The following is a 115,343-nucleotide window of genomic DNA, read 5'->3' as shown; positions in this document are numbered from 1 at the left end:
GCTTTAGTTTATGTATTCTGTGTCTGAATTACCCTCTTCGTGTATGAACGTTATTTCTTGATATATATTTTGTGGTTTTTAGGGTGTTCGTTTTCTCTCCGATGTGATGAATACCCTTTTTTCCTCTCAAACTCTCCATGCTAGTTTACCCCTTCCCTAATGACTTTGTTGCGAGTAATAGACTATGATTTTGCGTTCCCTTATTGCTGGAGCCTTATTAGTGTCAATGTCTGGAATCAGTTTTGCCAACACCACGTTTCCTGTTTGGCTACAGGGGGAAGCACCGGGGGCGGCAACGTCATCGGCCAAACCAGAGGTGGTTGAACGCAGTAAAGATCCGGCGATGCGCGATCGCGTGGCCACCGGAATAAGAGCCCCGGAAATTACCGTGTATGCGCCAGAAAAACCCAATGGCATGGGGATTTTGGTCACCCCAGGCGGCGCTTACCAACGCGTGGTGCTGGATAAAGAAGGCAGCGATCTGGCCCCCTATTTCAACGCCCAGGGTTATACCTTATTCGTGATGACCTACCGTATGCCGGGAGAAAGCCACAAAGAAGGGGCCGATGCGCCGCTGGCAGATGCACAGCGCGCGTTGCGTACGTTGCGGGCACAGGCAGCCAACTGGAAGCTCAATCCACAGCGCATCGGTGTGATGGGATTCTCTGCTGGCGGGCACGTGGCCGCCAGCCTGGGCACCCAATTTGACCGTGCGGTAACGCCAGCGCAGGATGATATCGACCGTCTTAGTGCGCACCCTGACTTTATGGTTCTGATGTATCCAGTGATTTCCATGCGCGATGATATCGGCCACACCGGCTCGCGCAAACAGTTGCTGGGTCAGCACCCTGACGAAGCGGGTATTGTGCGCTATTCGCCGGACCATCATGTTACTGCGCAAACGCTACCGACCTTTTTAGTGCATGCCGTCGATGACCCGTCAGTCTCCGTCGAAAACAGCATGGTGATGTTTTCTGCACTGAAGGCGAAGCATATTCCGGTGGAAATGCACCTGTTTGAAAAGGGAAAACACGGTTTTGGCATTCGCGGCACCACGGGGTTGCCGGTCGCCGTCTGGCCGCAATTGGTTAATGCCTGGCTCAGCGCATTGCCTGTTGACAGTGCCAGCAGCAAGAAATAACCGCAAGACATAAATAGTTACGCCGTCACAACTTCCGCAGCAGGGAATATTTCTCTATACTGGATAAAATAGGGTCTTCCCTTGTTGTGGTGGCTGAAGGCATGATAATGGCGTATTAAATCGCCAGAGGTCACCACCATGGACGAAAAGTCTCTCTACGCTCATATCCTCAACCTGTCTATTCCGTGGCAGGTAAAGTCTCTTTCTCTCGATGAAAATGCCGGTTCTGTTACCGTTACAGTTGAGATTGCGAAAAACACTCAGTTAACCTGTCCAACCTGCGGGAAATCTTGTCCTATTCACGATCACCGACATCGTAAATGGCGCCATCTCGATACCTGTCAGTTCGCGACAATAGTCGAAGCTGATGTACCCCGTATTATGTGCCCGGAGCATGGCTACCAGACGCTGTCTGTTCCATGGGCCGGCCCCGGTAGCCGGTATACGCTGTTGTTCGAGTCGTTCGTTATCTCATGGCTGAAAATCAGCACCGTGGATGCCGTCAGGAAACAGCTGAGGCTGAGCTGGAATGCTGTCGATAATATTATGCAACGGGCGGTTAAGCGTGGACTGGCCCGTCGAAAAACACCTCAGGCCGCACGTCATCTCTGTGTTGATGAGGTCGCTTTCAAAAAGGGGCATCAGTACGTCACCGTTATCTCTGATACCCAAGGACAGGCATTGGAACTCAAAGATGATCGCGGAGTTGAAAGTCTTGCTGGCTATCTCCGGAGTCTGGGTGACCGCCAGATTGAATCCATTAAAACCCTGTCGATGGACATGAATCTATCCTATATAAGCGCAGCGCGGCTCCATCTGCCTAACGCGGTGGAGAAGATCGCGTTCGACCACTTCCATGTAGCGAAAATGCTCTGTGCCGTCGTAGATAAAACACGACAGTTGGAGATGAAAACCATCCCGTTACCGGCACGAAAAAGTGCACATCGTTCCCGTTATCTGTGGTTGTACGGTCGCCATAAACGTCATGGTCGAATAGCAGAAAGACTGGAAGCAGCGCAGATGGTTCTGCCTGATACCAGCCGTTGCTGGGCAATGAAGGCGCTGGCCCGGGAACTCTGGAACCGCCGGTATGACGAACACAGCAGGCGTCTGTGGCTGGAATGGATAGGGATGGCAAAAGACGTTGGTGTCCCGCTACTAAGCAGCGCCGCCCGGACGTTACGTAAACGACTGTACGGGATCCTGAATGCCATGAAACACAGGGTATCAAACGGTAATGCAGAGTCACTAAACAGCAAGATAAGGCTGCTGCGGATCAAGTCCAGAGGATACCGGAACAAAGAACGCTTTAAGGTGGCAGTGATGTCCCATTACGGCAGGTTAAACATGGGGTTATGAGTCTCCCACCATGATAGGGGAAGACCCATAAAATAACAGTTCACTGAAAAACCCCATGACTGCGGAAGGACATCTGCTATTTTCCATCGCCTGCGCTATTTTTGCCAAAAATGCAGAACTCACACCAGCGCTGGCGAACGGAGACTGGTGGCATATCATTCCGGGGGCGCTGCTAACGGCGTTGCTGCCAGACATCGACCACCCTAAATCCGTGTTAGGGCAACGGTTACGCTGGATCTCCGGGCCTGTCGCCCGCGCCTTTTGGCACCGTGGTTTCACCCACAGTTTGCTGGCCATTGTGGCCGTCATCTGTTTTATCCGTCTGCAATTGCCTGCCGATTGGCCGATCCCGACCGATGCCTACCACGCCATTCTGATTGGCTATCTCAGCCACATCATGGCCGACATGTTAACCTCAGCCGGAGTACCCTTGCTGTGGCCCTGCCGTTGGCGCTTTCGTTTGCCGCTGATCAACGGCCAGAAAGGCAACCAGCTAGAACGGGTACTGTGTCTGGCGCTGATTGGCTTTTCGCTGTACCACACACCGCGCACAGGTGCTTGTTACGGCTACGAGCAGGCCTGTCTCTGGTATGACTCGGCCCGCAGTCAATTCAGCCAGTTGCTCCGCTAGTACTTTTCCTTACCACCGTGAACGCTATGCGATTTGAGTAAAAGATACGCCGGATTGGTATAACGGAAGCCATAAGGAGCTGTTATCCTAGCGCCCGTTTTCATTTTTAGGGAGGAGACAGTATGTCTGTTGCGCTATTGGCAAATATTATCGTTTTTTTGGCGTTGATCGCCCTGCTCGCTTATGCCAACCGTAACCCGACGTGGAGCCAGGCGAAAAAGGTTCTGCTCGGTCTGGTTATCGGCGTGCTGTTCGGCTTCGCGCTGCACCTGGTGTATGGCGGCAACAATACTATCATCAAGGCTTCCGTTGCCTGGTTTAACATCGTGGGTAACGGTTACGTTCAACTGTTACAAATTATTGTTATGCCACTGGTTTTCGTTTCAATTCTGAATTCGATTGCCAAGCTGCACAATGCATCATCATTAGGAAAAATCAGTGTATTGACTCTGGGCACCCTGTTGTTAACCACCCTGATCGCAGCGCTGATCGGCGGGCTGGTTACACTGCTGTTTGGCCTGAGCGCTTCAGGGCTGGTGCAAGGTGCACAGGAAACCGCGCGTCTCAGCGCGATCGAGAGTAATTACGCGGGCAAAGTCTCCGATCTCAATGTGCCGCAACTGATTCTGTCTTTTATCCCGAAAAACCCGTTCGCAGAGCTTACTGGCGCCAACCCCACGTCAATTATCAGTACGGTGATTTTCGCCGCTCTGCTCGGTATTGCGGCGCTGCAACTGCATCGCGATGATGCGGCCAAGGGTGAACGCGTCTTGGCGGCGATCGATACGCTGCAATCCTGGGTGATGAAGTTGGTTCGCCTGGTGATGAAACTGACGCCCTACGGTGTGTTGGCGCTGATGACCAAAATGGTCGCAACGTCAAATTTGCAGGATATCATCAAGCTGGGGAGCTTTGTCGTCGCCTCTTATCTTGGCCTTGGCATCATGTTTGTGGTTCATGGGATGCTGTTAGCCTCAACGGGCATCAACCCACTGCGATTCTTTCGCAAAATTGCCCCGGTGCTGAGCTTTGCATTTACCAGTCGTACGAGCGCAGCCACCATTCCACTCAGCATAGAGGCTCAAACACGCCGCATCGGCGTACCGGAATCCATCGCCAGCTTTGCAGCGTCCTTTGGTACCACCATTGGACAAAATGGCTGTGCCGGGCTCTATCCTGCCATGCTCGCTGTGATGGTTGCCCCCACGGTCGGTATCAACCCGCTGGACCCGGTGTGGATTGCCACGCTGGTAGGCATCGTGACCATCAGCTCTGCCGGCGTCGCGGGCGTAGGCGGCGGTGCCACCTTCGCAGCATTGATCGTTCTACCCGCCATGGGATTGCCGGTAACGCTGGTGGCGCTGCTGATCTCCATCGAGCCATTGATTGATATGGGGCGCACTGCGCTCAATGTGAGCGGTTCAATGACTGCGGGTACGGTGACCAGCCAGTTACTGAGACAAACCGACAAGTCGCGTTTTGCGGCCGACAATGAGTCCGTGTTAAACGCGTCCCACACCTGATACCCAGGTAAACACATGGCGTCATAAAAAAACCGGCAGGTCTACCCTGCCGGTTCGACGTTGCTGACAGACTGTCCTACGCCTACCGTCATTCCCGCACAGGCTGGAATCTCATGCAGAAGAAACGCGCTTATTCTCACAGAGGTCCCCGGCTTTCGCCGAGGATAGCGTGACTTGTCCAACACTATTACCGTTGCGGATTGGTGTCATAGGCCTCGCAGCTTTGGAAGCCCTTGTTCAACACTTGCCCACGGTCGTTGAAACTTACAAAATAGTTCTGCGTCGTGCCATCACGGTTTTTCAACAAGTAGTTAAAGCAGGTGCCTCGAGCGTTTTTCAACCGTACTTCTGACGCAGGCGCGCCAGCAATTTGCAGCACTTGCTGTTTGGTCTGTCCGGTCTTCACCTCTTTAACCACCGGCTCGGTAAAACTACTTTCTGCACGATTATAGGCTGAACACCCAGAGAGAAGGAAAGCCCCCGCAGCACCAAGACATATCAGTAGTCGATTATTTTTCATGTTATTACCTAATTCATTAATGGGTCACTGGCAAGGCTAGATGGCTCGCGGCAATTTTCAAATCGGTATTCGTTCACATTTTATTGCCTTGCTGCGCCAATAAAAGTAAATATACGCGCGCACTGCTTGTCCTTTTTCTTCACGACGATTAGCTTTACACTCTACCCATCAAGCTAATTATTTCGCAGTATCAACAGGTTCAGGAAAGGGGCCATCATGTCATTGCAGCAAGAGATCATCCAGGCACTGGGTGTTAAGCCTACTGTCGATCCCGATGCCGAAATTCGCATCAGCGTTGATTTTTTAAAGAACTATCTTAAGGTCAATCCCTTCATCCGTTCGTTAGTACTGGGGATCAGCGGCGGGCAAGATTCTACACTGACCGGCAAACTGTGCCAGACTGCCATCAATGAGCTGCGTAGCGAAACTGGCGATACGCGTTATCAGTTTATCGCTGTACGCTTGCCGTATGGCATTCAGGCGGATGAGGCCGATTGCAAGGATGCCATCTCCTTCATCCAACCGGACAGCGTGTTAACAGTAAATATCAAGCCCGCCGTCGAAGCGAGTGAAGCCACCCTGGCGGCCATCGGCGTAACGCTGTCCGATTTTGTCAAAGGCAACGAAAAGGCACGGGAGCGCATGAAGGCGCAATACAGCATTGCGGGCATGAACGTGGGTCTGGTGGTCGGCACCGACCACGCCGCAGAAGCTGTCACGGGTTTCTTTACCAAATACGGTGACGGTGGCACGGATATCAATCCTATTTTTCGTTTAAATAAACGGCAAGGGAAAGCGCTGTTGAAGGTACTCGGCTGTCCGCAGCACCTGTACACCAAAGCCCCTACGGCCGATCTGGAAGAGAACCGCCCTTCGTTACCTGATGAAACCGCCCTTGGCGTCACCTATAACGAAATCGATGACTATCTGGAAGGAAAAGCGCTCGACGCCGATCGCGCCGCCATTATCGAAAACTGGTATAAAAAGACCGAACACAAACGCCGCCCTCCGGTTACTGTATTTGACGATTTCTGGCACTGATAGGCAGGCAGTAGACGCTGCGCGGATGTCTGAAACGGCATCCGTTTGCTTTTGGAACAATGACAATAAACATGGATATGACCCCACAACGCGCCACGCTGGCAGGCCTGTTAGCGATTCTGCTTTGGAGTACTTCTGTCGGCCTGTTACGCAGTTTAACCGAAGCCCTCGGCCCTGTCGGCGGGGCGGCGATGATATACAGCACCTGTACGCTCTGTCTGGTGCTGTTCTCCGGATTCCCGTCTCTGCGCGGTTTTTCCAAAGGCTATTTGTTCGGCGGTGGATTACTTTTCGTCTGTTACGAAATCTTCTTATCGCTCTCCATCGGCTTTGCCGCGAATCGCGTGCAAGCGATGGAGATGGGCATAATCAATTACCTTTGGCCAAGTCTCACGCTCTTGTTCGCAGTTTTTATCAACCAACAAAAAAGTAGCCTTGGGCTATGGATTGGGGTCGCGCTCGCACTGGTAGACATCGTCTGGATGATGAATGGCGAAAGCCACTGGTCGCCATTAGTGATGTGGTAAAACATTCTGACCAACCCGCTGGTCTACGACCTGGCCTTCGCCGCCGCCATTTCCTGGGCGCTGTATTGCAATATCACCAAGCGCCTCGCGCGGGGTAAAAGCGGCAATACCTTGTTCTTCTTCGCCGTCAGCGTTGTGCTGTGGGTTCAATACGCGGCCTCAGCCAGGCCGCCGATGGCGTTTTCACTCACTACCGGGCTAGAATTGCTGTTTATGGGGGCATCGACAGCCGTCGCCTATTCAGCCTGTAATACCGGTATTCAGCGCGGCAACATGACATTGCTCGCGACTGCATCTTATTTCACGCCGGTGTTCTCAACGCTGCTGGCCGCCCTCTGGCTGCATACGGTGCCTGATTTGGCTTTTTGGCAGGGTGTCGCCATGATCACTCTGGGTTCATTGGTCTGTTGGTGGGCCACGCGAGAGACACAAAAACAGTAGGGTTTTATCGCATTCCCTTCAGCGGACAATACCTGTTATAGTGCGCTTCAAATTTATTTAACTCATTTCATCGTATTGTATGTTAAAGCGTTTTTTTGCTTACTACGCCCCCTACAAGGGGCTGTTTGTCCTTGATTTTGGCTGTGCCATCATCGCCAGTTTACTCGAGCTTGGTTTCCCGATGGCCATCAAGGCGTTCATCGACAAGCTGTTACCGGCTCAGGACTGGTCACTCATTTTACTCGCCTCAGTGGCTCTGCTGCTGGTCTACTTGCTCAATACCGCGCTGATGGCGATCGTCAACTACTGGGGACATGCGCTGGGCGTCTGGATCGAAACCGATATGCGCCGTCAGGCTTTTGAGCATCTGCAAAACCTGCCGTTCCGCTATTTCGATAATATTAAAACCGGGCACATCATCACCCATGTAACCAAAGATCTTGAAGAAGTTGGCGAAGTAGCCCACCACGGGTCGGAAGATTTTTTCCTTGCCATCATGACCTTTATTGGTGCCTTTATCCTTATGGCTACCGTACATCTTCCTTTGGCGATGATTACCGTGGTCATTGTGCCGTTCATGACCTACCTGGTCAGCCGCTACGGTGCGCAGATGACCGACACCTGGCGACGTCTGTTCGGTCAGGTCGGGAACTTTAATGCGCGCATTGAAGAGAGCATTGGCGGTATTCACGTGGTTAAGGCATTCGCCAATGAGTTTCATGAAAAAGCGCTGTTCGCGCAGGACAATGAGAACTATCGCACCATCAAACTGCAAGCCTATCGCATCATGACCGCCAGCCTGACGCTGAGCTATCTCAGTACACGCTTGATTCAACTGATTATCATGCTGGCGGGCATATGGTATGTGATTCAAGGAGAACTCTCCTACGGTGGCTTTATTGGTTTCCTGCTGCTGATTGAAGTGTTCTTCCGTCCGGTTGCCAAGATAACCTCCGTATTGGAGAGCTATCCGAAGGGGATTGCCGGGTTTAAGCGCTCCACCCAATTGATTGATACAGTGCCTGATATCAAGGATGCCCCCGATGCCCGTGCGGTCACGCACCTGAAAGGAGATATCCGTTTTGATCACGTTAGTTTTGGTTACACGCCAGAAAGGCCGACGCTGCATGACATAACCCTCTCTATTCACGCAGGAGAAACCGTGGCATTCGTTGGTCCGTCAGGCGCAGGGAAAACTACGCTGTGTTCTCTGTTACCGCGTTTTTACGACTTAAACGCGGGTGCTATTACCATCGATGGGATTGATATCCGAAACATGACGCAAGCGTCATTACGCCATCAGATCGGTATCGTGCAGCAGGATGTCTTTTTGTTTGGTGGCACAATCCGGGAAAACATCGCTTACGGTAAATTGGGTGCGAGCGATGAAGAAGTTATGCACGCCGCTCAGCGCGCCAAGCTAGATGAACTGATCGCCACCTTGCCAGACGGATTGAATACCGTTGTCGGTGAACGTGGGGTGAAACTCTCCGGGGGGCAGAAACAGCGTTTATCCATAGCGCGGGTTTTCCTTAAAAACCCACCGATCCTGATTTTGGACGGGGCGACCTCCGCGTTAGATACGGCAACTGAACAGGCTATTCAGCAATCGCTAAGCGAACTATCAAGCGGGCGTACTACGCTGGTGATCGCACACCGCCTGGCGACTATCCAGAACGCCGATCGTATCGTGGTGGTGGATGAGGGACGGATTATTGAGCAAGGCAGTCATCAGGATCTGCTCGATAACAGCGGCAGCTATGCCCGTCTGCATCAGGCCCAGTTTGGTCAGGCGTAACGGCTTCATCGCGATGCTTTAATCTTCAGGCGAGAGCGTTGCCTCTCGCCGTTTTCCTCCCTACTCCCTTTTTTCCCGCTTTTTTTGACATTCATGGTATCTCACCCAATAAAATACATTTTAAATGCATTAATTGAAATAGCCGGATGAGAGGCCAACCGTGGCAAGAAAACCGATGGGAAAATATCGTCTGCGAGAACTGCGCACCGTTCTGCTAATGATAGATCTTTATGAAAAGCATCATCCCGCAGAGGTTGAGTACGGCGATCGCTACCAGCAACTTTCTGCCTATGCCACTAACCGCCTTGAGCGCTGTCAGTTTGGCGAAGAGAAGCCGGCCTGTAAGCATTGCCCAATCCATTGCTATCAACCGGCCAAGCGCGAACAGATTCGCGCTATTATGCGCTGGTCGGGACCGCGCATGTTATTGCAACACCCTATCCTGGCGATACGCCATCTAATTGATGATCACCGCCCTGTACCGGCACATACACCACGGCAGGCCCCCACAACACGGGTGCATCAATCGCAAAATGCTAACGCCGAACAAGGCATAAAAAAAGGCCGCTGACGCGGCCTTTTTTTGAATTGCATGTAAGAACTACTCTTTGGGAGAGGCGTTCTCGACTCTGCTTTTGAGCTTTTGACCTGGACGGAAGGTGACCACCCGGCGCGCCGTAATCGGAATATCTTCACCCGTTTTAGGGTTACGTCCCGGCCGTTGGTTCTTGTCGTGCAGATCGAAATTACCAAACCCCGATAACTTTACCTGCTCACCATCTTCCAGAGCACGGCGAACTTCTTCAAAAAAGAGTTCGACGAGTTCTTTGGCATCCCGTTTACTCAGCACGAGCTTTTCAAACAGGTATTCTGACATTTCAGCTTTAGTAAGCGCCATAGGTTCAATCCCTCAAGGATGCTTGGAATCGCTGTTTTAGTGCCTCTACGCATTGTGATACGGTAGCGGCAATATCCTCTTCTGCCAGTGTACGAGAGGTATCTTGCAATACCAGACTGATCGCCAGGCTCTTATACCCTTCTTCTACGCCATTGCCTCGGTACACGTCAAACAAGTTTACGCCAACTAACTGATTTGCGCCAACTTTCTTACATTCTGACAAAACTTCGCCTGCCGAAACGTTTTCTGCTACCACAACCGCGATATCACGACGGTTCGACGGGTAGCGAGAAATTTCGCTCGCATCAGGAACCACGCGGTCTGCGACCTTGTTCCAGCTCAATTCGAACACTACAGTACGGCCATTCAGATCCAGCTTACGTTCCAGCTTTGGATGGATTACGCCAATGAAACCAACCGGTTTTCCTGCCAGATAAATCGCTGCGCTCTGGCCAGGATGCAACGCCGGATGTGATTCGGCTTTGAACTCAATTTCCGAAAGTTTACCTGTCAGTGACAGCAGCGCTTCCAAATCGCCTTTAAGATCATAGAAGTCAACCGTCTGACGCGCCAGACCCCAATGTTCATCATAGCGATTCCCGGTAATCACGCCAGCTAACATAAGATCCTGACGAATACCGAGTTTATCCTGACTATCAGGAACGAATCTTAAACCGCTTTCAAAGAGGCGCAGACGGCTCTGCTGGCGGTTTTGGTTATACACCACCGCCCCAAGCAAACCGCTCCACAGCGACAGACGCATTACTGACATTTCGGTGGAAATCGGGCTTGGCAGAATCAGCGCTTCTTCACCAGGATGAATCAGCGATTGCACTTTAGGATCGACAAAGCTATAGGTAATCGCTTCCTGATAACCGCGGTCAACCAGCAGCGTTTTCACGCGCTTGAGCGAAAGCGCCGCTTCACGGTGCGATGTCATGGTGAGCGGTGCATGGGTCGGGATATTGGGAATATTGTTGTAGCCGTAAACACGGGCAACCTCTTTCACCAGATCCTCTTCAATCTCCATGTCAAAACGCCAGCTCGGTGCTACGGCGGTCCAGCCTGCATCAGTGCGTACCACGCTGCAACCGAGGCGAGTCAGGATGTCGCTTACCTGTTCGTCTGGGACGACATGCCCAATCAAACGGTCCAGTTTTTCTCTGCGCAGCGTAATGGTTGCACGGGCTGGTAAATGAGCGTCATTGGTCACATCAATCACCGGCCCGGCATTACCACCGCAAATACTCAGCAGCAGTTGGGTCGCACGTTCCATCGTTTTGTATTGCAACGCAGGATCGACACCACGTTCGTAACGGTGCGAGGCATCGGTATGCAAGCCGTGACGGCGGGCACTCCCGGTGATTGCCAGCGGATTGAAATAGGCACACTCGAGCAGCACGTTACGGGTTTCACCGTTAACCCCAGAGTGTTCACCGCCGAAAATACCGCCCATTGCCAGCGCTTTGTTGTGATCGGCAATGACCAGGGTGTCAGTATTCAACGTCGCTTCATTACCATCAAGCAGCGTCAGGGTTTCACCTTCTTGTGCCAGACGCACCACAATACCGCCGTCCAAGCGATCCAGATCGAAAGCGTGCATCGGCTGCCCTAACTCCAGCAGCACGTAGTTGGTCACATCCACAACGGCATCGATTGAGCGGATACCGCAACGACGCAACTTCTCGCGCATCCACAGCGGCGTTGCCGCCTTCACATCAATACCTTTCACCACGCGTCCCAGATAGCGCGGGCAAGCGTCAGACGCCTCTACGCGGATCGGGAAAGTATCGGAAACCGTTGCGGCGACCGGCGTAATATCCGGTGCCGTCAGCGACAGTTGGTTCAGCACCGCAACATCACGGGCTACGCCAATGATACTCAAGCAGTCGGCACGGTTAGGCGTCACGCTGATTTCGATGGCGTTATCATCCAGCCCGATATAGGCACGGATGTCAGTGCCGATCGGCGCATCGTGCGGCAATTCGATAATGCCGCTGTGGTCTTCAGAAATGCCAAGTTCGGAGAACGAGCACAACATTCCTTCAGAAGGTTCGCCGTGCAGCTTGGCTGCCTTGATTTTGAAATCGCCCGGCAGCACAGCACCAATCGTTGCAACAGCAACGCGCAGCCCCTGACGGCAGTTGGGTGCGCCACACACGATATCCAGCAGACGTTCACCACCTACGTTAACTTTGGTAACGCGCAGCTTATCGGCATTGGGATGCTGGCCGCATTCAACGACTCCACCTACTACCACACCATGAAACGCCCCCGCAACTGCCTCAACGCCATCCACTTCCAGGCCGGCCATGGTAATTTGTTCTGACAGTTCGTCACTGCTGATTGCCGGGTTAACCCACTCGCGCAGCCAATGTTCACTGAATTTCATAATGTTGTACCCGCCTTACTTAAACTGTTTGAGGAAGCGAAGATCGTTTTCGAAGAATGCGCGCAAATCGGTTACGCCATAGCGCAACATGGTCAGACGCTCCATCCCCATACCAAGCGCGAAACCGGAGTACACTTCCGGATCGATGCCAACGTTACGTAATACGTTAGGGTGCACCATGCCGCAGCCCAGCACTTCAAGCCATTTGCCGTTTTTACCCATCACATCCACTTCTGCGGACGGTTCAGTAAACGGGAAATAGGACGGGCGGAAACGCACCTGCAAATCTTCTTCGAAGAAGTTACGCAGGAAATCGTGCAGCGTGCCTTTAAGGTTGGTAAAGCTGATGTTTTTATCCACGATCAGACATTCCATTTGATGGAACATCGGCGTATGGGTTTGGTCGTAATCGTTACGATAGACGCGGCCTGGCGCGATGATGCGGATCGGCGGCTGCTGTTTTTCCATGGTGCGAATTTGCACCCCAGACGTTTGGGTACGCAGTAAACGCGTAGCATCAAACCAAAAGGTGTCATGATCGGCACGCGCAGGGTGGTGCCCCGGAATATTCAACGCATCGAAGTTGTAATAAGCATCTTCGATTTCCGGCCCAGTGGCTACCGAGAAACCCAACTCACCGAAGAAGGTTTCGATACGATCGATGGTACGAGTGACCGGATGCAAACCGCCGTTTTCCATGGTGCGTCCCGGCAGGGAAACATCGATGGTTTCTTCTGCCAGACGGGCGTTCAGCACCGCCGACTCCAACGTTTGTTTGCGGACGTTCAGCGCTTCTTGCACATCCTGCTTCGCCTGGTTGATGACCGCACCCGCCGCAGGGCGTTCGTCTGCGGGCAAATTGCGTAGCGATGTCATTTGCAGGGTTAAATGCCCTTTTTTTCCCAGGTATTCGACACGCACATTATCCAGCGTCGCAATATCCTGAGCCGCGTCTATGGCTGTTCTGGCATTCGCTACCAGCTCTGCGAGATGTGGCATTGCATTCCTCTTCTTCTGCCTGTATGGCCAGTTATCATGATTAGAACCAAACGCAAATAAAAAAGCCTCCCGGCGGGAGGCTTCAAGCGCTATTTTTCGTTTCTTTTCTTACGCGCAAAGCCTCCTGAGATCAGGCGCTAAAGTAAAAAAAAGAAACGGAAAATAGCAGTAGTCATACTTGCGTTACCTTAATGTCAATACGCTTGCGCGTCACCAGTGTCGATGTTTATCGCCAACAGCCTATCGGCGGACACGTTTACGGTAAAAATGTTACTACAAACAGCACTGTCTTATTGGAAATCGACCCGGATAAAAAATCAATCACAACAGTTATGGATATCGCTCAATGTGGCAGAAAGGACACACTGATTGCTCCTTAAACAAAAAGGGAGCAACGCTCCCTCTTTCCACTGGCTTACGCCAGGGCTACTTTCGCTTTTTCAACCAGTGCAGAGAATGCCACTTTGTCGAATACGGCGATATCAGCAAGAATCTTACGGTCGATTTCAACAGAGGCTTTTTTCAGGCCGTTTATGAATTTGCTGTAAGGCAAGCCATTTTGGCGAGCTGCTGCATTGATACGTGCAATCCACAGCTGGCGGAATTGACGTTTACGTTGACGACGGTCGCGGTAAGCGTACTGACCAGCTTTGATTACTGCCTGGAAGGCAACACGATAAACACGCGAACGGGCACCGTAGTAACCTTTCGCTTGTTTCAGAATTTTCTTGTGACGTGCACGAGCAACCACACCACGTTTTACGCGAGCCATATGCTCTCTCCTAAAGTCTTATTCTTGATTCAAAAAGGTTACTTATGCGTACGGCAGACATGCGACAACCAGGCCCAGATCCCATTTGGAGACCATACCCTTCGGACACAGATGACGTTTACGTTTAGTCGCTTTTTTGGTCAGAATATGACGCAGGTTAGCATGCTTACGCTTAAAACCACCTTTGGCGGTCTTTTTAAAGCGTTTAGCGGCGCCACGTACTGTTTTGATCTTTGGCATGTTAATTTCCACTTCGCATTGTTGATATAATGAATCAGCTAAGGCGAACAAAACCCGCGCGATGCGGACACCGCACGGGTTCTATTACTTGAATGCCTTACTGTTTCTTCTTCGGTGCAAGCACCATGATCATCTGGCGGCCTTCGATCTTCGTAGGGAAGGATTCGACCACTGCCAGTTCACTCAGATCGTCACGAACGCGGTTAAGCACTTCGATACCAATCTGTTGGTGCGCCATTTCACGTCCGCGAAAACGCAGGGTGATTTTGGCCTTGTCACCGTCTTCCAGAAAGCGAACCAGGTTGCGTAGTTTGACCTGATAGTCGCCATCATCGGTACCAGGACGGAATTTGATTTCCTTAACCTGGATAACTTTTTGTTTCTTCTTCTGTTCCTTGGTGGCCTTACTCTTCTCGTAGAGGAACTTGCCGTAATCCATGATTCGGCAAACCGGCGGCTCGGCGTTAGGACTGATTTCAACTAAATCAACACCTGCTTCCTCGGCTTTCTCTAACGCTTCATTCAGACTGATAATGCCAATCTGCTCGTTATCGACGCCTGTTAGACGTACCTCTTGCGCGCGAATTTCTCTATTGATGCGATTAGGACGCGCCGGTTGAACTCGTTTTCCGCCTTTTATACCTTATTCCTCCAACTGATGAAGACTACGGCTGCGAATTTCTTGTTGCAGCTGCTTGATCACTTCGTTAACGTTGATGCTTCCCAAATCTTTGCCGCGACGGGTGCGAACGGCCACTTTGCCCGCTTCCACCTCTTTATCACCGCAAACAAGCATATAGGGAACACGTCGTAAAGTGTGCTCGCGGATTTTAAAGCCTATTTTCTCATTTCTCAAGTCCGCTTTTACACGAATACCTGCATCTTGCAGTTTTCGCGTCAATTCACTGACATATTCGGACTGTCCATCGGTGATATTCATCACCACAGCTTGCACCGGCGCCAACCAGGTTGGGAAGAATCCTGCGAACTCCTCGGTAAGAATACCGATGAAGCGCTCCATGGAGCCCAATATGGCACGGTGAATCATCACCGGCACCTGGCGCTCGTTACTTTCGCCCACATAAGAGGCGTTTAAACGGCCCGGCAGTGAAAAGTCGAGCTGCACCGTACCACATTGCCAGGCGCGATCCAAACAATCGTGCAAAGTAAATTCAATTTTCGGACCATAGAATGCTCCTTCACCCGGCTGATAATCAAACGGAATCCCGTTCTCTGTCAGCGCAGCCGCCAAATCGTGCTCAGCTCGATCCCACATCTCATCGCTACCGATGCGCTTTTCAGGGCGGGTGGAAAGCTTAACGACGATTTTTTCAAAGCCGAAGGTGCTGTACATGTCGTACACCATCTTGATACAGCTATTCACTTCTGCACGAACCTGTTCTTCGGTACAGAAGATATGGGCGTCATCCTGCGTAAATCCGCGCACACGCATCAACCCGTGCAGCGAGCCTGACGGTTCGTTGCGGTGGCAACTGCCGAATTCGGCCATGCGCAGCGGCAAATCGCGGTAAGATTTTAACCCCTGATTGAAAATCTGCACATGCCCCGGGCAGTTCATCGGCTTGATGCAATATTCCCGGTTCTCTGACGAAGTGGTGAACATGGCTTCTTTGTAGTTTTCCCAGTGCCCGGTTTTTTCCCACAGCACGCGGTCCATCATAAAGGGCCCTTTCACTTCCTGATACTGGTACTCTTTGAGCTTCATGCGCACAAAAGCTTCCAGTTCACGGAATACCGTCCAGCCATCGTTGTGCCAGAACACCATGCCTGGTGCTTCTTCCTGCATACGATACAGGTCGAGCTGTTTGCCAATTTTACGGTGATCGCGCTTGTCAGCTTCTTTCAGACGCTGCAAATAGGCACCCAACTGTTTCTTGTCTGCCCAAGCCGTACCGTAGATACGCTGTAACATCTTGTTTTTGCTATCGCCACGCCAATAAGCACCCGAGGTTTTCTGCAATTTGAAATGATGGCAGAAACGCATATTGGGCACATGCGGACCACGACACATGTCGATGTATTCTTCGTGATGATACAAGCCGGGACGATCGTCGTGGCTGATGTTTTCATCCAGAATGGCGACCTTATAGGTCTCGCCACGCGCAGCGAAGACATCACGCGTTTCCTGCCAACTGATCTTTTTCTTGATAACGTCGTAATCTTTGTCGGCCAGTTCATGCATGCGTTTTTCAAGCAGATCGATATCTTCCTGCGTCAGCGTGCGATCTAAATCAACGTCATAGTAAAAACCATTATCGATGACCGGGCCGATCGCCATTTTGGTATCCGGCCACAGTTGCTTAATGGCGTGTCCCAACAGATGCGCACAAGAGTGGCGCAGGATCTCCAGCCCCTCTTGATCCTTGGCGGTAATAACCGCCAATTGTGCATCAGAGTCGATCAGATCGCTGGCGTCCACCAGTTCACCGTTAACACGGCCCGCGATACAGGCTTTCGCCAGACCAGGACCAATATCCAGTGCCACATCAAAAGGAGAAACGGCACGATCATATTGACGCTGACTTCCATCAGGAAGCGTAATAACAGGCATTCTAGTTCCCTTATTCGCAGTGGTGACCCACACGAAAGATCACATACGAAAATGAATTCATTTAGTTTTCAAAACATTGTGTAACCATCTAACCAACCGTCGTTAAATTGGTACACCTGGCACAAAATCAAAATCCCACGAAGCGTGGGATTAGTGACAAACTTCATGCTACCACCATTAGCAGGGATGAACCAGTCACTTACCACGTCCGTTAGTGCGTCAAATAACCGCTATTTTCCCACTTGTCATAACGTGTTTATCTTACCGGTCACAAATTGCCCTACAATTACCATGATCATGACCTCGTTTTGTTAAGCAGAACACTTTATTTAACTAAAGGTCAGCGGTACTCTTCAACCACTATTGGTGCCTGAAATTGGCCCCAACAGACAGATTACTTTATACATTTACACACAAATACACTGATAAGAATACTGAGGATGAAACCATGAAAATGAAGTTCATACCCATTGTTGTGGCGAGCCTTTTCGCTGTGGGTGTTCACGCTGCCGATGGTGCCATCAAAGACGGGACATACCGCGCTGAAACCGTTAATTTCGATGATAAAGGGTGGAAACCGTTTGTAGAAGTGACTTACAAAGACGGGAAAATTGCCGCCGTAAAATTTGACTACAACAGCCAAAAAGACGGTCATCTGAAAACCACTGATGTGGAATACAATAAGAAGATGAAAGCTGCAACAGGTGCGAACCCAGAGGAGTATACAGTCAAACTGGCTCAAGGATTGGTTGAAAAACAAAATCCGGAAAACGTTTATGGTGTAATTGGTGCCACCCACTCCAGCGAAGATTTTGTCGTGCTGGCGAATGCGGCAATTGCCAATGCAAAAGCAGGCAAGACCGACGTAGCGAAAGTCGAATAATACCTCACTGCACTTCATCGCCGGCGTTGACATGATGACACCGGCGATGAGAAGAAAACCCGCTTAATCCTGTTATTCTTTCACGCCATGCGCCAGCATTTCAGCCGCTTTACGACGCTGAGACAGGTAAAAAACCCAGCCAGATAAGGCCCACCCAAACCGGGATTAACAACACAGAAATCCGGATACCTGGAGTCATTAGCATGATGACCAGAATGGCAGTCAGGAAAAGTAAACACAGGTAGTTGCCATATGGATAGAAAATCGCCTTGAAATGGGTCACTACGCCGCACTGGTCCATCGCGCGGCGAAAACGCAGATGCGCCACACAAATCATGATCCAGTTAATCACCAGCGTTGATACCACCAACGCCATCAGGAGCTCAAAGGCCTTGCCGGGCATAACGATAGTTAATCAGCACGCCAATCGAGGTCGCCAGCGCAGAAAGCGCAATGGACCGGACCGGTACACCGCGCCCATTGACGCGGGACAACCAACGTGGCGCATTCCCCTGAGTGGCGAGGCCAAATAACATGTGACTGTTGCAATAGACCCCACTGTTGTATACCGACAACGCCGCAGTCAACACCACCAGGTTCAGCACATTGGCGATAGCGTTGCTGTCCAGGGCATGGAAAATCATCACAAACGGGCTGCCGCCGCTGACCACGTTCTGCCATGGATAAAGCGACAGCAGGATACCGAGCGAGCCAATATAAAAGATCAGAATGCGGTAGACGACCTGATTAGTCGCTTGCGGGATAGAACACTTAGGATCGGCAGCTTCAGCGGCAGTGATCCCGACCAGTTACAATCCACCGAAAGAGAACATGATCACCGCCATCACCAGGCTACTGATGCCGTGCGGGAAAAAGCCGCCATGTTGCCACAGGTTGCGTACCGTAGCCTGCTCTCCCCCCTGCCCGCTTAGCAGTAACCAGGCACCAAATCCAATTATGCCAAGGATCGCCAGGACTTTGATGATGGCAAACCAGAACCCGGTTTCACCATACACCTTCACATTAACCAGGTTGATGGCATTGATCAGTATAAAAAATACCGCCGCTGATACCCAAGTGGGCACATCAGGCCACCAATATTGAATGTAGATCCCGACGGCAGTGAGTTCAGCCATGCCCACCAGGATAAACATTGCCCAGTAGTTCCAACCTGCGAGGAAACCGGCAAAGCTGCCCCAATATTTATAGGCAAAGTGGCTGAACGACCCTGCAACCGGCTCTTCAACCACCATTTCGCCCAACTGGCGCATGATCAGGAAAGCAATAATGCCCGCGACACCGTATCCCAACAGCACGGAAGGTCCCGCCATCTGAATGGTCTGCGAGATCCCTAAAAACAGCCCTGTCCCTATCGCACCGCCTAAAGCGATTAGTTGAATATGGCGATTCTTTAATCCCCGTTTTAATACCAGCTCACTCTCTACCGCCATGTTGTATTCACTTTTCCATTTGCTGTTTTTGATTATTGTACGCACATCGTCACGTTGGTTACCTGCGCTATGTAGAAGCAATGCTGACGAGCGCCCAAGCTATTGCAGTCAGTCTTAGCGCTCTGGAATAACGTTGAACGCATCAAATTCTGGTGCGGATGCGGCCACGGTTTCAGGCTCAGATGACGTAACATCCGCAGTGGCAGGCGCTAACGACTGAAGCAACGCGGTTTGAATTCGTTGCTGTTCCAAAATTTCTTGCAGCAAGCGGATCTTTTCATTGGCACGGACACTGGCGCGATTAACAAAAAACTATACCAGCGCGGTAAACAGCACCATCAACATGATAAAAACAATCTGTAAAATATTCACAACAACCCCAACTCATATTCTCAACCCAAGCATATCCGGGTCATACTATCACTTCTTAGCCGCCCACGCCTATTACATCCTGCTCATGAACCCTCTTTCAGCCGAGACAGCCTGATAGCGGCGAGCGATTGGATCTGTTTTCCTTCAGTATCGAAGTTACCCTGTGCCAGCCAATCGAGAAAATCCAGCTTTCGTTGTGGCCATTCAGTATCCAACAGTGAAAACCAGGCAGTGTCACGCGTACGCCCTTTATAAATGACAGCCTGACGAAAAATACCTTCAAAAGTAAAACCCAAACGCAGAGCGGCGCGACGCGGCGGTGCATTCAGGCTATCGCACTTACACTCGTAGCGACGATAGTGCAGTTGTTCGAAGACATAGCCCATCAGCAAAAAATGCGCTTCTGTCGCAAGTGGCGTGCGCTTTAATGCAGAGGAAAAAGCGACAGAACCGACTTCGATAACACCGTTGTTCACATCAACGCGCATCAACGAGAATGTGCCCACCGCGTTATCGGTGCGTGTGTCGATAACCACATAACATTGGGTATCCTGCTGCTGTTCTACCGTGGTCAGATAAGCACGGTACTCATCCTTATCACGAAACGGGCCGACAAACATATAGGTCCAATCGCGGCCATCCGGCGTAGGCGATATAAAGCGCATCGGCATGCAGTGCCACACTTAATGGTTCAAGCCGACAAAAACGCCCGGTGAGCGTGATACGCCATGGGAACGCCCGCGCTGACCATAAAGGAAGCGCTTCGCCGACAGGTTGCCCATAGCCGTTCACATGCTCAGTCATTATTCTCATTCTCCAGATGTTAAAAAACCCACCGTCAGGCAGGCTTTTTGAGAAGCAATCGTTTGTCCAGCGAAAGACGATTCAGAACGGATAGTCGTGATAGCCCATCTGCTCGGAGATGTTTTTTGCTGCGTGATGCAACATGGCAACATATTCGTGCATGCTCTCTTCTGCAAAGCGAATGGTTGGGAATGAAATACTCAATCCAGCAATCACTACGCCGAAACGGTCAAAAACGGGCACAGCAATACAGCGCAAGCCTTCTTCCTGTTCTTCCTTATCTTCCCCATACCCCTGCTGGCGTACGGTATCTAGCAGAGGCAACAGCTCATCAGCGCTACCCACCGTATGCGGCGTGCTGCGGGTAAATTCCACTTTGCTCAGAATTTCAACCACTTCGTCACGATCGCGCCATGCCAGCAACACTTTACCAATGGCGGTACTGTGCAGCGGGTTGCGACGACCAATGCGGGAATACATGCGCAGGTTGTACATGGAATCGATCTTGTGAATATATACGATACCATCTTCATCCAACGCACCGAGGTGGATAGTTTCTTTCGTCAGCGCGGACAATTCACACATCTGAATATCCGCACTACGAATCAAATCTACGTTTTGCAACGCCTTGGCGCCCAGTTCGAACAACTTAAGCGTTAACGAATACTTCTCGGATTCGCCTTCCTTCGCGACATATCCCAAGGACTTCATAGTCTGTAAAAATCGGTACACTGTACTTTTAGACATCATGACGCGCTGAGAGAGTTCCGTAATACCGATCTCTCTTTCCTCACCTAATGCCTGCAAAATACCAAAAACTTTCAAAACGGACGACACGGAATCGGGCTGTTTATCTAAATCTGCAATAGCCATTTTTTTGGATACCATACTCAGTTTTTTGTTTTTAAAAAAATAGAACGATAGTTTTAGTATAAAGGGAACACGCTGATTATGGCAATGGAACAATAACGATAATCAAGGGACTTGCTTATTATTAAAGTTATTATACCCATCACGCTTCACATTATGGTGGCGTTAGCGCCGCTCGCTTGCCCGAATCACTTATCCCTATAAGCTTTTCGGACCTCACTCGTTTGCTGACAACCTTACTGCAACGCGAAATATTCAGGGTTTCTTCTATTCGTCACCGGGAACAAAGTGACGAATAGAAGAAACCCCATTCCGTTGCCGGGATGGGGTTTTGTGGTTACTTCCAAACAGAATCAGGTACGGCGGCAAGATAAAGGGCTGGTTTGCCATCCACATCCGAGGTAAACAGGATGCGTTTATTGTCCGGCGTAAAGGACGGATGCGGGCGCATTACCTGACGATCGCCTTCCAATACTTTCCACGAGGTGTTGTGCTGTGCAACGCGGTGTTCTTTGCCGGTTTGCAGATTAAGCACATACAGGAACGGATCGTTTTCGATTTTGTAACCACCGTCATCTTGTACATCGACCGGTGCATCGGAACCGTCACCAACCAGGAGTGTACCGTCGGTGAGAACATGGCGGCATAACGCGCAGTTGCGTATCTTCCAGCGTAACTGGGTTGATGCTGCGGATATAACGGTTGGTGTCATCTTTCAGGTAAGACACATAGATCATGGCAGAGCCATCCGGCACCCAGAATTCGTGCGTGCAGCTTTGACTTTACGCATGTTGCTGCCGTCTTCATTGATGAACCACATACGGGCATCAACCAAGTCATGGGGACCTTCATGGCAGAATGCGACAGTGTTGCCGTCGCCAGGGCGATAGATCGGGTGACCCAGCCAACGTTTTTCTTGCAGAATGGTCTGCGCTTCGTCGGTTTTCAGATCGATACGGATCAGGCGGCAGCACGGATTGGTGAAATAGAACTCCTGGAATCTTTTCCAGTCGGTCAGCGGCTGCCAGTCTTCTTTCTTGATCTAGATCCCCACCATCTTGGTGCAATCGGAGTTGGCAACCCAGGTACCGTAACCTACCAACTCATCCGGTACTTGATAAATCGTGGTTTCTTCCAGCGTGTTCAGATCGACGCGCATCAAGTTGCGGGTGTTCTTCACATAGTACAGCGCATCATCTTCAGGAGACATAAAACCACCAAAGGTGTTGTCGCCTTTGCCTTCCGTCAGCTGTGTCGCTTCCTGCGTGTTCAGATCCATCAGGTAGTAGTTCCAGGGGCCATCGAATGCGCCGCCGAACAACAGTTTGCTTCCATCATTGGAGAAGCACTTCTGGTAGAAATAGTTGCGATGGCAAATAACATCGGGAGGCGTTAAACGCACCACTTCGGTGCCGGTTGCTGCGTCTTGATAGGTATGAAACGAGAGGGGAATCTTTTTGCCTTTGGCCATCGTAAGTCCTTAGAACATATCGAAAAGAATACGGCTAGTACCAGCAGATGACACAAGTCTTGCGACTCACCGCCACCCTTATGCGATAGATCTGTAATACCAGCATTATAGAAATAGTATTTCATTTTTCCGTGATCACGGTTTTATTTTATGAAACATTCTCCTGATTTTCATCCCCTGTTTTCCCAGTAAAAAAGGGATTTATGCTATCAAGACAGAGGTATAGAGGATAACACGTTATTGCAGACAGGGAGCCCGTAATGGACTCCCTGTTGTGGAATGGTTTGTTTTTGTGGAAGTTTTATTTCAGATAAGCACCGCTGCGCAGCGCTTCAATGCGCTTATCCAACGGCGGGTGCGACATAAATAACTCGCTGAAAGATTTTGATTTACCGTTGATACAAAACGCCATCATGCTGCCTTCTTCCTGCGGTTCATAGCTGGTTTTCAAACGCTGCAACGCGGCAATCATCTTTTCACGGCCCACCAGTTTCGCCGATCCCGCATCCGCATGGAACTCGCGGTAGCGCGAGAACCACATGGTAATGATGCTCGCCAGAATGCCAAACACCAACTCCAGCACCGTTGCCACGGCAAAATAGACCAGCGGGTTACCGTTACTGCTTTCACCTTCGTCGCGATTGCCAGAAAGGAAACCAGATGCCACCTGCGCGATCAGGCGCGAGATAAAGATAACAAAGGTGTTCACTATGCCTTGAATCAGCGTCATAGTAACCATATCACCGTTAGCCACGTGGCTAATTTCGTGAGCAATTACCGCCTCGGCTTCATCACAGCTCATGTTTTGCAGCAAACCGGTGCTCACCGCCACCAGCGACGCATCACGTCGTGCCCCCGTAGCTAAGGCGTTGATATCGGGGGCGTGATAAATAGCGACCTGCGGCATCGCAATGCCAGCCTGCTGCGATTGTACCCGCACGGTTTCAAGCAACCAACGCTCGGTTTCATTACGCGGTTGTTCGATCACTTCACCGCCCACCGAGCGTAGCGCCATCCATTTGGACATCAGCAGTGAAACGAACGCACCACCAAAGCCAAACAGGCAAGCCATGATCATAAGCCCCTGGACACTGCTGGACCGAATTCCCGTCAGGCTGAGAACCAGCCCAAATACCAACATCACTGCCAGGTTGGTGATCAGGAAAAGCGCAATACGCATCATAACAGTCTGATTTCCTCTCTAAAGGGATTAACATCACTCACAACATGATGGTATGGGTTATCACGCCGTTTTCAAGCATTCTTAATCTTCCTATCGCTAAAACGACATAACTTTACATTTTGCAATAACCTTGCCCGTAGCGACACGCTGCACAGCCATTCGACCTGTCATCGCGCCGGAATCATACCCGTGAACCTGCACCATAAAAAAGCCCCCGGGTAAAAACCCAGGGGCTCTGCATAATAAGGCATTTATGTCGTTAATACAGCGTATTATCCGCGGGCATGCGCCACTGTCGCAGGCATCTCGGGTTGCGTGCGGACGTGCTTGGGCGGTTTGATCCACAATGCAATCAGCAGTGACAGCGCTGACAATACTGCGATCGCAATTAAAGGTAGCGTGAAAACCGCCCAGTCGTGCCGCAATGAAAGAGCCAGACAGCGCACCGATACCAAATCCCTGATAAATGACGCCATAGTTTTTTCTGTGATGTTTCAAACCAAAGAAGTCGCCGACAATGGCCGGGAATACCGTGATATTGCCACCAAAGCAGAAGGCAATGGCGCTGACACAGATAAAAAACAACACAGGTGATAGCGGCAGGAAGGCCATAACCGTCACAGCCAATGCAGTAACCAGCAGCGTCCCGCTGACAACGCGCAGGCGGCCGACTTTATCTGACATTGCCCCCAACACAATACGCCCTACCGTATTGAAAATAGCGATGGCAGACACGGCGTTAGCCGCCATTTCGACACCGATATCCTTTACCACGCCAATCAGGTACAAGCCGCTCATGCACGCCGTAAAGAAAATCACAAACAGCAGATAGGCTTCTTTGGCCCCTAGCATTTCGCCCAAGGTAAAATCACGCGTACCGTAGGTGATTGCCGTTTTTCCATTGGCAGCATGTGTCGGCGGCACTTTCAGCAAGGTGCTACCCAGTCCGATCATGATCATTGCCATCAGCCCCCAATAAAAAGGCATGAGATGCGCCTACTTCTGCGATCAGAAAGCTGTTGATATATTTGAATACCAAGCTTCCGGTACCAAATGCCCCGACAGAAACACCGGCAATCAACCCTTTACGTTCAGGGAACCATTTGATCAGGTTGGACAGCGTGGTGATATACGCGGTGCCATCGGCAAAGCCAACCACAACGTCCATCAGCAAGTACATGCCCAGCAAGGAGGTCTCTCCTGAACTGGCCATTAATCCCAGGCCCAGCACGATACCGGCGCATAGCGTTAAACGCCGAATGCCAATGCGCTCCTGCAATTTTCCGGCAAACATCGTTGCAAACGCCAGGCTGAAACTGGTGATGGAAAACGTCGTTGCCACGGCACTGAGCGACCACCCGAAAATGTCGACCAGCGGTTGGTTAAACAGACTCCAGGTGTAAATAGTCCCCAGCCCCATTTGTGCGATGATCGTACCCAGTACGATCTGGCCGCGACGAGTTGGTTTGGCATTCATAGGCCGACCTCTTAGTAAAACGGTTCCCTGAGGGAACATCAAAGAAGGTAAGCAAAATGGGCCATGGTACCGGCACCTTAGACCACCCGCTTACGTGTTGGGGCCAGTCTACAAGCGGCGTGACGTGAAAAGATCGAATCAGGAATGAGATGCCGTCAGAACGGAATGAAATGCCGTTACAGGCGCATCAATGCACGAAAGGTTTTCACCTTACTGCGGCTCACAGGCACTTCAAATTCCAACTCGTGCAGCCGCAGGATGTAGGTATTATTGAACCAGGGTACGATTTCGCGGATTTTCGTAAGATTGACGCAGTAAGAACGGTGGCGGCGAAAGAACACCTCTTCCGGTAACCGGCTACAAAACTCGGTAATGTTCATTGGCATGATAAAGGTTTCACGCCGCGTATAGACCAACGTCACTTTTTTCCTGCGCAGCAGCGTAATAGATTTGATTAATGTCGGTAACGATAATGCGCTCATCTTTCATCAGATTGATGGTGTGTTGTCCAATGCGCGGGGCATTAGCGGCGCTGGCATTTTCTGGCGTCGGGGCGGATTGCCGTAACTGCCAGGCATTTTCCAGCTTTTGCAGCATGGTGACGATGCGCGCCTCATGATAGGGTTTGAGAATATAGTCAAACGCATCCACTTCAAAGGCTTCGACCCCATGTTCTTTATACGCGGTGATAAAGATAATGTACGGTTTTTGCGCAAACTTGCTGATGTTTTGCGCGAGAAAGACGCCATTAAGCGATGGAATGTTGATATCAAGAAAAATGGCATCAACATCGTTGTGTTGCAGGTATTTCAGCACATCCATGCCATCCTCAAACGTTGCCACGACCTCAATGTCACTGTGCTGGCGAATCAGGTAATTAAGTTCTTCCTGCGCCAGGAACTCATCTTCAACAATAATGGCTTTCACTGCTTATCTCCTGCGACCAGCGTGGCCATCACATTATTTTCCGGCACCATACGCGCAGAGTCAGCCACGCGAGGAATATAAAAGACAATTTCCGTACCCGGCTCCAATCTGCGGATGTGCAGGCCATCGCCATAAAGCAATCGCACACGGTGATGCACGTTAAGCAGACCGATTTTATTACCGGGTACTTCATTGCGCGCTACGCAGTCAATCGTTTGTTGATCGATACCGTGCCCGGTATCGGTGACAGCCACGCGCAATCGCTCTCCCAGATCTTTTACCGCTATTACCACTGTGCCCTTGCCACGACAGGGTTGAATGCCGTGCACAATGGCATTTTCCACCAGAGGCTGGATTAACAGGCTGGGAATTTGATAGGCCAGATCGTCATCAATGTCGTAAATCACCGTGAGCTTGGCACCAAAGAGCGCCTGCTCAATGGCGATATAATCACGAATCTGGTAAAGCTCTTTTTTCACATCAATCAACGCGTCATCGTTCAACTCAAGGTTGTAACGCAGATAGCGCGACAAATTGATCATCAACTGACGCGCTGTATCGGGATTAATACGGATCGACGATGAAATGGCATTCAACGCATTAAAGAGAAAATGGGGGTTAATTTTACTCTGCAAGGCTCTCAGTTCAGCCTTATTCGCCATATCACGCAATTGCTCGGTGCGCGAAACCTCGATCTGAGTTGACATCAGTTGCGATAAACCGACGGCCATTACCTGCAAGGAGTAAGTAATTCTATGGGCATGGCGATAATAAATTTTTAACGTGCCCGTCACCTGTCCATGTTCAAGTAAGGGAATGACAATCATAGAATGAATTCCCGGCGTCAGGTGCTGTTCATCATTATTTTTAATAATGATTTTGCCATCGAGAATCACCTGCTGCGTCATAGGACTAATAATGTCATGACCAATGTTGTATTTTTCTTCCCCGACACCAACGTAGGCCAGAATGTGCTGCGGAATGTGCTGCGTATTGGTCATGGCAACCGCATCGGCATTAATTTCAGTGCGAATAATACGACAAATCGCTGCCAGTGAATGACTATTGATATTACGGAAATAAGGTAGCGTCTTATGGGCGATATCCAACGCCAGTTTCGCTTGCCGTGCGGCGATCACCTCTTTTTCATTCGCCACACTCTGCACCAGCAATACAATCAGCCCAATGCAGACAGATCCAGCGATCATTGGCACCGCAATCTTGGACACGATATCCAATCCCAGCGCGATAGGCGTTGCCCAAAGTACCACCAGCAGCATCGTCAGCGACTCGCACATCATGCCGCCAAAAATACCGATGCTCCACTGTTTCACTTTCTTCACCTTGCGATTGATGTAGCCCGCAGTAATTCCCGCGATAATACTGGTAATCAGACAAGGAACAGATGTAATGCCATTGATATCGATCAGATAGCGATGCACACCGGCAATGGTGCCGGTCGCGATACCCACCCAAGGGCCAAACAGAATACCGCCCGACATGACGGCAATCTCTCGGACGTTGACTAGGGAGTCTTCGACGTTGATGCCTGAATAGGTGCCAAACAGCGCGAACAGAGAGAAGATAGCGGTGACCGCTGCGCGTTCGCGTAAAGAGTGATCTTCTTTATTGCAGTAATTGACGAAATTGCCGCGTTCGCGTTAAAAAAAAACAGACAAATCAACATTAACGCAGAGCGCCCAAACACCGCCAGTAACATTTCGAAGATTTCGTGCACAACCAATCCCACATCTAACGCGACACCAGCCCACCACTATAAAAAAATGTGATCTATATTCCATTTTTTGTTTGCGTGGGGCGGGCTCAATAACAGAGATGTAGGTTGTTAGCGGGGTTCCGAGACCATCTGCGCACGTAACTGCTGAGTAAAATCTTCTGCCATCATGGGGTGACCAAACAGATATCCCTGCGCCTCTTCACAGCCTTTGTTGCGCAAGCGCTCGCATTGCTCCATGGTCTCCACGCCTTCAGCAATGACGTTAAGGCCAAAACTTTTGCCCAAATACAGAATGGCACACACTATCGCCGCATCCGGCGGCGAATCGCACATGGCGCGTACAAAGGTTTGATCGATTTTAAGCCGGGTTACCGGATAATTCTTCAGCATGCTCAACGACGCGTAGCCCGTACCGTAATCATCAAAAGCAATACAAATCCCTGCATCCCGCAGCACTTTCAACGGCTGCAACATGTTTTCGTCATAGCGCAAGATGATGTTTTCTGTGATTTCCAACTCCAACGAACCCGCATCAAGCCCTGTGCGCGCCAGCACCTGCTCGATCTTTTGTGCCAAGGTGCCCGAACGGAACTGGGCGTAATACTGATACGAGAATTTTTGGCCCCTACTTCACACCACTCCGCCGCTTGACGACACGCGGTTTCAACCACCCAGTCGCCGATACGTTCAGCCCAAGGGCCTCGTTCCAGCGCCGCCAAAAACGCGCCGGGTCCCAGCAGCACTTTTTGCGGATGCCGCCAGCGTAATAATGCCTCGGCGCCGATAATTTCATTGGTGATCAAATTAACTTGAGGCTGATAAAAAACTTCAAACTCGCACTAGTTCGTAGGCGCGAATGAACTCCAATTGAAATGCGTGCTTGGCTTGAAAGATCTCACGCATTTCGCGCGTGAAGAAACGGTGACAGTTGCGCCCTTCCGCTTTCGCCTGATAGAACGCCAAATCGGCGCTGGTCAACAAATCCTGTGCCGTAATGTCATGCATAGGATAAAGCACCATGCCCACGCTGGCGCTGATGTTGATTTGGTGTTCCTCCACGATCATCGCCTGCGAAATTTCCTGGATAATGCGCTCCGCCGTCTCGGCGGCGAGTTTGAAATCACTTACGCCGGGCAGCAATACCGCAAATTCGTCGCCACCCATCCGCGCCACGAGATCTACGGCACGACGCTAAATTGTATCTTCTTGGCAAAACTGACCAATATTTCATCACCCCGAGCGTGCCCAAGGCTGTCGTTCACATCTTTAAATCCGTCCAGATCGACCATCATGACGCAGATGGCCGGCTCATCTTTCAACGCCTGCTCCAGACTGGAAGTCAGTAGCGTTCGGTTTGCTAACCATGTCAGCGGATCCATATGCGCCAACAAAAACAAACGTTCTTCGTTGCGTCGCCGCTCAGTGATATCACGCAGAATAGCGCCGTAACTCACGGTAAAGTCATCTGCCCACATGGAAACAGAAAGCTCTACTGGAATCAGGGCTCCACTACGACTTTGAACGTTCAGTTCAACGGTGACACCTTTGATGAGAGCTTCCTTGTCACTCACCACGGCGTTGAATTTTTCGATAAAATCCTTGGGAACAATCGTATCGATGTTATTGCCAGTAATTTGCTCACGAGAATATTCGAGCATTTTCTCCGATGATGCATTCCAAAATGTGATAATTCCCTTATCATTCACGCAGATAATTGAGTCTGGTGAGGTGTTGGCAATATTCTCAAAGCGAACCTGACTGGCATTTCGCGCCAATTCAAGTCGCCGCATTTCCAGTCTGTCCATTACCAGTGCGGCTAAATCCTGCATGTTATGTTCGTCTCGGGCGCTCAGCGTGCGCCGGGGTTTAAGGTCAATGATGCACAATATCCCAATAGCGTAACCTGATAGTGTGCGTAACGGTATCCCCGTATAGAAACGGATATGGGGCGTTCCGACAACCATGGGATTATATTTAAAACGCGCATCGAGCCGGGCATCGGGAATGACCATGATCTTGCGTCGCAAAATAGCATGCGCGCAGAAAGAGGCTTCGCGCGACGTTTCGCAAACCGATATCCCCAAACCAGCAGCCAGTAACTGACGCTGTTCTTCAATCAGAGACACCAGCACGATGGGGACATTAAACACATTTGCCGCCAAATTGAGCAAATTATTCAAGCCAGGATCCAAAGGCCATGATCGATGCCATATTCGCTCAGGGCAGCCAAGCGTTTTGCCTCATCTTTTAGTCTTGGTGCCTGACTAATACAATGCCCTCTACGCTACCGATGGTCATAACGTTAAGATAATAATTCCGTACCTGCGTCACCGATGCAGATGAATGACGCACGTTCAATTCACAAGGATACGGGGAATCCTGTACCGTCAGTGTTCAAGTCTCGCTCTACTCGCTGATTACCTGGCCCGACGCGACACTTTTGTTGCTGAAACCTTGTCTTCAAGCGTAGCAGAAATGCGTAAGAATCTGTTCGAGTGTTAATAGTATGGCTACGTTTTGTTTGCTTCGTTGCAAGAGGCTTTAAAATTAAGGAACATAGTATATCCTTGGCAACATTGGTAACCATGAGGCGTGATTAGCATCACAGCACTACCTGTGACTCAAGGTATTGGCCTTATCTTTGCCGAAGAGACAGAACTATTGTCGGTATAGGGAGGAGCGCTTAATAATATAAGCAGATGTGAATATAGGCTGAATGAGATAGCAATATTGCGGTATAACCAACACCGTAATGGTACAAGTCAACGCCACGCATAATCACCGACATCAAATAGCACTCAACCTATTTTCTTAGGCGCTACGTCACTATCAGCGTTAACCGATATATTGCGCCATAGATAGAAGATATTCGCTATTTTATTTACCTCGTCCCTGAGTAACGCCGTTATTATGCGGGGAAATAACTAATTGAATGCTCTGGTGTATCATTCTTTGCATTAATGGTTAAGTTCCACTCACCAGTATAAGGTACGGTGAAATAGACTTCATCTTCAGCACTAATGCTAATACTGTTGTTTTGCACCACCTCCGGTGTGGTATGCAATTCCGGAGTAGAATCGCTCATATGAATATCAAACGTATTAGAACACCGAACAATTACCGTATCACCACCAAACAGGTTAAGGCATGTGCGAATAACCGACATATTTCCTCCGCAGCATAACGTAACGTTATACCTTGCTCGAATCAGTTTATATTATGGAGCCATTTCCCAGACGACGGGATTTTCATAACACCAAAAAGCGGGTTCGTCGATTGCGATTTAGATCAAGGTTTACTCACGTTTTTACAGTCGGTCGAACCCATTAAAATCGCACACAAAACACCTTATAAATGGCAATGTTATTGTTGTTTATTTGACGCATTTCAACTACACCAACGCAACATTTTAGCACTACTACCCGAACTTAGATAATCCTCTGGTATCATCAAAGGCACGCTTGTCCCCGATTCTTTGACGCGTGGACAATGTCAGAAATCCTGGCAATGATTTAGCTACCTTATTCCCAGGAGCGCCGGTGTTATATTGTTGCACCTTTTTATTTCCACCGTGAAGCAAAATGGTCTGTAACAGTTGTTGTTCCGCGCTGTCCAGCGAATGTCCCGGTAAACTGACACTGAAGGCTTGTTTCATCACGCCAGTGTCATGTTGATGCATTTTCACTGTTTCACGTTTAATTTCCGCATCCAACATACCGGTTCTGTCTTTACCACTCTTGCAGTTCCAACAAGGCATCGCACCAATTTCATTGGCGAGCAGTGCAACACGCAAAGCCGCTTTATAGGGTTCACCACCATCGCGATGGTGCGTTTTATTAGCCCAAATGGCTTTTAACTGCTGGCTTAACGTTCGAACTTTTTGTGCATTTTCTGCTGTCGGATGTTGAGATAAATAGTCTCCCACCCAGCCTTTTGGTGGCGCAGTTACGCTTAAATCATCGCCGAGCAGCGTTTTCAGCGCCGCTTCGTTGTAACCATCTGCCTGTTTCCACCCCATATTGCCTATGAGCGCAAATTCGTTGACGCCGAAGTTGAATGCCGCAACGTTCAGATTGACCGATGCGTGATAAATATTGCCCTGTGCATCCCTTAACGGAACCTGCAACGGCTGCTGTTGACTCAGTTGCGCCCATGCCTGCATCTGGTTGTCCATCATTTCTTTTTCAGCCCCAATCCCTCCAGTAACCAATGATGTTGAAGCCAGATTGAGTTCCACCGTTTTTCCTTGCTCAGCGTCGCGCAGCAACTCAGGGCGGGTGAACAGCGCGGCAGTAACCACTTCCATAGCACGCGCTTTCGCACCTAAATAGCGTGCATCTGAATTTTTTGCCAATCCAAAAGGAGACAAGATGCCGTGACGAATCCCAGTAAACAGCTTTTGCGGTGTCCCCTTTTCACCGAGGACACTGAATTCTGACAGCCATAAATTCGTGGCATGTGCGGTTTCTTGTGAGGAGGAGGCGATACCCTTGTCATTATAGTGGGTATGAAAAATACCGTTCTCCCGCTGCTTCATTTGTCCGCCCGGCGTGAGCGTACACTGATAGTCCACATTGTTATATTGAAAACGCGTATCGATCGTTTCCCATTTCTGGGCATTTAGCACCTCGCGCAAACCCGCCGCAAAAGCTTGTTTGGCCTGTACTTTTGCTTCTTTTTTCGGAAATCATAGATTGATAAACTATTTCGTCAGCCCGTCTATCAATAGCAGCTTTATGGTTTTCGCTCTCTGCAAATCCTGTTTGGTGAGCGCTCTGTTTTCTGCGTGCAGTTTCTGATGAGTTTGATCCAACAATGACGAAGGATCGCACCCCAATGCCACCATTTCTCTGGTAAAATGCCTTTCTAAAACGCCCAGAGTTTCTGTTGTGCAGGAGGAAATGATGATGCTTAGCGAAACCCTGATGCCTATCCTCACTGCCAGCCTGCGGGAAAACCGGCAGGGAAGCGATCGCAGCATTCAGCAGTTGACGCCCCGTGAGCGCGATATTCTGAAACTGCTGGCACAAGGGCTGGCCAATAAGGTGATTGCACGCAAGCTTTCCATCACGGAAAGTACAGTGAAGGTGCACGTTAAGCATCTGCTGAAAAAAATGAAGCTGAAATCGCGTGTGGAAACGGCAGTATGGGTGCTGCAAGAGAAAATCTTTTAATCGCCGGGAGCCGCCATAAGCGCCATCCCGGCAGCACCACGTTTGCGGTTAACGCAAGAAGATCTTGCCTTCCAGATAGGTGACCGCCTGGCCGCTAATCAGCACCCGATCGCCTTGCCATTGGCAATGCAAATCGCCGCCACGGGGTGAAACCTGACGTGCACGCATCGTGTTTTTTCCTAATCGATCGTGCCAGTAGGGAATCAACATGCTGTGCGCCGAGCTAGTGACCGGATCTCCGACAACGGCTTCTCCCGGGCAGAAAAAGCGGCTGACAAAATCATAGTCGTCTCCCGGTGCCGTCACGCACACCAGTTTGCCCAATGGTTTCATGGCGTGAATATCTGGCGTTAACGCTTCGACCTGTTGTTGGTTTTCCAGCACCACCAGATAATCGCGCGCCGCACGCACCTCAACCTGATTAGGAGTGAGGTAAACAGTACAGAGTTTGCGAGATAATTGTGGGACTACATGGGGTGAATAGGGAAAAGATTGGATGGTAATTGTAATTCTCTTACAGTATGTGAAAAAAGGCCGGACGAAAAATTTAGTCATTCTTCTGTTCGGCCTATGAAATTTTACTCCACCGGTTCCGGTTCGTCATTAGGTTCACCGTCACCATCAAACAGACGGCCCTGAAGCCTATCTGTCTCCGCCGTTATGGCTCGCTTGATCACGCTGTAAACCCACTGAAGAGAAACGCCGTACTTACGTGCCAGGTCATGATGATTGCGGCCATTGAAGTCGTTGAAGATGTCGTGATCGCGCTGGGAGATACGCCATAACGTTCCCATAGGAAAGTAGACGCTTTGTCCGCCCCAAACCTGCATCATGCGGTTGGCCACTGCCTCACCGATTTGTTCAGCGATGGCAGTGTCGATCTCAACAACCTCCTTGATTGTGCTGGCGGTATGCTGCGCCAGTTCCACCAATAGCTCTGGCCCTTTCTGCGGAAATTATTGCCATTGTTCATTCTGGCTTCCTTACGCGGCATTGCCACTGCTTCAGCTTCTCAGTGATGGCGCAGGCCTGTTCTGAATTCAGCCATTGCAGGCTATCAACGCCGGTTTCACGCTTCACCCAATGTGCCAGAGCCGCTTCAGAACGGTCACGAATAATGCCTGCATCGGCCATTTCCAGCCACAATGCCCGGATTTTTCGGGACTGGGGGGCATCATCCAGTGGACGAGTGCTATTAGCCTTTTTTGCCGTTTTGATCCTAAACCCGCGCTTCTTCATGGCACCCAGCACAGTATCTAACTGCGGGACTGTCATGTCCCGCGTTGATGCTTTGCCTGTAACGGTGATTAGCAACTGGCGGTAGGTATCATCGTCCAGTTGCAGATCGCGTTTGGCTATATAGATCAACTTAATCAGTTGATTCTTTGTCATCGCTTTCCTCCCGCCACACTTCACCACACAGCAATATGGCTTCAGGGCGGCGCTCATGAATGGCGTCCAAGACTAGCTGGCAAGATTCTCGGTTCAGATAAATGTCGTCTGAAACAGGCATTGCATCGCAGAAATCAGCGACACAGGCCGATACCAGTAATATGAAGCCAATAATCACGCGTCACCTCCGCAGGCAACAGTAATACCATCGCGTTTATTCGCTTTCGGCTTGCGCCACTTTAACTATGCCTCTAATGCCTCCAGTGCGGCATCACCATTCGGCGCTTCAGGTACGCCTGGAATTAACAACTTTCCAGCGCTTTCCCCCTTACCGTGGCGGGCGACAACTTCCAGCCAGCTTTTTAATGCGTATTTTGGTCCCGTAGCTATCTGGATAGCGCCTGAACCATCGGCCTTATCTGTAGGCAATGTATCGCCTATCTCAATTAGACCGCTGGCCCAGCACCATGCAACCTGTGGCGTTAGATCGTAATAGCTTTTGCCATCACAACGCGGACAGACCAAATCATAAATTGGGAAAGATCTATTTTTGAAATTGCGCTTTTCTAACCGTTCTGATTCCAGATGTTTATGACGGCAGCGAGTGCATTTCACCAATATATTTTTATTTGTCGCCGACATATTCCACCTCCATCCTTTCAGCCAGTCGCTTTAATTTATTGTGTTTAGCCAGTTCGATTAATTTATCCATGCCGTTCAGGCGGAACTGTTCGATCATGATCTCAACGTCGGCCATTTCCTCTGCTAAAGCTACCTCGTTACCGAGGCCGTTAAGATTGCAGGATGCAGCCACCCCTAATTCCGCCGCTTTTTCGATAAGTTTTAGCGACTGAAATTCAGGGCCAAAGTGCTTTAACGCCATACGGTACAGCGTTGAACGATTATGGACAGGTAACTTTTTCATTCGGTGTCCTCATCCAGTAATGTAAATTCGCCAGTAGGAATAAATGTGTTGTACTTTTGTTTGCAACATGGACATGCCAGTATCAGATAAATATTCCAGCCTCCATTAACTGAACCCTCAGTAATATATGAACTTATTGGGTCTAAAAACTTGATGGGTTTTTTGCATATCATACATTTCAGTGTCATCTATTCCACCTCTTGCTCAAATGGGATGATGGCAAAGTCTTCAACATCCTTTTTGATGGTGATACCAGGAATGTTTTTTACGACTGTGGGTTCATTTAATATCGCGTCTTTATTGATTTCCTCTTTCACCCGAATAAAGCGATCCAGTTTTAGGCGTTTTAATAATTCGATAACAGCCTCCGCCCCGCGAATGCCGCATGACGGCGGGCGATTACGCCACTGTACTTCTCCCGTGGTCAGGTTGGCTGTTTTCACCTTTTCGCCATTTGTGAATTCGTCACGGTTGGCTTCACACCAGGTCTGGATACCACTCTGAGGTTCTTCACGCTTGGCTTTCAGTTGTTCGATGACTGGGGAGTGGTACTCCGTAACCGCCGCGATTTGATCATTCATTTCCGTTTCAATACGCGTTAATTACCGTTGAATATCGCCGAGCTGTTTAATACCGGAAATAACCTCTTCTTTCGTCTGCGCGGCGTAGGAAACCGCCGCAGCTTTTAGCCGCTTTTTCGTTTTTGCCATTTTTAATCACCTGTTGGTAGTGGTTTAATTAGTATTTATTAATATTGTTTTATTTCTCATCAATGTAATAGCGATTCCGACCAGATAATCCGGCATCCATGTTGTTCAAACATACCTTGCCGAAATGGTCCTGTTTGGCTAAGCCCAATTTGGTTATAAAAAGCCTTACCGCTTTCAATTAACTTCATGCAGTGACCGTTTTTGGCAATACGGATGACAGGCTGTTTACCACACATCATTATGCTCTGTACTGTTGCGTTCATCGCGTTCAATGATGCCAGTGCTAAATTTAGGTCTGACAATTGCTGCTTAATATTCGGGATCGATTTCATTTTTCACCCCTGTACGTATTATTCGATGACTTCACTAACGGAAATGTCGCAGGTTTCAAACGCCAATTCATCGCAGTCAATGAGTTTGAAACCATGTGAACCATCCATGCGTGGCCATCCTTCGATAGTTTCAAATTCCCGAATCAGTCTTTGAATGCCATAGCCATATGCTGTGGTTAACTGAAAACAGAGCTGACCTAACATTTCGAGAATGGCGATGATTACGTCTCCATTTGCATCACGTAGACGAGAACTACTGTCACCCCAGAAGCTATTGATTTCTGTCAGCATGTCGCTAGTGGCCACGTCATGATCGATTTCAACAACCAAATCTAGCTCACCGAACCAGTTAATTCCGTAACGTTTAACGTCGGCCATTTAAACCCCCTTAACCACATCAGCATTAACCACTGGCACGCCAATATCAGCGGCCAGATTCATTGCAGCAATCACCAAGTTGGAAACGGCCAGCGGATACAACAGGCTGACCTTCTTCCGACTGCCGAGATTGCTGCTGAGACGCCCGCGAATAGCTTCAATCGCGCTGCTGTCCATCATGTCGGTTAGCTTTTTGCCTGTGCGCTCAAATTTGAATGTCAAAAACGCTTCCAGGCTGTTATCAAGCGGCAGCAACTCGACGACTTCACAGCGTTGAACAACTTCGCGTACCTCCATATTGCGTTCGCTTAACTTGACGGCCAGCTCTGGCTGGCCGATCAGCACGATAGACAGCAACTTCTTAAACCCGCTTTCCAACTCAAAAAATCGCTTGAGGTGTTTCAGCGTTGGGATCGGCAGACTGTGGGCCTCTTTAATTACCAGAAAGTGGCTGTATCCCGCATTGTTGCTGTCTTTTAGTACCCGGTGCAGTTGGCGATAACGTGCTTCTTGCGACCGTTTTACGCCTTACAGCGGGGCGATGGTGTTGATGATCGCTTCGGCAATGGCGGCAGCTTTCAGCGTCTTACCTTTAACGTCGTTGTCTTCCATCGCAATCACATACGGCTCAATGACGATAACGGGCGCGTTCTCGCGGTTGATGCGTTCGATAAGGTCACGGCGCAGCGTCGATTTACCCGCGCCAGACTCGCCGATAACCGCCATAAATCCGCCATGTTTCGCGGTCTGATATAGTGACTCACGCACGTAGCGTATATCCTGCGTGGTAAAGACATCCTCCGCGCCCTGCATAGCATCGTCAGCAAACGGGTCACGGAACAGTCCGAATGCCTTTTTTGTTGCTGGAAATAACACCTGTTTTTTGAGTAACATGTTTTCCTCCGTTGTCAGGTCTGTGGTATCTGCTGTGCAGGATGTGCCGTCCTGCACAGCATCAAAACTACGTTGTGTTTCAATGCCATTAGCCGACAGAAAGGCTGTCAGACGCTGGCGAATTTCCCCGGTGTTGGTGCGTGGCCACTGGTCGTGATTAACAATTTGTGCCAGCGTGGCCTCTGACACAGCGATATTTCTGGCGACAACGGCCTGCGAGAGCCGGGCCAGTTTTAACTGTTGTTTCAGTACCAGCATGTTCCCCTTAGTTACCGTTGACAATGTTGATAACGTTGCCGGAAATCGGCGTCAGCAGTGCGTTGGTGACGTCGTCTAGCTCGTCAGCAGGGACGCCATCTGGATACAGCGCCGTTAACTGGCGATAGTACTCTGGTGACCATACCTTGCCTGTGGTGCTGAACTTCTCCCGTAATACTTTGGCTGCTTCCACATGGGTCAATGGCTGTTGTTCAATACGTGGTCCACGTACCTCTTATGCTTGCCCGCGTTTTGGCAGATAAGTGGGATGATCATCCCGTTCAATATCAAGATAGGGGTTGAAACGTCCGCCGAACGGCACGGCTTTGGCCTTCTTCGCAGCCTCAGTCTCTTCCTTGCTTTGGGTGCCATACACGCGCTGTTCAACCTATTCCTTATGCTGCTCGGCCACGCTTTGCGGCAGTGCGCGGAATTCATGGCCAATTACCGGCGAATCCACGGCAAAACCGTGCTCATCCTTCATGACCTCATCAACCAGGAAGAAGGTTATAAACCCGTCTTCGCCCGTCAGTACCACCTGTGCCTGGTCGTCACGGTAGATATTTCTCGCCACCATCAGGCTGTCGCCCACATAGATGCCCGGCACGGAAGAGACATCAAACTGACGCTTGCGAAAGCGAATGCGCAAGAAGGTGTCCACCTTGCAGCTCACCAGCGCAGACACCGCCGCCTCGCGGCATACCTCAACGGATGGCGCTTTAATCAGTTGCAGCTCAGTGATCAGCAGCCATTTATCGGTACGTGTCATGCCGTAGCGGCTGTGAATGGCGGTGCGGTTGAACTTCATGCGCCACAGCCGCGCCAGCCGGTTCAGTTCGTCGATGTTGTCCACGCGGCAGAAGCGCAGGCCGTGCTCAAAATCGCGCTCCAGAATGTCACGCGCTTTTTCCACCGAACCGGTGGCACGGGCGTTACGGGCCTTGTGGGAAATCAACTGAATGCCCAGCGCCTGGCACAGGTTGGCCATCGTCGGGGACTTGAGCGCCGCGCCGGGGTCGGTAAACAGGATACGCGGTACGCCATGCAGTACATCAGCGCCGCCGCGCTCCTGCATCATGTTGATCAGTACCGAGGTAAAGTTCTCGGTGGTCTCACCCCCGAAGCGGTACTCCAGATAAATCCAGCCGGTGGTATGGTCGGTGCCCTCAAATGACCAGACGCGATCGTTAACCACCTTAGCCACGTTAGCTGGCTTTTTCTTGTTGAACTCCAGCTCATCCATGATGCGCAGGCCGGTATCGCCCCGCACACCCTTGGCCGGGTTCTTGAGGTAATAGAGCACGCAGATGGATGCATCCAGTTGCCAGACGTGGTTGGGATACAGGCTGGCCAGCTGCTGCGCCGGTGGGGTGCACGCAGCTGATTGGGGTGCAGTTTGTACTGCTTCAGCGCACGGGTAATTGCACTGGTTGATAGTGGTGAAATTTCTCCAGTCTTTTGATCTACCTTTTCGGCCAGTATGAATCCGTTGTCGCGCAGGCTGTCGATAGCTTTCTCCACGCTCAGGGTACGCTTGCCGGTGCCGCGAATGGTTTCCATCAGCGTGCCAGAAATGGTCAGTGCCTCATCGCGCGTCAGTGCGGTCTCGCCCGCATCAGCCCGCTGTTTGCGCGGCTTGGGGGCGCGGACTGCATTCAGCTTTTTGAGTAATGTGGCGCGTGACATTTGCAGTTCCTCGCAGGCGGCCTGATAAACCGACTCTTTATTGCCATGCCCGGCAGCGCTGGCCGCTTCGGCGATAGCAACAAGTCGCTGAGCAAGGACAGGGTTCATAGTCCCACCTCATTTATTACCGATTTTCTTGTGACCGTGATAATTTGTTTTTTTACAAACAGAATCAGGATGACAAGATGAAAGATTAAAGATGAAAGATGACCCCATAAAAGATCGAGGATACTGGTCTGTACATGAAGCTATAGCCGTATCGTTCGATGAGTTTTCCCGCCGCTATGGCGCTGACCTGCTGTGGAAAGCATTTCAGTCCCTGACACGTAATCACGATGCAATACTTCGCGAGCACGCCAAGCTTGAGGCCGATATTGGTAAGTTCACGCAGTTCGCCCTCTATATAGATGAGGCCAAACTGGGTGCTTGGATAAGCGAAGCCCGCCATGATGACCACGGCATTAAAATGCTTCACCATATGGGCATTCGATGGTGGCTGTCGCGAGATGATCTCATGACGCGTCCTCCACAAACGCGCGTGCCTTGTGTGTATACTGAGGGATTGTATGGCCATGTCAGTCTCCAGCTTTTGCGTCAGATGCTGTATCATAGACGCGCCCCGTATACAACCTGTGACTGAGTTTCCCCAACAGGCTGGTTGCCGGAAAAATTGGTGTGGGCAGGTTGAAATGATTCCGGATCATGTTGATAACACTGTTTGCAGGAATGGCTTTGTCTTCATATGCCATCATGGCTATGGCCAGCCACTCCAGACCAGGCATCTGTTTTTGGGCTCTATCGCATTCTTGTTTTACAACATCCTGCAATGCATTGATTTGAGAGGTCAGGTGAGCTTTCTCTTCATGTGATAGCTCTTCATGTTTGGTCGAGTTTTGCTGGGTTATCGGCTCTTGAAGGGCTGCGTTATATTTATCGTCAAATTCTTCGCCGCCCACCCGACCCATCATGAGATTTTGAGCAATCTCTTTCTCACTAAGAAGGCATTTGCCATTTGCGCGGGTAGCCTCGCATGTCGCCTGTTCTGTCTGAGTTCGCCGCTCACGTATATTTTGAAGGACTTTCTGTTCGGCTTCTTTCGATATTGCGAAATATAACTCCTGGGTGGCAGTTTGTGCTTCAATAACTGGTTTAAGAGCCTGAATCCGACGGTTGTTCTCCTCAATGGTGGCGAGATTCCGCTCCAGTTGGGCGGCACTTTTTGGGGTATAAATTGGATAAAGCGACGTATCGCTGCCCTGTTCCAGTTGCTCATCCTGAATCAGGGAGATCTTGCGCATCAACAAGCGCTCCATTGCGCTAGCAAACGGCGCGGCGTCATCAGCGGTCACATAGATATCACTGTGGCGGGTCTGGATAGTGAAGCCCTTGCGCATATCAGGGACATGGTGGCACAGTGCGTGGCCCAGCACTTCAGGGCTGTCCATTACAGGTGTATTACTCATGGTTGTTCTCCTGTGATTCCTTTACCCAATCCGGTACGGTGTCGATAGGCTGGTATTCCGGCAGGTTGAACTGCTGGCGCAGGCCATCGAGCTGGAACTGCAAGTCATTAAGGATGCCGAGCATGTAGTGGTTGATGCTGGTGCGTTCGTGGTGCCCGTTCAGCGCATTGAAGCCGCTTTGCAGTTCGCCCAGGGCGCTGACCACGCCGTTTTTAAGCCGTCCACCTCGATCTCAATCGCCGCGCTTTCTTCATCCGGGGTCTCTTTGGCAGAGCGCCGCGTCAGGCGGGTACGCAGGTCTTCTTTCTCATCTTCCAGGGCGTTGATGATGTCTTTCTTCTCGGCCACGGTCTGACGGCTGATTTCCAGGTCGGTTTTGAGGTCTTCTTTTTCCTTGGCGTGCTTGGCGATCATTTCCTCGGCCAGTTCCAGCAGTGCCGTTTTGTCACCGTCTCTGGCCACTTCAATCAGTGCGCTTTTCTGGTCTTCCGGCAGACGGCGGAACTGGCGCAGTTCGCTATAGCCGATGCCCATGCGGGACATGGATTCAAGGGCTTCTTCGCCGAAGGCGCGGAGGTTGGCAATGTCTAACTCAACCTTATCCCTGGACATGCCGAGCAGTTGGCAAAAATCATCCCATGTTCCAGTAAATTGTGAACCGTTCGCAGTTTTCATTCCTTTCAATCCACGGTATAGCTTGTTTTCCTTAACAAAAGCCAATTTAGAAGTGCGAACCGTTCGCGAAAATTGCTCGAAAGCGTCAGCCATCTGCGCCTGCCCCAGTAGCTGGTTCAGCAGGTCACGCTCGTCATTAAACTGGCTGCTGACCGTCGCCATCAGGTTCTGCGTTGCCGCCAGTTCTGGATTAAGTGGTGCGTCAGGAGCCAGCTCCACGGATTGGGATTTGGTACGTGCCATCGTTCTTGTTCCTTATTAGCGACTGCCAGCCAGCAGGCGTTGGTTCATTTCGTTAATACGGTCTTGCGCACGGGCGATTTCGTTCGCATGTGCCTGCGCGATTTGCAGAGCCTGCATTGAAAGGGCAAATCTGCCGTTATCCAGCTTTTGCGCCAGCCCCTCTTCAATAAGGGTGCTCAACGCGCGGTTGACGTTGGCCGGATAATCGTCCAGTGCCGCCGCCAGTTCACCGTTTGAAACACCGTTCAGGGTATGGCCGCGCAGTGCCTTGAGGACGCGCAGAATACGAGCACCTGAACTGGATGTATTTGGCTTATTCATGCTGCCTTCTGCGGTTGACGCTTCAGACCAAGCACAATTGCGGCTTTATGTGCGTTGCCACGTCGGCCCTTTTGTTTCCCAGATAGCAAATCGACAAAGGTATAACGGCTGATATCGCTGACACACAGGCCATAAGCCTGAATGTACTCACGGGCCGACTGTGGCGTTTGCGGATACGGAAGAGGCCATTTATTTGCCGATTTAATGAGTTGGGTATCGCGAGTCATAGCTGCTTTTGCTCTCCCCTTGTGGTAGATTGCGGTTAATCGCATCCGTGGTTTGTTGCGTTATTACGTGGTTAATTATGGTGCAAATCTCCTTACCAGTAAATAGGGGGGTGCAGAAAAACTCACATGATAGGTTTGCGCATAAAAGAAGAAAGGGAAAGGTTATCCCTCACGCAGCAAGGGATGGCTGACGCTATTGGTGTGGCAAAAAGAACGTTTATCGATTGGGAGAAAGATAGAACGTCACCAACAGCGGTGCAGTTATCTGCACTATCGGCGCTTGGTGTTGATGTTTTATATGTTGTTACTGGGTTTCATAACACATCAGCCCCCGCACTCCGGCCTGAACTTACTCGCCGTAAATCAACCTTATTGGATAACTATGATCACCTCAGTGAGTCTGATAAAGCCGCTCTGGAGCGAACGGCCTTTGCGCTGGCGGAACAAGGACGTGTAAGCAGAAAAGGAAAGACGGCGTAATGCGCCGTGGGGCTTAGACAAAATAATCGGAGTGGTTGTGAGCAAAAGCAAAATGTTGGCTCCGGGAGTACCAGAGTTCAGGGAATATGTGGATTGCGCCAATACTCTCCATAAATTTAAGAACGTTCTCTATGAGATACCCAGTGGTATGGGGTTTTGGATTTGGGCGACTGAACGGGTTGATGGGCCAGGGTATCAGTTTAAATCAGCCGTTGAATCCTCACCTTATATCGCCTACTTGGGGCTGCATAAAAAAATACAGGATGCATTATCCCAGAAGCATCTTGTCTGGCAGTCCGACCAACCATCTATGCTAAATGGAAAACTGGCGGGAACAATCAGGCATGATGGTGTTGTTATTGATGGAAAACTCATTGGTTATGACGATTTTATTGGCCTGCTTACGACCCACGAAGGTTTCTAGATAGAAGTGAAAATTACTGACTAAAGATACATTCCTCTAAAGACGCTATTTTTGTGAACAATGAATCTCCCGCAGAAAAAGCGAGAAAAGATGAAAGCCTAAATGGATCAAACATTGCGTTCAGGCGCAGCCGGAATGCTGCCCGTCACTGTAGGGAAGGCAGTGCTGCACCTTCTGGAAAATAAAAAACCGGTTACCAATCAGGCTCTCAGGGAATATTTTGAAGGGGCGCTTAAGAAGGAGTCGCCATCCCCAATTTCAGACTGGATAAAGGCAGTTCTGGATCTTCTGAATCATTCAGAGCCTGAGCAATAGCCGCAGCAAGGAAAGCCAGCGGGCAAACCCAGGCGGCTTCACTGATGTGTACCGTAAGGCCATCCACGGGCGATGGCCAGTTAAGCGTATCCAAGCACCTGTAATAGGCATCTTTCAGATTTTCATCAGGGCGAAGTTCGAAGCACCAGTGCCCGTTTTCGTTCTGTATCCAGCTCATGATTTTTCCTTTTAAAAATTACAAATCACCAGCTCCCGTCGTGGGGCTGGTTTTCCCGACAGGCTGTACTTGATCCCCACGCTCTGTAGGCTCAGCCCGTCAAATGCCTGCCGCATTTCCGGTATATCGTTCACCGAGATAATCATCTTCCCCTTGATCTCCCGTGCCAGTTGCACCATGCGGTCATAATTTTCCAGCCCAAACCCGACACCATAACCTTCCGTTCCCCAGTACGGCGGATCGCAGTAGAACAGCATGTGTGGACGATCATAACGCTGGATGCATGTCACCCAATTGAGGTGCTCAATCACAGTTCGTGATAACCGCAGGTGCGCCATTGATAGTTCTTCTTCAATGCGTAGCAGGTTAAAACGCGGTGGTGCAGTAGTTGCCGTACCGAATGTAGGCTCTTCCACCTTGCCGCCGAATGCCTGTTTTTGCAGGTAGTAGAACCGGGCTGCACGCTGAATATCCGTCAGCGTCTCTTCTGGGACAGCCTGCAACCACTTGTATATCTGACGACTGACCAGCGCCCATTTGAACTGCCGGACAAATTCTTCCAGATGGTGTTTCACCACCCGATACAGGTTCACCAGTTCGCCATTGATATCGTTGATCACTTCAGCCTTGCTGGGGTGCTTCAGAAAATACAACGCTGCCGCGCCGCAGAACGGCTCGACATAGCAGGTATGGGCAGGAAACAGTGGCAGAATGTGTTTGGCCAGGCGGCGTTTTCCACCAATCCACGGAACGATGGGTAAAGATTGCTCTTTCATTATCTGTAAGCCTTTTTCACAGGATGAAAATACGGTAGGCTTTTCCGGTTCTCGAGAACGGGAGAGTCTCGGTTGACTCACAGGTCATATCTGTGTGTTGACGGCTTGTCCGGTGTTCCACCACAGACAAGTCGCTCTTTTCCCCGCCATACTGGCGTTTATCTCTGTCTTGCCACTATTAACGCCGTTTAAAATCCCTGCGTGCCGCGATGCGTCATGCTGTCTTCACTTACACAAGGAGACAGCAACATGAACCTCAAAAAATTTCATATCATGCGCCTAAGCCGCCCTTTTGGCTGGCAACTGACTGCCGCACTGTTATTGGCGGTCATCGCGCTGGTATCGCCGCAGCAACTCCCCCGTCGTCATCTACAAAATTTCACTGATCACGCTGTCAGCTGTGTTGGGCTATTGGCTGGATCGCTCGTTATTCCCCAAAGCCACATTAGGTCAGTATCTGGTGTACCACCCGACATTTATGGCTCGGGGAGTTTATCCCATCAAACCCGGTTACGAGCAGGTATTCGCCGTGGCTCTCATCCGTCGCGCCATCATTGTGGCGGCGGTCTGTCTGGCCGTGGCGATGGGGCCATAAAATGGCTAATCGAACCCGTAACAACGATCCAGGTACTGGTATGCTGCTACTGCTATTCATTCTGCTGCTGGTCGTTGCCTTGTATAGTGATGCCGCCCAGCCGCCTGCTGCGGCCCAGCAATACCGTAGCGACCTTATCCGTAACGCCCGGCTGGACTGGGGGGCTGAATGCACCCGTGGCCGATTTTGCGGCGCAACTCCATCAGAAATCCGGCTGGGATCCTCGTGCGGTATCGCCCGTTGGCGCACAGGGGCTGGCACAGTTTATGCCTACTACGGCGACGTGGATTAGCGACACCTTGCCGGAACTGAAAACCAGTCAGCCATTTAATCCAGCCTGGTCGATTCGCGCATTAACCCGCTATGACCGCTGGATTTGGCAACGCATTACTGCCGCTGACGATTGCCAGCGGATGGCGATGACGCTCTCCGGCTACAACGGCGGACTGGGCTGGGTACAGCGCGATCAGAAGCTTGCGGCGCAGCGTGGGTTAGACCATCAGCGCTGGTTTGGGCATGTCGCTACCGTCAATGCCGGGCGTTCTGCAGCTAACTGGCGTGAGAACCGCCATTACCAGAAGCGCATCCTGCTGGAATTAGCGCCGCGCTATCTGATGTGGGGAGGTCGTAGCTGTGCTGAACCTGCTTAAAGAGCTGCCGTGGAAAACCTTGCTATGGGTTGCCGCCTTACTGTGTGTTCTGTGGCTGATTTACCAGAGCGGTTATGAGAGTGGATTCGCCATATCTGAATCCGCTGGCAATACCGCACTGGAAAAACAGCGAACTGAAAGTAAGGCGGCATTAGCCTCACTTCAGGCAGATATCGCACAGCGGCAACAGCAACGAGCGGAACAGGCCACTGCCGCCTTACAGGCATGGCAGCAGCGCTATCAGCAGCTGGTCGCGTCCGCCCATGCCGCCGAACAGCAATACCTCACCACCACGGCGTCATTACGCCAGAAGAACGAAAACCTGAAGCGGAGAATTGATGATGTTACGCAACGCTGGATTGATGAGCGCGGTCATAGCCGTCCTATTGAATGCGTGTTTACTGCTGGCTTCGTGCAGCAGTACAACGCCGCCTTCGGTGCCGTCGCAGGAACAGGCGCTACCACCGCTGCCAGCGGGGCTGGCGATACGTCCGCAGCCGCCGCCACCCTTGACAGCCGGCTACGCGACTCCGGCGTTACCCAACGCGATATCCTCGCCCACAGCGCCGACGCCGGAGAACGTTACCAGCAGCTTGCCGCGCAGGTAAATGGCCTGTTGGATCACCTCGCTGCGCTACAGAACAGGAAGGAATAATGAAAATTGAAGTGGAGTTCTGGCAACTGGTGGGCCTGTTGCTGGTTTTTTTAGGGTTCGTCTTTGCTGCCGGGAAAATTCTGCTGGCGCAGATAGAGCTGCGCCTGAATGAACGTTTTGGCGCACTAGAGCAAGGCCGCTCTCAGAGCGAAAAAGGCTGGCAGCGGCTTGAGCGGGAATTTCTGGAGTTTCGGGCCGATCTGCCTGTGACCTATGTCCGGCGCGAGGATTACATCCGTGGACAAACGGTGATCGAAGCCAAGCTGGACGCGGTTTATAACAAGCTGGAACTGGTGCAACAGCATCGAATGAACGGAGGACAACATGGTTGATATCACCCGCGTGCGCCGTGAGGGACTGCGCTGGAGTCTGCTGGTCGCGCTCAATAAAACCCGCCCGTACACCGCCAGTGAGACGTTGTTGCTGGATATCGCACGGGCCATTTACCCGGATACCACACCGCTGGAGTTGCGACGAGAGCTGGACTATCTGTCTGATCGCAAGATGGTGGATCTTTCCAAACGCCCGTCAGGCGACTGGTTTGCTGATTTAACGCGGCCCGGCGTTGATATCGTTGAGTACACCGTGGAATGTGGTCCTGGGATCGCCCGACCTGAAAAATACTGGAGCGAATGATATGGCCCGTCGCAGCACTATCGACAAACTGCCGGAAGAGGCCCGCCGCTGGCTGGAGCGGGCACTGACAGAATCTGGTTTCAGCGGTTATGCCGAACTGGAAAGCCTGCTGCGTGAGCGGGGTTACATCATCAGTAAATCAGCGATCCGCCGTTATGGACAGAAGATTGAAAAACGTTTCGGTGCTATTCGTGCCGCAACGGAAGCCGCCCGCATGTTGACCGAAGGGGCGGCGGACGATCAGGATGCGCGTTCGGAGGCGGTCATCGCGCTGATCCAGACTGAACTGTTCGAGAGTATTGTCCAGTTGCAGGGGGCTGATGAGGATGAAATCGACCCCGAAGAGCGTGTAGCGCTGCTGTCGAAGGTGGCCAAGAACGTCGCTACGCTATCGCGGGCCAGCGTCAACCTGAAGAAGTTCCAGGCAGAAGTCAGAACCAAAGCGCAACAAGCGGCGAGCAATGCCGAGAAGATTGCTTGCAAAGGCGGCCTGTCAACTGACGCGGTGCAGGCACTGCGCCGGGAGATCCTAGGAATTGCCTCATGACAAAGTTATCTGGAAATATTGCTCCGGTGTTGCCCTATACCTCGCAGATGGACGTACCTGTCGCACTGATGCCATACCAGCAGCGCTGGGTTGCCGATACCTCACCGCTCAAGGTTAAGGTTATTGAAAAGAGCCGACGAACGGGCATCACATGGGCAGAAGCTTCCGATAACGTGCTGACCGCCGCCTCTTCAGCTCCTGCAGGTGGAATGAACGTCTATTACATCGCCTACAACCAGGACATGACCGTTGAATATATTCAGGCGTGCGCGATGTATGTGGGCGCGGGCGTTCAACTACGCGGCCAGTGCGATTGAAGAAGGCTTCTGGCAGGAAGATAAGGACGACAAGCACATTAAGACCTACACCATCAAATTCCCCGACTCAGGCTTTCGTATCGTCGCGTTGTCCAGCCGTCCATCCAACCTGCGTGGACGTCAGGGCATCATCGTGATTGATGAAGCCGCATTCCATGAGCAACTGGATGAACTGCTGAAGGCCGCACTGGCGATGCTGATTTGGGGCGGTAAGGTGCGCGTCATTTCCACCCATGATGGTGATGACAACCCCTTTAATACGCTGATCGGGGATATCCGGGCTGGGCGTCAGGGCGGCAGTGTACAGCGTATCACCTTTAAAGAGGCGGTTACGGAAGGGTTGTTCCGTCGGGTGTGCCTGCGTACCGGACGTGAATGGTCTGCCACAGCAGAAGCCGAGTGGATGGCCTCGGTATACAAATTCTACGGCACCGATGCATCTGAAGAGCTGGACTGTATCCCGGCTAATGGTAGCGGAGCCTGGCTGTCCCGAGCCCTAATTGAATCCCGGATGTCAGCAGATACTCCCGTTTTACGTCTGACCTGCCCGGAAGGTTATGAGCTGAAATCCGATGAAACACGCTGGAGCGAAACACAGGACTGGCTGGACACCCATTTGAAACCGCTGCTGGATGCGCTACCGAGAGGTGCCCGCTCGTTTCTGGGGAGAGACTTTGGCCGCAGTGGTGACCTGTCAGTGGATTATCCCCTGTTACAGCAGAAGAATCTGGTGCGTAAGATACCGTTCGTGCTGGAGCTGCGTAACGTGCCATTCAAGCAGCAGGAGCAGATCACCTGGTATTTGATGGACGGCTTGCCCGGTCTGCTGGGTGCAGCGTTTGATGCCCGTGGTAACGGAGCCTATCTGGCGGAATACGCCATGCAGCGTTACGGTGCCAGTCGGGTACAACAGGTAATGCCCACGAAGGGTTGGTATCGGGACAATATGCCGCCCGTCAAAGCCGCGCTGGAAGACGGTAATCTTGTCGATCTGCCCAAAGACGAGGACACGCTGGACGATCTGCGGGCAGTTCAGGTCGTGAATGGCGTTCCCCGCGTGCCGGAACAGCGTTCAAAAGCCAAATCTGACGACGGTAAACGTCACGGTGACGCAGCCATTGCACTGGCACTGGTCTACTACGCCAGTCGCGAAATCAATAAAGGGCCGGTAACGGCATCCTCCCGCAGACGCAGAACGTCTGCACGTTTACTGGAGAACTACTAATGGCGCGCGGACTCTGGGTGTCCCCCACCGAATTTGTTTCCTTTTCAGAGCCTAAGAAATCGCTCAGCGAACAGATCGCTTCACGTGACCGCAGCATGGATTTCTATGGGCTGAGGATGTATCTGCCCAACCCCGACCCGATCCTGAAAGCACAGTGAAAAGATATCCGTATTTATCGTGAGCTGCGCACCGATCCGCTGGTCGGCGGCTGTATTCGTCGCCGCAAGGCGGCGGTGAAAGCGCTTGAGCGTGGTGTCGACAGAGGAAACGCCCCTATCCTGGTGTTCAGTTTTATCCGTGACATGCTGACTGACATGGATATGTCGCGCATTATCGGGGAAATGACTGATGCGGTGCTGTACGGCTACCAGCCCTGTGAAGTGATGTGGCAACGCTCAGGGACAAGCTGGCATGTGGATGATATCGTCGGTAAGCCCGCTGACTGGTTCCAGTTCGACACCGACAACCGGCTGCGTTTCCGCTCCCGTGACAGCGGCTTTGAGGGTGAAGCCATACCAGACTACAAGTTTCTGGTTTCACGCCAGGACGCAACCTATGACAACCCGTATGGTTTCCCCGACCTGTCGATGTGCTTCTGGCCCGTCACCTTTAAAAAGGGCGGGATGAAGTTCTGGGTACGGTTTGCCGAGAAATACGGTTCACCCTGGGTGATCGGCAAGCATCCTCGCGGCACGCCGCAGGGAGAGATCGACAACCTGCTGGATTCACTGGAATCGATGATCGAGGATGCCGTTGCCGCTATTCCTGATGATTCCTCCGTTGATATCAAAGAAGCGGCGGGCAAAGCCGACAGCAGCGAGATTTATCAGAATCTGATCGCCGTATCGCGCAGCGAAATTGCTATCGCGTTGCTGGGACAGAATCAAACCACCGAAGCGACGGCGAACAAAGCCTCAGCACAGGCAGGGCTGGGGGTCACCGACGATATCCGTGATGGCGACAGCGATATCGTGACCAGCGCAATCAATCAGTTGATCCGCTGGGTGGTTGACCTTAATTTCGGCAGCAACGTTGTTGCGCCGGTGTATCAGCTATGGGAGCAGGAATCTGTCGATAAGGTGCAGGCCGGGCGTGACGAACGGCTCAGCAGCGCAGGCGTGGTCTTTACCCCGCAATACTGGAAGCGTGAGTACCAGTTGCAGGACGGCGATATCGATGAAACGCCCAGAGAGACGCTCCCTGGCCAATCGCTGGCGTTCGCGGAAGCCGTCAATGCCGATGTCAACGCACAGGACGCTCTCGATGCGGCGCTGTATGTTGTGATGAACGGTGGCCAACTCGACAACACGCTGGGGCCGTTGCTGGCTCCGCTGTTTGAACGCGTCCAGTCCGGCGTTTGTCCCGGCGATCTGCTGGGCGAACTGGCGGAACTGTATCCGCAGATGAAGGCCGACGACCTGCAAGAGCGGTTGGCGCGTATCCTGTTTATCGCCAATCTTTGTGGGCGTCTGCATGAGCGTAACCGCGACTGAGCTGGCGTACTGTATGACGCTGCCGCCTAAACGGGCCATCAATTACCTGCAGGCAAAAGGCTACGTCATAAGCTGGGACTGGGAAGAGGTCTGGCAGGAAGCCCATGCCCGTGCGTTTACCGTCGCTAAAGTGACACGGCTGGATATCCTGGAAGATATTCGCCGCACCTTGCAGGAAACTCTGGATGACGGCAAGACCGACCGCTGGTTTAGTAAGGAACTGGAACCGGTGCTGCAGAAGAAAGGCTGGTGGGGGCCGCGTGATACCACCGACTCGGTGAGCGGTGAGCCCGTCACTATTCAGCATGGGAGCCCGTGGCGGCTGGATACCATTTTCCGCACCAATATGTCTGTGCTCTACAGCGCTGGCCGCTGGGCGGCGCAGATGGAAAATATGGATGGCCGGCCCTACTGGATGTACAGCGCCATTCGTGACAAGCATACGCGGCAAAGCCATCTGTCGATGCACGGGCTGGTTTTTCGTTTCGATGATCCATTCTGGCAGGCGTTCTACCCGCCGAACGGCTGGCGCTGCCGCTGTAGCGTGATTGCCCTGAGCCAGCACGATATCGAGCGGCATGGGCTGAAGGTGGTTAACGCCATGAATGCGATGGGGTGGGAACTGAAGCTGGTCTCAGAGAAAACCGGCGAGATGCAGCGCGTGGCCACGTTCAATACCGGCAGCACAACAATCCGTACCGATCTTGGCCGGTCGTATGCGCCGGGTGCCGCCTATCGCCCAGATTTGGCTTGTTATCAGGGCGACCTCGCTTCCCTGGCTAAATAGGAGTTATCGTCATGAGTACCGTCAGCATCACGATTAACGACAGCGATCTGCGGCGTGGGTTGCGTGCGCTGGAGAGCGCAGCGGCGGACATGACCACGGCGATGCGCAAGATTGCCGGTACGCTGCATGCAGAAACCGATATCAATTTTGACGAGACTGGACGGCTGCAGGGATCGGTATCAACCGAATATGATCCCAGCACGGCGATGATCGGCACCAATACTGTTTATGGTGCTATCCACCAGTTTGGCGGCAAGACCGGGCGCAATGAATCCGTCGAACTACCCGCTCGTCCGTATCTGACGATGGATGAAGATGGCAACCTCCAATCCGAGGCGGTCAACTCGGTATTGGACACCATCCAACGGCATCTTGAATCTGCGGCGCAGTGTTGATTTCAGGCGGCACGGTTAAGCCAATGTGCCGCCTATCCTGAAAAATGGCTTAAATTCCTTTATAAAGGCTTTGCGGTCGTACTATTCCCACCATCCCAAACCGGCTTTGCTCCATGTTTTTCTTAATGGGGGTTAACAGCCAACTTTATTGCTTCCGTTGACACTGTCCTGAGTTTTCCAAACCGGGACAGCACTATGCCACTCCACATTTTTAAATCCGGCACCCATACCGATATGCACGGCACGAAACTGCCGTTCACACCTGCTGATTTGGCGGCGTGTGCAGCGGCATATGACCCTGCAGTGCATGAAGCCCCGATAATGATCGGCCATCCGAAAGCGGATGCACCGGCCTATGGTTGGGTGGCTTCATTGTCAACCAGCGGCGGAGATCTGCTGGCTGAACCTAAGCAGGTCGATCCACAGTTCGCCGAACTGGTGGATGCGGGACGTTACAAGAAGATTTCCGCCTCGTTCTACCTGCCTGATTCGCCCAATAACCCGAAGCCCGGCACGCTCTATCTGCGCCACGTAGGGTTCCTCGGCGCACAGCCGCCGTCGATTAAGGGACTGCGGCAGGTGGCCTTTAATGAACAGGAAGACGGCGTGGTCGAGTTCGCAGACTGGGGAATGATGACCAGCGCCAGCCTGTTCAGTCGCCTGCGTGAGTTCATCATCAGCAAATTCGGCATGGAAGAAGCTGATAGCGTCCTGCCGTCGTGGCAACTGGATACGCTGCGTGATGAGGCGATGCGGGAGGACAAAACCGTACAAACCGATCCGGCATTTCAGGAACCCATTCTCGTTAACCCAACATCCCCCCATGAGGATACCGCTATGACCAAAGAAGAAATTGAGGCCCTGCAGGCTGAAAAGCCAGCCTGAAGGCAGACGCTGCCACCCGACTGGCTGCTGATGCGAAGCTGAGACAGGAAAATGTGCATACCGGCAACGTCGCCTTTGCTGGAAAACTGGTGACGGGAGGCCGTTTGATACCTGCGGCAAAGGCGGTTGTCGTGGCGCTACTGGATGAAGCTTCTAAAGGCGAACAGCCCGTTGAATTCGCTGAAGGTGAGGTGAAAAAGCCGCTGGCCAGCGCGTTTAAGGAACTGTTAGTCGGTACGACACCCGTACTGGATTTCAGTGAGCACGCCACCAAAGACCGCGTCAACGTCGATATCACCACGACATCAGCGGAATTTGCTGAAGCCGATCCTGAGCGCCTGGCACTGCACCAAAAGGCCACCGCACTGGCGAAGAAAGAAGGCATCAGCTACGACGCTGCCGTCGCACGCTGCCTGTAACCGCAGCAATCAGTAACCGTAAGAAAAGGAAGCATCATGTCTGATTATTTAAGAGGTAAACGCGTTGTTGATCCTGTGCTGACCAGTGTGGCACGGAGTTACAAGAATGCCGCGTTTATCGGCGAGAGCATTTTCCCCATCGTTCAGGTAGAGAAAGAGGGCCTCATTGTGCCGTTGTTCGGTAAAGGCGCATTCGTTGAATATGACACCGAACGTGCAGTCGGCGCAGAAAGTAATGTTCTGCTGCGTGAGAAATCCAGTTCGATGGATTTGGTGCTCAACGAGCACGATCTGGCTGCGCCAGTGGACTACCGTGAACAGGCCGAATCGCTGTTCAATGAAGAGGCAAAAGCCATTCGTCGTGCGACTAACGGCGTCAATCTGAAGCGTGAACTGTATGCCGCCCGGTTGGCGCAAGACCCGAAGGTCTATCTGGCTGCGTCTAAAAAAGCACTGGCTGCTGCGGAGCGCTGGGTAAACGGTAAGGGTGACCCCGTCACTGCGATTGAAGCAGGTATCGAAGCTGTCCGTAATGTGACTGGCCTGCGCCAGAATTTGATGACGATGAGTGCCGGTGTGATGTCGGCATTGCGTTATCACCCTGCTATTCAGGCACAGATTGGTGCCAATGAGCGCAAGCGCATCACAGCGGAAATCCTTCAAGACATTTTCCAAATCAATAAGGTGCTGATCGGCGAGCCGGTTTCATCGGAATCGGAGAAGAAAGATACGGGGGATATCTGGGCTGACAACCTGATGCTGCACTACGTTTCACCACCGCAGTCAGGCACTGAAAGTGCGGACGAAAATGGACCGTCGTTCGGTTACACCTTCCGCCGCAAAGGGATGCCTGTTGCTGACAAATATCCGGGCGTGGGTGGCAAAGTCTCTTACGCGCGTTTCACCGATATCTACAAAATCGCGGTAGTTGGCGGCGATGCAGTGCCAGTTAATGTGCTCGGTATTGTTGTCGTTGAAGCCGGTGCGGCTGTCGGGCGTGGTCTGTCTGTCCAGTCGGACGAGTCCGCCCGTGCCGTTCTGCTGACGGAAGTGGGCGTATCGAATGGCATCGCACTGGATGCCGCCCTCGCCGAAGGCGACGTCATCCGTATTCTGCGCGGGGTATAACCATGTACTGCACGTTGGCGGATTTACTTGAACAGGTGCCGGAGTCCACGCTGATCCAGTTGACTAATGAAACGGTTGACTTTGATGCGCCACCACCGGTTAACACCACGGTAGTGGACAGTTGCATCCGCTACGCCGATGAGCTGATAGACGCCCATCTGCGTGGGCGTTACACCCTGCCGCTGGCTGAAATCCCCACCGTGCTGCGTGACATTGCGGTCACGTTAACCCGTTACCGGTTGTGTGCCCGTCGCCCGGAAGGGGCGATGCCGGATACGGTAAAAGACGACAACAAAGTGGCCACGCGTCAACTGGTGGATATTCGTGATGCGAAGCTGACACTGGCCTTACCGTCAACCAGTCAGGATATCCCCGAGTCCGGCGAGTTTCGGGTACGGGCGCGTCGCTCAACCTTTGGCGGTCATGACGGCATGTTGGAGAAATACTGATGGACGTCAATCCGGTTATCGAGGCAGTGGTTGCTCGTCTGAAAGAAAAGCTTCCCCAGCTATAGATTGAGTATTTTCCGGAGAATCCCGCCGATTTCCGCCTCAATCATCCCGTGGAGGCGATTCTGGTGAGTTACGCTGGTTCTCGCTTTGGCAAGCCGGAGGATATCGGCGCAGTGATGCAGTCCCACACCCTCACCCTGAATACAACTGTCGTTTTCCGTAAGTTAAACGGGCGTCAAGGTGCGGTGGCGGTGCTGGATATCGTGCGTCGGGTGCTGTGTGGCTACAAACCGCCGAATTGTCGCCGCAAAATCTGGCTGGTGCGTGATGTGTTCCTAGGCAATGTCGGCGGGCTGTGGCAGTACGCGCTGGATTTCGCTACCGAATCCGTCCAGATGGAAGGCACCGATTTGCCCGATGGGCCGTTACTGACCCTGGTCAATTATGAGGAAAGCGAATCATGAAATACCGTTATACCGACCCATCCAGCGGCGTCACGCTGGCTGACGGCACTGAGGTGCTATTGTGGCCAGACAGCGTCGTCTCCCTCCCGGAGACACACGACTACGTCAAAACGCTGGTCGCGTTGCAGCATTTACACGCCGAGCCGGATGTCACCACCGTATCCGCCTCCCGCCGTAAAAATACCGTTAAAGAGAAAACGGAGGTGAACAGTGGCAGTTAACTATTTACACGGCGTCGAAACCACGGAAGTGGAAAACGGCGCACGTCTGGTGAAAACCGTAAAATCCGCCGTTATCGGTCTGATCGGCACTGCACCCACAGGGCCGGTCAATACCGTCACGCTGTGCCTGTCAGAGAAAGATGCGGCACAGTTCGGCAGTCAGTACAGCGGTTTCACCATTCCGCAGGCGCTGGATGCGATTTACGACCACGGCGCGGGAACGGTGCTGGTGATTAATGTGCTCGACCCGGACGTGCATAAAACCCATGTCGATAGTGTCAGCGTAACGTTTGCCGCTGCGACAGGAAAAGCGCAACTGGCACAGCGGGCGGTGGTTAATCTGGTGTTACGTCAGTCGCTGGAAACCACGCCGTATATTAATGGCACGGACTACCAACTCGATGCGCAAACCGGTGTCATTACCCGGCTGAACAGCAACATCCCGACCGATGACGCGGTACAGGCCAGCTACGATTATGCCGACCCAACTAAAGTGACGGCGGCAGAGATTATTGGTGCGCCCAACGCAGCTGGAAACCGTACCGGCATGAAGCTGCTGCACGATACCTATAACCAGTTCGGCTTCTTTGCCAAAATCCTCATTGCGCCGGTGTTCTGTACCCAGAACAGCGTCAGCGTGGAGCTGATTGCGCTGGCTGACAAACTGGATGCCATCACCTATATCGATGCGCCGATTGGTACCACGTTTGCGCAGGTGCTGGCAGGTCGTGGGCCAACTGGCAGCATCAACTTCAATACCAGTTCAGACCGTGTGCGGTTGTGCTATCCGCACGTCAAGGTCTATGACACACAAACCAACAGCGAACGGCTGGAGCCGCTGTCGCAGCGTGCAGCAGGATTACGTGCCAAAGTCGACCTGGAGCGAGGTTTCTGGTGGTCGTCTTCCAATCAGGAACTGATGGGCATTACCGGCGTTGAGCGTTAGCTATCGGCGATGATCGACGACCCGAACAGTGAAGTGAACCTACTGAACGAACAAGGCATTACCACCGTGTTCAACAGCTACGGCTCTGGGTTGGGCGTGGCCAACCGTTACCCATATGCGTAACTTTGAGAACGTGCGCCGCACTGGCGATGTGATCAATGAATCCATTCGCTACTTTAGCCTGCAATATAACGGTATGCCGATCACTCAGGCACTGATCGACACGCTGACCGAGTCGGTGAACGGCTATGGGCGTAAGCTGATTGGCGACGGTGCGCTGTTGGGTTTCAAATGCTGGTATGACCCGGCACGTAATGAAGAAGCGGAGCTGGCAGCGGGCCACCTGTTGCTAAGCTACAAATACACGCCGCCACCGCCGTTAGAGCGGTTGACGTTCGAGACGGAGATCACCTCCGAATATCTGGTCACATTGGAGGACAATAGCTGATGGCCGGGAAAATTGAAGTAAACCGCATCACCAACGCCAATATCTACATTGACGGGGTGAACCTACTGGGGCGTACTTAAGAAGTAAAGTTGCCAGATGTCAGCATGGTTATGCAAGAGCATAAGGCGCTGGGGATGGTGGGCAAAGTTGAACTGCCTGCCGGGTTCGACAAACTGGAAGGCGAAATCAAGTGGGATTCGTTTTACCGTGACGCGATGCTCGGCGCAGCGAACCCGTACAAGACGCTGGCGTTGCAGTGCCGATCCAGCGTAGAGCGCTACAGTTCGCAGGGACGCATTGATGAAATCCCCTTGGTGACGTATATGACCATCATGTTCAAGAAGAACCCGCTGGGAACTTTCAAGCAGCATGAGAACGCCGAGTTCTCCAGTAGCTTCACTTGCTCTTATCTGAAGCAGGTACTTGACGGCGAAGAGCTGCTAGAGCTGGATTATCTGGCCAACATCTTCCGCATGGGTGGCATTGACCAACTGACGGACTATCGCATGAATATCGGGGGCTAAGAAGAAATAGCATGAGTGAGAAAATAGTATTACGTGCAGATCAGATTAAGGCGCCGGCTGAGTTTGCGGAGTCGGAAGGCCAGCCTGCTTACACCATCACCCACGGCACCATTCCCGCTTTTGAAGCCTATGATGGCACGATGGTGTCGGAGTATAGCGGGCTGATTGCCTATTCCGAGTCTGAGCAGCATGGCGTGCTGCAACTGAACTAAGCAACCGCTGTATTTTTTCTCTATAAAGGAGGGATAGGTTTCCCTCTTTTTTTCGTTAACTGCCATTAATATTGATTTTCCGCACCCCACGCCATAATGCCCTTGAACGCTAATTCGCATTAATTGCTTTAGGAGCATAACTATGTCTGAAACTTTTCCATTATCGATCCCCTATAGCACTGCCGCAGGCGTCAAACTTGAATCCCTGTCCCTACGGCGTCTGCAGGTCAAAGACCTGAAAGTCGTGCGCAAAATCAGTGATAAAGCTGAAGATTGGGATGACTTGCTGATTGCCCGCGCCAGTGGCCTGCCGCCTGAAGATTTGGATGGGATGGATTTAGCCGACTATCTGGCATTGCAAAAACGATTTCAGTACCTTACAGGGGTGGTTACGTCATCCGAAAACGCTGATTCAGGCGCAGGCGCTGCTGGCGAGGTGGTTTCGGTTTCAGCCAAGTGAGTTGAATGAGTTGGATCTGGATGAGTTTGAAGGCTGGCTGGAAATAGCCAGCGAACAGATTAAGCGTGAGAATGGCGTTAGCGACTAATCAGGGCACCGACACCCGCAAATAGCGCGGCGAGGAGATAGACGGCGGGTTGCAGGAGAAACGCGGCCAGTGCCGGGGCCAGCAATAATAATGCCGCACCGCCGCCAATCATCAGCATCCAGACAAACGGCTCACTACTGCTGTTAACGGTATAGATAATCAGTTTTGCCAGCAGATAAATATATGTCCCGCCAAATACCGTTATCAGTGGTCCTTTACATGCCATCAGCGCATTTTCCATATCCGAATCCCTGTTTCGCATCGTTAAAAGGAATCATAAATCGTGGTCACAGAATTTTCCATAGGTGTGATTATTGGCGGGGCTATATCCGGCGCATTTCGCAGTGCCGTAACGGGAACACGCCGCACGCTGGATTCAATTGGCGAAACCACGCGTCGCCTGCAGGAACGCCAAAATGCGTTAACGCGAGCAACAGAACGTTATGGCCAACTGGGTTCACGCGCCAGTCAGCGATTAAACAGCGACCTACAACGTGTCGGGCGAACAATGGAGCAGCTACAGCGCCAGCAGAATCGACTTGCTGCAGCAGCGGCAACCAGCGATGCGGCACGGGCAAACCGGATGGCGCTCTATGCCAAAGGTGCCGAGACCCATGCCGTAGCCAGAACGGTTGCTTCACCGATTGTAAGTTCGGTGAAGCAATATGCCAGTTTTGAGTCGGGGCTACGAGATATTGCTGTGACGGGCGATCTGGATAAGACGCAAGAGCAGGCTATTGGGATAGCGATTCGACAAGCCGCATTGAAGGTCAACCAGACACAGGAAGCGTTACTGGGCGGCGTTGGGCAATTGGTTGCGGATGGGATGAACCCCGTGGAAGCGGCAAAATTTGCCGGAATGCTGGGTAAAACCGCTACCGCGACGAAGGGCGATATGACTGAACTGGCGAAAATGACGTATGCCTTCAGCTCTGCGCTGCAAATCACTGACCCTAAAGAAATGGAAGAGGCATTTTCAATCGCAGCGACTGGCGCAAAGTTGGGGTCGTTTGAATTAAAAGACATGGCAAAAGCGCTACCAGGACTAGCAAGGTCTTTTGCAGCCAAGGGGGATTGTCGGTAAAGACGCGATTACCCAGATTGTCGCCAGTCTGGAAGTGGCAAAAGGCTCTAGCTCAGCGGAAGAAGCGGTCACCAATATGACCAACTGGCTGGCAGCGATGAACCGTAGCGACACCATTCAGAAGTATGAGAAAGCCGGAATTAACTATAAAGCCTCCATACAGGATTACGTTGCAAAGGGATTCTCGCAATATGAAGCCTCGCTCATGATTGCTAACCGTTTTATTGATGGCAAGGGCAAGGCATTTGCCGAACAATGGCAAAAAGCGGGTGCCAAAGGTGATAAAGAGACACAGCAAAAATTATTTGAATCATTTGGGATGGCAGAAGTTTTTACTGATATTCAGACCGTCCAGCATTTAGTTTCAATGCGTCATGACTGGGGGAAAGTATCAATCTAATAAAAAGGAAATGAATAGCCCTGAATCCCAACAAACGCTGGATAAAGATGCTGCCAAACAGAACGATACGTTAGAGGCACGTTGGCGAAAAAGTCAAATTGCAATGAATGAAGCGGCTATCGGTATCGGTGAATCATTAAAGCCTGCATTGATCTCTCTGGGCGAAACCCTCATCCCTCTTATCGATCAGGCGAGGAAATGGATCGCCGCCAACCAGAAAATTGTGGAAGGTGTGGTAATGGCTGCAGCGGGATTATTGTCCTTTAAAGCGGCGGCTATCGGCACCAAGCTGGGCTTAAATCTTTTGTTATCCCCCGTTGTTGACCTCTGGAAAGGCGCGGTACTGCTGCGCTCCAAATGGCTATTGCTCTGGGCATCATTCGGGGCCGGTGGTCGCGCCCGTCAGCGGCTTAACGTATTGGGTATTTTGTCCCGAGGCGTACTCAACCTGTCCCGTTCTCTGGGAAGCGGGTTGTGGCGCGGCACCCAACTAGCTGGCCGTGGATTGCTGTGGATGGGGAATGGTGTGACGTCCGTAGCTCGGCTCTTTGGCGGTGGGATTCTCAGTGGCATCAGGCTACTGGCTAACGGTGCGGGCTGGCTGGGGCGTATATCGCTGATATTATCCCGAGTGCTGGGCGGTGCATTACTACGCGGCATTACGTTGGTGGGCCGCGCCGTGATGATAATGGGTCGTGCGCTATTGATGAACCTCATCGGGCTACTGGCGACGGGGATCGCCGTTGCAGCCTATCTGGTGTATCGCTATTGGGAGCCTATCAGTAATTGGTTCCGGGCGCGCTGGAATGATATTAAGGCTGCGTTTAGCAGTGGCATCAGCGGCGTAACAAAATTGATTCTGGACTGGTCGCCCATCGGTATTTTTTACAAAGTATTCGCCGAGGTCATGAAATACTTTGGTATTGATATGCCAGGCAAGTTTACCGATTTTGGCGCGAATATTATCAGTGGCCTGGTGAACGGTATTAGAAATGCCTGGGAAGGAGCAAAAAGGTCGTCGGTGAATTAGGCGATAATATTAAGGGCTGGTTTGCAGAGAAATTAGGTATTCATTCCCCCAGTCGGGTATTTGCGTCATTCGGCGATAATATATCGCAGGGGGCTGCGATAGGCATTAGCCGCACCACGCCACTGGCTGCAAAAGCTGGACAACGGTTAGCCGGTGCGTTGCCGCCGGACATTCCCGATATTCCTATTCCGTTACTGAATGCAGATGGCTCGGTTCGTCGCGGCTCAGCCAATAGCGGCACACCCAACGGGCCCAGCAACGGTATCCATGTCACGTTCTCACCGAACATCTATCTCAATGGGCAGAAAACACCGGCTACACCGGAAATCACCAGCGCCCTGAATCTGTCCCTGCACGAACTGGAGAAGATGATGGAACGCATTGTGACGCAACAACAGCGCCGGGGGTATGCCTGATGTTTGCCGTATTGGGTGATATTGAGTTTGAGTTGATTACCTACTGGGACGGTTTTGAATCGACGTTCGGCGTCGATTATGCCGAACACAGCCGTATTGAAGGGAAGCCAGGGCTGCAGTTCGTCGGCGAACAGCTCGATGAGTTCCGCATTAGCCTGGTATTCCACAGCCTGTATTGCACCCCGGATAACGAACTGTCGCGGTTACGTCGCGCGACGCGGGCGCATCAGGCGCTGGCGCTGGTATTCGGCAATGGCGATTATCGCGGCTGGTTCGTAATTACGGCGGTGACGGCTAGCAGCCAGCAGACCGATTCGTCCGGTAACGTGATGGCCATGACGGCGGAAGTGACGTTGCGCGAGTACATCGGCGACCCGAAAAGTTCGCTCAAACCGCCCGCGATTAACAGCGCCATTCCGGAGACGGGCGTTATCACCAGTGCCGTCACCAAACCCAGCGGCCTGGCACAATCGGTACGCGATGCCGTGAATTATACGAAGAAAACGCAGTCTGCTCTCACCACTGCTGCCAGCACGGTACGTGCGGTGCAGCAGAAGATGGTGACTAACCCTATGGTTGCATTAACCCGTATTCCCGGCCTGATGTCGCAGATTGGTGACGTGGCTGCGCCACTGACCGCATCCATTCCGGCGCTGAATGCCGTCAAAGATGCCTTTCCCGATGCGGTGCGGTTAGCTCGTGACACAGGTCAGGCTGCAACGTTCATCGAGTCAGCACGGCAATCGCTGGTAGGCGTTGATAGCCGTAATCTTGCTGCGGCATTGAACACGGTCTCCGGGCAGTTTGATGCCGCAGGCGTGCTGCTGAAAAATAGCTCCCCGGCGCTTAGTAAGATGACATCGGCCATTGTGGCGAGGAAAGCATGAAATACATCGAGCATGTGACGAAAATGGGTGACCGCTGGGACTCGCTGTCTCAGTATTATTATGGTGACCCGCTGGGCTATGACCGGATCATCATGGTGAACCCACATATGGCCGTTACGCCCTCATTACCGTCCGGCATTGTTCTCTTGATCCCAATGATTGAAGAGGATGAAGTCGAAAATGCTGAGGAGGTCGCGCCGTGGCTACGTTAATTCCCCAAACGACTGCGCATTCGGGAACCTCCGAAGTCCTGCAGCCGGTGTTTACCCTGTGGTATCTGAAAAAAGATATCACCAACGATATCGCACCTTACGTCACCCGAGTCAGCTATAGCGACAATATCAAATCGGAGTCGGACACCATTGAGGTTGCACTGGATGACACCGATGGTCGCTGGCTGGATAAGTGGTATCCGGGTAAGGGCGATACGCTGACGTTGAAGCTCGGTTACAGCGGTGAGACGCTGCTGTCCTGCGGCACGTTTTCTATCGATGAGATTGAAGTCAGTGCGCCACCGTCAACGGTATCCATTCGCGGTGTGGCCACGTCGGTCAACACCGCGCTGCGTACCAAATCCAGCCGGGGCTTTGAAAATACCACGCTGGCCGCTATCGCAAGTCGCATAGCTAAAAAGCACAGCCTGAAATTGGTTGGTGGTATTGAATCAATAAAGGTCGATCGCGTCACGCAGTATGCGGAAACCGATGTCGGCTTCCTGAAACGACTGGCCAGCGAGTATGGCTATGCCGTTAAAGTCGTCAGCGACCAGTTGATCTTTTCCCATCTGGGCACCTTACGCCAGCTTGATCCAGTTAAGCAATTATCACCCGCCGACGTCGCCCGTTATTCTCTACGTGACACCATCAACCAGGTCTATAAGTCGGCAAAGCTGAAGCACCAGAAATCCAGCGACAAGAAACTGGTGACATACCATTCCGATGGAAATGCTACGACAGCCACAGTAAAGGAGAGCAGCAAAGCCACCAGTGCGGATACGCTCAAGGTCACCAGTCGATCATCGGACAAAGACAGTGCGCAGCTCAAAGCCGATGCCGCACTGGATTCACATAACGAATATCAGCAGACCGGCTCACTGACGCTAATGGGAATGCCGCAACTCACCGCAGGCAGTAAAATAGAGTTGGTGAAATTTGGTCAACTATCCGGGCAATGGCTTATTACCAGCGCCCGGCATTCGTTTGATCGCAGTAGTGGTTACGTGACCGAACTGGAAGTCGCTCGAGGCCCGGTGACCAATGGCAAGAAAAAGAAAAAAACGCAGACGCTGACGGTTTACAAATCAGATGGCACGACCACTACGACAACGACCGTGAAGGAAAAGAAAAAATGAGCGTATCACGACAGGTAGGCGCCGTCTGCACCATTGACTCGAAGAGCGTTCGCGCCCGTGTTCGCCTGCCTGAATGCGATAATATGCGCACCAACTGGCTTGATGTCCTGCAACACAATATCCAGAACAATAAGGACTACTAGCTGCCCAACGTCGGTAAGCAGGTTGTCGTGCTGCTGGATGAGAATGGTGGGGACGGTGTTATCCTGGGCGCGGTCTATTCGAGCGTCGATAAGCCACCGGTTAACAACCCAGACGCACGCGGTGTTACCTATTCCGACAGTGCCGCGTTTTACTACGACCGTAAGACGCACACATTAACCATAAACGGCGGCATTGAGCATATCGTGATCGCCTGCGGTACGGATGTCACGGTGAAGACACAACGAGCCACCATTGATGCGCCAGAAATGAAAGTCACGGGCAATCTATTAGTAAAAGGTAAGCTGACCTATCAGGGCGGCATGGCTGGTTCAGGCGGTGCTGACTCAGCAGCAACCATTCAGGGCAATGTCAGCGTTCAGGGTGATATTGATGCCAGTGGTAAGGTCATGGACAAGGGCGGCAACTCGAATCATCACTCGCACTAACAGAACGCTTCTTCATCCCCTTTAATAACCAACCATCCCACCGGGGCGATACTGCCCCCATGAATACTCATTCTGTTTACTGGCAACCGGCCCTGCAACACCCTGGCGAACTTGTCGGGGGCGTTGCCGATATCACACAGGCCATTCACATCATTCTGCGCACGCCACGCGGCAGCGATCCGCATCGACCCGAATTTGGTAGCAACCTGCACCTCTACATCGACTACCCGATTGACCGGGCAATTCCGCACGTCGTGCGGGAGACGGTCGAAGCGATCAAACGCTGGGAGCCGCGCTGCAAGCTGCTGGCCGTGAAGCCGCTGATTGATGGTACGCATATGACACTGCGACTGAGTTGGGAAACAACCAGCGGCGCGCTACAGGCTACGGAGGTGCTATGGCGGTAACAACCGAACCGGTCTTTATTGAACGCGATGCGGCAAAGATTACCGCTGAGTTGATTGCAAAATATGAGTAAGGCAGCGGTAAGGCACTGTATACCGCCCAGGCTGAACGTCTGCTGATTGATTTGATGGCCTACCGTGAAATGCTGGTACGCAGTGCGATTCAGGATGCGGCAAAACAGAATCTGGTGCGATATGCTCGTGCGCCGATGCTGGATTACCTCGGCGAACTGGTGGGAACGTATCGTCTCGCGGAATTGGCCGGGCAGACAACGCTGCAGTTTAGCGTCGAAAATGTGTTGTTGACCGATACGTTGATCCCCTCAAGAACCAGCGTCAGCGCATCCGACAGCGTCGTATTTGCGACCGACAGATATGTGATAATGAGGGTTGGCACATTGAGCACAACAGTGGCTGCAACCTGTACGCAGGCTGGGAGCGTTGGCAACGACTGGCAACCGGCGCAAATCAGCACGTTGCTGGATGAAATTGACGATATCGATTTCACGGTAAGGAATCTTACTGCCAGTGCCGGTGGTTCTGATGAAGAAACCGATGACCGGCTGCGCGAACGCATCCAGTTAGCCCCTGAGTCCTTCAGCACAGCAGGCTCAAAATTAGCGTACCGCTATCATGCGTTGAGTGCTCACCCCGATATTGTCGACGTTGCGGTGGTCAGAGCCGAGCCTGGCACCGTTCATTTATATCCGCTGCTGTCCACGGGCCTGTCTGATGACAGTGTGCTGGCGCAAGTAATCAGCGTTTGTTCAGATGAAAAGTCCGGCCACTGACGGATACGGTAGCCGCAAAATCCCCGGTTCCGGTGGAATATTCACTCCATGCCAGGCTGACACTCAAACGCGATGTGCAGGCATTGCCAGTGAAACAGGCGGCACAACAGGCGGCCTTAGGCTGGACAGAACAACGTCGGGCAACACTGGGGCAGGATATAGTCCCCAGTCAAATTAATGCCGCCCTGTTGCTTGATGGGGTTTATAGCGTTGAGCTGCTGTCCCCGGCGTTGATGGCGCTTGATGACTGGCAACTCGCTATCTGTACCGACATCGCAATAACCATTGCCGGTGCGGCTGATGAGTAAAGACCTTCTTCCGCCCTCGTTGGCTTCAGATCTGCGATTTAGCGTGCTGGAGTCATTGCTGGACAGATTCGATGTGCTGCAGGTTGAAGCCGCTATTGTCTATCTGGTCGATATCGTCGACAGCAGCGCTCTGGATGCACTTGCCGAGCAGTTCTCACTGAAGGAAGACGGCTGGCAACTGGCTGAATCTGAAGATGCCCGCCGTGCCATGATCAAATCGGCTATTGAAAGACACCGTTTCAAGGGTACGGAGTGGGCTGTTCGTGACGTTATCCGTAGTCTTGGCTTTGGCAATGTTGAGTTAATCGAACACATCGGACGCCTCAGTTACAACGGTATCCGTAGTTACAACGGCCATATGGTTTACGGCGACCCCAGTAAATGGCCGGTTTACCGCGTTCTGCTACAAATGACCGGGCGCAGATGTTGCGTAACACACTGGAAATGATTGCCCCCGCCCGCTGCCTGTTGGGAAGCCTAGAATATCTGGGGGTGCCTATTCGCTATAACGAAACCGCGTCATATGACGGCAGCTACAACTACGGGAGCGCATGATGGCTAACTTGCCTGAACAAAAAGAGTGGATCGATGGCATTTATCAAATGGAGACGTCCGACCCCGTTATCGGTGGCCCCGGAGGTATTTCAAACCGACAAGCGGAACAGTTGGCCTGGCGCACTGCGTATCTGAAAGAACATCAGGAAAAAGCAGGGGAGGATTTATTATCCCATACTAAAGCGGCTGACCCGCATACACAGTACGCCCCTAAAGCCAGCCCTGAGTTGACCGGAATACCAAAGGTTCCGACCGCAGCCCCTGGCACCAATAATGAGCAGGCTGCCAATACAGCCTACGTAATGGCGGCGATTGCCGCACTGGTCAATGGCTCTCCTGGCGCACTAGATACGTTAAAAGAGTTAGCTGCTGAGCTGGGAAATGACCCCAATTTTTCGACCACGATATTGAATAAGCTGGCGCAAAAACTGGAGAAAGAACAAAACGGCGCAGATATTCCCGACAAAGCAAAATTCATGGACAACGTTGGGTTAAAATCTGCCGCGACACGCGCGGTAGGTTCTGGAGCCAGCGATATTCCTGATATTACAGTCGGTGATGGTCGTTATTTATGGAAAACCGCTACGGCAGTAGCGGCAACAAAATTGGCTGCAGCGAGAAAGATTGCTGGCATCGCCTTTGATGGTACAACTGATATTGCACTGACTCCCGACAACGTAGGCGCATTACCGATTGCAGGTGGTACATTGACGGGCAACCTGATTTCGACGGTAGCGGATGTGTTACGCATGGTTTACGGCGGATATGGCGCTATTCTTCGGCAGGACGGTGGCGGATTTTATATTCTACTGACGAATAAGGATGCGGCCAACGGGGCATTCAATAGTCTGCGTCCACTTCGAATTGATCTGGCTACAGGAAATATTGAGTTTGGTCAAACGGCTAACGCATCTGTGCTTCAGGAAAAAGGTCAGCGCGTCTACAGCCCAAACAATAAACCCTCTGCAGCGGATATCGGCGCATTGCCCGCTGCCGGAACGGCGGCTGCGGCCACTAAACTCGCGACAGCACGAAAAATTAATGGTGTTACGTTTGATGGCACTGCAGACATCAATCTCACCCCACAAAACCTCGGTTTAGTCGGAATTGTAGAAACAGGCTCGGGGACTGGGTACTACTGGCGAAAGTATGCTGATGGGAAGATTGAGATTTTTGCCCGTTTTAGTTCAACGTATGGCGCGGTATCTGATGTCGTTTTCCCGAAAGTTTTCACGGAAATCCCACTTATTTTTGTCAAGGAAAATGGCACCACTGGTGATAACGGCTGGTTGATAAGAGTCAAAAATTTATCAAAAACGGGGTTTACTGTGGGATGGAACGTTTTCAGCGCAACCGGCTCAGGAAGTGCAATGGAGATTTGCTATCACGCCATCGGTAGTTGAGTTAGGTCTAACTATTTAACCCCCCGGATGGTGTTGGCGCGACATGATTTTGTAATTCTTTTTCAGTATGTCAAATACTAAACTTATCAATTTATCGCGCAGGATGTGCCGCATTTATCGCGCGGCGCATCACCTAGCACTCGGTTGATGCTTTTTACATTTTTAATATCAGCCAAACGGCTTGATGTTTCGATGCGTTGTGCCCTGAGATCGCGCTCAAGGCTGGCCACCTGGTCAATGTCTTTGGCGTACAGCCTGGCTCTGGCATAGAGAGGTGGCTTCCCACCGATTTGAGTACCGCTACTGATACCAAGGGGGAGACAGCATAGCCGTCTCGAAAATGCTCAAGCATTATGAGTAATGCTGGCTGAACAAATATTGCCGCGCGGTTGAAATAGGTGGCCGGTAAAATCCCCATGACAGTCAGGTTTTTACGTCCCCATTCCCGGCGCGTGTTCAGCAGTCGGTTTACGCGCAGGTTGACCGTATCTCCGACATTGACTGCCAGTTTGCGCGCTGCCTCTTCTGTTAATACGACATCATTATCGCGATGAAGCTTGAGGTTCCCTAGTAATGGGTCACCTGAAGCGGTGAGGATCACTTCAACATTTTCGATAAAATGGCTGCTGTCTGTTTGCAGATCGGCAAGAGTGTTCAGCGAGCTGGTCTGCCCGATAGCAAAGCCAACATCTGGACGCTGACGAAGCGTTTCTATCCAGGCTTGGTCATAGCTGCCGCTACTCAGCATACGGATATCGAGATTGCGCGGATCGTTGGCCAAATCATCCTGCAACTGGCTGACGATGCCAAAACGTAGGCCAAAACGTAGGCCAAACAGCAGTAGCAGGGGAGCAATGACGGCGATCAGGGAAGAGATGATGCAAAACGAGATAATGCGATCGTACCATAGATCTTGCAGTGTCGGGCGGCTAAGCAATAAGAGCCGATTAAAGGACAAAATAAGTCTCCCCTCGTGCTTGCGTTTGATCTATTGACGTTGGGTCAAAACGAGCGATGAGGCAAGGCAGATCAAAGCGTTGAACCAGTGGCCAGTCGTGGCAAACGACCAGTGCCATCATGCCTTCTTGGCGAACCAGTTCGATAAATAGGCTAAACAGCTGCCGCGCATTGTGGGGATCAAGCGCTGCGGTAGGTTCGTCAGCCAGTACCAGTCTTGGACGATGCACAATTGCGCGGGCAAACGCCGTTCTCTGCCGCTCACCAAATGAAAGCTGCGCTGGATATTTAGCTAACAGTGGCTCCAGTTTTAACGCGTGAACCATTCTGGCCAACATGGCTGCATCGTGGTCTACACCGAGCATTTGGCAGGGCAGCAGAATATTATCGCGTACTGTCAAATAGGGCAGTAGACCGCCGTTCTGTAACACAAATCCGAGTTGGCGTGCACGAATCCCTGCCAACTCCGCTTGTCGCTTGGCTTTAAGCAATGCTGCAACATCAAGCCGCTGACCTTCTTCGTTTAGCTCAAAACGCGTAATGTTGGTGGGATGCAGCAATAGACCTATTGCTTCGAGCAATGCGCTTTTACCGCAGCCGCTTTCACCAGTAATAGCCATCACTTGTCCTGACCGCAACTCAAGCTGCGGCAGGTAAACATGATGCGCTTGAACACCTTCACCACGTGCAATGTGTAAGTTTTCAATATGCAGCATTAGGGCATAATTTCCAACGGTACTGGATAGACACGATCGCGTGGATCGCTGTCTTTGGCGAGTTCAACCCAGCGATCTACATCGGCGTTATATTTTTGGTAGTGGTGCAGTTTGGATGACAGGGTTCGGATAAATTTCTCCTGCGACAGGCCATCCCAGCTTTTCCATGTCTCTTCGTCGAGGTTCAGGACGTCGCTGCGATAGGGGAGGTCAGCGAGACATTCTCCCAATACGCCAAGCTAAGTGATCTTGGTGTTTTCCTGCTGCTTGAGTTGGTTGGGATCGGCCCCCATAGTGGCTGCGACGGTACGTAGGCGCTCAAACATTTTGGTTGGCGAAATGATACCTTCATTTGCAGCTTGTAGAATCTGGTTGACGACATCGCTCAAATCGCTTAGTTGCCCTTTGGTCAACAGCACCCGAACGTCGGTTGTTGGGATGTTCTGCTTGATCAGATCGCGATCGCTGATCCAGGCCTTAAACACCAGCGGTGCTTGCGTGCCATTCTTTTTACCGAGAGAAGCCAACTGCATGGCATGGCCGATCAACGCCGTATCCTGAAGCAGTTTCTGTTCTGGCGTCACTTTTTGACCTTCATCTTTGGCATAGAGCGCACTTCCCACGGCAGGCTCGCCCATGTAGGCTGACTTGACCTGTTCGGTAATGGCTGCTGCCAGGGCATCAACCTGCTGACCAAAAGCATTCAGGTCGCCCGCATTCACGGCTTGGTAAAGGTTGGATTGCGTACTATCAAAGTTGGAGAGATCGTGGTATTGGCTTTCGGCCTTGGCATGATTATCTTTGCCGCTAGGTGTCTTCAGGCGCAAGGTGTAGATAGCAATGCCTCGGTTGCCAGCCTCCAGGCGTAGTTGTTTGGCATCCAGGCCTGTTCCTGAGAGTTTGTTACTGCCATCAATTGCCCCTGCATCGGTGATCAGAACCATATAGCGAACGCCGAACTTGCTCCAGTCAATGTCATCAATCGCTGATTGCACACCGGCATAGGCGTCCTCATCGTATAAAGAACTCGATACCTTGGCCTCTTTCAGATCTGCGACCTTGTTAAGGAAATCCTTGCCATCTTTAACCTGACTGGGGTCGGCATATATTTTGGTTCTGTATTCAAGGCCAGGCACCGCTTTGGTGTTTGAACGGTACGAGATCAAACCAAATTTAACCTGCTCTCCCAGGTTCTCCTGTTTAATCTTGTCATAGATCTTGTTCACCGCTTCCTTGGTGCGCTCAATGTAAGGGCCCATCGAAATCGTGGAGTCGATGACTAATAATACCGTGGCATTGACCCCTTTGAGTTGGTTTACATCTTCTACCTGTTTGGCGTTGGGATCCTCCTTGCTGACCGACGCGACGTTTAGCAGACGCGTGTAGAAACCCTCTTCAGTCATGACTTCTTCGCCGCTCAAGATGGGCAGCAGGTAAAACTGCTTTTGCAAATCAACAAAAAACTCAGGTTCCTGAGCTTGCACGCCTTCTGCCTGGCCTTCTCGTTTGAGTTTGGCACGCAGTGGTGCTACCAGTGACACGGGATCTGGTGCGGCAAGAATATCATCCAGATTTTTTCTCTCTTTGAAAAACAGCAGACGATCACGGTTGGCGTGATTAGTGAACGCCAGAGCCAACTGCATTTTCCAGTCAACGGTACAAGATTTCGGTAACCACCCGATCGTTTTCCCATAGCTATCTGGCCCAACTTTGACCCAGCTTTCTCCATTGGCGTCGGCCTTTTGGTAAACATAAAGGCTACTGAAAGCGGGTTGTAACTGCCCTTTATCATCCCCGGCAGTTTTGCCCAGTTTGCAGCCTGGCGTGGTGAGTACCCGCTGATATAAGGTTTTTTTTCCTTCTTGCAGTAGCGGCTTGTTGCTCTCAGCTGCAAGCGCGTGGCCAGCGAGAAACAGCCCGTACAAAGGCAAAATTAACCGTAGAATTGGAAAATTTATCATTTTCTCAACTCCTCAAGACGCTGTTTGGCCTTTTGGTTATGCAGAGCCGTTTCGTACCAATAAACCGCCGTGTCTCGATCGGCTTCTTTAAGGCATTCGATTGGCTTGTGATCTTTCGGATCGTATTCACTGGCGTAAGCGAGTGCGACCTTGCTGTCGCCTCCTTGGGCTCGGTTGGAATACAGACGCTGTGCAACACCGCATTTATTCGCGTTTTTTGCCGCCTGGACAATTTCCAGTAACTTGTCGCTATCGAGTTTTTGCTACACACAACTTTGTACGAAATAGAGCTCTTTCTGACTATTCAGATTAGCGGGTGAGCAATCGTTGGCGGCGGGTTTATCTGGCGGAGTCGTCGATGAAGCCGCTACCGCTGGGGATTCTTGTTGTGTGTCTGCTGCTTTGGGGGTACTGGTTGTCGTATCCCGTCCCAGAAACCACCAGAGTGCCACAACAGCAAGCAGCAGCACAACCAGTGCGGCAGCTAGCATTGGCACCAGTGACGGCTGGCTGTTGCGCTTGAGATCTGCCGTGGCTGAAAGTGGCGGTAGCGGTGCTTGTTCGGGCTCGATCGCAGACAAGGGCATCGGTTCGGGGGCGAGGGCCTCGGCGGTTTCTGGTTCCGGCGTGCTCAATACGCTACTGCTACTGTAATCACCGGTTTGGCCACGCGCACCGGATGAGGGCAGATCGTCTCGTACCAATTGTAGTGTGGTATTGCGTGTTTCGCCCGAGGCCAACTTGACTTGAATTTGTACCTGGCTCGCATTCGCCAGCAGTGGGTCAAGCAAGGTTGGGCCAATGCGAAAACCATTACCGCTTAGCAAAGGATAGCCGCCATCGATGGTAAACCAGTGTTGAGCTGGACTCCAGTTACCGTCAGGTTGGAGGTAGTTTTGCTCATTGTTGCAAATGATAAACGTCAGGCTGGTCAGCAATGCTTGCTCGCCGCGCAGGCGGACCATCAGTTGTGCTGTACCCGGCTCTGCCGGTTGGCAGGCGATGATTTTAGCTAGCATGGCATGTTCTCTTGTTTCAATTTGGCGATGATTTGACCGAGTTGCCGGTTATTTTCGGCAGAAATATCGCGAGTGGCGCTATGGCCTGCATTATCCAGAATGATGGTCATCAGTGCTGAAAACCAATAACCCAGGTAGGAGACCCCTGGTTGCGGTGCTATCGTTGGCAGTTGCGGTAGTTCATCGCTGGCAAGCTGGGTTTTGTGGGCAAACACTTTATCTTTGTTACCAATATATCTACTAGGAACCTGTTCTTCAGGCAACGAGAGATAGCCAAACCAGGCAATAAACACGCATCACCAATTGGGCCCGCAGCACTTGACGTGCCATTAAGTGCTCACGGCGCGTGCCCGCTTGCTCTTGACCTGCCAGCGCGAACTTTAATGTACCTTCGAGATCCTGGCGAGTGGCTGCGGTTATCAGTTCTTCGCTCAGCAAGTTAATCAACTCGCTGCTCATACCGAGCTAATGCCATTGGGTGGTTTGTTGTGGTAGTTCTCTTAAGTGAGCTACCCAGGCTTTGAATGCTTGATGAGCGAACTCATCATCTTGCCCTATCCTTTGGCGTTGGTTCAACGACGGCCACCGGCTCATCAATCGGGAAGGCAGTAAAGGGATCGTTTGCGAATGGATTGTCGGCAAATGGATTGTCAGCAAACGGGTTGCTCGAAAACCCATTCTGAGGGCGTTCGTCGCTGGCTTCTTGTGGCCCTTGATCTTGGTCGCGGATGCTCAGATAGATGTTGTTCAGTTCATGGGGGGGGGAGATCTAAACGGTTAATCATTTCTCCCATGCTTAGTGGGCAAGCTGACAATCCCTGCCACAAGGTTTTGGCAATGGCTTTTTTCTGGGCTTGTTGACCGTCACCGTCATGTTCGTACCAGCGACCAAGCCGTTGATCACCGGTTTCATGACGACATGTCTGTAATTGTTGGCGCAGACGCTGTAGCTTAAAGTCCAGATGGGCGACTCCACGCAGTGCCTGGGTCAGGCGGGACATACCCCCATCGTTGAGTGTGAGCATTGCCTGCCATGCGGCTTTTGGTTCAGCGACGTGCTCAATCACATTTTTCCCATTGATAAACGCGTTGCACATCGTGTCGAGCACCGCATGATAGCGTTCAGTCAGCGCTACTTCCTTAAGTGTTTCTTTACCCGCTTCCTTTTCAAGGACAAGGAGGGGGTTACCGATCCCTGGTTTACGGACAAGGAAGCAGTTGTTGAATGCTTGGTTTGGCGCCCATTGTTGTAGCCAGTCATATTGTGCGAAGCGTTCAAGCAGTGTCATGTGCAGCATACCTTACCAGCCCTCTTTTAATTGGCTTTCAGTATGTTGCAGACTGTTGTTGATGCGCATATCACACATGGTGATGGCCCAGAATAATCCCGGCTTGCTTTTACCACGCTCTGCTGCACTCTTTCCTTGGGTTTTTTCCACCCAACGATTCAACACCGGGCCGACATCGGCAACGTCGCTTTGCTTGGCTGAACTGGCGCACACGACCAGTGCGTTCATTTCTTGGTTATCGGTGTAACGCTCGAAAAGATAAGCCACCTTGCCGCGTAGCAGTAGCTGGGATATCGGGTTGTGGCCATCCCGGCCCGCATCTTCGATCGACGTTATTTTGAGGCGACCGCGATAACCGGGAAAGTCGAGTAAATCGACGTGATTCATGATGCTTTCACTGGCGACTTCCGCCAAAGGGAAGATCAGCTCTGTGGTTAACGCCGCTAACTCGGCTTGTAACAAACTGGCACTACTGATCTGCTGATTCTCATCCCAGAAGCGGATCTCGACGTTACTATCTTGGTGTGAACCAAGGCGATTGAGGCTATCGACATTCATGATGCTGCCGTTGCTTTGATCGATCAGCGTCTCCAGTGGTGCAAAAACCATCCGAGCATGATTAAGCTTGTCTAACACCGCCGCTAATGATCGATAAGTTTCAGTCAGTGCAGGCAGTTCGCCCCACAGTAGTGAGAACAGTTTTGCGCGTTCGCCTGAGCTGAGCATCGGTGCGATTTTCAGCACCTGTGGCCAATAGGCATGCTCAAGTTTTTCCACTGATTTTTTAAACGAAGCGTTGAGATAGTCCCATAATGCAACGACATCTTCGCTGCTGACGCCATTGTGTGTTTTGCTTTGTTCAGCACGCTGCAAGAAGGGGCGTAGGTGTTCTTCAATGCGATTCTCATCGAGCTGGTAGCTTAATTGCTCATGGTTAAAGTCGTTAAACCAGGCATTAGCCAGGATTTTAGCCAGATCAATTTCGCTAAACAGGCGCAACGGTACGGGATAGCCGACTGGGGAAGAGGGTATTTGTTTGGTAAAGCGGGTAACCAATCCGGTAGCTTCTTTACCTCCCCCGACGGGATTGACTTCTTTAATGAAGTCTACCTGCCGATTACCGTATGTTGCTTCCAGCATGCCATTGTTGCCTGCTGCTAACGCTGATATCAGGTATGATTTTCCTGCTTGTGAGATGCCAAAAAAACCCACTGTCATCGGTGTGGTGGCCACTTGGGTAAGGCTATTGGCCTGGTTGCATGTGCGCAACAGGCTTAACGTGAGCTTGTCGGCCTCGTTATCCAACCGGCGGGAGTTTGACCGCACGGCTTCTACCCAACCCAATGCCTCTTTACAACCCTGGGCAATAGCTGACCAACCTTGAGTTAGGGATTGCTGTTCATTAATCATTATTTTTTTACACTCCCGCTATCAAGCCAGTGTCGGCTGTCTATGAGCCCGGTCTCGGGCATAGTATTGAGTTCCAGTTCTACATCTCGTTTGCTAAACGTTTTGTCGGTGTTACTGCTCACTTCTAGGACCGTCAGGCGATCGCTGATCAATCTCAACTTGCGAGCGCGGTTTCCTTTATCAATTGTCAGTCGCACTTTTAGATAGGGTGAACCGTTATCTGTGGAGGTCGCTGAAGAGAATTTTTTACGACCTTCTTCACTAAAACGCAGGGTGTAAAGCGGTGCTGCAGACCAGCGTTCGGCGTCAAACTGGCGATAACCTAGTCGCAGGTCGCCGCGCATAATGATGCTTTGCGTTGTCTCCTCCCCATCTTCGCCGATGATTTTGGGCAGTGTGATCTGGCCGTTCTCCGAGTCGATATGACGATAGATAATCTCGGCATCGTGGATCAAGGTTATCCATATCGATGGTGCCGATGTGACGAATCGTCGAATAGGGCTTCAGCGCCGAGGTGCGGAAATGGAAGTTAGGAATACTGTGATTGGCGCACAGCTGAGACAGCATGGCACCGACTGAAGCGGTACTCTTGGGATCGTCGATATGGCCATTTTTGTGGAATGGATACCAGGTTCCTGTCTGATAGCCATGCAACGGCAATATCCGTCCGGGTGGGAGCGGCAGATTACGGCGGATAATGGCTTGAATACCCGGCAATTGTGAAGGCCGACCCGTGAGCAGCAACAGATCGCAATGATAGTAGGACAACACTTCACACAATGCGGTAAGAACCTTACCTATGTTGAACTCGCCCGCACAAAAATCATTGTGCAGCTTCACCAATGGCAGATTGAGCTTGATCTCTGCCAGTTTGAAATCATTGGTGCCACCCGCTTTTTGTACTTCGCGGCGAACAAATCCCTCCACCTCGTCACTGATGCTGCCAGTAGGGAGCAACTCACCCACGCGTTTGTTAATCACGCGATGAGTTTGTTCATCCAGAGGATCGTATTGCTCGTAACTTCTCAGAATATACAGAGCCAACGGTACGAACAGTTGTAGACTAAGCTGCTGGCGCAGAACGGCTTCTGATGCGCTGATGTTTTGAGAACCACACAATTGAGACATCAGTGTTTCGACGGAGACAACACCCGCTTCTCGGAGCGCTTGCTCGAAGGCAGGCTGAAGGTAGGATTGAATCACATCAAGCAGTATGTCATCGCCTGCGATTTTGAAGCTGTCACGAAAGCGCTGTTGGGAGATGATATGTGCATTAGCGCCACCGCCGACCAGACCATTATGATCCAAACGATAATCGGTAATCACCAAATCCGTGGTGCCGTCGCCAATGTCGATCGAAGCGATCGGGATCGTTTCTCGTTCTTTGCGATCGGGCCGACCAAGCGTATTAAAGAACACCTCTGAGTGGCCAGCGAAGTTCTGATTAATCTCGGTATACAGATACACAAGTTGAGCACATGGGGCTTCGTCCCACTCTACCCGGATTTTGGGCAGAGGGACCTTGATGTTCGCGTGGTCGGGCGATTCTTGTTCATCCTGATATGGATCATTCTCGCCGCTGTGCCAGCGCAGGGATTTCCATACCAGGCCAACTGCTTGACGCATACGCTCATCGAGAATACAACGTTCGGCCATTGGTAAGCCCGGTGGAACGGTAAGAATGATATGTCGAAGCTGGCGGGGGATACCAGCATGTCCTTGACGAATACGCTGTTCCGGGCTGTTAATCTGGCTAATGGCTTGGGTTAATACTTCAGACAGCATGAAAGTCATTAGAGCACTGCGTGAATAGCGAGGAGTAAATACCGGAATGCGATCCATCTCGTCTTCAATGGTGTGCTGTGCCTCGCCTCTCTCATCGATCAAATTGGCGAACGGTGCCGCTGTCGCTAATGGATTAGTGTCTTGCACGTAACTACCGTTGAAGCGCCAGCCTTGGCCATAAAATTTCTCATCCCAGAGATAGAGTTTGGGACTGGATAACCCCATAGAGCCTTTACTGCCCCGACGGCGTGCGGCTAAGCGGCTGGCCTCGCCGCCGATACGGGCAATCGTTGGCCATTGAAAGGCATCGTGGCGTCCGCTACGCACTGGGCAGTGGTCTTTGCCGAAAAAGGCTTGCGAGAACTCGATACGACTTTCAAAGGGATCGGTATAGATATGCTCTGGGGTGCTGAGATCGCACAGTTTTAATACGTAATTTTGCATTAAACCTGAACCCGATTGCCCGTGATCCTCAATTAAAATACCGCAATTCCGTGAATTACCAACGTCAAGAACCAAATCGACCGATATCGGTTTGATGGCATTCGTTTCTCTGTTGGCGATCATCCGAAATTGTGGCAATTCAATGTGTGGCGCTGCCTCATTCTGCATCCCTTCTATCGGGATAGACATCAACGACAGCAGGTTGAGATAGTGAGCCACTGGATATTGTTGTGCGAGTTCTTGTTCGCGTTCGTCAATGTCTCGACCTTTGCTGGTTTCTTTAAACACCTCTTTTAGCCAATCGGTTACCCACTCCTGAGTCAGATACCAATTGAGTGCATAGGTGGCGGTGGCCACGGCAAATGTCGCGCCCGAATTAACGTCTTCCTGATTGGGACTGAGATCGGCGGCGGAGTGCTGTTTGGCCATAATGCGAGTATCGATAGCCAGTGTCACACGATGGCTGTGACCGTCCATATCGGGTTTAGCCAGCTTCACAATGCGAAAACGAGCCCAGTTTAGAGGGCCTTCCTGATAGACATTGGGCTGGCTAAAACGAAACAGGGGAAGCGGTAACCAGATGCCATCAAATAGCTTGATACTTTTATCCACCGGAATATCGTATTGGCTTTTGGCCTTCTCTATATTCTCTGCCGTGGGTTGGTAGAAATAGTAATCGCGCTGCTCGTTATGGATCAGTCTGGTGAGTACACCGTTAGCCAATTTGACAAATTCACCAGCAGGCAGGTGTCCGAGGGTTAAACCAAAATACATAAACTGGATTCCGGAGTCGCCGACCAATGTGATTTGACGATCGAAAGAAACAATCTCAGGCAACATAATTTAAATCATCCCTGTTAGATATTGGGTTGAAGCATGCGGATTGGGAAGGATTTTTCCCCATCAGTGCTGCTGATACAATCAGTGCGACCAGAGGCTGGTGACTTACACTCGACGTTTGGAACAATAAAATTTGAGCCGTCACTGCATTTCATCTGCTCTGGATTAGTGATGGTGAGAGTGCCTTGCTGCACACTGCCTTTAGCGGGGCCATTACAGGTCACACCACTTGGATTAACGCACGCTAACGGTACCGTTGCCTTGATCAAAGTTGTATTGCAGTTGGAGCGTGCGGCCTGTAAGCTTATCCTGAATGCCACCGTTAGCACGCCACTGTCCATTGAGAAACTGAGTTGGACCATCGGGTACGGCGGGAGGAAGTGTCAGCGGTTCTCCCTGCGTTGGTATCGCTGGCGGTGCGGTGTTGGGGGTGACCTCAGGTTGCTGCGCTTCACTAGCCTGAGAAGGCGGGGTGCTGGACTGAACAGGGTCTGACATTTCTCTGCATCCGCAGCATCGGCATTGTTCACCGGTTGGTGCTTATCATTGATTGTATTGTTTTTATTCCCCGTTGCTGATGGGGGGTTGTTTGCTCTCTAAAGTCTGGCTTGAAACTATATTGCTTTCACTCGTCAACGTTGACACGCTTTTATCTGAGTGTGCTTGCGTATTCAACGAGGAGGCGCTGTCATTGCGAACATTAACAGCGGTCTTGCCTGATAATCCTGGCAAACCTGGCAGTGAGAGAGATGGGGCGCAACCACGAAGTAAACCCAACAAGAGCGCGAGTAACAGCAGTAACAACAAGAATCCCAGCAACCAACGCCACTTCCAGAACCAGGATCGCTTGATACTTTCTGCCTCGGGATGGGATCCAGTCACGGGTATCGTTGGTTGTTCGGTCTGTTGCGCTGTTGGAGCAGGCGGTGTTTGCACCGGTACCGAATCGGGAGATAACCAGTGCATAGGATTACGTTGTTCGCCGCTCTGGTGGATAAAACCCCAGAAGGTAATAACGAGCACCCCGTCAACCAAATAGACAAAATCGTAATCAGGGAAATACACGACCGATTTTAGTAGCTGAGCGAACACCTTGCGGTCGCCACCGGTTCCGTTTTGGTCTGCATTGAGCAGCTGTTCGCTTAAGGATTGTACGGCTGCTTGGAATTCACTGAATTGATGGCGCGAGGATGCGCGCTCGGTCTCGTTGGCTGTGCTCCAGGGAATGATATCGCCAGGAAAGCTACTGTACCAGTCAGTGCGATCGCCGCCCTGATCGTTTTGTGGGATAGCCAAGTGTCGAGCAAGATCGCGTCCTGCATCAAGACGATAAATAGCTTCGCGTAACTGAAAAGCCATTTTGAATAAGGGATAGCCAGTTTCACCGAGCGCTTTGAAGAGGAGTTATGACCCGTACGTAGCAATGGTCCCTGAATCTAATTTCGTATTTTCTAAACCTTTTGCGGCTGTGAATTAACGAAAGTCATCATGAATATGATTACTCTTTGTTCCCAGTAGCCATCCATGTGAAGCCCCAGCCATAATATTTATCCATAGACTTTCGCGTGCTGAAAAAGCTGTTGAGTCGTTCAACTTTGATATCACCATCGACATTTTTTAATCTGGCGATCGTTGCCACGGGATTGCTGTTACTTCCATTTGCTAACGTGGTACTGATAGGCCGTTGTCCTGGTACATAGAGGGTTATCGTTGCATCAGTGCCTTGCCAATTATTCGTTCCGCCGTAGATAAAGCTGTAAATCAGTACCTCATCAATCTCTTGCCAGTGACTTCCGTTGATAAAAATCCATTCACCATCTTGATCGGCTCCATCTCGCAGATCTTTTTGCAATATTGCATAGGGCGGTGTTTCGTAGTTGCCAAAGAACTTACTGAGCGCTTCTGCTCCCCCAAGCTCCCCGCTTTTAAGGCGAACAAAAGCCGCGATATCGAGATCGATAGGGCGCTGATTTTTGCCTTGTTGCCAGGTCAGATTGACTTTGATTTTTCCAAAATCCTTTTGCTTCGCGAGCTTGATGCTGGGGTTATCTTTGGTCAGTTTGGTATTGGCAGGCTCGGGCACAGGCTCTGGTTGCGTGGCGATAACATGGGCAGGCTACACAATCGGTGCCTTAGTGGCTGTATCATTGTGTGTGTTGCATCTATACCACCAGTAGGCAAGTGCTAACAGTAACAATAAAAGAAGCAAGAGTAGCCAGGTAAGTAAGCGTCGCCACCAAGGTACGACGGTGACAACGGGAAGCGGTTCTACTACTAACGGGATTGCCCAGTTGATTAAGACAGGCTCACCACCCACGTCATAGCAGGCCAGTCCATGAGAATGGGTGAGTAGCTGTTGTAGCGCTTGAGCTGACTGACTATCGCCGTGTACTCTAAGCTGTTCAATCAGGCCGGCCACTATCTCTTGGTATTTCTGGCGTTTACTTTGAACTGTGAGTTGTTCCGCTTCACTTAGCGCTGAGAGTGGTCTTGCAAGCCCCTGGCGCGCTGTCCACCGCTCCAGGTTCCCTTCTGGGCTACGGCGGACCGATGCATAGAGTAGCGCCAAATAGGAGGGGAGATGGCGGTGTATAATAGCAACAGTCTTTTCATAAGTTGCCAGAGTTGAATCATCAATTGCAGCAGCACTTGTTAATCGTTGCATAACATAGCATCGTCGTTGTCAGTGGCACCAGTAATCGATAGCAGGAAGCTTATTTCGCTGCTATTTCTATGTTTTATTTCATGCTGTTAGCGAAGAGTATTCGCTTTCTCAAGCGCTTCAACTTTCTTCTTGGCTTCTGCAACTTTTCGCTCGATGGTGGCGATCTCACTTTCACTGCTGGCATGTTGCGATTGTTGCTGGAGTTCTTGCAGACGCTTAAGTTGTTGCTGGCTGTCCTTTCCTTTGATTTTGCTGGATTTAAGGCTATTAAGTGTCTGTGTCAAATCCGAGCGTATGGCCGTCAGTTTGGCTTGTTCACTTGCCAGTAACTAATTCGACGCTTTTTGCTTGTCTTGTGTGCTGGCTAGCTCTTGCTTGGCAAGCTCATTTTCTTTCTGGCTACGTAGTACTTGCTGTTCCTGTTGGTCGATTTTTTGTCTATAGCCGCCGGAGGTGGCACAGTTCAATTTGGTGATAAAACTGGGGTCTTGTGCGTGCAAATCACAGTCTTGAGGGGTAGTGGCGCAACCAGCAAGCAGCATTGAGGCGAGTAGTGCATATTTTCTCATGACATTGTCCATGAATCAGGGAAAATAAAATTAGGTGGCTAATAGTTGCCATAAATAGGGCCGAGACTTAGCTCGGCCCATCAGATTTAGCCAAGGGAAATAGCTTGGCGCTGTTCGAACAAGCCATTCGCTTCTGCTTCCAGGGTGGTTATCTGGCTGTTCAACTTGGCATATTCTTTGTTCAAGACTTCCAACTTAGCCTTATCCGCCTTGTTATTTAGTCTCTTGTGCTTTTAATGCGACTTTAATACGCAGCATCTTTATCTTTCATTACCTTGATTTTGTCCTTCATCAACTTAATATTCGCGTCGATTTGGGACAACTCTTTTGTTGCGTTGGCTTTATCAAATCCGGCCTTGTTTTTTTGCTGACTAATTTTAGCCAGAGTTGCCTGATTCTCACTGATAACCTGCTTCATGGTAAGGGTAGTTTTCTCTACTGCCGAAGTATCCTTGCTAATATCCGTGTCCATGGCTTTCAGGCGATCTCCCGTCGTTGCGTAATCTTTTTGCAATGAGTCGAGATAGTAGTTGGCTGTCATACCAACAGCACAACCGGCAGCATCACCAATAGCTGCGCCGATCAAAGCATCTTTACTATTGCCTTTTAGGGAGCCAGCCAGAGCACCGAGACCACAGCCTTGTGCGCCCGAAGCGCTAAAGAATTTGGATTGCTCACCACTTGTTAATCGCGCATCTGGTTTGGTGCCTGCTAACAGAGAACTTCCCGTGTTGGCACAACCGCTAAGAACCAGCGTTGTGGATACAAGAAGGCAAGCTGCACTACGACTAATAATATTCATCTGTGTTTCGTCCTTAAATAATCAAATAGAGCAAGCGAAGAAAGGAGCGTACCGTCATAAATTTCATTTGCGCGAAGATTTATCTAATGAGGAACGACTTTATTTGGACGCTTTTATAAAGGCCAATTTCTCGTCGTCACAGAATAAATCACTCCAAATTGAGATCTTTTAATAATTTCATTTGGTTTTCGCAGATCTCAATATTTTAGTTTTGGTCGTTTTTTGCACACTTAACATTCATGTATAAATGTGTTAGGAATTTATACATTGTTTCATGAATGATTGTCACCAGATTTGATCGCTATCATTTAAAATATTAGAGACCTTTAGAATTGAAGTTATGCCCATTCCCACTAGAGGAAATTTTCTCTTTTCGAACCTTGCGGCAAGGGAGGCATATTGGATGGTATTTGGTTTGTGGGAAACAGAAAAGGGCAATGCTCACAACTAACAAAAAAGCCACTTCGCAAGAAGTGGCTTAATCATCTGATTTATCAGCTAAATTTTGGTGGCTTTGGTGGCCCCTGTTGGGTTTGAACCAACGACCAAGCGATTATGAGTCGCCTGCTCTAACCACTGAGCTAAGGGGCCATGTGGGCGTGAATTATACGGTAACATGGCGGGGCAGGTCTAGAGCAACGTTGCCCGTATGCTGGTTTTGTATGCAGCCTAGCCCGTTGTTATCGTTATAATTACCATAAAAAAAGCCCTCAATGTTGATGGCTTTTTCCTATTTCCATTTAGATGCTGTTAATCATCCAGGAAACTACGCAACACTTCGGAACGACTTGGGTGACGCAGCTTGCGCAGCGCCTTGGCTTCAATCTGACGAATACGTTCACGCGTAACGTCGAACTGTTTGCCCACTTCTTCCAGCGTGTGGTCGGTGTTCATGTTGATACCGAAACGCATAAGCAGTACTTTGGCTTCGCGCGCCGTCAGGCCAGCCAGTACATCGTGGGTGGCTGAACGAAGGCTCTCTGACGTTGCAGAGTCCAGCGGCAGTTCCAGCGTGGTGTCCTCGATGAAGTCGCCCAGATGTGAATCTTCATCATCACCGATCGGTGTTTCCATGGAAATCGGCTCTTTGGCGATCTTCAGCACCTTGCGGATCTTGTCTTCCGGCATCAGCATGCGTTCGGCAAGTTCCTCTGGCGTCGGCTCACGGCCCATTTCCTGCAACATCTGACGCGAAATACGGTTCAGCTTATTAATCGTTTCGATCATGTGAACAGGAATACGGATGGTACGCGCCTGATCGGCGATAGAACGGGTGATCGCCTGACGGATCCACCAGGTGGCATAAGTAGAAAACTTATAGCCACGACGGTATTCAAACTTGTCTACGGCCTTCATCAGGCCGATGTTACCTTCCTGAATCAGATCCAGGAATTGCAGACCGCGGTTGGTGTACTTCTTGGCGATAGAAATCACCAGACGCAGGTTCGCCTCGACCATCTCTTTCTTGGCGCGGCGTGCCTTGGCTTCACCGATCGACATGCGACGGTTGATGTCTTTCACCTGCTCGATAGTCAAGCCGGTTTCTTCTTCGATCTGATGCAGCTTCTGCAAGCTGCGCCGCACGTCTTCTTCCACTTCAACCAGCTTCTCGCTCCAGGGCTTGTTCATGGCCTTGGCGGCGGAGAACCAGGTGTCATTGGTTCCGTTACCGGTGAACAGCGTGACGAAGTTTTTCTTCGGCATTTTGCACTGTTCAACGCAAAGTTTCATGATCAAACGCTCTTGCGTGCGAACGCGATCCATCATGGTGCGCATGCTGTTGACCAGGAAATCGAACTGTTTCGGCACCAAACGGAACTGCTTGAAAATGTCAGAGAGCTTCAGGATCTCTTCCGCGGCCTTAGCGTGGTTACGGCCATGGGCTTTGATTGTTTGACGTTTGACTTCGTACTGTTCACGCAGCTCGGTAAATTTCTGACGTGCCAGCTCTGGATCGATGCTGTTGTCTTCTTCTGCATCGTCGTCGTCTTCGCTTTCCTCGTCGTCATCATCGTCATCGTCCATATCTTCGCTGGACAATTTAGAGCCAACGTGGGTTGCGGTAGGCGCAAGATCTTCTTCGGCGTTAGGATCGACAAACCCGGTGATCAGATCGGAAAGGCGGCTTTCTTCGGCCTCGACGCGATCGTATTGTTCCAACAGATAAGTGATCGCTTCAGGATATTCGGCAACAGAACACTGAACCTGGTTGATACCGTCTTCGATCCGCTTGGCGATGTCGATTTCACCTCCGCGGGTGAGCAACTCAACGGTGCCCATTTCACGCATGTACATGCGCACCGGGTCGGTAGTACGCCCAATTTCGGACTCTACGCTTGAGAGCACCTGAGCAGCAGCTTCTGCGGCATCTTCATCGGTGTCAGACGTAGTTTCTGCCAACAGCAGGTCATCCGCATCCGGTGCTTCTTCCATCACCTGGATGCCCATGTCATTAATCATCTGGATGATGTCTTCGATCTGATCGGAATCGATGATATCTTCCGGCAGATGGTCATTGACCTCAGCATAGGTCAGGTAGCCTTGCTCCTTACCACGGGTGACAAGTAGCTTCAGCTGTGACTGCGGGTTTTGCTCCATAAGACGGTATCCACACTTCAGAGTATTAGGTTGGTGTCGGTCGGCATAATTATACCGGTCATCTTTCACGATGCAGGTGCCTTTCGCTCGCCTGTTCGTTGAAAGCTATTGGGTATAGCCAACAATAACATTCGGGGTATTTCTTCTTCTCGCCGCAGCCCCTTCTAGCGGCTTTGGCAGGGATTCACCCTGCTGGTTATCGGCAATTAAGCCTCTGTAATCAGTTCTTTCTTGTAAGCGCCTGGTTCAGCATGTGCACTTCGTTACGTTCTTCCGCGGTCAACCCCCGCAAACGTGACTGTGCTATCAATGATTCCAGCAGCTCCTCTAAAATATGGTTATATAGGGTAGTCAAGGTATCGATAAACGTCTCCTCTACCTTGTCCTCAACGATCATGTGGTTCCAGGTTGCCATGGTTTCAAGCTGTGGGCCTGATTTATTCTCCCGGTAAAGCTCCAGAAGCTGCCCCGTTGTCAAACCGGGCTGCGCATGGCACGCTTTCACCAGCTCAATAAACAGTGGCACACCGGCCATCTTCGATGCTGCCAACCCCTCCGGGGTCGTCACCAATGCTGCCAACTGCGGATTTTGTACCAGCAACCCTATTAGTATACGCATAGTTGTGCGTTTTAGTTGAGGCGGCTGGTAAGGCTGCGCCTGTTCTGCCGTTTTTGGCAGCAGTTTATCCAGTTGGCGATCGTCAAGAATCCCCAGTTTGTTGCCGAGCTGTTGACGTAGATACAGTCGCAGGGTTTCTCCCGGCACCTGACCAATCAACGGCAATACATCTCTTCCGAGCTTGGTTCTGCCCTCCGGAGAGCTCATATCCACTTGCTGTTGCAGGGTATCAAACAAGAACGTGGAGAGCGGCAGCGCCTGCTCCATCCTCTGTTCAAACGCTTGTTTACCCTCTTTACGCACCAGAGTATCCGGATCCTCTCCATCAGGGAGAAACATAAAGCGCAACTGGCGACCATCATTCAAGTAGGGTAGCGCCGTTTCCAGGGCGCGCCAGGCGGCATCTCGGCCTGAGCGGTCACCGTCATAGCAGCAAATCACCTGATCGGTAACGCGGAACATCATTTGAATATGGTCTGCGGTCGTGGCAGTGCCCAGTGACGCGACGGCATAATCAATACCGAATTGCGCCAGCGCCACCACGTCCATATAACCTTCAACCACAAGAAGACGTTTTAGTTCCGTGTGATTTTGTTGCACTTCGTAAAGGCCATACAATTGGCGGCCTTTATGAAAAATTTCAGTTTCCGGCGAGTTCAGGTATTTGGGCAATCCGTCTCCCAACACGCGCCCGCCAAAGGCGATAACGCGGCCGCGCTTATCGCGGATCGGGAACATGACGCGCTCACGGAAGCGGTCATAGGTACGTCCTTGCTCATTTTTAACCAGCATCCCCGCATCGCTCAGGGTTTCACGATCTTCATCGTGACGACCAAAGCGCTTTAATACGTTGTCCCACCCGGCAGGAGCGAAGCCAATAGCGAAGTGGCGAATCACTTCCGCACTCAGGCCGCGTTGTGCCAGATAACCTTGGGCGGCGGCTGCCGTTGGCTGGTTTAACGCCTGTTGATAAAACTCGCTCAGTTGCCCCATAAGTTCATACAGGCTTTGACGCTGATGGCGTTCAAGCGCTGTGGTGCCAGTGCCGGATTCATAAGGCACTTCCAGACTGTGCATGGATGCCAATTCTTCGATGCTTTCAACGAACTCCAAGCGATCGTAGTTCATTAAAAAATCGATGGCATTGCCGTGCGCGCCGCAGCCGAAGCAATGGTAAAACTGCTTATCACCGTTTACGGTGAAAGACGGGGTTTTCTCATGGTGAAACGGACAGCACGCGTGAAAGTTCTTGCCCTGCTTCTTGAGCTTCACGCGCGCGTCGATCAGATCGACGATATCAGTGCGTGCCAGCAGGTCATTGATAAAAACGCGTGGGATTCTTCCAGCCATAAGCACCTGTTTTTAATACAAATAAACGATAACTTATAAACGACAACAAGCCGCGCTTCCTTTCGGAAAGCACGGCCTTCGTATGCAACTGCTAAGTCTGCGGATTAATCACGCGGTGGAGGCCAAGCCTCCAGAAATTAATACAGACGAGTGCGGCGTGCGTTTTCTCGAGCCAGTTTCTTCGCGTGACGTTTCACAGCAGAAGCTTTAGCGCGTTTACGTTCGGTTGTCGGTTTTTCATAGAACTCACGACGACGAACTTCAGCCAGAACACCCGCTTTTTCACAGGAACGTTTGAAGCGACGCAGCGCTACATCGAACGGCTCGTTTTCACGTACTTTAATTACCGGCATGTGCCTCCCACCTTAATAATTCGGTATGTGCTGGCCTTGTGCCAGCCTTTTCAAAATGGTGCGGAATTCTACTGCAAACGTGATGCGCTTGTAAAGCATTGCGGCGATCATAAAACACCCAACGCGCACGCAGAGCAGAAAATCCAAACCGATAATGATAGACTATCTGTTGTATGAAGCAAGTGGCAAGTGGATGTCGGCTTGCGTGGCAACGAACGTTAGGTAGAACGATGCGCATATTGGGTATTGAAACCTCCTGTGATGAAACCGGGGTGGCGATTTATGACACGGATGCCGGGTTATTGGCTAACCAACTGTACAGCCAAGTAAAACTACATGCTGATTATGGCGGTGTCGTGCCGGAACTGGCCTCGCGCGATCACGTGCGTAAAACGATTCCTCTGATTCAGGCTGCCCTGAAAGAGGCGGATTTGTCCGCATCGGACATCGATGGTGTGGCCTACACTGCCGGCCCTGGACTGGTGGGCGCATTGTTGGTCGGTGCAACGGTCGGGCGTGCGCTGGCATTTGCCTGGGGCGTGCCGGCGGTTCCGGTTCACCACATGGAAGGGCATTTGCTGGCCCCGATGCTGGAAGATAATCCGCCGGAATTTCCTTTCGTCGCGCTATTGGTTTCTGGCGGTCACACGCAGTTAATCAGCGTCACTTGCATCGGTGAATACCGGTTGCTGGGAGAATCTGTTGACGATGCCGCCGGTGAAGTCTTTGATAAAACGGCAAAGCTGCTGGGACTGGATTACCCGGGAGGCCCGATGTTGTCCAAACTGGCACAGCGTGGCGATGCCTCACGTTTTACCTTTCCTCGCCCGATGACCGACAGACAAGGGCTGAATTTTAGCTTTTCTGGTTTGAAAACCTTTGCCACCAATACTATTCGCGCCAATGGCAATGATGATCAAACCCGTGCTGATATTGCGCGCGCGTTTGAAGATTCGGTGGTTGATACGTTAGCGATAAAATGTCGTCGAGCGTTGGATGAGACCGGCTTTAAACGTCTGGTGATGGCTGGCGGCGTCAGTGCCAACCGCACGCTGCGTGCTCGCCTGACAGAGATCATGGCTAAACGGGGTGGGGCGGTTTTTATGCGCGGCCTGAGTTTTGTACCGATAATGGCGCGATGATTGCCTATGCGGGCAGTGTGAGGCTGTTACGCAATCAAAGTCAGGAATTGGGCGTGAGCGTGCGTCCACGTTGGCCATTGTCTGAGTTGCCTGCCGTTTGACCCAGCCCCACGCCAGATACCTTCATCTGGCGTGGGTCACTGCGTCAGCAATCTTGGTGGGTCACTACAGTTCCTGTTCGAACAGCGTCAAAATGGCGTCGAACAACTGCTTAACGCTAAAGCCGCGTGATGGCGTGGTGAAAATGGTGTCATCTCCGGCAATGGTGCCCAGAATCCCTTCTGATTTCCCCAGTGAATCCAGCAACCGAGCGATCAATTGCGCAGCACCCGGACTGGTGTGAATAACCACAACAGCATCGTTATAATCGACATCCAGCACCAGATTTTTCAGCAGGCTGGTGGTGGGTACACCCAGTTCTGCAGGTAGGCAATAGACCATCTCCATTTTGGCATTGCGCCAAATTTAGTCAGCATACGTGATACTTTTGATTGATTTATATTTTCAAAACCGTCGTCTTGTAACGCCAACACGATCTCGCTTTGATAACTAAACTTCTCTTCCTTTAACAGCGCCTTGAACGCTTTGACCAAATCTTCCTGTTTCGTGGAGTTACGCATTCTGCACCGTGTGTTGTGATCGTTGATGCGTGCATTATGCAGTTGGGTGAATTTTTATGCAATATGGGCGCTTAAAGAAGTGACTCGGTAGGGGGCAGTACGATAATTGCGCTAAAATGTTTAAACGACGTAATCGATGAAAAAAAAATGAGCGTTTAGTCACATAAAAGTGAATTAAATGTTATCAGAATGATGTTGTTTACTGGCTGCGGTTCGGTGTAATGTAGCCGCCATTGTACTGAACGTAATGCGCGCTGCATTATTTACTCACTTACTTATAACTTTACTTACCTTACAAATCACTCGGCAGATTTTGATTTATTACTAATGATATAGTTTTTTCTTTTCCATGACCTAATATCGAGGTCTCGGCATTGCCGGCATTCGTTCGGTAAGCCGTTTAAACCTCCTGATTTTATTCATGTCTGGCGGTTTATTGCACAAATTCACGGCATTTTTACTTTTACGATAATAAGGAGTTTAGGATGAAAGTTGCAGTTCTCGGAGCAGCGGGCGGTATCGGTCAGGCTCTCGCGCTCCTGCTCAAAACCCAGCTTCCTTCAGGTTCAGAATTATCTCTTTATGACATTGCTCCGGTAACGCCGGGCGTCGCCGTTGATCTGAGCCATATCCCCACAGCAGTATCCATCAAAGGTTTTTGCGGTGAAGACGCCACCCCTGCGCTGGTCGGTGCGGACATCGTTCTGATCTCGGCCGGTGTCGCTCGCAAGCCGGGCATGGACCGTTCCGATCTGTTCAATGTGAATGCGGGGATCGTGCGCAATCTGGTTGAACAGATTGCCCGTACCAGCCCGAAAGCCTGCATTGGTATCATTACCAACCCGGTTAACACGACGGTGGCGATTGCCGCGGACGTACTGAAAAAAGCCGGTGTGTACGACAAGAACAAGCTGTTCGGCGTAACCACGCTGGATATTATCCGCTCGAATACCTTTGTGGCGGAAATGAAAGGCAAGCTGCCGCAAGAGGTTGAAGTCCCTGTGATTGGCGGGCACTCTGGTGTGACGATCCTTCCCCTGTTGTCACAAATTCCTGGTGTAACGTTCAGCGAGCAGGAAGTGGCGGATCTTACCAAGCGTATCCAGAACGCAGGCACGGAAGTGGTGGAAGCCAAGGCCGGTGGCGGATCGGCAACCCTCTCGATGGGTCAGGCGGCGGCGCGTTTTGGGCTGTCTCTGGTACGCGCTCGGCAAGGCGACGATGGGGTTGTGGAATGCGCCTATGTGGAAGGTGACGGCGAGCATGCCCGTTTCTTCGCACAGTCGCTGTTGCTGGGCAAATCCGGCATCGTTGAGCGTAAGTCCATTGGCGCACTGAGCCCGTTTGAAAAACAGGCTCTGGATAACATGTTGGGCACCCTGAGACAGGATATCGAATTGGGCGAATCCTTTGTGAATGGCTCAGTACGCGGTTAATCGGTGTCTTAACGCCAGATGGTGATAAGCCGGAGAGAAGGTGCTCCGGCTTTTTTATATCGGGATTTTGGGTGAGGATCGTCATGTCTGATAAGTTTTTTCCTATCAATCAGTATGTTACTTTTCGGATCGTAGTAACGGCTGGGCCAGATTTCAGCAGGGTGAATGTTGATTACCTCGGCGATGAGCCATTCTCCCTTGGGCAAGGGGCGTGATATCGCATTGGCTAGAGTGGAGGAACTTAATCCCGCTCCTCGTGAGACTGCCGCTAGCGTGATGCCTTTTTTACGGGGTGCGGCAATGATATCGGCAGGGTGCCAGTCGTGTTTCCTTGCGCTCATAATCTTTCCTTCTTGCTACAAGATAATGGTCCATTGGTGGTATAAATAACGCTCGTCAGTTAAACGTATGGAATGCGTGAACGGAATTAGGAAAAAATATAGCATGATATTTCCAATAATCTCCTTAACGTCATTCCTAATAAATTAAATTTTGTAATGCATCGCACTATCAGGATGAAAGGCTATGAAAAAAAAGTGGTTCACCACTGCTGAATTGCTGGGGATGGCGGGATTGCCTAAAACACGGCAAGGCGTAAATAAACGTGCTCGGGAAGACGGGTGGGAAAAACGCCGTCATAAAGGGGTTCAATGGCGCGACGTTGAATACTCCCTTTATAGCCTGCCAGAACTGGTGCAGCATTCGCTTTCACTGCAAGAAACCCCATCATCCTACGCAGTACGTCAGGCCGATATGCTAGCCGTCTGGATTCAGATCTATCAACAGTTCTATCAACAGTGCTCTGAGCAAGAAAGAGAGGCGCTGGTCGCGCATATCTTGCGTTACGGTATGGCCTCTGTGTTGTCTCAGTTGCGGATTTCATCGTCAGATGACGCAGCGCCTGATGACCCCTCTGCTACCTGAATCTATACTGATGCCCTATTTTTGCGGATGGTGTACGCCCCGCTTGCTTGTCACTTTTTTCCCTTCTTTGTTCAGTTCCCGTTTCAACGTCAGCGCGCGTTTTAGTCCAATATATAACACTTAATCGATAATTTAATCGGTAACGGTTACGCGTTTTTGGGAGATTTATTGTTGTTTTTGTTTTTATTATTGGAAACCAAGGCGACGGTGTGGATCATCGGCCGTCACCTTGGCGTGCGTTAATGCCGTTTATGGAGGATGTTGCGAATGGGAAAAGCATAGTTGACGCCCCAGGAGCTACTGGGTATAGCAGGTTTGCCAAAATCGAGACGGGGCCTTAACAAACGCGCCAGAGAAGAAGGCTGGGAAAAACGTAAACGAAAAGGGGTGCAAGGGCGGGCCGTTGAATATGCGCGAGAGAGTTTACCGCAGGAGGTGCGCAAACGGCTCCAGATTCGTGAAATGGCGTAAATGTCACCGCCAGCTTATACGACACTTGCCAAACCGCTGCTGGCTTCCTGGATTCAGATATTTGAAAAACTCTCGATCAACGAGCAGGAAGCGTTGATCGATTTTGTGCTGCGCGAAGGCGCGATTGCCATGTTGTCACGCCTCGAGATCGCAAGCGATCCCAACGCATCGACAATATAGCGCACGGACGCATTAATAATCGCGTTGAACGGCAATATGTGTCAGGCCTTCCAGTGCCTCACGGAAGGCGCTCGGCGGCAGCGCTTGAAGCGAGGAAATCGCTTTATCCGCCTCTTGCTCTGCACGCTGTCGGGTGTATTCCAGCGAGCCGCACTGTTGCATGGCAGCAAGCACCGGTTCCAGAAGATGGCGACCATTGCCCTCTTCGATCGCCTTGCGGATCATCGCACATTGCTCGCTATTGCCGTTACGCATAGCGTGTAACAGCAGCAGCGTGGGTTTGCCTTCGTTCAGGTCGTCACCGGTATTTTTACCTAAGGTTTTTCCGTCGGCGCTGTAATCCAGCAGATCGTCAATCAGTTGGAATGCCGTGCCGAGATAACGCCCGTATTCCTGCAACGCTTTTTCCTGCTCATCGGTGGCACCCGCCAGAATCCCAGATGCTTGCGCTGCTGCTTCGAAAAGGCGCGCTGTCTTACTGTAGATGACGCGCATGTAACTCTCTTCGGTGATATCCGGATCGTTACAGTTCATCAGTTGCAGCACTTCACCTTCAGCGATGACGTTGACCGCCTCAGACATCAGCGCCAGGACGCGCAGCGAGCCCAGGCTGGTCATCATCTGGAACGCGCGCGTATAGATGAAATCCCCAACCAATACACTGGCCGCATTGCCGAAGGCGGCATTGGCAGTTTCCTTGCCACGACGCATATCAGATTCATCCACCACATCATCATGCAGCAGCGTGGCAGTGTGGATAAATTCAATCAATGCTGCGACTGTCACATGTTTATCACCTTCATACGCCAGCGCGCGGGCGGCCAGCACGGCTATCATGGGACGAATACGCTTCCCGCCACCACCGATAATGTAATTGCCAATCTGGTTGATAAGTACAACATCTGAATTGAGTTGTGCCAGAATAACGCCATTGACGTCGTTCATATCATGGGCAGCTAATGCTGTGATCTGTTCTAGATTCATATCTGTGCCAGTGCTTTTTCTGTACGCCGTGGTTAGGGTCGGTTCCATACCGGCTTCAATGGTTATTGTGGACTGATTGTACTTGAAAAATGGCACAGATAAATGGTCGTGAAGAACCTGTACTCTTTTTCTTCAATCCTCTCGAATCTGCACTTGTCATCGGTAGGTTTTTTGCGTAGAATTCGCGCCCTATTGTGAATATTTATAGCGTGCTCGAATAATCAATATGAGTACGCGGAAAGCGGAGTTTTATATGTACGCAGTTTTCCAAAGTGGTGGCAAACAACACCGAGTAAGCGAAGGTCAAACCGTTCACGTGGAAAAGCTGGGCATCGCAACTGGTGAAGTTGTTGAATTTGACCTGGTTCTGATGGTTGCTGATGGTGAAGAAATCAAAATCGGCGTTCCTTTCGTCGATGGTGGCAAGATCAAGGCAGAAGTTGTTGCCCATGGTCGCGGTGAGAAAGTAACGATCGTTAAATTCCGTCGCCGTAAACACTACCGTAAGCAAGCGGGCCATCGTCAGTGGTTCACTGACGTGAAAATTACTGGCATCAGCGCTTAAGACTTAGGAGAGCGGATTAAATGTCACACAAAAAAGCTGGCGGCTCGACTCGTAACGGCCGCGATTCCAACGCACAACGCCTGGGCGTAAAACGTTTCGGCGGTGAAAGTGTTCTGGCTGGCAACATCATCGTTCGTCAACGTGGTACTAAATTCCACGCTGGCACCAGCGTAGGTTGCGGTAAAGACCACACTCTGTTTGCTTTGGCTGACGGTAAAGTTCAGTTTGAAGTTAAAGGCCCTAAAAACCGTAAATACATCAGCATCGTTGCTGAGTAATTTTTCGCGTCAGGTCTGACAGATATAAAGCCCCGCAATTCGTTGCGGGGCTTTATACATTTCCATATCCCTTCACCACCCGCAATAAACTGAGAGAACCATGCAGACGAAACAGCAGGCTGGCATCGGGCTGAGCCTGGCCTTGACGACGGCAGTATGCTGGGGTGCACTACCCATTGCCATGAAGCAGGTGCTTGTTGTCATGGAACCCTATGCCGTTATGTGGTATCGGTTTTTTATGGCCTCGATCGGGCTTGGGATCATTCTTTTCTCTCGTGGTCAGCTACCGCCGTTGCGTCTTTTTCGCCAGCGTGCTTATTCTGAAAGAGAAAATGCGTGGCACGCAGATTATCGGTGCCATCATGTTGCTGTGCGGTATGTTGCTGTTTTTCAACGCCAGTCTGATCGAGATTTTTACCCGACTGACGGATTACACCCTTGGCGTGTTGTTGGGAATGGGTGCCGCCACGGTGTGGGTGAGTTACGGCGTGGCACAAAAAGTATTGCTGCGCCGCTTGTCCTCACAACAGATTTTACTGCTGCTGTATGTTCTGTGCGTATTGTGTATTACGCCGTGGGCGCACCCTGAGACCATCTTTCAACTGACCCGCTGGCAGTTGATTTGTCTGCTTTTTTGCGGTTTGAATACACTGGTTGGCTATGGTGCATTGGCTGAGGCGATGGCGCGCTGGCAGGCGGCCCAGGTGAGTGCCATTATTACATTGACGCCGCTGTTCACGCTGTTGTTCTCTGACCTGCTGGCAATCCTGTGGCCGTTCTATTTTGCCACACCGGCGTTAAATCTTGTTGGTTATATCGGTGCGTTTGTGGTGGTCTCCTGGGCCATGTTTTCCGCGATTTGGCACCGTTTTTTTCCGGGAAGAAAACGCGATAATGTCATACCGGTGCCAAAGTAACGCGTGTTAGCCTGACGCTACCGATGGTTGTGTGCGCTGTTTATTTTTAATACAGATGAAATCAACGCGGGAAGCGGGTACAATGCCGCTCCCTTGCGAGGCTGGTTCTGTTACGTTCCGTTTTTTGCATGATGCGCGGCGATCATTCACGCGTCATGCCATGAAAGCATCGCGCCAAAGAGCACCGACAATGTCCTGATGCATGGCGTCTGATGATCGGTGATCTCTATAGGTTGTTGCGGAGAGAGTGAATGAAGTTTGTAGATGAAGCTACCATTCTGGTGGTGGCTGGTGACGGCGGTAATGGCTGTGTTAGCTTCCGTCGTGAAAAATATATCCCCAATGGTGGTCCGGACGGCGGCGACGGCGGCGACGGCGGTGACGTTTATCTGTTGGCGGATGAGAGCCTGAATACGCTGATCGATTTTCGCTTTGAGAAATCTTATCGCGCAGAGCGCGGTCAGAACGGGCAAAGCCGTGATTGCACCGGCAAGCGTGGTAAAGATATCACCATCAAGGTGCCGATTGGTACGCGTGTGCTGGACGAAAGCACCGGAGAGGTGCTGGGTGATATGACGCGCCACGAGCAGCGTTTGATGGTGGCGAAAGGCGGCTGGCACGGACTGGGTAATACCCGTTTCAAATCGTCGGTTAACCGCGCGCCGCGCCAGAAAACCAGCGGTACAGCAGGCGAAGAGCGTTCTCTGATGCTGGAATTGTTGCTGCTGGCGGATGTCGGGATGCTGGGGCTGCCGAATGCCGGTAAATCGACGTTTATTCGCGCGGTGTCCGCCGCTAAGCCCAAGGTGGCGGATTATCCCTTCACCACACTGGTGCCTAGCCTGGGTGTGGTGCGCATGGACAGCGAGAAAAGCTTCGTCGTGGCCGATATCCCTGGGTTGATCGAAGGTGCTTCCGAAGGCGCTGGTCTGGGGATTCGTTTTCTCAAACATTTGGAGCGCTGTCGCGTGCTGCTGCACCTGATCGACCTTGCGCCGATCGACGAATCAGATTCGGTAGAAAATGCTAAAGTGATCGTCAATGAGTTGCAGCAATACAGCGCTTCTCTGGCAGAAAAACCGCGTTGGTTGGTGTTCAACAAGGTCGATCTGATCGAGAAAGAGGATGCTGAACAGCGTGCCAAAGCAATTGCGGAAGCATTAGGTTGGGAAGGTAAATACTACCTGATCTCTGCTGCCAACCGTTCTGGCGTCAACGCACTGTGCTGGGATGTGATGAACTTCCTGGAAACACAGCCGAAAGCCATGGCCATCGAAGAGAAAGGGTCTGAAAAAGTTGAGTTCATGTGGGATGACTACCATCGTGAACAGCTGGCGGCGGTGGAAAATGAAGCCGAAGAAGAGTGGGATGACGACGAAGGCGTCGAGATCATCTACAAGAAATAATTCTAGGGCCGCGATCCTCCTGTGACGGAGGAAATGTACCTAAAACGGTCATTCCCCATCTCCGTCTTTCGCCGAGGATGACAAAGAGTTAAGTGACTTTATCTGCCGTCTGGGCACGATCCCTCCTGGGTATCGTGCTTTTTTTATCTCAATTGTTCTGATAAAGATCTTTGTACAGACGACTTTCAAAGCGCGCCAGTGGTACACGGCTGGCGCGCTGATCTTCAGGTGGCACCGCATATCCAGATAGAAATTGCACGAAAGCCATGCGCTGGCCGCTTGCCGTGGTGATAAAGCCAGCGAGGTTATACACCCCTTGCAGTGCACCGGTTTTCGCAGAAACCTTGCTGTCAACGCCGGCTTCATGTAATCCGGCACGGTACTGTAAGGTACCGTTGTAACCTGCCAAAGGCAGCATCTCGATGAACTTCAATTCGTTATCGTGCTGGGCAATGTATTGCAGCGCCTGCATCATGGTGGCGGGTGAAATCAGGTTATGGTGCGGCAGTCCAGAGCCATCAACGACAATGCTGTTATCCAGATTAACGCCCGCTTTTTGTCGCAGTACCTGACGCACCGCATAGGCTCCGGCGCGCCAGGTGCCTGGCACGCTGAAACGCTCATGTCCGATGGTGCGAAAAACGGTATCTGCAATCATGTTGTCGGATTTTTTCAGCATGATAGTGAGGAGGTCATGCAGCGGTGCGGATTGTGTCTGAGCCAGTACGGTACCCGCGGGGCTTGATAGTGTCTGACGGCGTAAGCTGCCTGTGATACGGATATCTGCTTGTAAAAGCTTATCTTTAACGATGGCACCAGCATAGCTGGCACCATCCTGAATAGCGAAAGCCAACGGTAACGGTTCGGCGCGTTGCATCAGACAGCCGGTCAGTGTGAAACGGTTTAATTCGCCCGGCACCACGTCCAGCTCGCAATATTGCCCATCAGATGAGCCTTTGGCTAGCGTACGCACTTCACTGAACATCTGGACCGGGTAGTAAGAAGCAACGCGAATAAATGCGTTGTCGCCCGCTTTAGGCGCGCTGTAGAGGGAGACGGAAAAGCAGTTGCGATCGACAATGGCTGCGCCTGGCTGTGCGCTAAAGCACTGTGTCATATCGTTCCACGGCCAGTCCGGCGCTTTGTCATGACTGGCGAACACTGAGGTATCGATGATCACATCACCGGCGATACTTTGTACGCCGCGTTTTTTCAATTCGGCGATCATATTACGGATCTGTTGGCGCTTCAGTGTAGGGTCGCCACTGAAACGCACTACCAAATTACCGTTCAATTTTCCGCCAATTACTGCACCATGACTTTCCAGTGTGGTCACGAAACGGTAATCTGGGCCTAGCTGTGGCAAAGCGGCTAACGCCGTCAACACTTTCTGGGTACTGGCGGGTAATGCCATTTGTTCACTGTTGTAAGCCACTGCGGGACTACTGGCACCTATTTTCTGTGCCAAGAACGCCAAATTAGTGCCATCCGGCAGGTATTGAATGTGATCGTTAATGCTTGCTGCGTGAGCGGGTAACACAGCGCTCTGTAGCACAACCGCGCAGGCAAGTCCGGAAAAAGTCGATAAAAAACGCATAATCTCAGCTTACAACAGGGTAACGTGGGGTCATACTACGGCGCAATGCGGTCTAAAGTAAACGATGACCCTTATGGAACTCTGGGTTAAAATACGTATCGAAATGCAAAATCGCTCCTGACCTGAAATCTTGTTCCGGGTCAGGTTACTTTTGTTTATTGCCAGGGAGCGCTGGCATACCGACCGTCTGTCGCATCGTTCGTTGAAGCGTCAGGATGACGATAATGAACGTCTTACAAGTTTCTTAGAGGTTTGAAGATATGAAACAATTTCCGATGACATTGCGTGGTGCAGAAAAACTACGTGAAGAGCTAGAATTCTTGAAAGGCACTCGCCGTCCGGAAATCATTGCGGCGATTGCTGAGGCTCGTGAACACGGTGATTTGAAAGAGAACGCTGAGTACCATGCGGCGCGCGAACAGCAGGGTTTTTGCGAAGGCCGGATTCAGGAAATCGAAGCCAAGTTGTCCAATGCGCAAGTGATTGATGTGGCAAAGATGCCAGCCAGTGGGCGCGTCATTTTTGGTGCGACGGTGTCTGTGATGAACCTGTATACAGAAGAAGAACAGACCTATCACATCGTGGGTGATGGTGAAGCGGATTTCAAACAAAACCTGATTTCTGTGAATTCGCCGATTGCCCGTGGGCTGATTGGCAAAGAGCAGGATGATGTCGTGACCATCAGAACGCCCGGAGGTCTGGTCGAGTATGAGATCCTGAAGGTCCAATATCTGTAATTTCGCCGATTAAATCGGCAAATTGTGTAAAGAAAAGCAAAAGGCTGCATGCGGTCTTTTCTCTAACGAACGGGTATGGCACCTTTTCGTTGAATGTGAAACACGGTGATATAATTGGTTACTTGGGTAACACAATTTTACGTTCTTTCGACGGGCGATACAGAACCAGCGTATAGCCGATAACCTGAACGTTGCAGGCACCGGTTTCGCGGATAATGGCTTCAACAATCAATGCCTTAGTATCCCGATCTTCAGTTGCAATTTTAACTTTAATCAGCTCATGATGTTCTAGCGATTGTTCAATTTCGGCCAGAACACCTTCGGTAAGGCCATTGTTACCCAGCATAACCACTGGTTTTAGCGGGTGAGCCAAGCTTTTCAGGTGCTGTTTTTGTTTGTTGCTTAGATTCATGTGTCTTTTTTACTTGGGTTGGGATTGAAAACGGGTCATTCTACCGCTATCTCACCATTATAACCAATTTGGTGACGTTGATGGGCCGATCTTTAGCGGCGTCGTTGAGCAATACCGGTTGTAAATGGTACGTTGATGTTTTATAGCGAGTAGGTTGTACATGACAAGTTGGTTGCACATATACAAAAAGTTGGAAAGCCGATGGCAAATAAAAAGCGTTCTGCAAGCTCCGGTCGCTGGTTGCAGGAACACTTTAGCGATAAATATGTACAGCAGGCGCAGGAAAAAGGGCTACGCTCCCGCGCTTGGTTTAAACTGGATGAAATACAGCGCACTGACAAACTGTTTAAACCGGGCATGACTGTGGTGGATCTGGGCGCTGCGCCTGGTGGATGGTCTCAATACGTGGTGACGCAGATCGGCAATGCGGGCAGGATCATCGCGTGCGATATTTTACCAATGGATCCCATCGTTGGTGTCGATTTCCTTCAAGGCGATTTTCGTGATGAATTAGTGCTTGGCGCCTTGATGGAGCTGGTAGGGTATAATAAAGTTCAGGTTGTGATGTCAGACATGGCACTCAACATGAGCGGGACCACCGCCGTGGATATTCCAAGAGCCATGTATCTGGTTGAGTTGGCGTTGGAAATGTGTCGGGATGTTCTGGCACCGGGCGGAAGTTTTCTGGTGAAGGTCTTTCAGGGAGATGGCTTTGATGAATACCTGCGACAAATTCGCTCTCTGTTCACAACAGTGAAGATTCGTAAGCCTGATGCTTCGCGTGCTCGTTCTCGTGAAGTGTACATTGTAGCGACAGGGCGTAAACTGTAGTACCCTAACGCTGTTTTTTAACACAGTTGTAATATGAGGTTAATCCATTGAGTGACATGTCTAAAAACCTGATTCTCTGGCTCGTCATCGCAGTGGTGCTGATGTCCGTATTCCAGAGCTTTGGGCCCAGCGAGTCAAATGGCCGCCGGGTGGACTATTCTACCTTCTTGACAGAGGTGAATCAGGAGCAGGTCCGTGAAACACGTATTAACGGGCGTGAGATTAACGTTACAAGAAAAGATGGCAACCGCTACACCACCTTCATTCCTGTTAACGATCCCAAGCTACTGGATAACCTGCTGACCAAGAATGTGAAAGTGGTTGGTGAACCACCGGAAGAGCCGAGCCTGCTGGCATCGATCTTTATCTCCTGGTTCCCGATGCTGTTGCTGATTGGCGTCTGGATTTTCTTCATGCGTCAGATGCAAGGCGGTGGCGGTAAAGGCGCCATGTCCTTTGGCAAAAGCAAAGCGCGCATGCTGACCGAAGATCAAATTAAAACCACGTTTGCTGACGTCGCTGGCTGTGATGAAGCCAAAGAAGAAGTGAGCGAACTGGTGGAATACCTGCGTGAGCCTAGCCGCTTCCAGAAACTGGGCGGTAAAATTCCGAAAGGCATCCTGATGGTAGGGCCGCCGGGAACAGGTAAAACCCTGCTTGCCAAGGCGATTGCCGGCGAAGCGAAGGTGCCATTCTTCACCATTTCCGGTTCTGACTTTGTTGAAATGTTCGTGGGTGTCGGTGCATCTCGTGTACGTGACATGTTTGAGCAGGCGAAAAAAGCCGCGCCTTGTATCATCTTCATTGATGAAATCGATGCCGTCGGTCGCCAACGTGGTGCGGGTCTGGGCGGTGGTCATGATGAACGTGAACAAACCCTGAACCAGATGCTGGTTGAGATGGATGGTTTTGAAGGCAATGAAGGCATTATCGTGATTGCCGCCACCAACCGTCCTGACGTGCTTGACCCCGCATTGCTGCGTCCGGGCCGTTTTGACCGTCAGGTGGTGGTTGGCCTGCCTGATGTTCGTGGTCGTGAGCAGATCCTGAAAGTGCACATGCGTCGCGTTCCCTTGGCGACGGATATGGATGCCTCGGTGATTGCGCGCGGTACGCCAGGCTTCTCCGGTGCCGATCTGGCAAACCTGGTGAACGAAGCGGCACTGTTCGCTGCACGCGGTAACAAACGCGTGGTTTCCATGGTGGAGTTCGAGAAAGCCAAAGACAAGATCATGATGGGTGCAGAACGCCGCTCTATGGTCATGACGGAAGCGCAGAAAGAGTCTACCGCTTATCACGAAGCGGGCCATGCGATTATTGGTCGTTTGGTGCCGGAGCACGATCCGGTGCACAAAGTCACCATTATTCCGCGCGGTCGTGCGCTGGGTGTGACTTTCTTCTTGCCGGAAGGCGACGCGATCAGCGCCAGCCGTCAGAAGCTGGAGAGCCAAATTTCTACGCTGTACGGCGGTCGTCTGGCGGAAGAGATTATCTATGGTGCAGAAAAGGTATCCACCGGTGCCTCGAACGACATCAAAGTGGCAACGTCTATTGCGCGTAACATGGTAACGCAGTGGGGCTTCTCGGAAAAACTGGGGCCGTTGCTGTACGCAGAAGAAGATGGCGAAGTGTTTCTGGGCCGTTCTGTTGCCAAGGCCAAACACATGTCTGACGAAACGGCGCGCATTATCGATCAGGAAGTCAAATCGCTGATTGAGCGTAACTACGTGCGGGCACGTGAACTGTTGATGGCGAATATGGACGTGCTGCATTCGATGAAGGATGTGCTGATGAAGTACGAAACTATCGATGCGCCGCAAATTGATGATTTGATGTCACGCCGTGACGTGCGCCCGCCAGCTGGATGGGAAAGCGCACCGGCCAGCAACAATGAACCGGGCAACGGTGGCGGTACGCCGACCGCAGCACAGCCAAGCTGATAAGCGATAAGTGCAGCCCACAGCGTGCACGGTTATAGCAGCGTTATGTGATAGTGTTGTCCGGTCATAGCGCTGTTGACCCCCTCTTTTAAAACCCTGGCTTGCCGGGGTTTTTCTTTATTGATAAACCGGCTGTTAAAGGAAGAAGGTGATGAAACTAATTGCCCGTGATGCCATTTTGGATCTCACTCATCCTCAAGTGATGGGGATTCTCAACGTTACGCCGGATTCATTTTCCGACGGCGGAAAATACACCGCTCTCGATGAAGCCATCCGCCATGCGCAAGAGATGGTCAACGCGGGGGCCACGCTGATTGATATCGGTGGCGAATCTACCCGTCCCGGTGCAGCGGATGTCAGCGTGCAGGAAGAACTGGATCGCGTTATCCCAGTAGTTGAAGCCTTGGCGGCGCGCTTTGATGCCTGGCTCTCGGTTGACACGTCCAAGCCCGAGGTGATTAGCGCAGCGGCGCAGGCTGGTGCGCATCTGATTAACGATATTCGTTCATTGCAGGAACCGGGCTCACTGGAAGCCGCGGCGGCAACCGGGCTACCGATTTGCCTGATGCATATGCAAGGCCAGCCGAAAACCATGCAGCATAACCCGCACTATGACGATGTGGTGGCCGAGGTAAACGCCTATTTCCAACAGCAGATCGCACGCTGCGCCGAGGTTGACATTGAAAAAGATCGCCTGCTGCTGGATCCCGGGTTCGGGTTCGGTAAGAATTTGTCGCATAATTATCGCCTCCTGGCACATTTGCAGGAGTTGCATCATTTTGGTTTACCGCTGCTGGTTGGGATGTCGAGAAAATCCATGGTGGGACAGCTACTTAATGTTCCTCCGCTCCAGCGCGTATATGGTAGCGTCGCCTGTGCGGTCATTGCTGCCATGCAGGGCGCACATATTATTCGCGTACACGATGTAAAAGCGACGGTTGACGCGATGCGAGTTGTCGAAGCCACGTTGGCATAGAAGGAATAATAACGAATGAGTAACCGCAAATATTTTGGTACGGATGGTGTGCGTGGCAAAGTGGGCGAGACGCCCATCACCCCGGATTTCGTGTTAAAACTTGGTTGGGCAGCCGGTAAGGTGCTGGCGAGCCACGGATCGCGCAAAATTATTATCGGAAAAGACACGCGTATTTCTGGCTATATGCTGGAATCAGCGCTGGAAGCCGGACTTGCCGCCGCTGGGTTATCGGCTTCATTTACCGGCCCGATGCCGACACCAGCCGTGGCGTATCTGACGCGCACTTTCCGTGCTGAAGCGGGCATTGTTATCTCTGCATCACACAACCCCTACTACGACAATGGCATCAAATTTTTCTCTATCGATGGCACCAAACTGCCGGATAACGTCGAAGAGGCCATCGAAGCGGAGCTGGATAAACCGCTGACCTGCGTAGAATACGCTGAATTGGGCAAAGCGAATCGAATCGTGGATGCTGCCGGGCGCTACATTGAGTTTTGTAAGAGTACGTTTCCGAATGAACTGAGCCTGAGTGGGTTAAAAATTGTGGTGGATTGCGCCAATGGTGCTACTTACCACATCGCTCCGAGCGTGTTGCGTGAACTTGGCGCAAAAGTGATTGCCATTGGCTGTGAGCCAGACGGCATGAATATCAACGAATCCTGCGGTGCAACAGATGTGCGTCAGCTTCAATCCCGCGTGCTGTCTGAAAAGGCGGACGTTGGTCTGGCGTTTGATGGCGATGGCGATCGGTTGATCATGGTGGATCATGAAGGCAATAAGGTCGATGGCGATCAGATCCTCTATATCATTGCGCGTGAAGGGTTGCGCCAAGGGCAGCTGCGCGGCGGTGCTGTGGGGACGCTAATGAGCAACATGGGCTTGGAACTGGCATTGAAGCAACTGGGTATTCCGTTTGCTCGCGCCAAAGTGGGCGACCGCTATGTGCTGGAAAAAATGCAGGAGAAGGGCTGGCGCATCGGCGCAGAGAACTCCGGGCATGTCATTCTGCTGGATAAAACCACCACGGGTGACGGTATCATTGTTGGCCTTCAGGTGCTGACGGCGATGGTGCGCAACCATATGTCGCTGCACGATCTCTGTAGCGGCATGAAATTGTTCCCGCAGGTGTTGGTCAACGTGTGCTTCACCGGCAGCAGCGATCCGTTGGAAAGCGACGCCGTGAAAAACGTGGTGTCAGAGGTGGGGAAAACGCTGGCGGGACGCGGTCGCGTACTGTTGCGTAAGTCTGGTACGGAGCCTTTGATTCGCGTTATGGTCGAAGGGGAAGATGAAGCTCTGGTTGTCAGCCTTGCCAATCAGATTGCGGATATTGTTAAGGCTGCGCATTAATTTCTCGGGTATTGGGCTGTCTTTGTAGTCTATAAAGGAGACAGCCTCTGTACCCATTGAGGGGTTTAGCCGTTTTTTTCCGCAATCGCATTGATCTTTCTAAAATACACTTGCGTCACCCAGTGGGTTTAGTTAGTATTCAGACCCGCTCTACCATGGACAAATGCTGTACACTGAGCGAGATGTGTGCGGTTTGCCGCGAGAATTTAGCCTCCTCATATGATGATGGGGAAACAGTTACGGGTACTATCATGTACGAAGCTCTTTTAGTCATTTTCCTGTTGGTTGCATTAGGCCTGGTAGGTCTGATCATGCTGCAACAAGGTAAAAGTACTGATATGGGTGCCTCGTTCGGAGCTGGGGCGTCTGCGACGCTGTTCGGTTCGAGCGGTTCCGGTAACTTTATGACACGTATGACCGCTGCATTGGCGACGCTGTTTTTCGTCCTCAGTTTGGTCTTAGGGAACATGAGTTCACATCAGAGCAAGGGCGGCAGTGAGTGGGATAACCTAAGCCAACCGGCTCAGGTTGAACAGCCTGCTACGCCAGCAGCACCGGCTGCGCCTGCGAGTGACATTCCCAAGTAATTGAAAGATTTCGGATGCCGAGGTGGTGGAATTGGTAGACACGCTACCTTGAGGTGGTAGTGCCCGATTGGGCTTACGGGTTCAAGTCCCGTCCTCGGTACCAATAATAAGAAAAGACTTCGATTGACGTCTTTTTTTTAATTCTTGTATTGCCTGGCCTGCTATAAAGCCTATCTTTCTGGCCTCCGCCACTATTCTTCATTGCTGTACTGACTGCTGTATCAAGCAGCCAGTGTTTTGTTTATGCCTCATCGCTGAAAGGCGTTCCCTTAAAATTTCATTGCGCTGGTTATGAAATAATCATTTCCACACAAGTTGTCGCTATCTTGGCAATCTACATAGTCGTGAAATGATGAGTAATCAACGAAAGGTACAGGCGTAATGATGATAAAAAATGGCGGAATCACCCTATCACCGCAAGTGAATGGAACAAGGACCACCAGCATCGGGGACAGAGATATGAATACCCGTACTGAGCCAACAAAAGCGACACCGAAAGGCAAACTGCAACGGCTGTTATCTGGCATCAGCAACCGTTCTTGCTCCCTTTCTAATACGGTAAAAAATGTTTTTGTCGGTATCGGTGAAGTTTTCAAGGCCATCACGGCGAAATGGGGAAGGGGTGCGTCCACCCCTGTGCGTATGCCGATGCAAAAGGCTTCCGCTACTGATGCGACGGCTCAGTACAATACGCTGCTGTTAGATTTGGTCTCTGGCGAGAGTACGAACACGGTGACGCCAAAAAACATCTTGAGTCCGCTGCTTAACGATGGAAAGCCAGTTCCTAGTGATAGGAACAGTGACAGCGACAAAGATAAAAAAATGATTTTTGATTACCTCCTTAAAAATCCAATGAGCCATTTGTTTAGTGGCGACAATATCCGTTGCCAGGGTGATTACATTTATTTCAACAAGCCTATTTCACTGGTTCGACAGGGTGACGATCTCTTATTTATCACCAATCCTATGGAAGAACGGGCGATCTCCAGGGTGAAGATTGATACGCGTAGTGGAACCAATGGGGGGTTCCGTGGTGAAACCGCCATGAAGGTTTTGCGAGACAAAACGCTAACATTCACGAGTCTGGCCGATCTATGCCAAAAAATGACCGCAAATCCGCAACGTAATATCAAGGCGATGCAAACAGGAAACGCACTCGCTAATGCGTTTAATGCGAATAAAAAAGAGGCCTCATTTTTACTGTATGGACAACACAGAGATCTTTTTAATGCATTCGTTACGGTGACGGGGGCAGGGGATTGTGTTCCTAAGTTCGACTATGCAGCTCTGGCCCATCCGACCCAATGGTACAGCGCTGAGGTGAGCAGAGAAAATGTGCATTCTAGAGCGAATGTTGTGCCAGACAATGTGTCATCCAGTGTGTCTGACAAGACTCTGTCGGCTATGCGTCGCACTATCAGTCCTGGGCCGGGACATGTGTTGGCAATGGCTAAACGTTTTGATGCGCAACCGTCTATTACTGACAATGCTTCGGTTAAGCTCGATGCACCAACCCGCAAGCAGAAGATATCTTCTAAGATTCAGGACCTACAAAATACATTGACTGCAAATATTAACCAGAACAAACCGCTAGGTGGCGGTATTCGCCAACGCTAGCGGTGAGTCTTAAGAGAAAACGCCGTATCCCTTGGGGGATACGGGTTATTGCATCGATCAAAAGAAGGCTAACACGCTCAGATTGACACGGTCGTCATCGGGTTCGCCGCTTTGTTTCCCTCGGGCATATTCAACGGAGACCATGGCGCTGTTAGGGCTGGCTATCTGGCTGGTACTCAGGCGTAAACCCATCCTGTAAGCGCTGCCGTGCACTTCTTTTTGTTCTAACGCTGTCGGTTTTGAGAGCCCAACGGTGCCCAATGAGCCAAAGGCATAAGGCATCAGTGCATTACCAAAGGTCGGTGCCCAGGAAAAGGCGCCTAATGGCTGTGGAAGGCCCACTTCTGCACGCCCTATCAACGCACTGTCGCCACTCATCGTGCCGGAGTCAAAAGCGGAAATCCAACTTGAACCGCCCATAGAAACCTGCTCGGAAGAGGGCAATACGTTATTGAATGCCGTTTGTGCCAATCCCGCCAGAGAGAGCTGCACCTTGCCGTCAGCCAACCCCTGGCTGTAGTTCATGGTCAATTCCAGTTTTTGAAAATCGGGTTTGGCACCCTCTTTGCTCATGGGGAGGTCAACGCTTCCCTTTCTGGCTCCGAGCCCATCTATGCCGAATGAGGCAGTCAGAGAGGAAGAAAAGCGGGGGGCGTAATCCGTCGTGACATCGAACGACTGCGTCAGACGCAAGATACTGAGCTTCTCCTGTGTGAACGGGATATCTAGGTTGTTGAGTTGCAGATTCTGCTGCTCATTCTGGATATCCAAAGCCATCAGCGTCGACGTATTAATGTCGCGGGCGCGCAGCCAATGGTATCCCACACGGGTTGAGAAACGGTGATACCGATCGCGGGTCGTGACGGCCGTTTCTGATGTCGGTTTGGTACGGCTATCAACCCCTTCAAGATTTAGCCAGAAACCGTCGGTGCCAAAGGGGACGACAAGCTCAAGTGCGAGCTGGCCGCGTTACCGGCGCTGGTCAGTGTCAGCCCGTTAACCGTATCGCCGTTCACCAGACAGGCTGTGGAATAACCCAGACTTGCCGTGTTGCCGTAGATCTTGCTGGCGTTATTGGCACTGATGGTGAGCGCTGCGAGTGTCACGGTCAAGGTACCGCTATTATAACGAATGGTGTAGTTTTCCAGCCCGGTACCGCTTGCGTTACTTGCGGTAAGGCTATAACTGCCTACGTTTGCGCTCTGGGAGAGTCCATCACTGTTGATAGCAAAGCTGCTGACACGATCCTCATTAACTAATCCGGAAGTGGTGTAGTCCAACCAAGGGAAGTTGCTGCCGTAAACCTTGCTGGTATCCTTCATGGTAATATCCAGCGTGGCTGGTGTCACTTTTGCACCCAGACTGGTGATACTTATCGCCCGTCCAGCGGCGTTCGTGGCACTCAGTCCATTAGCGCTTAACGTGTAGCTCCCCACATTATCAGTGCGCTGTAAACCATTGTTGAGAGTACCACTGATGGTGTTCCAAAAACCGACGCCATAGTAGGTAGTCGTCGGTGTTGCACCGTAGACGGCATTTTGTGCAACGCCAACGACGCCTGAGACACCAAACAGTGCGGGGGACGCAGAGCCGCTAGCGGGTGCCCAGATGCTACTGTCCAAACCTCTGTAGTTCGCTGCGTTTTTCATTTGAGCGGTTGTGAGCCCAACAACAGTGCTGTTGCTGCTGCCGGATCCTACCCCTGCCGAGGAGGACGTCTGGGTATTCCAATAGAGATTTTGCAGCGTGCCGAAGCCATTATATCCGATCACACCGCCATAGAAGGAGGGCGGCGTCGAGTAGTTAAATACAGCGGCGGCATAACTATTGGTGACAGTACCATTTGCGTTATAGCCTGCCACCCCACCGATAAAAGATGCTGCGCCCCCCATGCCCGATGCAGTTATATTGCCAGCAGAGTAGCTCTGGTTAACTTTCGCCCCGAACGCGTTGTTTCCGACCAGCCCCCCGACATTCTGTGAGCCATTGCCGGCTGTTCCTGAGAGATTGATGGTGCCATCGGCATAGCTTTGCAGAATATCTTTATTATTTTGCCCAACCAGCCCACCCATGTAAGTGGTTGCAGTGGAGGTGCGAGTCAGACTGCCGTCTACTGATGCATAGGCGATCGTCCAGGTGTTGTAGCCAAACAGCTCCACATAGGTGTTTGCACTGTTGATGTTCAAATTCGAGATAGTGTTGCCAAGGCCGGTGAAGATACCGCTAAACGCCGCACCTTGTGATGTTCCGACCAGCGCATTGCTGTAAGTGGTGCCGTTGGCATTCACATTCTGCGCCAGCGCATAACGACCCGATAATCCGGTGGTGTCGATGGTATCCAACTGCGCCATCGAGTGTATCAATGTGTAATTCTCACCACCTATAGAGAGTGAGGAATTAGCGCCAGACAGGGTGATGGATTTTCCCGATAGCAACGTATAGTCTTTTCCATTGCCATAATTAAGTGCCAGACCCGCGTTGGTGCCGGTGGCAGAGATATTGCCATTAAGGACAATGTTGCCAGCAGCCTCCAGCGTTAACAGGGTATTGGCGGACCAGCCAATGTTGTTGGCGACGGTAATATCACCGCTTTGTGTACCGCTTGAGCCGGTTGAAACGGTGACATTTGCCAATGCAAGCGCCCATTGCAGGGTGCTGGTATTAATCACGCTATCATCGGCGCCGGCGCTGAACCCCGATCCTGTATCGGCGGCCGAGGAGATAATCACATTGTGCGGATCGAGCAGCAGGTTACCGTATTTACCGCTGTCTGCCGACAGATCGTTTTGCCCGTGTAAGCCAGTGTCGCTTTGCCTGAGACTTCGGCTTCGCCACCGCTGCCAGCACCAGCGCCGCGCGCTAATGTTGCCCGCAAAGTGGGTATGCTTATCTGACCACACGACTACATTACCGCCGTTGCCATCGGTGGTTGCATCCGCTTTCACCACCGTGGTGGCATCAAGTGTGGTGGTCGTGGCGCGTTGTGTGCTGCCTTTACCTTGACGTTCACCACCAATATTGACTGTGCCTCCGCCAGTTTTACCGGAGACATCCACCTTAGCACCCGCCAGCACAATCGAATCGCCGGTAACATTGACTTTACCTCCGTTCCCCTGCGCCGCAGTGGCGGTCACGGTGCCTGATAAGGTAACGTTGCCACCCTCGCCGCCGCCAATGGTGATCGCTCCGTTTTGGCCGCCCACGCTGTTGGCTTCGACCACGCCCGAGAGATTGATGGCGTTGCGTACTGCATTACGCGCGGTGGCAGCCGTCATGATGACGGTTCCTCCGTTAGCCGATACCGTCCCGTTATTCTGAATTAATGCCTCTTTCACACCGGAAGTGCTCGGTACGGCAACCTGGAGGAAACCATCACCAGAGGGATCGAGCGTCGCTTTCTCGGCAGCACCCAAACCCACTTTGCCTACGGGTACATTGATAAGCCCGTCATTTTTTACGCTTCCCCCCATCAAGGCCGCATATCCGCCGCGTCCTACGCTGATGACCCCGGCATTACTCACCTCTGCCGCGTTTCCGTTCCCGGTAAACTGAGGTTTCCTTTTAAGGAAATCCTCATCTTTGATGTCCAGCGTTGAGGCGACAAACCCGCCGCCCACTTTGACTGAACCGGAGGAGGTAATCGCAATACCGTTCGGGTTAATCAGATAAACCTGTCCGTTCCCGGTGACTGCTCCGGCGATCGAAGAGCGAGTGGAGCCAGTTACCCGATTGAGGATCGCAGAGGAACTGCTCGGTTGGATAAAATTAACGGATTGGCCTTGACCGACAGAAAAACTGTTCCAGTTAACAATGGCCGTATTGGATTGCTGAGTTACCGTTATCGCATTGCCGTTTCCGCCAATCGACACGTTACCCGTTGCGACCGTGGCACCGCCAGGCAACTCTCCGCCCAGTGTGGGGGCGGTGATAGCGGTGCTTACCAAGAGTGCGATGATACGTTTGTTGAACCTGGTGTTAATTTTGCTGTGCTGCGCATAACAAGACGTTACTAAAAAAGGTGATGTCATTAGCATCATTTCTAAAAATGGTGATAGTTGTAAATTTCGTTTCCTTATTATTACACTCTAATTTTACGGTAAATTTACATTTGTAGTCATTGGGTTGTAAAATGAGCAAGCGATCGATGTGTAAGGATTAAATGCTGATTCGGTGTGCTATTTGTTGTGTTAAATGGCGCGCGGCACTACGATATGGAGCGTTTTTTGCCAATTTGGTTTCTTAAAAAAAGGCATACGACTTTAATGCTGTTTTTTTCAGCGTTTTCGCGGCTGAATGAGCCGTTTTTCTCTGTTTTTTATGGGCGCGCGGCGGGCTGTTTTTCAAGGGTTGACAACTGTCTTTTCTTTTCAATAAAATAGAGAAAGATTTCAGATCTTGTCCTCGCATCATCTCTGATTGATAGCTTGCTTTTTCACGGTTGGCGGCGTACTATTTGCCACGTTTTCGGACGCGGGGTGGAGCAGCCTGGTAGCTCGTCGGGCTCATAACCCGAAGGTCGTCGGTTCAAATCCGGCTCCCGCAACCAAATCACTTCTTTCGCTTAAGTTTTTTTTCAAATGAATTGTGAGTGGCGGTTATGACACCCACAGCGGTTTTTTGAAAAAATCCTTGCGAGAAGTAATGCCGCAGCCTGTTGAGGTATATAGGGTCCAGTTGCATAAAGCCCCGATATTTCGGGGTTTTTTTATTTGGCAACAACATGACTGGGCTTTTAGCCCTTTTTTTATGTCTTGGGGTGGGCTTGTCCACATTAGAACAGAAATTGACAGCGATGATCTCGGCACCCGTTGAAGCATTAGGCTACGAATTGGTGGGCGTTGAGTTTGTCCGTGGCCGCCAATCGACGCTGCGTATCTATATTGATAGTGAAGACGGCATCACAGTTGATGATTGTGCTGATGTCAGCCACCAGGTGAGTGCGGTGCTGGATGTCGAAGATCCCATTACGGTTGCCTATAACCTGGAAGTGTCATCACCTGGCCTGGATCGTCCTTTATTCATCGCAGAACATTACGTGCGTTTCCTCGGCGAAGAAGTGACCCTGGTGCTGCGCATGGCGGTACAAAACTGTCGTAAATGGGCGGGAATTATCAAATCCGTTGAAGGTGAGATGATTACCGTAACAGTGGAAGGCAAAGATGAAGTGTTCGCACTGAGCAACATCCAGAAGGCGAACCTGGTACCCCACTTTTAAAGTTTGGATGAGGCAACTAGGATGAACAAAGAGATTCTGGCTGTTGTTGAAGCAGTTTCCAACGAAAAAGCCGTTCCGCGCGAAAAAATTTTTGAAGCACTGGAAACTGCGCTAGCGACAGCGACAAAGAAAAAATACGAACAGGAAATTGATGTTCGAGTTTGCATCGATCGCAAAACCGGCGATTTCGATACGTTTCGCCGTTGGGTTGCTGTTAACGAAGTGACGCAACCAACGCGTGAAATCACGTTGGTTGCGGCCCAATTTGAAGATCCGAGCATTGAACTCGGCGGTTACATTGAAGACCAGATCGAATCGGTCACGTTTGATCGTATCACCACACAAACGGCCAAACAGGTTATCGTACAGAAAGTACGTGAAGCTGAACGTGCCATGGTGGTCGATCAGTTCCGTGAGCAGGAAGGCGATATTGTCACTGGCGTGGTCAAAAAAGTGAACCGCGACAACATTTCGTTGGATCTGGGCAACAACGCAGAAGCGGTGATTGGCCGTGAAGATATGCTGCCGCGTGAAAATTTCCGTCCGGGCGACCGCATTCGCGGCGTGCTGTACTCAGTAAGACCGGAAGCGCGTGGCGCACAGCTGTTTGTCAGCCGTTCACGCCCTGAAATGCTGGTGGAACTGTTCCGCATCGAAGTGCCGGAAATTGGCGAAGAAGTTATCGAGATCAAAGCGGCTGCTCGCGATCCGGGTTCTCGCGCTAAAATCGCAGTGAAAACCAACGACAAGCGTATAGACCCGGTGGGGGCGTGCGTTGGCATGCGCGGTGCGCGTGTACAGGCCGTATCCAGCGAACTGGGCGGCGAACGCATTGATATCATTCTGTGGGACGATCATCCGGCACAGTTCGTCATCAACGCCATGGCACCGGCAGACGTCGTTTCTATCGTGGTTGACGAAGATACCTGCACCATGGATATCGCCGTAGAGTCCAGCAACCTGGCACAGGCGATTGGCCGCAACGGGCAGAACGTGCGTCTGGCTTCCCAACTGCTGAAACAGCATCGTTCAGATGACCGCTGGGAACTGAACGTGATGGCCGTGGAAGACCTGCAAGCCAAGCATCAGGCGGAAGCACACGCGGCAATTGACGTCTTTACCAAGCACTTGGATATCGACGAAGAGTTTGCCACCGTGCTGGTTGAAGAAGGTTTCTCCTCACTTGAAGAACTGGCCTATGTGCCTATCAAGGAACTCCAGGAGATCGATGGTCTGGATGAGGAAACCATCGAAGCACTGCGTGAGCGTGCCAAAGCGGCATTGACCACATTGGCGTTGGCGCAGGAAGAGAGCCGTGGCAGTGGCCAACCGGCTGAGGATTTGCTCAGTTTACCGGGTTTACCGCGCGAGTTGGCGTTCACTCTCGCCGCGCGTGGAGTATGTACGCTGGAAGATCTTGCTGAGCAGGGCGTTGACGACCTGACGGATATTGAAGGGCTGAACGATGAGAAGGCCGGTGAGTTGATCATGGCCGCCCGTAATATCTGCTGGTTCGGCGACGAAAACGAATAACGACACTGTAGCAGGAAAGGAACAGCATGACAGAAGTAACCATACAATCGCTGGCCGTAGAGATTCAGACTCCGGTAGACCGCCTGATACAGCAATTTGCTGATGCGGGAATTACCAAGTCTGCATCGGATAACGTGTCCCAGCAGGAAAAAGAGACGCTGCTGGCGCATTTGAACCGCGAACGCGGTTCTGCGGCCGGTAAGTTGACTCTGCAACGTAAAACGCGTAGCACCTTGAATATTCCGAGCACTGGCGGAAAAAGTAAATCAGTGCAGATTGAAGTTCGCAAAAAACGCACGTATGTTCAGCGCGATCCGCTGAACAGTCAGCAGGCTGAAGAAGAAGAGCGTGCACGGCAGGAAGCGGAAGAACTGGCTCAACGTGAAGCTGAAGAGCAAGCCAAGCGAGAGGCCGCTGAAAAAGCCAAGCGTGACGCAGCGGAAAAAGACAAATTGAGCAATCATCAAAATACCAGTATGACGAAATCTGTTCCGGCGACAGAGAAGGCCCGCCGTGAGGCAGAGGCTGCTGAGCTGAAGCGAAAAACTGAAGAAACTGCCCGCCTGAAGGTTGAGGAAGATGCCCGCCGCGTTGCTGAAGAAGCACGCCGCATGGCGGAAGAGAATGCCGCTAAATGGGCTAGCGAGACGCCGAGCAGTGAAGAAGAGGATAGCACTGACTATCACGTAACCACTTCCCACCATGCCCGCGTTGCAGAAGATGAAAACGATCGCGAAGTCGAGAGTAATCCTCGTGGCCGCACCCGCAGCGCCAAAGTCACCAAGCAGAAGAAAGGCAACCGCCTGTCTGAAAGCAAGGCTGACCATGAAGAAGAGCGTGCCGCAACTCGCAGTGGCAAAGGTAAACGTAAACCTAGCTCGTTGCAGCAGGGCTTTAACAAGCCGGTTCAAGCGGTTAACCGTGACGTCATGATCGGCGAGACCATTACCGTTGCTGAGTTGGCGAACAAGATGGCGGTGAAAGGTTCTCAGGCCATCAAGGCGATGATGAAGCTGGGTGCCATGGCAACCATCAACCAGGTTATCGATCAGGAAACGGCACAATTAGTGGCAGAAGAGATGGGCCACAAGGTCATCCTGCGTCGCGAAAATGATCTGGAAGAAGCGGTAATGAGCGACCGTGATACGGGTGTCGCTGCGGAAGCGCGCGCACCGGTCGTGACCATCATGGGTCACGTTGACCACGGTAAAACCTCTCTGCTGGACTACATCCGCTCCACCAAAGTGGCGGCGGGCGAAGCGGGCGGGATCACCCAGCACATCGGTGCCTACCACGTTGAAACTGAAAATGGCATGATCACCTTCCTGGATACTCCGGGCCACGCCGCGTTTACCGCGATGCGTGCACGTGGTGCGCAGGCAACGGATATCGTGGTGTTGGTGGTTGCAGCCGATGACGGTGTGATGCCGCAGACCATCGAAGCCGTTCAACACGCCAAAGCGGCCAAGGTGCCAGTGGTGGTTGCGGTCAACAAGATTGACAAGCCAGAAGCCGATCCGGATCGCGTCAAAAATGAACTGACGCAATACGGCATCATCCCTGAAGAGTGGGGTGGCGATTGCCAGTTTGTTCCTGTGTCAGCCAAAGCCGGTACGGGCATTGATGATCTGCTTAACGCGATTTTGCTGCAAGCAGAAGTGCTGGAACTGACGGCTATCCGTAAAGGTATGGCAAGCGGCGTGGTCATTGAATCCTTCCTGGACAAAGGCCGTGGCCCGGTAACAACGGTACTGGTACGCGAAGGTACGCTTAACAAGGGCGATATCGTGCTGTGCGGTTTTGAGTATGGCCGCGTGCGCGCCATGCGTGATGAGCTGGGTCGTGAAATTACCGAAGCGGGTCCGTCCATTCCGGTAGAAATCCTAGGCATGTCCGGTGTTCCGGCTGCGGGTGATGAAGCCACCGTGGTGCGTGACGAGAAGAAAGCCCGTGAAGTGGCACTCTATCGTCAAGGTAAGTTCCGCGAAGTGAAACTGGCGCGTCAGCAAAAATCCAAGCTGGAAAACATGTTCGCCAACATGACCGAAGGCGAAGTGTCCGAACTGAACATCGTGATGAAAGCCGACGTTCAGGGCTCCGTGGAAGCGATTGCCGATTCGTTGCAGAAACTCTCCACCGACGAAGTAAAAGTGAATATTGTGGGCTCCGGGGTTGGTGGGATCACCGAAACCGACGCGACGCTGGCTGCGGCATCCAACGCTATCATTCTGGGCTTCAACGTTCGTGCCGATGCTTCTGCTCGTCGCATTGTCGAAGCGGAAAGTCTGGATCTGCGTTACTACTCCGTCATCTATGATCTGATCGACGAAGTGAAGCAGGCGATGAGCGGTATGCTGGCACCGGAATACAAGCAAGAGATCATCGGTCTGGCCGAAGTTCGCGATGTGTTCAAATCACCGAAGTTTGGCGCAATCGCTGGCTGTATGGTGACGGAAGGTATCGTGAAACGTCACAACCCGATTCGTGTGCTGCGTGACAACGTGGTTATCTATGAAGGTGAGCTGGAATCTCTGCGCCGCTTCAAAGATGACGTTAACGAAGTGCGTAACGGTATGGAATGTGGTATCGGCGTTAAGA

93 protein-coding genes, 3 tRNA genes, 35 pseudogenes and 1 other annotated feature (1 of these 132 cut by a window edge) are annotated in these 115,343 nt (G+C 51.4%); of the genes and pseudogenes, 62 read left to right on the top strand and 69 right to left on the bottom strand.

Annotated elements, in window-relative coordinates:
• The first annotated feature begins 184 nt into the window (after positions 1–184).
• The 4 genes from paeX to JZM30_RS02945 all read left to right on the top strand — a co-directional run bounded on the left by paeX (position 185) and on the right by JZM30_RS02945 (position 4,654).
• On the top strand, positions 185–1,141 hold the full coding sequence (paeX, locus tag JZM30_RS02960; RefSeq protein ID WP_252317515.1) for a pectin acetylesterase PaeX: 957 nt from the start codon (positions 185–187) through the stop codon (positions 1,139–1,141).
• A 138-nt stretch (positions 1,142–1,279) separates the two neighbouring features.
• Positions 1,280–2,500 carry an ISL3 family transposase gene (locus JZM30_RS02955; RefSeq protein WP_252317514.1) on the top strand — a complete coding sequence of 407 codons (1,221 nt, stop codon included), beginning with the start codon at positions 1,280–1,282 and terminating at the stop codon, positions 2,498–2,500.
• A gap of 55 nt (positions 2,501–2,555) precedes the next feature.
• Entirely contained in the window at positions 2,556–3,131 is a 576-nt protein-coding gene (locus JZM30_RS02950) for a metal-dependent hydrolase (RefSeq protein ID WP_252317513.1), read from the top strand.
• A 122-nt stretch (positions 3,132–3,253) separates the two neighbouring features.
• A complete protein-coding gene (locus JZM30_RS02945) occupies positions 3,254–4,654 on the top strand; it encodes an L-cystine transporter (RefSeq protein ID WP_252317512.1) in 1,401 nt (466 codons plus the stop codon).
• 187 nt (positions 4,655–4,841) lie between these two features.
• Here JZM30_RS02945 and osmE read toward each other — a convergent pair whose 3' ends face one another.
• Positions 4,842–5,174, bottom strand: a complete 333-nt coding sequence (gene osmE / locus JZM30_RS02940; RefSeq protein WP_252317511.1) for an osmotically-inducible lipoprotein OsmE — start codon at positions 5,172–5,174, stop codon at positions 4,842–4,844.
• 216 nt (positions 5,175–5,390) lie between these two features.
• On the opposite strand from osmE, the gene nadE reads away from it, so the two are divergent.
• The 4 genes and pseudogenes from nadE (at position 5,391) to JZM30_RS02920 (ending at position 9,552) form a co-directional block, all read left to right on the top strand.
• Positions 5,391–6,215: an NAD(+) synthase gene (nadE, locus tag JZM30_RS02935; protein ID WP_252317509.1), complete on the top strand. Its 825-nt coding sequence runs from the start codon at positions 5,391–5,393 to the stop codon at positions 6,213–6,215.
• 77 nt (positions 6,216–6,292) lie between these two features.
• A pseudogene (yddG, locus tag JZM30_RS02930) lies at positions 6,293–7,183 on the top strand (aromatic amino acid DMT transporter YddG).
• Positions 7,184–7,262: 79 nt separating this feature from the next.
• The gene (locus JZM30_RS02925; protein WP_252317508.1) at positions 7,263–8,981 is read left to right on the top strand and encodes an ABC transporter ATP-binding protein; all 1,719 of its coding nucleotides are present in this window, start codon (positions 7,263–7,265) and stop codon (positions 8,979–8,981) included.
• A 160-nt stretch (positions 8,982–9,141) separates the two neighbouring features.
• On the top strand, positions 9,142–9,552 hold the full coding sequence (locus tag JZM30_RS02920; protein WP_291830637.1) for a nitrous oxide-stimulated promoter family protein: 411 nt from the start codon (positions 9,142–9,144) through the stop codon (positions 9,550–9,552).
• Positions 9,553–9,582: 30 nt separating this feature from the next.
• Here the strand turns inward: JZM30_RS02920 and ihfA are convergent, their stop codons facing one another.
• The 7 genes from ihfA to thrS all read right to left on the bottom strand — a co-directional run bounded on the left by ihfA (position 9,583) and on the right by thrS (position 16,854).
• Complete coding sequence (ihfA, locus tag JZM30_RS02915) at positions 9,583–9,879, bottom strand: integration host factor subunit alpha (RefSeq protein ID WP_252317507.1); 297 nt, start codon at positions 9,877–9,879, stop codon at positions 9,583–9,585.
• A gap of 4 nt (positions 9,880–9,883) precedes the next feature.
• Positions 9,884–12,271, bottom strand: coding sequence for a phenylalanine--tRNA ligase subunit beta (pheT, locus tag JZM30_RS02910; RefSeq protein WP_252317506.1), 2,388 nt, complete (start codon positions 12,269–12,271; stop codon positions 9,884–9,886).
• A 15-nt stretch (positions 12,272–12,286) separates the two neighbouring features.
• A complete protein-coding gene (pheS, locus tag JZM30_RS02905; protein ID WP_252317505.1) occupies positions 12,287–13,270 on the bottom strand; it encodes a phenylalanine--tRNA ligase subunit alpha in 984 nt (327 codons plus the stop codon).
• 55 nt (positions 13,271–13,325) lie between these two features.
• Positions 13,326–13,451 (bottom strand) — a sequence feature (Phe leader region).
• A gap of 234 nt (positions 13,452–13,685) precedes the next feature.
• Complete coding sequence (gene rplT, locus JZM30_RS02900) at positions 13,686–14,042, bottom strand: 50S ribosomal protein L20 (RefSeq protein ID WP_252317504.1); 357 nt, start codon at positions 14,040–14,042, stop codon at positions 13,686–13,688.
• A gap of 42 nt (positions 14,043–14,084) precedes the next feature.
• Positions 14,085–14,282 (bottom strand): 50S ribosomal protein L35, encoded by a 198-nt coding sequence (rpmI, locus tag JZM30_RS02895; protein ID WP_252317503.1) that lies wholly within the window; start codon positions 14,280–14,282, stop codon positions 14,085–14,087.
• Between the two features lie 97 nt (positions 14,283–14,379).
• Positions 14,380–14,922, bottom strand: coding sequence for a translation initiation factor IF-3 (gene infC, locus JZM30_RS02890; protein WP_252317976.1), 543 nt, complete (start codon positions 14,920–14,922; stop codon positions 14,380–14,382).
• Positions 14,923–14,925: 3 nt separating this feature from the next.
• Entirely contained in the window at positions 14,926–16,854 is a 1,929-nt protein-coding gene (thrS, locus tag JZM30_RS02885; protein ID WP_252317502.1) for a threonine--tRNA ligase, read from the bottom strand.
• Positions 16,855–17,302: 448 nt separating this feature from the next.
• Between thrS and JZM30_RS02880 the strand changes: the two genes are divergently transcribed.
• Positions 17,303–17,737, top strand: a complete 435-nt coding sequence (locus JZM30_RS02880; RefSeq protein ID WP_252317501.1) for an FMN-binding protein — start codon at positions 17,303–17,305, stop codon at positions 17,735–17,737.
• 109 nt (positions 17,738–17,846) lie between these two features.
• Here JZM30_RS02880 and JZM30_RS02875 read toward each other — a convergent pair.
• The 13 genes and pseudogenes from JZM30_RS02875 to JZM30_RS02815 all read right to left on the bottom strand — a co-directional run.
• Positions 17,847–19,188 (bottom strand): annotated as a pseudogene (locus JZM30_RS02875) (amino acid permease).
• Positions 19,189–19,302: 114 nt separating this feature from the next.
• Positions 19,303–19,533 (bottom strand): annotated as a pseudogene (locus tag JZM30_RS02870) (YebO family protein).
• A 110-nt stretch (positions 19,534–19,643) separates the two neighbouring features.
• Positions 19,644–20,364: pseudogene (locus JZM30_RS02865) on the bottom strand (GNAT family N-acetyltransferase).
• A gap of 81 nt (positions 20,365–20,445) precedes the next feature.
• Positions 20,446–21,237: a DNA-binding transcriptional regulator KdgR gene (gene kdgR, locus JZM30_RS02860; RefSeq protein WP_252317500.1), complete on the bottom strand. Its 792-nt coding sequence runs from the start codon at positions 21,235–21,237 to the stop codon at positions 20,446–20,448.
• 334 nt (positions 21,238–21,571) lie between these two features.
• Positions 21,572–22,705: pseudogene (locus JZM30_RS02855) on the bottom strand (oligogalacturonate lyase family protein).
• A 301-nt stretch (positions 22,706–23,006) separates the two neighbouring features.
• Positions 23,007–23,888 carry a protease HtpX gene (gene htpX, locus JZM30_RS02850; RefSeq protein WP_252317499.1) on the bottom strand — a complete coding sequence of 294 codons (882 nt, stop codon included), beginning with the start codon at positions 23,886–23,888 and terminating at the stop codon, positions 23,007–23,009.
• Positions 23,889–24,160: 272 nt separating this feature from the next.
• A pseudogene (locus JZM30_RS02845) lies at positions 24,161–25,365 on the bottom strand (L-lactate MFS transporter).
• A gap of 176 nt (positions 25,366–25,541) precedes the next feature.
• Positions 25,542–25,875: pseudogene (locus JZM30_RS24570) on the bottom strand (LytTR family DNA-binding domain-containing protein); the annotation flags it as partial.
• 65 nt (positions 25,876–25,940) lie between these two features.
• Positions 25,941–26,292 (bottom strand): annotated as a pseudogene (locus tag JZM30_RS24565) (response regulator); the annotation flags it as partial.
• Positions 26,289–28,030, bottom strand: a pseudogene (locus JZM30_RS02835) (LytS/YhcK type 5TM receptor domain-containing protein). The pseudogenes JZM30_RS24565 and JZM30_RS02835, both read right to left, overlap by 4 nt.
• 108 nt (positions 28,031–28,138) lie before the next feature.
• Positions 28,139–30,299: pseudogene (locus JZM30_RS23785) on the bottom strand (putative bifunctional diguanylate cyclase/phosphodiesterase).
• A 639-nt stretch (positions 30,300–30,938) separates the two neighbouring features.
• Positions 30,939–31,196 (bottom strand): hypothetical protein, encoded by a 258-nt coding sequence (locus JZM30_RS02820; protein WP_252317498.1) that lies wholly within the window; start codon positions 31,194–31,196, stop codon positions 30,939–30,941.
• A 252-nt stretch (positions 31,197–31,448) separates the two neighbouring features.
• Positions 31,449–32,681 (bottom strand): annotated as a pseudogene (locus JZM30_RS02815) (inositol phosphate phosphatase SopB); the annotation flags it as partial.
• A gap of 253 nt (positions 32,682–32,934) precedes the next feature.
• Between JZM30_RS02815 and JZM30_RS02810 the strand changes: the two are divergent.
• Positions 32,935–33,204 (top strand): annotated as a pseudogene (locus JZM30_RS02810) (LuxR C-terminal-related transcriptional regulator); the annotation flags it as partial.
• Positions 33,205–33,252: 48 nt separating this feature from the next.
• Here the strand turns inward: JZM30_RS02810 and JZM30_RS02805 are convergent.
• The 17 genes and pseudogenes from JZM30_RS02805 to JZM30_RS02725 all read right to left on the bottom strand — a co-directional run.
• Positions 33,253–33,621: pseudogene (locus tag JZM30_RS02805) on the bottom strand (PhzF family phenazine biosynthesis protein); the annotation flags it as partial.
• A 161-nt stretch (positions 33,622–33,782) separates the two neighbouring features.
• Positions 33,783–34,136: a Mor transcription activator family protein gene (locus JZM30_RS02800; protein ID WP_252317497.1), complete on the bottom strand. Its 354-nt coding sequence runs from the start codon at positions 34,134–34,136 to the stop codon at positions 33,783–33,785.
• A 37-nt stretch (positions 34,137–34,173) separates the two neighbouring features.
• A complete protein-coding gene (locus JZM30_RS02795; RefSeq protein WP_252317496.1) occupies positions 34,174–34,596 on the bottom strand; it encodes a gp16 family protein in 423 nt (140 codons plus the stop codon).
• Complete coding sequence (locus tag JZM30_RS02790; RefSeq protein WP_252317495.1) at positions 34,574–34,774, bottom strand: hypothetical protein; 201 nt, start codon at positions 34,772–34,774, stop codon at positions 34,574–34,576. The genes JZM30_RS02795 and JZM30_RS02790 overlap by 23 nt, the downstream gene beginning before the upstream one ends.
• Before the next feature lie 65 nt (positions 34,775–34,839).
• The gene (locus tag JZM30_RS02785) at positions 34,840–35,238 is read right to left on the bottom strand and encodes a hypothetical protein (protein ID WP_252317494.1); all 399 of its coding nucleotides are present in this window, start codon (positions 35,236–35,238) and stop codon (positions 34,840–34,842) included.
• Entirely contained in the window at positions 35,222–35,521 is a 300-nt protein-coding gene (locus JZM30_RS02780; protein WP_252317493.1) for a nucleoside triphosphate pyrophosphohydrolase family protein, read from the bottom strand. Before JZM30_RS02780 ends, JZM30_RS02785 begins: the two co-directional genes overlap by 17 nt.
• Positions 35,522–35,709: 188 nt before the next feature.
• A pseudogene (locus JZM30_RS02775) lies at positions 35,710–36,231 on the bottom strand (host-nuclease inhibitor Gam family protein).
• A 59-nt stretch (positions 36,232–36,290) separates the two neighbouring features.
• The gene (locus JZM30_RS02770) at positions 36,291–36,563 is read right to left on the bottom strand and encodes an HI_1482 family protein (protein WP_252317492.1); all 273 of its coding nucleotides are present in this window, start codon (positions 36,561–36,563) and stop codon (positions 36,291–36,293) included.
• 18 nt (positions 36,564–36,581) lie between these two features.
• Entirely contained in the window at positions 36,582–36,941 is a 360-nt protein-coding gene (locus tag JZM30_RS02765) for a DUF2528 family protein (protein WP_252317491.1), read from the bottom strand.
• Positions 36,942–38,093, bottom strand: a pseudogene (locus JZM30_RS02760) (ExeA family protein). It abuts the gene before it with no gap.
• Between the two features lie 7 nt (positions 38,094–38,100).
• Positions 38,101–39,887 (bottom strand): annotated as a pseudogene (locus JZM30_RS02755) (integrase).
• Positions 39,888–39,972: 85 nt separating this feature from the next.
• Positions 39,973–40,257, bottom strand: coding sequence for a hypothetical protein (locus JZM30_RS02750; protein ID WP_252317490.1), 285 nt, complete (start codon positions 40,255–40,257; stop codon positions 39,973–39,975).
• A 97-nt stretch (positions 40,258–40,354) separates the two neighbouring features.
• Entirely contained in the window at positions 40,355–41,242 is an 888-nt protein-coding gene (locus JZM30_RS02745; protein ID WP_252317489.1) for a hypothetical protein, read from the bottom strand.
• Positions 41,235–41,447, bottom strand: a complete 213-nt coding sequence (locus JZM30_RS02740) for a hypothetical protein (RefSeq protein ID WP_252317488.1) — start codon at positions 41,445–41,447, stop codon at positions 41,235–41,237. The genes JZM30_RS02745 and JZM30_RS02740 overlap by 8 nt, the downstream gene beginning before the upstream one ends.
• Complete coding sequence (locus JZM30_RS02735) at positions 41,402–42,160, bottom strand: hypothetical protein (RefSeq protein ID WP_252317487.1); 759 nt, start codon at positions 42,158–42,160, stop codon at positions 41,402–41,404. Before JZM30_RS02735 ends, JZM30_RS02740 begins: the two co-directional genes overlap by 46 nt.
• Positions 42,161–42,175: 15 nt before the next feature.
• On the bottom strand, positions 42,176–42,481 hold the full coding sequence (locus tag JZM30_RS02730) for a helix-turn-helix domain-containing protein (protein ID WP_252317486.1): 306 nt from the start codon (positions 42,479–42,481) through the stop codon (positions 42,176–42,178).
• The gene (locus JZM30_RS02725; RefSeq protein WP_252317485.1) at positions 42,478–42,708 is read right to left on the bottom strand and encodes a helix-turn-helix domain-containing protein; all 231 of its coding nucleotides are present in this window, start codon (positions 42,706–42,708) and stop codon (positions 42,478–42,480) included. Before JZM30_RS02725 ends, JZM30_RS02730 begins: the two co-directional genes overlap by 4 nt.
• A gap of 126 nt (positions 42,709–42,834) precedes the next feature.
• Here JZM30_RS02725 and JZM30_RS02720 point away from each other — a divergent pair, with 126 nt between their 5' ends.
• A complete protein-coding gene (locus JZM30_RS02720) occupies positions 42,835–43,188 on the top strand; it encodes a helix-turn-helix domain-containing protein (protein WP_252317484.1) in 354 nt (117 codons plus the stop codon).
• Between the two features lie 37 nt (positions 43,189–43,225).
• Positions 43,226–43,612 carry a DUF7713 domain-containing protein gene (locus JZM30_RS02715; RefSeq protein ID WP_252317483.1) on the top strand — a complete coding sequence of 129 codons (387 nt, stop codon included), beginning with the start codon at positions 43,226–43,228 and terminating at the stop codon, positions 43,610–43,612.
• A gap of 232 nt (positions 43,613–43,844) precedes the next feature.
• Here the strand turns inward: JZM30_RS02715 and JZM30_RS02710 are convergent, their stop codons facing one another.
• Positions 43,845–44,105, bottom strand: a complete 261-nt coding sequence (locus JZM30_RS02710) for a hypothetical protein (protein WP_252317482.1) — start codon at positions 44,103–44,105, stop codon at positions 43,845–43,847.
• 11 nt (positions 44,106–44,116) lie between these two features.
• Complete coding sequence (locus tag JZM30_RS02705; RefSeq protein ID WP_252317481.1) at positions 44,117–44,881, bottom strand: DNA adenine methylase; 765 nt, start codon at positions 44,879–44,881, stop codon at positions 44,117–44,119.
• A gap of 249 nt (positions 44,882–45,130) precedes the next feature.
• Between JZM30_RS02705 and JZM30_RS02700 the strand changes: the two are divergent.
• The 20 genes and pseudogenes from JZM30_RS02700 (at position 45,131) to JZM30_RS02605 (ending at position 58,340) form a co-directional block, all read left to right on the top strand.
• Positions 45,131–45,476, top strand: a pseudogene (locus tag JZM30_RS02700) (putative holin).
• Positions 45,477–45,516: 40 nt separating this feature from the next.
• Positions 45,517–46,126: pseudogene (locus tag JZM30_RS02695) on the top strand (transglycosylase SLT domain-containing protein).
• The gene (locus JZM30_RS02690) at positions 46,110–46,781 is read left to right on the top strand and encodes a hypothetical protein (RefSeq protein ID WP_252317480.1); all 672 of its coding nucleotides are present in this window, start codon (positions 46,110–46,112) and stop codon (positions 46,779–46,781) included. The pseudogene JZM30_RS02695 and the gene JZM30_RS02690 overlap by 17 nt, the downstream one beginning before the upstream one ends.
• Positions 46,781–47,113, top strand: coding sequence for a hypothetical protein (locus JZM30_RS02685; RefSeq protein WP_252317479.1), 333 nt, complete (start codon positions 46,781–46,783; stop codon positions 47,111–47,113). The genes JZM30_RS02690 and JZM30_RS02685 overlap by 1 nt, the downstream gene beginning before the upstream one ends.
• Positions 47,106–47,417, top strand: a complete 312-nt coding sequence (locus JZM30_RS02680; RefSeq protein WP_252317478.1) for a hypothetical protein — start codon at positions 47,106–47,108, stop codon at positions 47,415–47,417. Before JZM30_RS02685 ends, JZM30_RS02680 begins: the two co-directional genes overlap by 8 nt.
• Position 47,418: 1 nt before the next feature.
• On the top strand, positions 47,419–47,964 hold the full coding sequence (locus JZM30_RS02675; protein ID WP_252317477.1) for a DUF3486 family protein: 546 nt from the start codon (positions 47,419–47,421) through the stop codon (positions 47,962–47,964).
• Positions 47,961–49,506, top strand: a pseudogene (locus tag JZM30_RS02670) (terminase large subunit domain-containing protein). Before JZM30_RS02675 ends, JZM30_RS02670 begins: the two are co-directional and overlap by 4 nt.
• Positions 49,506–50,999: pseudogene (locus JZM30_RS02665) on the top strand (DUF935 domain-containing protein). The pseudogenes JZM30_RS02670 and JZM30_RS02665 overlap by 1 nt, the downstream one beginning before the upstream one ends.
• The gene (locus JZM30_RS02660) at positions 50,980–51,786 is read left to right on the top strand and encodes a phage head morphogenesis protein (RefSeq protein WP_252317476.1); all 807 of its coding nucleotides are present in this window, start codon (positions 50,980–50,982) and stop codon (positions 51,784–51,786) included. The pseudogene JZM30_RS02665 and the gene JZM30_RS02660 overlap by 20 nt, the downstream one beginning before the upstream one ends.
• An 11-nt stretch (positions 51,787–51,797) precedes the next feature.
• A complete protein-coding gene (locus JZM30_RS02655) occupies positions 51,798–52,181 on the top strand; it encodes a phage virion morphogenesis protein (protein ID WP_252317475.1) in 384 nt (127 codons plus the stop codon).
• Between the two features lie 195 nt (positions 52,182–52,376).
• A pseudogene (locus JZM30_RS02650) lies at positions 52,377–53,485 on the top strand (peptidase).
• 36 nt (positions 53,486–53,521) lie between these two features.
• Positions 53,522–54,427: pseudogene (locus JZM30_RS02645) on the top strand (hypothetical protein); the annotation flags it as partial.
• Positions 54,428–54,613, top strand: a complete 186-nt coding sequence (locus JZM30_RS24560) for a capsid cement protein (protein WP_252317974.1) — start codon at positions 54,428–54,430, stop codon at positions 54,611–54,613.
• 2 nt (positions 54,614–54,615) lie between these two features.
• Positions 54,616–55,062, top strand: a complete 447-nt coding sequence (locus JZM30_RS02635) for a gp436 family protein (RefSeq protein ID WP_252317474.1) — start codon at positions 54,616–54,618, stop codon at positions 55,060–55,062.
• Positions 55,062–55,529 (top strand): annotated as a pseudogene (locus tag JZM30_RS02630) (Gp37 family protein). Before JZM30_RS02635 ends, JZM30_RS02630 begins: the two are co-directional and overlap by 1 nt.
• Positions 55,523–55,750, top strand: a complete 228-nt coding sequence (locus JZM30_RS02625) for a hypothetical protein (protein ID WP_252317973.1) — start codon at positions 55,523–55,525, stop codon at positions 55,748–55,750. The pseudogene JZM30_RS02630 and the gene JZM30_RS02625 overlap by 7 nt, the downstream one beginning before the upstream one ends.
• A pseudogene (locus JZM30_RS02620) lies at positions 55,740–57,144 on the top strand (phage tail sheath subtilisin-like domain-containing protein). The gene JZM30_RS02625 and the pseudogene JZM30_RS02620 overlap by 11 nt, the downstream one beginning before the upstream one ends.
• Positions 57,144–57,668, top strand: a pseudogene (locus JZM30_RS02615) (phage major tail tube protein). The pseudogenes JZM30_RS02620 and JZM30_RS02615 overlap by 1 nt, the downstream one beginning before the upstream one ends.
• 11 nt (positions 57,669–57,679) lie before the next feature.
• The gene (locus JZM30_RS02610) at positions 57,680–57,880 is read left to right on the top strand and encodes a hypothetical protein (protein ID WP_252317473.1); all 201 of its coding nucleotides are present in this window, start codon (positions 57,680–57,682) and stop codon (positions 57,878–57,880) included.
• A 142-nt stretch (positions 57,881–58,022) separates the two neighbouring features.
• Positions 58,023–58,340 (top strand): phage tail assembly protein, encoded by a 318-nt coding sequence (locus JZM30_RS02605; protein ID WP_252317472.1) that lies wholly within the window; start codon positions 58,023–58,025, stop codon positions 58,338–58,340.
• Between the two features lie 77 nt (positions 58,341–58,417).
• Here the strand turns inward: JZM30_RS02605 and JZM30_RS02600 are convergent, their stop codons facing one another.
• The gene (locus tag JZM30_RS02600; protein ID WP_252317471.1) at positions 58,418–58,669 is read right to left on the bottom strand and encodes a hypothetical protein; all 252 of its coding nucleotides are present in this window, start codon (positions 58,667–58,669) and stop codon (positions 58,418–58,420) included.
• 42 nt (positions 58,670–58,711) lie between these two features.
• Between JZM30_RS02600 and JZM30_RS02595 the strand changes: the two are divergent.
• The 10 genes and pseudogenes from JZM30_RS02595 to JZM30_RS23775 all read left to right on the top strand — a co-directional run.
• Positions 58,712–60,711 (top strand): annotated as a pseudogene (locus JZM30_RS02595) (phage tail tape measure protein); the annotation flags it as partial.
• A gap of 389 nt (positions 60,712–61,100) precedes the next feature.
• Positions 61,101–61,358, top strand: a complete 258-nt coding sequence (locus JZM30_RS24555) for a hypothetical protein (protein WP_438801461.1) — start codon at positions 61,101–61,103, stop codon at positions 61,356–61,358.
• Positions 61,358–62,245 (top strand): phage tail protein, encoded by an 888-nt coding sequence (locus tag JZM30_RS02590; protein WP_252317470.1) that lies wholly within the window; start codon positions 61,358–61,360, stop codon positions 62,243–62,245. Before JZM30_RS24555 ends, JZM30_RS02590 begins: the two co-directional genes overlap by 1 nt.
• On the top strand, positions 62,242–62,457 hold the full coding sequence (locus tag JZM30_RS02585) for a tail protein X (protein ID WP_252317469.1): 216 nt from the start codon (positions 62,242–62,244) through the stop codon (positions 62,455–62,457). Before JZM30_RS02590 ends, JZM30_RS02585 begins: the two co-directional genes overlap by 4 nt.
• A complete protein-coding gene (locus JZM30_RS02580) occupies positions 62,445–63,596 on the top strand; it encodes a phage late control D family protein (RefSeq protein ID WP_252317468.1) in 1,152 nt (383 codons plus the stop codon). The genes JZM30_RS02585 and JZM30_RS02580 overlap by 13 nt, the downstream gene beginning before the upstream one ends.
• Positions 63,593–64,186: pseudogene (locus JZM30_RS02575) on the top strand (phage baseplate assembly protein V). Before JZM30_RS02580 ends, JZM30_RS02575 begins: the two are co-directional and overlap by 4 nt.
• 59 nt (positions 64,187–64,245) lie before the next feature.
• Positions 64,246–64,593, top strand: a complete 348-nt coding sequence (locus JZM30_RS02570; RefSeq protein WP_252317467.1) for a GPW/gp25 family protein — start codon at positions 64,246–64,248, stop codon at positions 64,591–64,593.
• A pseudogene (locus JZM30_RS02565) lies at positions 64,584–65,689 on the top strand (baseplate assembly protein). The gene JZM30_RS02570 and the pseudogene JZM30_RS02565 overlap by 10 nt, the downstream one beginning before the upstream one ends.
• Positions 65,682–66,244 (top strand): annotated as a pseudogene (locus JZM30_RS02560) (phage tail protein). Before JZM30_RS02565 ends, JZM30_RS02560 begins: the two co-directional pseudogenes overlap by 8 nt.
• Entirely contained in the window at positions 66,241–67,647 is a 1,407-nt protein-coding gene (locus JZM30_RS23775) for a phage tail fiber protein (RefSeq protein WP_308167110.1), read from the top strand. The pseudogene JZM30_RS02560 and the gene JZM30_RS23775 overlap by 4 nt, the downstream one beginning before the upstream one ends.
• Before the next feature lie 154 nt (positions 67,648–67,801).
• On the opposite strand, the gene JZM30_RS02550 is transcribed toward JZM30_RS23775, so the two are convergent.
• The 21 genes and pseudogenes from JZM30_RS02550 to rpsU form a co-directional block, all read right to left on the bottom strand.
• The gene (locus JZM30_RS02550) at positions 67,802–68,605 is read right to left on the bottom strand and encodes a hypothetical protein (RefSeq protein WP_252317466.1); all 804 of its coding nucleotides are present in this window, start codon (positions 68,603–68,605) and stop codon (positions 67,802–67,804) included.
• A complete protein-coding gene (locus JZM30_RS02545) occupies positions 68,595–69,320 on the bottom strand; it encodes an ABC transporter ATP-binding protein (protein WP_252317465.1) in 726 nt (241 codons plus the stop codon). Before JZM30_RS02545 ends, JZM30_RS02550 begins: the two co-directional genes overlap by 11 nt.
• Complete coding sequence (locus tag JZM30_RS02540; protein ID WP_252317464.1) at positions 69,320–69,550, bottom strand: hypothetical protein; 231 nt, start codon at positions 69,548–69,550, stop codon at positions 69,320–69,322. The genes JZM30_RS02545 and JZM30_RS02540 overlap by 1 nt, the downstream gene beginning before the upstream one ends.
• 9 nt (positions 69,551–69,559) lie before the next feature.
• Positions 69,560–71,281, bottom strand: coding sequence for a vWA domain-containing protein (locus JZM30_RS02535; protein ID WP_252317463.1), 1,722 nt, complete (start codon positions 71,279–71,281; stop codon positions 69,560–69,562).
• A 263-nt stretch (positions 71,282–71,544) separates the two neighbouring features.
• Entirely contained in the window at positions 71,545–72,300 is a 756-nt protein-coding gene (locus JZM30_RS02530) for a hypothetical protein (protein ID WP_252317462.1), read from the bottom strand.
• Positions 72,294–72,759 (bottom strand): annotated as a pseudogene (locus tag JZM30_RS02525) (virulence factor SrfC family protein). Before JZM30_RS02525 ends, JZM30_RS02530 begins: the two are co-directional and overlap by 7 nt.
• 293 nt (positions 72,760–73,052) lie before the next feature.
• Complete coding sequence (locus JZM30_RS02520) at positions 73,053–73,589, bottom strand: virulence factor SrfC family protein (RefSeq protein WP_252317461.1); 537 nt, start codon at positions 73,587–73,589, stop codon at positions 73,053–73,055.
• Positions 73,590–73,601: 12 nt separating this feature from the next.
• Positions 73,602–74,999 (bottom strand): virulence factor SrfC family protein, encoded by a 1,398-nt coding sequence (locus JZM30_RS02515; protein ID WP_252317460.1) that lies wholly within the window; start codon positions 74,997–74,999, stop codon positions 73,602–73,604.
• Positions 74,999–75,394, bottom strand: coding sequence for a virulence factor SrfB (locus JZM30_RS02510; protein ID WP_252317972.1), 396 nt, complete (start codon positions 75,392–75,394; stop codon positions 74,999–75,001). Before JZM30_RS02510 ends, JZM30_RS02515 begins: the two co-directional genes overlap by 1 nt.
• Positions 75,306–78,068, bottom strand: coding sequence for a virulence factor SrfB (locus JZM30_RS02505; RefSeq protein WP_252317459.1), 2,763 nt, complete (start codon positions 78,066–78,068; stop codon positions 75,306–75,308). Before JZM30_RS02505 ends, JZM30_RS02510 begins: the two co-directional genes overlap by 89 nt.
• A 234-nt stretch (positions 78,069–78,302) precedes the next feature.
• A complete protein-coding gene (locus JZM30_RS02500) occupies positions 78,303–78,566 on the bottom strand; it encodes a hypothetical protein (protein ID WP_252317458.1) in 264 nt (87 codons plus the stop codon).
• Between the two features lie 63 nt (positions 78,567–78,629).
• Complete coding sequence (locus JZM30_RS02495) at positions 78,630–79,427, bottom strand: SrfA family protein (RefSeq protein WP_252317457.1); 798 nt, start codon at positions 79,425–79,427, stop codon at positions 78,630–78,632.
• A 139-nt stretch (positions 79,428–79,566) separates the two neighbouring features.
• Positions 79,567–80,151, bottom strand: a complete 585-nt coding sequence (locus JZM30_RS02490) for a hypothetical protein (protein WP_252317456.1) — start codon at positions 80,149–80,151, stop codon at positions 79,567–79,569.
• A gap of 33 nt (positions 80,152–80,184) precedes the next feature.
• A complete protein-coding gene (locus JZM30_RS02485) occupies positions 80,185–80,733 on the bottom strand; it encodes a hypothetical protein (RefSeq protein ID WP_252317455.1) in 549 nt (182 codons plus the stop codon).
• An 86-nt stretch (positions 80,734–80,819) separates the two neighbouring features.
• Positions 80,820–81,017, bottom strand: coding sequence for a hypothetical protein (locus tag JZM30_RS02480; protein WP_252317454.1), 198 nt, complete (start codon positions 81,015–81,017; stop codon positions 80,820–80,822).
• Positions 81,018–81,062: 45 nt separating this feature from the next.
• Positions 81,063–81,302: a hypothetical protein gene (locus JZM30_RS02475; RefSeq protein ID WP_252317453.1), complete on the bottom strand. Its 240-nt coding sequence runs from the start codon at positions 81,300–81,302 to the stop codon at positions 81,063–81,065.
• Positions 81,303–81,546: 244 nt separating this feature from the next.
• On the bottom strand, positions 81,547–82,104 hold the full coding sequence (locus tag JZM30_RS02470; protein ID WP_252317452.1) for an OmpA family protein: 558 nt from the start codon (positions 82,102–82,104) through the stop codon (positions 81,547–81,549).
• Positions 82,105–82,619: 515 nt separating this feature from the next.
• Positions 82,620–82,695, bottom strand: a tRNA-Ile gene (locus JZM30_RS02465).
• Positions 82,696–82,854: 159 nt separating this feature from the next.
• Entirely contained in the window at positions 82,855–84,702 is a 1,848-nt protein-coding gene (rpoD, locus tag JZM30_RS02460) for an RNA polymerase sigma factor RpoD (RefSeq protein WP_252317451.1), read from the bottom strand.
• A gap of 220 nt (positions 84,703–84,922) precedes the next feature.
• Entirely contained in the window at positions 84,923–86,671 is a 1,749-nt protein-coding gene (gene dnaG / locus JZM30_RS02455) for a DNA primase (RefSeq protein ID WP_252317450.1), read from the bottom strand.
• A 137-nt stretch (positions 86,672–86,808) separates the two neighbouring features.
• The gene (gene rpsU / locus JZM30_RS02450; RefSeq protein WP_001144069.1) at positions 86,809–87,024 is read right to left on the bottom strand and encodes a 30S ribosomal protein S21; all 216 of its coding nucleotides are present in this window, start codon (positions 87,022–87,024) and stop codon (positions 86,809–86,811) included.
• 230 nt (positions 87,025–87,254) lie between these two features.
• Here rpsU and tsaD point away from each other — a divergent pair.
• A pseudogene (tsaD, locus tag JZM30_RS02445) lies at positions 87,255–88,267 on the top strand (tRNA (adenosine(37)-N6)-threonylcarbamoyltransferase complex transferase subunit TsaD).
• Between the two features lie 64 nt (positions 88,268–88,331).
• Here the strand turns inward: tsaD and argR are convergent.
• A pseudogene (argR, locus tag JZM30_RS02440) lies at positions 88,332–88,786 on the bottom strand (transcriptional regulator ArgR).
• A 485-nt stretch (positions 88,787–89,271) separates the two neighbouring features.
• Here argR and mdh point away from each other — a divergent pair.
• Positions 89,272–90,222 carry a malate dehydrogenase gene (gene mdh, locus JZM30_RS02435; RefSeq protein ID WP_252317449.1) on the top strand — a complete coding sequence of 317 codons (951 nt, stop codon included), beginning with the start codon at positions 89,272–89,274 and terminating at the stop codon, positions 90,220–90,222.
• Positions 90,223–90,230: 8 nt separating this feature from the next.
• On the opposite strand, the gene JZM30_RS02430 is transcribed toward mdh, so the two are convergent.
• Positions 90,231–90,563, bottom strand: coding sequence for a helix-turn-helix domain-containing protein (locus JZM30_RS02430; RefSeq protein WP_252317448.1), 333 nt, complete (start codon positions 90,561–90,563; stop codon positions 90,231–90,233).
• Between the two features lie 184 nt (positions 90,564–90,747).
• Here JZM30_RS02430 and JZM30_RS02425 point away from each other — a divergent pair, with 184 nt between their 5' ends.
• On the top strand, positions 90,748–91,146 hold the full coding sequence (locus tag JZM30_RS02425) for a DNA-binding protein (RefSeq protein WP_252317447.1): 399 nt from the start codon (positions 90,748–90,750) through the stop codon (positions 91,144–91,146).
• Positions 91,147–91,428: 282 nt separating this feature from the next.
• Positions 91,429–91,797 (top strand): annotated as a pseudogene (locus JZM30_RS02420) (DNA-binding protein).
• A 12-nt stretch (positions 91,798–91,809) separates the two neighbouring features.
• Here JZM30_RS02420 and ispB read toward each other — a convergent pair.
• Positions 91,810–92,781 carry an octaprenyl diphosphate synthase gene (gene ispB, locus JZM30_RS02415; protein WP_252317446.1) on the bottom strand — a complete coding sequence of 324 codons (972 nt, stop codon included), beginning with the start codon at positions 92,779–92,781 and terminating at the stop codon, positions 91,810–91,812.
• 253 nt (positions 92,782–93,034) lie between these two features.
• Here ispB and rplU point away from each other — a divergent pair, with 253 nt between their 5' ends.
• The 4 genes and pseudogenes from rplU to cgtA all read left to right on the top strand — a co-directional run bounded on the left by rplU (position 93,035) and on the right by cgtA (position 95,947).
• Positions 93,035–93,346 carry a 50S ribosomal protein L21 gene (gene rplU, locus JZM30_RS02410; protein ID WP_252317445.1) on the top strand — a complete coding sequence of 104 codons (312 nt, stop codon included), beginning with the start codon at positions 93,035–93,037 and terminating at the stop codon, positions 93,344–93,346.
• Positions 93,347–93,366: 20 nt separating this feature from the next.
• Positions 93,367–93,624: a 50S ribosomal protein L27 gene (gene rpmA, locus JZM30_RS02405; protein WP_252317444.1), complete on the top strand. Its 258-nt coding sequence runs from the start codon at positions 93,367–93,369 to the stop codon at positions 93,622–93,624.
• Between the two features lie 100 nt (positions 93,625–93,724).
• Positions 93,725–94,541, top strand: a pseudogene (locus tag JZM30_RS02400) (EamA family transporter).
• 251 nt (positions 94,542–94,792) lie between these two features.
• Positions 94,793–95,947: an Obg family GTPase CgtA gene (gene cgtA / locus JZM30_RS02395; RefSeq protein WP_252317443.1), complete on the top strand. Its 1,155-nt coding sequence runs from the start codon at positions 94,793–94,795 to the stop codon at positions 95,945–95,947.
• Positions 95,948–96,095: 148 nt separating this feature from the next.
• Here the strand turns inward: cgtA and dacB are convergent, their stop codons facing one another.
• Positions 96,096–97,544 (bottom strand): serine-type D-Ala-D-Ala carboxypeptidase, encoded by a 1,449-nt coding sequence (gene dacB / locus JZM30_RS02390; protein ID WP_252317442.1) that lies wholly within the window; start codon positions 97,542–97,544, stop codon positions 96,096–96,098.
• A 260-nt stretch (positions 97,545–97,804) separates the two neighbouring features.
• Between dacB and greA the strand changes: the two genes are divergently transcribed.
• On the top strand, positions 97,805–98,281 hold the full coding sequence (gene greA, locus JZM30_RS02385) for a transcription elongation factor GreA (RefSeq protein ID WP_252317441.1): 477 nt from the start codon (positions 97,805–97,807) through the stop codon (positions 98,279–98,281).
• A 118-nt stretch (positions 98,282–98,399) separates the two neighbouring features.
• On the opposite strand, the gene yhbY is transcribed toward greA, so the two are convergent.
• On the bottom strand, positions 98,400–98,693 hold the full coding sequence (gene yhbY, locus JZM30_RS02380) for a ribosome assembly RNA-binding protein YhbY (RefSeq protein WP_252317440.1): 294 nt from the start codon (positions 98,691–98,693) through the stop codon (positions 98,400–98,402).
• Positions 98,694–98,894: 201 nt separating this feature from the next.
• Here yhbY and rlmE point away from each other — a divergent pair, with 201 nt between their 5' ends.
• The 7 genes from rlmE to JZM30_RS02345 all read left to right on the top strand — a co-directional run bounded on the left by rlmE (position 98,895) and on the right by JZM30_RS02345 (position 105,997).
• Positions 98,895–99,524 (top strand): 23S rRNA (uridine(2552)-2'-O)-methyltransferase RlmE, encoded by a 630-nt coding sequence (gene rlmE / locus JZM30_RS02375; RefSeq protein ID WP_252317439.1) that lies wholly within the window; start codon positions 98,895–98,897, stop codon positions 99,522–99,524.
• A 47-nt stretch (positions 99,525–99,571) separates the two neighbouring features.
• On the top strand, positions 99,572–101,464 hold the full coding sequence (ftsH, locus tag JZM30_RS02370) for an ATP-dependent zinc metalloprotease FtsH (RefSeq protein WP_286673423.1): 1,893 nt from the start codon (positions 99,572–99,574) through the stop codon (positions 101,462–101,464).
• A 151-nt stretch (positions 101,465–101,615) separates the two neighbouring features.
• Complete coding sequence (gene folP, locus JZM30_RS02365; RefSeq protein WP_252317438.1) at positions 101,616–102,440, top strand: dihydropteroate synthase; 825 nt, start codon at positions 101,616–101,618, stop codon at positions 102,438–102,440.
• A gap of 15 nt (positions 102,441–102,455) precedes the next feature.
• Positions 102,456–103,793 (top strand): phosphoglucosamine mutase, encoded by a 1,338-nt coding sequence (gene glmM / locus JZM30_RS02360; protein WP_252317437.1) that lies wholly within the window; start codon positions 102,456–102,458, stop codon positions 103,791–103,793.
• A 251-nt stretch (positions 103,794–104,044) separates the two neighbouring features.
• The gene (gene secG / locus JZM30_RS02355) at positions 104,045–104,380 is read left to right on the top strand and encodes a preprotein translocase subunit SecG (RefSeq protein WP_252317436.1); all 336 of its coding nucleotides are present in this window, start codon (positions 104,045–104,047) and stop codon (positions 104,378–104,380) included.
• Positions 104,381–104,396: 16 nt separating this feature from the next.
• Positions 104,397–104,483: transfer RNA gene (locus JZM30_RS02350), tRNA-Leu, on the top strand.
• A 278-nt stretch (positions 104,484–104,761) separates the two neighbouring features.
• On the top strand, positions 104,762–105,997 hold the full coding sequence (locus tag JZM30_RS02345) for a hypothetical protein (RefSeq protein WP_252317435.1): 1,236 nt from the start codon (positions 104,762–104,764) through the stop codon (positions 105,995–105,997).
• Between the two features lie 57 nt (positions 105,998–106,054).
• Here the strand turns inward: JZM30_RS02345 and JZM30_RS02340 are convergent.
• A pseudogene (locus tag JZM30_RS02340) lies at positions 106,055–106,888 on the bottom strand (ShlB/FhaC/HecB family hemolysin secretion/activation protein); the annotation flags it as partial.
• A 20-nt stretch (positions 106,889–106,908) separates the two neighbouring features.
• Complete coding sequence (locus JZM30_RS02335; RefSeq protein ID WP_252317434.1) at positions 106,909–109,941, bottom strand: two-partner secretion domain-containing protein; 3,033 nt, start codon at positions 109,939–109,941, stop codon at positions 106,909–106,911.
• A gap of 525 nt (positions 109,942–110,466) precedes the next feature.
• Here JZM30_RS02335 and JZM30_RS02330 point away from each other — a divergent pair.
• From JZM30_RS02330 to infB, 4 genes are all read left to right on the top strand, one after another.
• Positions 110,467–110,543: transfer RNA gene (locus JZM30_RS02330), tRNA-Met, on the top strand.
• Positions 110,544–110,759: 216 nt separating this feature from the next.
• Complete coding sequence (gene rimP / locus JZM30_RS02325; protein ID WP_252317433.1) at positions 110,760–111,212, top strand: ribosome maturation factor RimP; 453 nt, start codon at positions 110,760–110,762, stop codon at positions 111,210–111,212.
• A 21-nt stretch (positions 111,213–111,233) separates the two neighbouring features.
• Positions 111,234–112,745: a transcription termination factor NusA gene (gene nusA, locus JZM30_RS02320; RefSeq protein ID WP_252317432.1), complete on the top strand. Its 1,512-nt coding sequence runs from the start codon at positions 111,234–111,236 to the stop codon at positions 112,743–112,745.
• A 26-nt stretch (positions 112,746–112,771) separates the two neighbouring features.
• Positions 112,772–115,343, top strand: partial view of a translation initiation factor IF-2 gene (gene infB, locus JZM30_RS02315; RefSeq protein WP_252317431.1) — the 5' portion only. Its footprint extends 74 nt past the window's final position; only the first 2,572 of its 2,646 coding nucleotides appear in the window; it begins with the start codon at positions 112,772–112,774; its stop codon lies beyond the right edge, outside the window.

It is taken from the genome of Candidatus Symbiopectobacterium endolongispinus, assembly GCF_018777385.1.
GTDB classification, from domain to species: Bacteria; Pseudomonadota; Gammaproteobacteria; order Enterobacterales; family Enterobacteriaceae; genus Symbiopectobacterium; species Symbiopectobacterium endolongispinus.
Note: the sequence above shows the minus strand (reverse complement) of the source record. Positions and strands in the feature narration are given on the sequence as shown.

Coding starts and splice junctions, on each gene's coding strand:
- JZM30_RS02720 (WP_252317484.1), top strand. CDS start 42,835: ATGATAGGTTTGCGCATAAAAGAAGAAAGGGAAAGGTTATCCCTCACG.
- JZM30_RS02820 (WP_252317498.1), bottom strand. CDS start 31,196: ATGTCGGTTATTCGCACATGCCTTAACCTGTTTGGTGGTGATACGGTA.
- mdh (WP_252317449.1), top strand. CDS start 89,272: ATGAAAGTTGCAGTTCTCGGAGCAGCGGGCGGTATCGGTCAGGCTCTC.
- JZM30_RS02485 (WP_252317455.1), bottom strand. CDS start 80,733: ATGCAACGATTAACAAGTGCTGCTGCAATTGATGATTCAACTCTGGCA.
- JZM30_RS02655 (WP_252317475.1), top strand. CDS start 51,798: ATGAGTACCGTCAGCATCACGATTAACGACAGCGATCTGCGGCGTGGG.
- JZM30_RS02610 (WP_252317473.1), top strand. CDS start 57,680: ATGAGTGAGAAAATAGTATTACGTGCAGATCAGATTAAGGCGCCGGCT.
- JZM30_RS02945 (WP_252317512.1), top strand. CDS start 3,254: ATGTCTGTTGCGCTATTGGCAAATATTATCGTTTTTTTGGCGTTGATC.
- JZM30_RS02750 (WP_252317490.1), bottom strand. CDS start 40,257: ATGGTGAAGCATTTTAATGCCGTGGTCATCATGGCGGGCTTCGCTTAT.
- JZM30_RS02605 (WP_252317472.1), top strand. CDS start 58,023: ATGTCTGAAACTTTTCCATTATCGATCCCCTATAGCACTGCCGCAGGC.
- JZM30_RS02600 (WP_252317471.1), bottom strand. CDS start 58,669: ATGGAAAATGCGCTGATGGCATGTAAAGGACCACTGATAACGGTATTT.
- rplT (WP_252317504.1), bottom strand. CDS start 14,042: ATGGCTCGCGTAAAACGTGGTGTGGTTGCTCGTGCACGTCACAAGAAA.
- JZM30_RS02530 (WP_252317462.1), bottom strand. CDS start 72,300: ATGCTAGCTAAAATCATCGCCTGCCAACCGGCAGAGCCGGGTACAGCA.
- secG (WP_252317436.1), top strand. CDS start 104,045: ATGTACGAAGCTCTTTTAGTCATTTTCCTGTTGGTTGCATTAGGCCTG.
- JZM30_RS02675 (WP_252317477.1), top strand. CDS start 47,419: ATGGCCCGTCGCAGCACTATCGACAAACTGCCGGAAGAGGCCCGCCGC.
- JZM30_RS02680 (WP_252317478.1), top strand. CDS start 47,106: ATGGTTGATATCACCCGCGTGCGCCGTGAGGGACTGCGCTGGAGTCTG.
- JZM30_RS02345 (WP_252317435.1), top strand. CDS start 104,762: ATGATGATAAAAAATGGCGGAATCACCCTATCACCGCAAGTGAATGGA.
- JZM30_RS02685 (WP_252317479.1), top strand. CDS start 46,781: ATGAAAATTGAAGTGGAGTTCTGGCAACTGGTGGGCCTGTTGCTGGTT.
- JZM30_RS02570 (WP_252317467.1), top strand. CDS start 64,246: ATGAATACTCATTCTGTTTACTGGCAACCGGCCCTGCAACACCCTGGC.
- JZM30_RS02545 (WP_252317465.1), bottom strand. CDS start 69,320: ATGCTGCATATTGAAAACTTACACATTGCACGTGGTGAAGGTGTTCAA.
- JZM30_RS02475 (WP_252317453.1), bottom strand. CDS start 81,302: ATGAGAAAATATGCACTACTCGCCTCAATGCTGCTTGCTGGTTGCGCC.
- JZM30_RS02955 (WP_252317514.1), top strand. CDS start 1,280: ATGGACGAAAAGTCTCTCTACGCTCATATCCTCAACCTGTCTATTCCG.
- JZM30_RS02725 (WP_252317485.1), bottom strand. CDS start 42,708: ATGACTCGCGATACCCAACTCATTAAATCGGCAAATAAATGGCCTCTT.
- pheT (WP_252317506.1), bottom strand. CDS start 12,271: ATGAAATTCAGTGAACATTGGCTGCGCGAGTGGGTTAACCCGGCAATC.
- htpX (WP_252317499.1), bottom strand. CDS start 23,888: ATGATGCGTATTGCGCTTTTCCTGATCACCAACCTGGCAGTGATGTTG.
- JZM30_RS02470 (WP_252317452.1), bottom strand. CDS start 82,104: ATGAATATTATTAGTCGTAGTGCAGCTTGCCTTCTTGTATCCACAACG.
- JZM30_RS23775 (WP_308167110.1), top strand. CDS start 66,241: ATGATGGCTAACTTGCCTGAACAAAAAGAGTGGATCGATGGCATTTAT.
- JZM30_RS02500 (WP_252317458.1), bottom strand. CDS start 78,566: ATGTCAGACCCTGTTCAGTCCAGCACCCCGCCTTCTCAGGCTAGTGAA.
- yhbY (WP_252317440.1), bottom strand. CDS start 98,693: ATGAATCTAAGCAACAAACAAAAACAGCACCTGAAAAGCTTGGCTCAC.
- pheS (WP_252317505.1), bottom strand. CDS start 13,270: ATGCCACATCTCGCAGAGCTGGTAGCGAATGCCAGAACAGCCATAGAC.
- JZM30_RS02430 (WP_252317448.1), bottom strand. CDS start 90,563: ATGAGCGCAAGGAAACACGACTGGCACCCTGCCGATATCATTGCCGCA.
- JZM30_RS02780 (WP_252317493.1), bottom strand. CDS start 35,521: ATGAAAAAGTTACCTGTCCATAATCGTTCAACGCTGTACCGTATGGCG.
- JZM30_RS02585 (WP_252317469.1), top strand. CDS start 62,242: ATGAAATACATCGAGCATGTGACGAAAATGGGTGACCGCTGGGACTCG.
- JZM30_RS02880 (WP_252317501.1), top strand. CDS start 17,303: ATGAAAATGAAGTTCATACCCATTGTTGTGGCGAGCCTTTTCGCTGTG.
- nusA (WP_252317432.1), top strand. CDS start 111,234: ATGAACAAAGAGATTCTGGCTGTTGTTGAAGCAGTTTCCAACGAAAAA.
- dacB (WP_252317442.1), bottom strand. CDS start 97,544: ATGCGTTTTTTATCGACTTTTTCCGGACTTGCCTGCGCGGTTGTGCTA.
- JZM30_RS02795 (WP_252317496.1), bottom strand. CDS start 34,596: ATGACAAAGAATCAACTGATTAAGTTGATCTATATAGCCAAACGCGAT.
- dnaG (WP_252317450.1), bottom strand. CDS start 86,671: ATGGCTGGAAGAATCCCACGCGTTTTTATCAATGACCTGCTGGCACGC.
- JZM30_RS02710 (WP_252317482.1), bottom strand. CDS start 44,105: ATGAGCTGGATACAGAACGAAAACGGGCACTGGTGCTTCGAACTTCGC.
- ispB (WP_252317446.1), bottom strand. CDS start 92,781: ATGAATCTAGAACAGATCACAGCATTAGCTGCCCATGATATGAACGAC.
- JZM30_RS02590 (WP_252317470.1), top strand. CDS start 61,358: ATGTTTGCCGTATTGGGTGATATTGAGTTTGAGTTGATTACCTACTGG.
- rlmE (WP_252317439.1), top strand. CDS start 98,895: ATGGCAAATAAAAAGCGTTCTGCAAGCTCCGGTCGCTGGTTGCAGGAA.
- rpmI (WP_252317503.1), bottom strand. CDS start 14,282: ATGCCAAAGATCAAAACAGTACGTGGCGCCGCTAAACGCTTTAAAAAG.
- rpsU (WP_001144069.1), bottom strand. CDS start 87,024: ATGCCGGTAATTAAAGTACGTGAAAACGAGCCGTTCGATGTAGCGCTG.
- JZM30_RS02785 (WP_252317494.1), bottom strand. CDS start 35,238: ATGTCGGCGACAAATAAAAATATATTGGTGAAATGCACTCGCTGCCGT.
- JZM30_RS02705 (WP_252317481.1), bottom strand. CDS start 44,881: ATGAAAGAGCAATCTTTACCCATCGTTCCGTGGATTGGTGGAAAACGC.
- JZM30_RS02635 (WP_252317474.1), top strand. CDS start 54,616: ATGTACTGCACGTTGGCGGATTTACTTGAACAGGTGCCGGAGTCCACG.
- JZM30_RS02505 (WP_252317459.1), bottom strand. CDS start 78,068: ATGTTGCCTGAGATTGTTTCTTTCGATCGTCAAATCACATTGGTCGGC.
- JZM30_RS02770 (WP_252317492.1), bottom strand. CDS start 36,563: ATGAAATCGATCCCGAATATTAAGCAGCAATTGTCAGACCTAAATTTA.
- JZM30_RS02950 (WP_252317513.1), top strand. CDS start 2,556: ATGACTGCGGAAGGACATCTGCTATTTTCCATCGCCTGCGCTATTTTT.
- folP (WP_252317438.1), top strand. CDS start 101,616: ATGAAACTAATTGCCCGTGATGCCATTTTGGATCTCACTCATCCTCAA.
- kdgR (WP_252317500.1), bottom strand. CDS start 21,237: ATGGCTATTGCAGATTTAGATAAACAGCCCGATTCCGTGTCGTCCGTT.
- glmM (WP_252317437.1), top strand. CDS start 102,456: ATGAGTAACCGCAAATATTTTGGTACGGATGGTGTGCGTGGCAAAGTG.
- rpoD (WP_252317451.1), bottom strand. CDS start 84,702: ATGGAGCAAAACCCGCAGTCACAGCTGAAGCTACTTGTCACCCGTGGT.
- rpmA (WP_252317444.1), top strand. CDS start 93,367: ATGTCACACAAAAAAGCTGGCGGCTCGACTCGTAACGGCCGCGATTCC.
- greA (WP_252317441.1), top strand. CDS start 97,805: ATGAAACAATTTCCGATGACATTGCGTGGTGCAGAAAAACTACGTGAA.
- nadE (WP_252317509.1), top strand. CDS start 5,391: ATGTCATTGCAGCAAGAGATCATCCAGGCACTGGGTGTTAAGCCTACT.
- cgtA (WP_252317443.1), top strand. CDS start 94,793: ATGAAGTTTGTAGATGAAGCTACCATTCTGGTGGTGGCTGGTGACGGC.
- ihfA (WP_252317507.1), bottom strand. CDS start 9,879: ATGGCGCTTACTAAAGCTGAAATGTCAGAATACCTGTTTGAAAAGCTC.
- JZM30_RS02745 (WP_252317489.1), bottom strand. CDS start 41,242: ATGAGTAATACACCTGTAATGGACAGCCCTGAAGTGCTGGGCCACGCA.
- JZM30_RS02730 (WP_252317486.1), bottom strand. CDS start 42,481: ATGAATAAGCCAAATACATCCAGTTCAGGTGCTCGTATTCTGCGCGTC.
- thrS (WP_252317502.1), bottom strand. CDS start 16,854: ATGCCTGTTATTACGCTTCCTGATGGAAGTCAGCGTCAATATGATCGT.
- JZM30_RS02765 (WP_252317491.1), bottom strand. CDS start 36,941: ATGGCCGACGTTAAACGTTACGGAATTAACTGGTTCGGTGAGCTAGAT.
- JZM30_RS02495 (WP_252317457.1), bottom strand. CDS start 79,427: ATGGCTTTTCAGTTACGCGAAGCTATTTATCGTCTTGATGCAGGACGC.
- osmE (WP_252317511.1), bottom strand. CDS start 5,174: ATGAAAAATAATCGACTACTGATATGTCTTGGTGCTGCGGGGGCTTTC.
- JZM30_RS02515 (WP_252317460.1), bottom strand. CDS start 74,999: ATGATTAATGAACAGCAATCCCTAACTCAAGGTTGGTCAGCTATTGCC.
- JZM30_RS02925 (WP_252317508.1), top strand. CDS start 7,263: ATGTTAAAGCGTTTTTTTGCTTACTACGCCCCCTACAAGGGGCTGTTT.
- JZM30_RS02660 (WP_252317476.1), top strand. CDS start 50,980: ATGAGCGTAACCGCGACTGAGCTGGCGTACTGTATGACGCTGCCGCCT.
- JZM30_RS02535 (WP_252317463.1), bottom strand. CDS start 71,281: ATGATAAATTTTCCAATTCTACGGTTAATTTTGCCTTTGTACGGGCTG.
- JZM30_RS02425 (WP_252317447.1), top strand. CDS start 90,748: ATGAAAAAAAAGTGGTTCACCACTGCTGAATTGCTGGGGATGGCGGGA.
- JZM30_RS02520 (WP_252317461.1), bottom strand. CDS start 73,589: ATGACACTGCTTGAACGCTTCGCACAATATGACTGGCTACAACAATGG.
- paeX (WP_252317515.1), top strand. CDS start 185: ATGATTTTGCGTTCCCTTATTGCTGGAGCCTTATTAGTGTCAATGTCT.
- rplU (WP_252317445.1), top strand. CDS start 93,035: ATGTACGCAGTTTTCCAAAGTGGTGGCAAACAACACCGAGTAAGCGAA.
- JZM30_RS02735 (WP_252317487.1), bottom strand. CDS start 42,160: ATGGCACGTACCAAATCCCAATCCGTGGAGCTGGCTCCTGACGCACCA.